This is a genomic window from Novosphingobium sp. KA1, assembly GCF_017309955.1.
Lineage (GTDB): Bacteria > Pseudomonadota > Alphaproteobacteria > Sphingomonadales > Sphingomonadaceae > Novosphingobium.
Map to the genome: position 1 here is coordinate 57,672 of NZ_CP021248.1, position 115,343 is coordinate 173,014.

Genomic DNA, 115,343 nt, shown 5'->3' on the forward strand with positions numbered 1-115,343 from the left:
GCCGTCGCCGTGGACGCGGGCGGCAACACCGGCCCGCAAGTCCAGCGCCACCTCGCCGCGCAGGATCCACAGGCTGCGCTCGCTCTCGGAAAACCGCCATTGCAGCTGGCTGTCGGTGTTCAGCATGGCGTGGCTGCCATCGGGCAGGATCAGGCGCTTGCTTTGCCCGACATCGGAGCGAGCGCTCTGCCAGGCATAGGCCCGCGTGGTGACGCCGCCGGCGGCCAGCAATCCGGCGAGGCCGATGCCGCCGAACGCGGCCAGTGCCCGGCGGCGCGACAGGCCTTGAGCCGGTGCGGTGCCATGTGCGGGGGCATGTGTGGGGGCATGGACATCGGCGGCCCCGGCGCGGTCCGGTGCGGCTGCCCGCCAGACCGAGAGCGCGCGGGCGAAGGCGATGGCATTGCCGGGCGCGGCGCCGCGCCATGTCTCGAAAGCCGCTTCATCGATCGTGCCGGCCTCATGGCGGGCGAGCCAGACCGCCGCTTCGCCGGTCGCCTTGCGGCGCCGATGCCGTTTCTTGTCGAAGATGCTCATGGTTCCGGATGCGGTAAGTTCAAAGGCCGGAACAGAAGACGAGCGGCGCGTGCAAACCCGCCAAGTTCGCGGCCGATTTATTTTTTACCGCTGGCGCTGCGCCTGGGCATCGCAGGCTCCGGGCGGTTCCGCCTCCGCGTCGAGACGGGCGCGGGAGAGCAGTTCGATGGCGCGGGCCAGCCGCTTTTCGTACGTCGACAGGCTGATGCCGAGATCCCGCGCGATCGCCCGCGAGGATTCCCCCTCGATCCGGCGGCGGACAAAAACGGTGCGGCAGCGTTCCGGCAGGCCGGCGATCAGCTCCGCCACCCGGCGCAGCCCGTCGCGCCCCGCGATGATGCGGTGCTGGTCCGGCGTGTCGTCGGCGAGGGCGAGGTGATCGACGTCGGCGAGCTGCCGGAAATCGACGATGCGCTGGCGGCGCATCCGCTCGATGGCGATATGGCGCAGCATGCGGATCACGTAGGCGCGGGGATTGTCGATGGCGGCCCAGCCGTCCAGCGTGAAGAGCCGGGCGAATGCCTCCTGCACAAGGTCCTCGGCCTCCTCGCGCGCGCCGCAGATGCGCAGCGCGGCGGCGAGGAAGCGGCCTTCGTGGGGAAGCACCTCATCGGCGAACCAGATGTCGATCGGGCGAATGACAGGCACGGGAGAACCGGTGAAGCTTGCGGGACGGCGGCTCTCCTATGGCCTGCCGGTGTCAGATCGATGACGGTGGGACGGTTGCGGCCCGATCAGTCCCTGCGGCCCGGTCAGTCCCTGCGGCGAAGCGCGGTCAGGTCGATGCCGTGCTTGTTGACCTTGTAGTAGAAGGTCTTGCGCGGCAGATCGAGCGCGCGAATGGCCGCACCGATCTCGCCGCCCGCCGCCTGCACGGCGGCGATGATCTCGTCCCGCTCGAAGGCATCGACCCGTTCGGTCAGCCCCTTCGCCGCACCGGGGGCGGGGGCAGGGGCGGGATCGCCCAGTCCCAGCACGAACTGTTCGGCGAAATTGCCGAGCTCGCGCACGTTTCCGGGCCAGTCGTGCCGTTCGAGCATGGTGCGCAGCGGCGCGGTGATCATCGGCAGGTCGCGGCCGAGCCGCCGGGCGGCATCGCCCGCGAAACGGGCGAACAGGGCTGGAATGTCCTCCCGCCGCTCGCGCAGCGGGGGGATGCTGAGGCGCATCGCGGCGAGCCGGTAGAACAGCGGCGCCAGCAGCGCCGGCGGCGGCCCTTCCGCGGCGTTCTGGCTGGTCGAGATGACACGTATGTCCACTGGCACGGCCTCGTCGCGGCGGCGCAGCACGCGCTGTTCGGCAAAGGGCAGCAGCCGTTCCTGCAGATGGGACGGGGCGCGGTCGACGTCGTCGAGATAGAGCGTGCCGCGATGCGCGGCGGCCAGGCCGGGTTCGGCATGGCCGCTGGCGGTGAACAGCGGATCGGCCAGCGCCTGCGGCATCGCGGCGCAGGCGATCGGCAGGAAACGGTGGCGCGCGCGCTTGCCCGCGCGGTGGATCAGGCGCGCCAGCAGGTCCTTGCCGGTGCCGGTCTCGCCTTCGATGAACAGGTCGATATCGGCATTGGCGAGCACCGGGATCATCTCGCGCAGGCGGCGGATCGCGGGATTTTCACCGAGGAACAGCGGCGCGTCGTCGGCTTCGGCAAGGCTGCGCAGGCGGCGGTTTTCCAGCGTGAGACCGCGCGCGGTGGCGGCGCGCCGAACGGCCGCGATCAGGGCGTCCGGGGCGAAGGGCTTGGTCAGGAAGTCCCAGGCCCCTCCCTTGAGCAGCTGCACCGCCATCGCGATGTCGCCGTGCCCGGTCACGAGGATCACCGGCAGTTCGGGATCGCGGTCATGGAGCTGGCGAAACAGGTCGATGCCGGAGATGAGCGGCATGCGCACGTCGGTGACCACCACGCCCGGCCAGTCGGCGGTGATGGCGGCGAGCGCCGGGGCGGCGGCGGCAAAGGTCTCCACCGCGAAACCCGCCAGCCGCAGCAATTGCGCCGTGGCGCGGGCGAGGTCGGCATCGTCCTCGACGAGCGCGACGCGGGGGGCATCGCGGTTTTCGGAAGGGCTGGCGGGAAGGGGGCTGTCGGTCATCAGGCAAGTCTCAGACGCAGTTCGAACGCGGCGCCGCCGATTCCCGGCATCGTGTCCGGCATCGCGTCCGGAATCGCGTTCCGTACGGCTTCATCGGGGAGCAGGCGCAGGGAGCCGCCGAACTCCTGGGCGATGTCCTGGGCGATGACGAGGCCCAGGCCAAGCCCTTCGGCGCGGCTGGTGGCAAAGGGCGTGAACAGGCGCGCGGCGATCTCGGGGGCGATGCCGGGGCCATTGTCGGCAATGACGAGGCGCAGGGCCTGCGCCTTGCCGTCCTCGTTCTCCTCGAGCGCCAGCGTGATCCTGATGCGCGGATCGGGGTGTCCGGCCAGCGCCTCGGTGGCGTTCTGCAGCAGGTTCACGAGGATCTGCTCGATCCGCACCTTGTCCCCCCGGACAGCGAGGCCGGGGGGAATGTCCGGTGTCTCGTAGCACACGGCGGCCAGCCGTTCCTTGAGCAGCAGGCGGGCGCCGTCGAGCCCATCTGCCAGCAGCACCGATCCCGGCCCGCCTGCTCCGCCGCTACCCTCTCCGGCAATGCCCTTTCGCGCGAACCCGCGAAGCTGCGCGGTGATCACGCCGATCCGCTCGGCAAGCCGGTCGATCGCCGAGAGGTTCTCGCGCACCTCGTCGCTGGCACCCTGGTCGAGCAGGTGGCCCGCCGAAGCCGCATAGTTGCGAATGGCGGTCACCGGCTGGGCGGTTTCATGCGCGACGCTTGCCGTCACCTGGCCCAGCGTGGCGAGGCGGTTGGCGAGACGCAGTTCCTCGCGCAGGAGCGCGGCGCGGTGTTCGAGCGCGGCGCGCTCCTCCATCTCGCGGCGCAGTTCGGCGGTCCGCTCGGTCACCGCGGCTTCGAGCAGGGCAGTGCGTTCGCGGCGGCGGCGGTTGCGCTGCGCCAGCCACCAGACCGCGCCGACGGCCAGCAGCGCCAGCAGCGCGGCCATGATCTGGGCGCTGCGCATCGGCGTCGTCACCGCGACGCGGATCGGCAGGGCGAGGTTGACCCGCCAGCCGTCGCGGCTGGGCGGGCTGCTGGCCAGTTGCAGGGCGCCGGCGCGCTCGCCCATGCGGACCAGCCCCTCGCGGTCGATCGTGTAGGGCGTGGGCTTCAGCCCCGGCGCGCCGATGTCGGCGGCCACGGCCTGCTGCGCGGCGGTGCCGATCGGCTCGGTCATCGCGAAGCGCCAGGCATCGCGGCTGGTGACGAGGATCACGCCGTCGGCATTGGTCACGAAGGTCTCGCCGCCGGCGGTGCGCCACTGCGCCTCGATCCGGTCGAAATCCAGCTTGATGACAAGCACGCTGCTGCCGGCCACCTTGCGGGCCAGGTAGAGCCCGGGGTGATGGCTGACCGTGCCCAGCGCGAACTGCGCGCCGCCGCCGCTGCGCATCGCGTCGCGGTAGTAGCGCCGGAAGCGATAGTCGCGCCCGCTGAAGCTCTCGCGGCGGTTCCAGTTGCTGGCGGCCACCGAAAAACCGTCCGGCCCGATGAGGTAGATGGCCGAGGCGCCGATGCGATTGGCAAAGGTCTCGAACTTGGCGTTGAGCCGCTTGACCGCGCCCGGCTGGGCCCGCGCGGCGGCGATTACGTCGCGGTCGTCGGCCAGCGCTTGCGGCAGCAGGCGGAAGCGGGCGATCTCGCTGTCGAGCAGGGCCTGTCGCAGGCGCGCGTCGGCGGCGACCGAGGCCGCGAAGGCGGCCGCGGAGCGGCGGCGCACCACTTCGCCCGCCACGCTGCCCGCAACAAGGGCGGCGGCGAGTGCGGCGACAAGCCAGTAGAGACCATGGCGGCGATTCACCCCCTGGACGGTAGCCGCAGTGGCGGCGATGTGCAAATTGTTGCACATCGCTGCAGTGCAATGTGCCGATTTCCGCCCATCGCCATCGCCGGCTGCACCGCGAAGTGCCCGGAATCCGGCGGTTTAAATGGATTGCAAAAATGTCTTTGGCCGCAGCGTGGAATCGAACAGCCTTGGCCCAGCCCGCGATAAGCATAAGTCTTGCGCGTGCAGAGAGAGGAAGAAAGGCCTGCCATGCACACCCCATTGCCCGATACGCACGAGTCCGCCGCGCCCCGCCGCTGGTATGCTCATCTCTACGTGCAGGTGCTCATCGCCATCGCGGCGGGTGTCACCATCGGCCACTTCGCGCCCGCCACGGGCGAGGCGCTGAAGCCGCTGGGGGATGCGTTCATCAAGCTGGTCAAGATGGTGATCGCCCCGGTCATCTTCCTGACCATCGTCACCGGCATCGCCTCGATGCGCGATCTGCGCGCGGTCGGCCGGGTGGCAGGCAAGGCATTTGCCTATTTCTTCTTTTTCTCGACCCTGGCGCTGATCGTCGGGCTGATCGTGGCGAACGTGGTTCGCCCCGGTCACGGCCTGAACATCGATCCTGCCACGCTCGATGCCTCGAAGGTCGCACTCTTCTCCGAGAAGGCACACGAAACGACGATCACCGGGTTCCTGACGGGCATGATCCCGGACACGTTCCTTTCGTCCATGACCGAGGGCAATATCCTTCAGGTCCTGGTGATCGCCATCCTCTTCGGCGTTTCGCTGGCCATGCTGGGGGACCGCGGCGCGCCCGCGCTCTCGCTGCTGGAAACCGTCTCGATGGTGTTCTTCAAGCTGGTGTCGATCGTCATGAAGGCGGCGCCGGTCGGTGCCTTCGGCGCGATGGCCTTCACCATCGGCAAGTACGGGGTGGGCAGCCTTGCCAACCTCGCCGGGCTGGTGGCGACCTTCTACGTCACGTCCGCGCTGTTCGTGGTGGTGGTGCTGGGCGTGGTGGCGCGGCTCGCCGGGTTCTCGATCTTTGCACTGATTTCCTATCTCAAGGCCGAATTGCTGCTGGTGCTGGGCACCTCGTCCTCGGAAAGCGCGCTGCCCTCGCTGATGGAGAAGATGGAGCGCGCGGGCTGCCCCAAGAGCATCGTCGGCCTGGTCGTGCCGACCGGCTACAGCTTCAATCTTGACGGCACCAACATCTACATGACGCTGGCGGCGCTGTTCATCGCCCAGGCCTGCAAAGTGGAACTGACGCTGGGCCAGCAGGTGCTGCTGCTGGGCGTTGCGATGCTCTCGTCCAAGGGCGCGGCGGGCGTGACCGGCGCCGGTTTCATCACGCTGGCGGCCACGCTCTCCATCGTGCCCGCGGTGCCGGTGGCGGGCATGGCGCTGATCCTGGGGGTCGACCGGTTCATGTCGGAGTGCCGCAGCCTGACGAACTTCATCGGCAATGCGGTGGCAACCGTGGTGGTCTCGCGCTGGGAAGGCAAGCTCGATACCGCGCGCTTCAGGGCCGTGCTTGCCCAGCGCGACCCCGCTGCCGCCGAGCCCGTCGCCGCCGATAACCGCGCCCTCATCTGACCGCTTGCACGCGCCGCTCGCGGGAGAGCAAGCGGCGCGCCCGACCTGAAGCCGGCGCCGAGGCCGGCCTGATTTCCGCCTGAACCAAGACGGGGCAAAAGCCCCGCACAGGATCCCCCCGAACATGACCATTCTGTCTGCGCGGCTGCTTGCCGCAACCCTTTGCTGCGCCTCCGTCACGGCGCATGCCGAAGAGGCGAAAGCCCCCGCCTACCCGGTTTCCGCCAACGGCGACGGCGCCGTGACCAACGGCTACAGCATCTCGCGCTGGGCCGAGGACTGGCGGGTCATGGCCAGCAAGGCGAGGCGCGACGATCCGCTCGACCGTCTCAAGTTCCTGCCGCTGACCGGCGATGACAGCGTCTACCTGACGCTCTCGGGCGAACTGCGCCTGCGGATGAACCAGACCACCAATCCCAACTTGCGCGAGGGTGAGGCGCAGCGCCAGGACATTTCCCGCGTGGTTGCCGGCGCCGACCTGCACGTGGGCCCGCACGTGCGCTTCTACGGCGAACTGGCGCGTGGCGGCCTCGGCGGCGAGAACCTCGGCAAGCCTTCCAGCAACTTTCGCAACGGTCTTGCCGCGCAGCAGTATTTTGCGCAAGTCAGCGAAGAGGTCGGCGGGCTGGAGCTCGGCCTGCGTTATGGCCGCCAGGAGTTCGTGGACGGCCCCAACCTGCTGACCTCGCAGCGCGACAACAACACCATGCATTACACCCTGAACGGCGTGCGTGCCTGGGTGCGCGGCAAGGCCGTGCGCGCGGACGTGTTCGACTTGCGCCCCACGGCCTATGGCGAGGATGGCCTGCGCGATGACAAGAGCGATCCCGAGCGCCGGTTTTCCGGGGTGACGCTGGGCTTCGCGGTGCCGCCGACGTTTCTGGGCGGCTCGAAGCTGTTCGTCGATCCTTTCCTCTGGCGGCGGCAAAACGGGGTGGGCGCCTGGGGCGGGCGGGTCGGCCCGGCGACCCGCTATTACGGCGGTGTCCACGTCTACGGCGATGCCGGGCCGGTCAATCTCGACTGGACCGTCAACCACCAGTGGGGCGAATTCATGGAGCAGCGGATCGATGCCTGGCAGGTGCTGCTGGCCCAGTCGCTGCGGCTGGGGGCCGGCAAGGCGGCGCCGCGCATCGGCGTGAGCGCCGACTACGCCAGCGGCGGCGGCGGTTACGGCGATGGCAAGCTGCGGGATGCCTACTCGCCGTTCGGCAACAACGTCTACTTCAGCTACCAGCTCTATCTGACGCCCACGAACTTGCGCTCGCTGGCGCCCACGTTCAGCTTCGCGCCGCTGAAGTCGGTGAAAGTCAGCGCGGAGTACCGCTTCGCCTGGCGCGACAGCGTGACCGACGCGGTCTACCGCGCCAACGGCCAGGCCTTTGCCGGTACCCAGAACGGGCGCGCCCGCAAGATCGCCGAACTGGCGCGCCTGCAGGCGGTCTGGACGATCTCGCCGCGCGTGACCTTTACCGGCCGCTACGAGCACCTCCAGGCCGGTCCCGCACTGACTTCGGCAGGCTACCGCAGTTCCGATTTCCTCGCGGGCTGGCTCAGCTTGCGCTTCTAGTGCCTGCGATTCTGATGCCTTCGAGGATCCGGTGCAGGGCCGGAGAGATGATCGGCGCGGCGCCCTTATCGGTATGGAAACCAATTGGGCATAATGCGGCAGGATGTCCTTCCTCGGTTTTCGTGAAACGTTCCTGGCCGCGTTCCTGCTCGTCGCGATACTGGCCTATTTCAGCATCGGCGCCGCCGATGGCGGGGCAGGCGGGGCAGGCGGGGAAGTGCGCAGTTCCTGTTGGGCTTCGGGCGATCTCATGGAAGACCTCGCGCGGGTGGCCCGCAGTGCGCCGCGCTGGACCTGCGCGGCGGCGCCGCCTTCGCTCGATGCCGAGCGGGTGATGCTGCGCTTCGATGTCGCCGGTGCGCGTCCGCTGCCGCGTTATTTCCTCTCCCGGCGCAGCGCTTTGGAGGGCGTGCATCTGCTGGCCGTCGACCGCGGCGGCCACGTCCGGCGCCATGACGTGGCGGCGGCGGGGCTCGCCAGCTCCATGGCCGGCGGCTACTTCAAGGCGCCGCTGCCCGAGGTCACGCCGGAAACCCGCTGGGTGATCGCGGCGCTCGACCGGCCAAGCCACCGCATGCTCCTGGAGCGCGCCTATCTTGCGCCCGCCGATGCCGGGGACGGCATCGCCGGCATGCGGTTCCTGCTCATCCTCGCCGGACTGGGCGGCATGCTGACGATGCCGCTATTGTTCAACGCGGCGTTTTACCGGGCCCTGCGCGAGCCGTTCGTGCTGTGGCATTCGGCGCTGGCCCTGTCCCTGCTGATGACGATCTTTGTCTCTTCGGGACTGTCGGTGCTGTTCTTCGATCCCCCGGCGATGACGCTGAGCTGGATGACGGCGGTGGTCTTCGGGATGACGATCGCGTCGGGCATCATGTTCACCCACAGCTTCATCGAGCCCGGCGCGATGAGTGCGCGGCTCAGGCGCCTGCTGCCTTTCTGCGCGGCCTGGGCGATGCTGCTGGGCCTGTTCCACGCGGCGTTTCCGCTGGTTGCCCGCCCCTGGCAGGCGAGCCTCTACACCGCGGGCTTCGCCCCGGTGCTGATCGTTTTTGTGGCGGCGATGGCGAATGCCCTGAACAAGGGCAGCCGGGCCGCGAAGTTCCAGGTGATCGGTTACCTGCCGATGGTGCTGGTGGCGCTGATCCGGCTGGTGACGGGGGTCATGCCGTGGTCGCACAGCAGCGATGCGATGATCTTGTTCTACCTCGGCTGCGTCAGCGAGGTGCTGTTCACGACGCTGGGCATGGCCGATCGCCTCGTGACGATGAAGCGCGAGCGCGACCGCGCCTGTGTCGAGATCGACATGCTGGAGCGCCTGTCGGAGACCGACGCGCTGACCGGATTGCTGAACCGGCGCGCGATCGAGCGCCAGTTCGAGCAGCTTCGCGCCGATGGCTTCACGACGCTCGCGGTGGTCGATCTCGACGATTTCAAGACGATCAACGACGAGAACGGGCACGCGGTCGGCGATGCGGTGCTGAAGGCGGTGGCGATCGCCTTGCAGGCGGGGCCGGACGTGCGCGCCTTCCGGTTCGGCGGCGAGGAGTTCGTGCTGCTGCTGCGCGGGCACGACGCCGACATGCGCGCCGAACTGCGGCGCACGGCGATCCCGGCGGCGGTTGCCCGGGGCGTGCCCGAGCTGGGCCGGGCCGTCACGGCCAGCATGGGCGTGACCAGCCTCTCGCGCGAGGAAGGCTTCACCATACCCTATGAACGGGCCGACCAGTTGCTCTACGCCGCCAAGAATGCGGGCAAGGACCGCATGCGCACCACCCTTGCCATGGCGCCGAAGCGCAGCGCGTTCAAACGGGCGACGATTGCCGCCTGAACGGCCGCCGGCGCTTCGCCATGGGTGGGAGCGGGGCGGTCAGGTGCGTGTCCGCGCGCGTTGCCAGGCCCGGTAGCCGATCACCGCGAGCCCGATCATCGCCGCATAGAGGCCCGCCGTCAGCCACAGGCCCTTGAACACGAACATGCCGACGTAGAGCACGTCCACCGCGATCCACAGCAGCCAGCTGGCGGCATGGCGGCGGGCGGTCCAGTACTGGGCGACAAGGCTGAAGCTGCTCAGCATCGCGTCCATCCACGGCAAGGCCGCGTCGGTGTAGCGGCTGGTGATGCAGCCGATGGCGAGGCCGCCGAGGGCGCCTAGGGCCAGCCCCGCCGCCGCCCGCGACAGCGCGAGCGGCCTGACCACCACTTCGCCGCTATCCTGCTTGCCCCGTGCCCAGACGAACCAGCCGTAGAGGATGGCGAGGCCGAACAGCGCCTGCAGCACCATGTCGGCATAGAGCCGCACGTCGAGGAACAGCTTGAAGTAGAGCGCGCAGGCCAGGAGGCTCACCGGCCAGCACAGCAGCCAGCGCCGCGCGGTCATCCAGATGCCGAGAAAGCTGACGATGACGGCGATGATCTCGAGAGCCGACATCAGGCGAGGTTCCCCTGCTCAAGTGCGCCGAGGAAGGCCTGTCCGGCGACAGAGAGGAACCAGTCGGCATGATCGATCAGGTAGCCTTGCCAGGCAAGATCGGCCTGCGCGGGATCGCCGAGGATGCCCGCAAAATAGTCCACTTCGGAAAGCGCGAATTCGATGTGCACCAGCGGCAGCAGGCGCAGGAGAGTGACGAGCTGGCCCTGGCTGAGCGGCAGCACCGCACGATAACCCGACAGCAGCGCCAGCGCGGCGCGCGCATCGGCGGGACTGTCGCGGCCTTCGGCAATGTCGAGCCAGGGGATGGCGGTACGCTCGATCGCGGTGGCAAGGTCGTGCAGCGCACAGGTTTGCGTGGCCAGTCCGAAATCGAACACCGTGCTCACCGTGCCCTGCTGTGACCACAGCAGGTTGGAGGGATGCCAGTCGTTGTGTGTCCACAGCAGCGGCTCGTGTTCGAGCCGGTCGGCAAGGCCGCTGCCCAGCGCCGCGAACAGCCGCGCCAGTTCGGCCTGCCACGGCTTGCCAGCCAGATAGGCGCCCAGCGCCGGACGGGCGCGGACATAGGCCTCGGCCGCCAGCAGCGGATCGCGGGCGGGCAGGATGGTGAAGCTGGCGACCAGCGGGTGCCCGCCGCGCTCGGGGGCCGCGAAGCCGCGTGCCGCCAGGTGCAGCCTTGCCAGCGCGGCGCCGGCCTCGCGGGCATGACCGGCGCAGAGGAACGGGGTCCACGACTGCCGGTCGCGGTAGAGGTCCTCCCCTTCCGAGCGCCGGTGCAGTTCGTAGCTCCATTCGCCCCGCGTCACCGCGCCGGAGCCGTCCCGCGCCGGCAAGACGTCCGGCACGCCGAGGCCCGCACCGCGCAGGTGCGCCATGAAGGCATGTTCTTCCGCGAGGGCTTGCCGCGTGCGCAGCCGCCGGTGATGGCGCTTCAGGAAAAATTCGCCGCGGTCGGTTTGCGCCAGCACCGCAGCCGAGAACGGGCGCGGCGAATGCCAGCGCAGTGCGGCGAAGGTCCCCGCATCCGGGAAAGCATCGAGGATCGCGGCGGCCTCCCCGGCCGTGATCGCAGGCCAGGTCGGCGCCTCCCAGGCCGTGCCCATCCCGTGCACCCGATGAGGGCCATCGGCCGGACGAGGCGCCGCGCTGCTCATGGTCAGAAGGCGCGCGAGAGCGTCGCCACGAAGGCGCGGCCGCTGCCGACGTAGTAGGTCGGCGCCGAGCCGGAGATCAGCGTGCCGCCGCGCGCCGTCGTATCCAGCGCATTGGCGGTGATCGCCTGCACGCCGGACAGCACGTGCGGGTTGGTCACGTTGATCGCGTTGAGCCGAAGGTCCATGCGCTGCGCATCGATGAGGCCGGCGAGATGCACGCCGATCGAAAGGTCGAGCGTGGCGTAGCCCTTGATGCTCTCGTCGTTCATGAAGGTGGCGTACTGGCGGCCGACGTACTTGAGCGCGGTGCTGCCGAACAGGCGGCCATCGTCATACGTCGTGCCCATGGCGAACTGGAACTGCGGGCTGGAGACGGCACGCTTGCCCCTGGTCGGCAGATAGTCGCCGCCCACGGCAAGATCGTCGTCCTGGCGGGTGTGCAGGTATTCGCCCGAGAGGTAGACGCTGACGCCCCTGGCCGGGCGATAGTCGATCTCGCCGTCGAGGCCGTAGGAGGTCTGGTTGCCGCCGTTGATCGTCGAATTGACCAGCGCGCCGCCGCTGTTCACCACGGTTGCCACCTGCCGGTTGCGGAAGTGGTAGTTGAAGGCGGTCAGCGAGAACGACAGGCTGGGGCCGATGTAGCGATAGCCCAGTTCCTCGGAGACCGAATATTCGTTCTTGAGGCCGCTCGTGCCCTGGCTGACCAGCTCGCCCGCGTAGTAGCTGTTGTAGAGCGCGAACTCGTTGGGCGTGCGGAAATTGGTGGTGACGTTGGCGAAGAGCTGCTGCCGCTCGTCCAGCGTGTAGTGCACGGCGGCGCGGGGCAGCGCGGCGAAACTGTCGCGGCGGACCTTGTCCTGCGGGCCGGGCAGGTAGTTGCGGCCATTGCGCAGCACGTCGACCCCCTTGAAGCCCAGCTCGACGCCGAGGCGCGGGGTCACGGCGATGCTGTCGGCGACAAAGAAGCCCTTGGTGACGGTCTCGGTGCGGGCATTCTCATAGGCCAGCAGGCGGCCGTCGGCGGTGCGGATCGCCTTGCTCTGGTAGCCCCACTGGTCGAGCGGATGGCCGCTGGCGTCGATCGAGGTGTAGGACTGGGTCACACGGTCGGTGCCGTAGTCGAACCAGAGCCCGGCGGTGAGCGTGTGGGCGCCGGCGGTGAGGGTCAGCTTGCTGACGTCGCCGACGCGCCGCTGCTTGCCGGTCCAGTTGCCGAGCACCGTCGCCGTCCCGTCCACCGCGCCGGGCAGCGTGATCGGCTGGGTCAGTTCCTCGGTGCCGAGGTAGTTGCCGGTGGTCGTCAACTGGGTGCCGTAAGGGGCGTTGCCGTGGCCGAACTGGAGGTAGGCGGTGGTGTCGAAGGCCAGCCGGTCGCCGAGGTTCAGGTGGATCGGCGCGGAGACGTAGAAGTTGCGGAACGGCGCGCGGTAGAGGCGCCAGTAGGTGGTGCTGCCCTCGCTGTACTGCTTGTCGTAGTTGTAGGCGCGGCCATAGGCTTTCCAGTCGGCCAGCGAGGGGCTGGCATACGTCGAGGTCTTGGCGTCGTTGTACGAGAAGGCGATGGCGGCGCGGTTGCCCTCGCCCCATTCGCGCAGGAGCTTGGCGTCGACGTGCTGGCGCTTGTCGAAACCGGCGCCGCGCCAGTTGTCCGCGCGGTTGTTCGAATAGGAGATGAAGGCCTTGATCCCGCTGGCGCCGAGCGTGCCGGTGTCGAAGCGCACGAAAGCGCGGCGCGCATCGTAGGAGCCGAGCGAGAGGTTGACGAGCCCGCCCGTCTCCGCCTTGGGATCGTCGAGCGTCAGCGACAGCAGGCCGCCTGCGGCCGCCACTACCGGGGCGTCGATCGAGGCGGCGCCTTGTGCCAGCGCGATCTGCCGCACGTTCTCGGCATCGGCGAACTGCGAGGGATAGGCGTAGAAATAGCCGATGTCGTTCTGCGGCGCGCCTTCCATCAGCACGCCGATCTGGTCCTGGCCAAGCCCGCGCATGGTCAGGCTGGAACTGGTCGAAAGCCCGTAGGGGTCGCTCGACGAGACATTGGCGCCGGGCAGCAGGTTGACCAGCTGGAAGGCGTTGAGCGTCGGCGCCTGCTTGACGATGAAGTCGGACGAGATCGCGCTGATCGCCTTGGGGGCGGTCTGGTCGGGCAGCAGGCCTTCGGGATCGGGGTGGCCGATGACCCGGATGTCTGCCTTGCTGTCGGCGCCGTCGGCGGAACCGGCCTCGTCGGCCAGTGCCGGAACGGCCGCGAGCAGGGCAGGGAGCCCGAGGGCCAGGCGGGAAATCGTACGGAAATTGCCGGTCTTCACTTCGTGTCCACTCCAATCGGAGGGACAACGGATCAGCCGCCAGCCCTCCCTACGCCGGTGTCAGCCGGATCAGGTTCAGCGGGTCGTGGTCTGCTGACCACCTCTCAGCCGCGCATGAGCGGCCCCCCGGGGATGGCGCGCCTCTAGTCGTTCGCGGGGGCGGTGGAAACCCTTTATTGCATTTCATGGCAGGCCGCCGCCCAAGTGATCGCGCGAGCGGGGGCAAGGGCGCGTCAGGCCCCGGGGGCGTTGTCGCCGTGGCGGGGGACGTGGTTGGGGGCGGGGCGGTCGGTGGCAACGACCACGCGGTCGCGTCCGGTTTCCTTGGCCCGCAGCAGGGCAGCGTCCGCCGCCGCGATCAGGGTGTGTGCGGTGCCATGACGGGGATAGACGGCAAGGCCCATCGACACGGTGATCGGACCGATCGGCTGGCCTTCGTGCAGGAGGTCCAGTTCGGCGATCCGCTCGCGGATGAGGGCGGTGCGTTCAAGCCCCCGTTTCTCGTCGAAATCGGGCATCAGCATCAGGAATTCCTCGCCGCCGTAGCGGAACACCAGTTCGTCGCTGCGCACCACGCCGGCGAAGGCGCCTGCAACCGCCCGCAAGGCGAGGTCGCCGACATCATGGCCGTAGCGGTCGTTCAGCTGCTTGAAGTGGTCGATGTCCATCATCAGGCAGGCGAGCGGGGCATCCGTCTCATCGGCGGCGATCACCAGCCTGCGCAGTGTGGCGTCCAGCTCGTGGCGGTTGCGCAGGCCGGTAAGGGGATCGTGCAGCGCCTTGTCGCGCAAGGCCTCGCGCAAGTTGAGATTGGCGAGCGCGAGGCCCACCGTCTCGGACATCAGTTCGATGTAGGTGGTGGTCGACGGCGCCGGCTCGCCTGCTGCCGAGAGGTTTTCGAGCACCAGCAGGCCGATCGTCTCGCCCTGCGCGGTGAGCGGCACGCACATCGTCGCCTGCACCGCCTCGAGCGCGACGTGGCGGCAGGGCACGTCGGTGAGGTTGTGGCCCGGGCTGTGGATCTGCCCGCGCCGCAGCGCCCAGCAGTCGTCCGGGCTGAAGGCGAGGTTGCTGCCATGGGGCGTCAGCCACTGCGCGGCGCAGGCCATGCGCGCGTGCCGCTCGTCGAGGATGAACAGGCGGCCGGCGAGGTCGGGCGCGATCTTCGGCGCGAAGAGCTGCACCACCCGGTAGAGGTCATCCACCGATTCGCAGCCCTGCAGGCGCTGGGTCATCCGGGCGAGCAGGTCGCGCACCGCCCAGTCGGCATCGCGCTCCTTCTGCAGGCGCTGGCGTTCGAGGCCGTTCTCGCGGAAGATGCGCACCGCCTGGGCCATGTCGCCGATCTCGTCGACTTGCGAGATCGCGGGGGGCTCCACTTCGTAGTCCTGGTCGGCCAGCCGGTTCACCACGTCGCTCAGCGTCACCACCGGTTTCAGGATGCGGCGCTTGAGGATGAAGCCCAGCACGAAGAGGAACAGCACGGCGGTAAACGCCACCATGACCTCGGAGATCGTGCGCAGGCGCTGCGAGGCGGTGGCGGCTTCTTCCACGGCATCGTCGGAACGCTCGTCGAGCATGTAGCGGAAGCGGCCGAGCAGGAAGTGGGTGCGTTCCAGTTCGCGTTCGTATTCGGGGCCGAACACGATCTTGCGGGCCACGGCATCGTCCCCCTTGCGCATGGCGGCGATGGCGGCCTGCTGTTCGTCTTCCAGCGTACGCGCCTGCCGCAGCGCCTGTTCCAGCGAGCGCAGTTCCTCCTCGCTCGCGCCATTGTCGCGCAGCTTGGCCATGCGCTGCTCGACCGGGCCGAGCTCGGTGCGCAGGCGATCATAGGCGATGGCGTGGCTGGGATCGCCGGATACCGCGAAGAGGCGGGCCTGATCGGTCAGCTCCGAAAGGTCGGTCTCGACCTCGGCGGTGAGCTGGTCGAACAGGTCGCGCTGCACGATGGCACCATGTTCGGCGCTGTCGGCACTGGAGGCCATGACCATGGCGACGCCCGCGGCGATGGTCAGGCAGACAGTGGCGCCGTAGGCCCAGTTGGTGATGGTCGCGATACGCATGCGATCGGCCCCTTCAGGTTTGTCGCTAAAGACGGAAGCGCCCGACTGTTCTTTCATCGGCGCCGAGTTGGCAAGCGTTCAGGGGCTGGTGCCGCGAAATGCGCTTTTGGCGAATTTCCGAACGGTCTCTCAGCCTTCCTGCGGGGAAGGCCGGGCGCCTTGCGGTGCGGTGTCGTCCGAATGGCCGCTGATCTCCGCGCCCGCCTCGGGCGCAAAGCGCAGGTTCCAGATCGTCGCCGAGAGCGAGATGGCGGTCACCACCCAGAACGCGGCCGAAAAATCGCCCAGCGTCGGCAAGGCATGACCGCGCGCCAGCATGGCGAGGTGCAAGGCGACCGCCGCCACGCAGATGCCCAGCGAGAGCATCAACTGCTGGAAGGTCGCGTAGAACGCGGTGGCATTGCTCATCTGCTGCTTGTCGATGCCGTCGTAGGCGATCGTGTTGTAGGCGGTGAACTGGAACGACATGAAGAAGCCGGCCACCACCAGCACCGCAAACATCGCCCAGGTCGGCCAGGCCGGATTGAACAGGCCGCAGATCGCGTAGCCTGCCGTGGCGATCACCCCGTTGACGATCAGCGAGCGGCGGAAGCCGAAGCGGCGCAGGATACGGGGCGCAAAGCTCTTCATCGCCAGCGATCCGACCGCCGTGGCAACCGTGATCGTGCCGCTGCGCGCGGCGGAAAAGCCGAAGCCCACCTGCATCATCAGCGGCAGCAGGAAGGGCTGCGCGCCCTGGGTGATGCGCGTCACCGATCCGGCGATCACCGAAAGGCGGAAGGTGTCGTCGCGCAGCAGTGCCAGGTCGAGGATCGCGCCTTCGCGGCGGCGGGCATGGGCGACATAGGCGATGCCGGCAAGCAGCCCGACGGCGATCAGCGTGCCTGCCAGCACGGCCTCGCCGGGACGGCTGACCATCTCGAAGCCGAACAGCAGGCACCCGAGCGCGATGCCGCTCAGGATGAAGCCGGTGACATCGAAGGGGTTGGGACGCTCTTCGCGCACGTTGGCGATGAAGCGGCCGGTCAGCCACAGGCCCAGCATGCCCATCGGCAGGTTGATGTAGAAGATCCAGCGCCAGTCGAGATAGGTGACGATGAAGCCGCCGAGCGGCGGTCCGACGATCGGGCCGATCAGTGCGGGCACCAGCAGCCAGGACATCGCGTTCACCATGTCCTGCTTGGCCACCGTGCGCAGCAGCACCAGACGGCCGACCGGGATCATCATCGCCCCGCCAATGCCCTGCACGAAGCGCGAGAGCACGATCATCTCCAGCGTCGGCGATTGCCCGCAGGCCAGGCTGCCGAGCATGAACAGCATGATCGCGGTGCGGAACACGGTGCGCGATCCGAAGCGGTCCGCCAGCACGCCCGAGGCGGGAATGAAGATCGCCAGCGCCAGCAGGTAGGACGTCAGCGCCACGCTCATGTCCTGCGGACGGACGCTGAAATCGCGGGCCATCGTCGGCAGCGCGGTGGCGAGCACCGTGGCGTCGACGAATTCCATGAACAGGGCGGAGGCGATGATGAGAGCGACCAGCCGGTAATTGGCGCCGGGCGCCTGCGCGCTGCGATCGGGCGTCATCGCGATCCTGCCCGCCGCCGGGACGATGCCGTCGCGCACTTCGGCGTTGACCGAGGCGATCCCGCGGCGGCGGGGCCTCAGCACGGGGTGTCCGGTCTGCGGGGGCGGGAGAGGGGGGCTGGCATCAACATGATTCGACGTGTCATATAGGACGCCCGGCCCCCGCTCGCCCGATCGAACTGCGCAAGTGTGATTTCATTTATGCGAACTGTCGTGGCTGCCCGAGCGGCCAGCCGGCGGCAAAACGGCCCCTATTTGCGCGCGGCGCAACTGCCAGCGCGTGTCCGGATTTGCGGGAAAATGCCTTCACGGCGGCGGGCAAGGCGTTAGGGTAGGGGCATGGACGAAGTCGGCGCGATCGTGGTGGGGGCAGGCGTGGTCGGGCTCGCGGCGGCGCGGGCGCTGGCACTGGGCGGCCACGAGGTGATCGTGCTCGAACGCGAGAAGCAGTTCGGCATGGTCACGTCCAGCCGCAACAGCGGGGTGATCCACGCCGGGCTCTATTATCCCGACGGATCGCTGAAGGCGCGGCTCTGCGTCGAGGGGCGCCACCGGCTCTATGACTTTTGCGAAAAACGCGGAGTGCCTCACCGGCGTTGCGGAAAGCTCATCATCGCCGGCGACGAGGCCGAACTGGCGGCGCTGGACACGGTGATGGCGCGCGGCGCCCGTGCCGGGGTGGAAGACCTCGTGTGCCTCACCGCGCAGCAGGCGCGCATGATCGAACCGGCGCTGGCCTGCGCGGGGGCGGTCCATTCGCCGTCGAGCGGCATCGTCGACCAGCACGGACTGATGCTGGCGCTGCTGGGGGAGGCGGAAGCGCTTGGGGCGATGCTGGTCTGCGAGACCGGGGTGGATGCCATCGTCCGGGCCGGATCGCTCTGGTGCGTGCAGGTCGGCGATACGCGGCTGGCGGCGCCGATCCTCGTCAATGCCGCGGGGCTGGGCGCGCAGGCGCTGGCGCGGACCATCGAGGCGCTGGAGCCGGGGCTGGTGCCGCCGCTGTTCCATGGCAAGGGCTGCTATTTTTCCTATTCCGGCAAAGTGCCGTTCTCGCACCTGATCTATCCGGTGCCCGGCCCGGCGAGCCTGGGCACCCATTTTACCCTCGATCTCGACGGGCAGGCGCGGTTCGGGCCGGACATCCATTGGGTCGATGCCATCGACTATACCGTCGATCCCGCGCTCAAGGGGGAATTTCTCGCCGCCGCGCGGCGGATCTGGCCCGAGGTCGAGGAAGAGCGCCTCCAGCCCGCCTATGCCGGGGTTCGCCCCAAGCTGGCGGGGCCGGGCATGCCGGCGGCCGATTTCATGCTGCAGGGCGAGGCGGACCACGGCCTGCCGGGGCTCATCAACCTGTTCGGGATCGATTCTCCCGGCCTGACCTCGTCGCTCGCTATCGCGGAGCGGGTGGCGGCGATGGCGGGGCGGCGGGGCAGCTGATCCGGAAATGCGCGCCGGTGGCGGCGGGCAGCAGCGCAAGGTCGCCGCCATAGGCCCCGAGCAGCGAGCGGGCGATCGGCAGGCCGAGCCCGGTGCCGCCCTGTTCGCGCTTGCTGGTGAAGAACGGCTCGAACACGCGGGGGCGGTCGGCTTCGGGGATGCCGGGGCCATCGTCGACAAGGTCGATCCGCACGCCGTTGGCGTCGCTGGCGAGCGTCACGGCGAGGCTGCGGGCTCCGGCTTGCCGGGCATTTTCGGCGAGCGTGGTCAGCACCGCTTCCAGCGCGTCTCCGTCGATGGACACCGCGGGCATGGCTTCGGGCAGATCGAGCGTGACGGCAAAATGTTCGCCCGAAAGCGCGTCGGCAACCGCGGCCAGGATCTCTCCCGGCTGGGCGGCGGCTTGCGCTGCGCCGACATGGACGTCGGCGCGGGCCAGTTCCATCAGCCGCCCGACCAGCCGCGACAGGCGCCGCGCGTCGGCGGCCATGTTGGCGAGGAACCGCTCGCTATCCGCAGGCGACATCTGCGCGCCGTGATCCTGCAGCAGTTCGATGGCGCCGGAAATGCCCGCCAGCGGGGTCTTGAACTCGTGGCTCAGCGAGGCGGCAAAATCGCGCAAGTAGCGCGAGCGTTTCTCGATGGCGTCGGCCATCTGCTCGAAATCCTCGTAGAGGGCACGGATCTCGACGACTTGCAGGGTCGGCTGGCGGGAGGGGACGCGGCGGCCCGAGGCAAGCGCGCGGGTGGCCCGGCTGAGGCCCTCGATGGGTCGCACGATGGCGCGCGACAGCACCGCAGACAGCACCAGCAGCATCGCGAAGATCGCCGCCACGCCCAGCGCGATCTTGCCGCGGTCCTCGTAGATGCCCAGGAACAGCGCGCGCGGCGAGCGGGAGAGGAGCAGGACGCCCACCACCTTGCCTTCCACCACGACCGGGCGGGCATGGTGCAGGCGGATGTTGGCGGCGCGGCTCAGCCAGTCGAGTGCGTGGCGGGCGGGATAACCGGCGTTCTCGCGCAGCACGGTGGTCGGCACGCCGGCCAGCGCGGCATGGACTTCGGGTAGCGTGGCAAGGCTTCCGCCGGCTTGCGGGCCGTTGAGCAGGATGCCCTGACGGTCCAGCATCAGGATCGAGGCGAGCGTCGTCACCTTGGTTTCCTGAAACGCCGGCATCATCCGCCAGGCCAGCGCCACGGCGGCGGGATCGGCCACCGCCCCCGCTGCTGCCCTGGGGCGGGGCGGCAGGATGGGGGAGGAGCGCAAGTCCACCTCGGTCACGCGGTCGTGGTAGCGTTCGGGGACGGCGGGCGGCGCGGCTGGCAGCGGGGCGGGAAGCGCGATCCCGCTGCCCACCACGGCGGCGCTGGCGGCGAGCGCGGCGCCTTGGGCGACCAGCTCCGCCTCGGTCCGCCGCACCAGCGCATTTTCGTAGACGCGCAGGAAGATCGCCCCGAACCCCGGCAGCGCGGCGACAAACAGCAGCGTGCCCAGCAGGATCGTGCGCAGGCGCAGGATCGGCCAGCGCCGGGCGACCGCGGCCTTGGTGCGGGCCCAGAGGCGCATCATCCCGGCGCGGCCGCTCCGCTGCAGGCGCCGAGCCGGTAGCCGATCCCGGCGCGCGTCTCCACCAGGTCGCAGCCGCCCGCTTCGGCGAACTTGCGGCGCAAGTTGCGGACATGGCTGTCGATCGTGCGGTCGGTCAGCGCGAAGCCGGGGCCGCGCAGCCGGTCGATGATCTGGTCGCGCGAGAAGATGCGGGTGGGCCCGGCGAGCAGCGTGCGCAGGATGGTGAATTCGGTCACCGTCAGGCTCACCTCGCGGCCATGCCACTGCGCGGTCCAGCTTTCGGGATCGAGGCTCAGCAGGCCGTGGCGCAGGACCGCGACGGTTTCGGCGGGCGCGGCAGCCGAGGCGCCGCGCCCGCCGGTGCGGCGCAGGATCGCCATCGCGCGGGCCACGACCTCGCGCGGGGAAAAGGGCTTCACGACATAGTCGTCGCCGCCCAGTTCGATGCCCAGCACCCGGTCGATCTCGTCATCGCGCGAGGAGAGGAAAAAGATCGGCACGTCACTGGTCGCGCGCAGGCGGCGGCAGACTTCCAGCCCGTCCATGCGCGGCATGTTGATGTCGAGGATCACCAGATCGGGGCCGTGACGCGCGACCTGGGCCAGCGCGTCCTCGCCGTCGCCCGCCTCGATGGTCTGGAGACCGGCCTTGCCGAAGGCGAAGACCAGCAACTGGCGGATATGGGGATCGTCGTCGACGAGAAGGATCGTGCCGGGCATGGCGGCCATGTTCATTTCCTGGAAGGTCCGTGTCAACGCGGCGCAGCGGGTTGCGTCGGGGATTGTGCGGGCGGCGCCGGAGACGGCGTCGGGGCCGATGCGGTGGCCGGTGCCGGTGCTGGGACGGGTGATGGCGGCTCGGCGGGGAGCTCGGCGATCACCGAGCCGTCGCAGTCCCGCAAGCCGCCGCCAAGGTCGGGCCGGGGCAGCGTGGCGGCGATGGTGCGCGCCTGTTCCTGCCGGCGCATGTCGATCAGGCCCAGGGCGACCGGCTGGCGCTGCTGCGTGTCGAGACGGACCGCCTGCACGCGCGCACGGAACCCGGGATTCAGGCCGCGCCGCTGTTCGAGTTCGAGCAGGGGCAGCAGCGCCGAGCCGCCCATGCGGTTCAGGTAGCACAAGTCCAGCGCGGCGCCGCGGCCGCCCACCTCGCGGGCATGGCGCACGTTCCAGCGCGCCGCCATGGTGCCCAGGTCGACAAAGCAGAACCCTGTCAGCACCAGCGCGGTGGCGGCCAGGTTGACGTTGACCAGCCAGGCCGAACTGCGATTCCGCAGCAGCCGCCAGCAGATCGTGGCAAGACCGAAGGCGACCAGCACCATCCACGCCAGCGCGGCGATGCGCAGCCTCGTCAGTGAATAGGCTTCGATGTAGTCCGCCGTGCGCTGGATCGAGGAGGCGACCAGCACGATGTTCTGCATGATCCACAAGGTCACCAGCCTGCGGATCGCGGGCGAACCGGCGGTCTCGGAGCCCGGACGCAGCGCGATCAGCACGAACAGCGCGGCGAGAAGCGCGGTGGCGATCAGCGGGTAGGCGCCGCGGTGCGCGTAGTCGGCCAGGGTCATGCCCGGCGGCAGCGCGGCCGTGCCCCAGAGATAGGCGGCATCGAGCAGGTTCTGCACGGCGAAGATGGCGTTGAATACCACCAGCGAGAGGGTGATCGAGGCGGGCGAAAACCCGGGCAGGCGAAGCTCGCCGCGCCCTTCGAACAGCGGCAGCGGGTGCCTGAGCAGGCCCGGGCGCAGCAGGCTCCAGGCCATCGCGAAGACTATCGTCCAGAGGATCGCGCGGCCCCCTTGCGCGACCAGCGAGGTGTCGATCGACAGCAGCGAGGAGACCGCGCCGGCCAGGATCGGGTTGGCGGCGCAGAACAGCGCGACGATCACCGCGCCGCCCAGCAGCGGCATCGTCAGCAGCGATGCCGCCCGCCGCAGGCCGATGCGCCTGCCGTGCCCGGCGGCACGCACCTTCGCGATGCGCCGCATGTCGAGCAGCGGAGCGAACGGTGCGCGCAGGGCCTGCCAGAACAGGCGCTGCGCCCAGCGCCAGCCGTCGTCGAACCGTCCGGTTCGCGCCAGCAGGGCGGCCATGCCCGCCGCGAGCCAGAACAGCGTCCACGCCAGCGGCCCCGGATCCCAGGTCAGCGCCAGCGCGAACAGGCAGGCGGCCAGTGCGGCGGGCAGGCCGGGCTTGCTGCGGCGCAGTGCCGGGGTTCCGGCCAGCAGCGCCGCCAGCAGGGCAAGGGCCAGGAGGCCCCACGATCCATAGGCAAGGCCGCGCTGGTAGAGCAGCCAGTCCCCCACCGCGACCACGGCCAGACCCAGTCCGAGCTTCCACCGGAAGCTGGCCCCCAGCGGGGCGGCGGCGAAGTGCATTTGTGTATCTCCCTGATTGACGGGAGCCATCATTCGGCGGGCGGCGGGCAGTTTATCGCGGGATCGCGGTCAATTGTCGGCGCAGGCGCGTTGCAGAAATGGTGCAGGCAGAAATGGTGAAGGCCGAAGCGGTGAAGGCCGAAGCGGTGAAGCTCCTGCGGCCGGCGCCCGCAGGCAAGGGCTTTGCATTCGGCGCGAGGCGCGATAGGCGCGGGGGATGATGAACATTCCCTGGGACCAGCCGGCAACGCTGATCGATCTGGACGGCAAGACGCCGGTGATCGGCGTGATGCTCGAATGCGTGATGCACTTCGCGCTTTTCAAGCCTTTCGCCAAGGAGCAGGCACGTATCCTGCTGACGCGGCCGGTGTTTCGCGAAGGCCGCAAGACCCGCACCTGGGTGCTCAATCCCGACGAAATCGAAAGACTGGTGGAGCGGCTCAAGGCCGAACGGGAGGCGTCCCGGTAGGTCGGCGCGATCAGGCGGCAGCACCTGCGGCGATCGCGGCGGAAAGGGTGAGGATCGTGCGGGCGTGGCGCCAGGCCACGGCTTCGCGGTCGGCGCCGTAGCCGCCGCCCAGCGTGCTCGCCAGGGGAACGCCGCGAAGCCTGGCCTCTGTCGCCACAAACCGATCGCGCGCGGCAAGGCCTTCGTCGGTCAAGGACAGCCTGCCGAGCTTGTCGTCCGCGTGGGGATCGACGCCGGCCTGCAGCAGGATCAGGTCCGGCCCGAAATGATCGAGCGCCATGGGCAGCGATCCGGCAAGGGCATCGAGGTAGCCGGTGTCGCCGGTGCCATCGGGGAGGCCGACATCCAGCGAGGAGCGTGCCTTGCGGGCCGGGAAGTTCTTCTCGGCATGGATGGAAAGCGTGAAAATGTCGCCGCGCCCCGCGGTCAGGGCCGCCGTGCCGTCGCCCTGATGCACGTCCAGATCGAGGATGAGGATGCGTGAGGCGCTGCCTTCCTCGATCAGCCGGTTGGCGGCCAGCGCCAGGTCGTTGAAGACGCAATATCCCGCGCCGGTATCGGCCAGGGCATGATGGCTGCCGCCGGCGGAATTCGCGGCATATCCGTGCTGCAGGGCGAGCTTCGCGGCGAGCCAGGTTCCACCGGGCGAGAGCTGCGATCGCCGGGAGATGCGTTCGTCGATCGCAAAACCGATCCGGCGCTGCTTGGCTTCCGACACCGCGCAGCCGATCACTTCGTCGACATAGGCCGGGTCGTGGACGGCCTCGAGCCATTCCCGCGGCATGACGTCCGGGGTGTGAACGCGCATCGCCGCGCCGCTTTTGCCAAGCGCCCGCATGACCAGCGCATACTTGTCATGCAGGAACGTGCCGGTGCGCTCGGTTGCGACCACGTAGCCGGGGTGATGGACGACATGCAGCATGGCCATCGCGGTAGAACACCGAGGAACACAGGTCGAGCATGCATAGGCGCGCCGGGCCTCCCGGCGGCGGCCGGTGCTACCGGGGCGGCAGCAATGCCTTGTCGATGCGCGCGGCCACGCCGACACTGCGGCCTGCCAGGTTCGGGATCGAATAGCGCACCGCGCTTCCCAGGACTTTTGCCGCGTCGGACAGGCTCAGGCCGTAGTCCTGTTGCAGCCACTGTATCAGGCCCGTGGTCGCCGCCCGTGTCGCTTCATCGAGCGAGCCGGCCTGACCCAGCGTCATGATCTCGCCGGCCGTTTCGACCCGCGGCATCATGATGGCGGTTCCCTTGATGATCTCGACCGAGAATTCGACGTCCATCGAGGTCTCGAGTGCATATTGGGAGGTTTCGCCGTCACCCTGTAGGGCGTGTGCGTCGCCCAGGTAGAGCAAGGCGCCGGGCTGCTGCACGGGCAGGAGCACCGTGCTGCCCGCGACCACCTCGGGAAAGTCCATGTTGCCGCCCGCACGGCCGGTATCCCCCGTGGACAGCGGCGGCGAGGCGAAGCCGCTTGCCAGCCCGACCCCTCCCAGCATCGGTCGCAGCGGGATACGATAGCCGTTCAGCCGGCTCCCGGGCTCCTCCAGCGTCGCAAGGCCGTTTTCCCGGTCGAGGTGCCAGCGCACCGGGCGGCCAAGCTCGGAAGCCTTTGCACCCAGGCCCGCCCCCAGCACCCGTGTCACGATCGTGTCGAGGCTCTCCGCCCAATCCCGGTTGGGGGTCAGCTTGCGGATGTGGATGGCCAGCGTGTCGCCTTGCCGTGCGCCCGCGACAAAGAAGGGTCCGGTCTGCGGATTGCCGAACAGGGCGCGGGTGACGCCCTGCGCGTCGATGCCGCCGGAATCGACGGTCGACGTGCGCACGATATCGCCGGGCCAGATCGTCAGGACCGGTTCGCGCTCCGCCGAGAAGCTGTTGGCAAACGAGTGCGGGGCATAGTCGATCACGCGCGGCCGAGCGGTCGGGCGCTCGGGCACGGGACGGGCGGAAATGGTGAATGTCTGGCGCCTGTCCGCGAAATTGTTGTCAGGGTAGTCGGCGGTGCCCGATAGCCGGCCATTTTCCAGTCGTACCTCGAAGCGATACTCCGCCCCGCGCTGGTCGGTTGTCCGGAACCGCAGGGTCCGGCCGTCCACGGTCCCGGACAAGGGGGCACCGTCCCAGTCGCCGGAGACGACATTGCGCCGGATCGACAGGTCAAGCGTCGAATATTCCGGATTGCCCCATCGATCGACGGTCAGCACCCACTGACCGCCCAACGCGGACGGAGCCGGGGGCGAGGCCAGTGCCACGCTTGTCGACAGGCACAAGGCGCCAGCGGCTGTCATGGAACGCAACATCGGCTCTCTCCCTTTACCGACTACATATGTAATCAACAGGGGCGTTGGCAATGCGGAATGTGTTCACGCCGCTTGGAAGCGTGCCGCCGGTCGTTGCCGAAGTCCGGCCAGCAATCCCTTCGCGCGCAGGGCAAGAGATAGGCCCTGCCTCACAGAAACTGCAGAGGCAGGGCCTGAGGTGGTATGCCCGGTTTTGCCCGGGTCAGATTGCACCTCTGACGCAGTGCATGGGGTGGTGTACTGGGGTCAGCACTTGCGATCAGAGTGGTACAGCGCCCGAGGCGGTGTGACAGGCGCACCCTAAGCGGAAAATCGGCTGAAGTGGTGTAAAGCAATGTAAAATTGCCGTTCACCCGGTTGCCAGGCAGGCACAAGGTGGGGTTACGACCTGGGAGGGGGTGTCACCTGCAAGGAGTTGGACGTTGACGAGTGCAGGAAGCCAGCAAGTGCGGTTTTGGGGGCGGTGGTCTGCCGTGGTCGCGTTGGCCATGCTCGCGGGATGTGCAGGCAAGCCGCCAGTGGTTGTCCAGACCTTTGGTGCCCTGCCGCCGCCCGGAAGTGTCCGGATGCTGGTGGACGGCAACGTGACCCGGCCTTTGGCTGACGAACTGGAGGCCGGGCTGGTCGCGCAGGGGTTCTCCGCTTCCGATCGGGGCGCGTATCTCGTGCAATTGACGGTGTCCGATCTTCCCGGCCGGGCGGGACTGTTCGCGCCGAGCGAAGGAGGGGCGTCGGCAGGTGCGTGGCTTTTGGCGCCCAGCCGGTCCAGATCGAGGATGCAGCGGGTTGTTGTCCTTTCGCTCTCGGACAGGGCGACCGGCCGAAACCTCTACCGCGTGCTCGCCAGCGAGCCCCGCAAGGCAGGCAAGACTGGCAAGGCAGGACGGGCAGGCAAGGCAGGAAAGGCAGGACGGGCAATCTCCGACGCGCGGATCGTGGAGGCGGTCGCGTCCAGGCTTGCCGCTGCGCGTCAGGCTCCGGTTGAGTGAGTTTGCGACCTGACGGTCTGGAAACCGCTTGTCTTATGACATTACCGTCCGTTTGGGCCATGCTGGATTGCCCGGACCGGGGTGGCCACCCCGGTCCGGGCGGAAGGGGACGGATCGCGAAACCGCCGGTCGTTAAGGGACCGGGTTAGAGTAGGATCGCCCCTTTCTTTTCCATCAGGCCCGAACGGATACCGGGGTTTTGGACCCGGATGACAAGCATGGGACAGCGGAAAAGATGAGCGACAATCTACCACAGACAATCGGCATCGACATCTCCAAAGCGAGCCTCGATTGCCATGCCTACCCCGTCGGCGCCGAGCGCCAGTTTGCCAATACCGCCAAGGGGCACAAGGCGCTGATCGCCTGGCTGCGACAATGGCCGATCGAACGGATCGCCTACGAGGCAACCGGAACCTATCATCGCGCACTGGAGGCGGCGCTGACCAACTGGCCTTGTGTGAAGCTCAACCCTGAACGGGCCCGGCGCTTCGCCCAGGCGACTGGCACATTGGCCAAGACTGATCGCATTGACGCCATCCTGCTGGCTCGTATGGCCGCAACCTTGCAGCCAGCGGTCAGACCCGCTCGAAGCGCACAGCAGACCCAAATGGCGGAACTCATCAATGCCCGAGACGGCTTGGTTCGTGATCGCACCGCGCTCAAAAATCGTGAGAAAAATCTCACCATCGCGTTTCTCAAGCGCCAGTGTCGCCAGCGGCTCGAACAGATCGATCGACATATCGCGGCCCTCGACGCCGAGATCTCCAACCTGATCGCCGCCGATGCCGTACTCGCTCGTCGACACCAGATACTGACCAGCATCGCGGGTGTGGGAACGCTGACCGCCAACCAGCTCATCGCCACCATGCCCGAACTCGGCAGCCTTGAGAACAAGCAGGCCGCGTCCCTTGCCGGCCTTGCACCGATCGCGCGGCAATCCGGACAATGGAAAGGCAAAAGCTTCATCCGCGGCGGACGTGCCAACGTGAGGCAGGCCCTCTATATGCCGGCCCTCGTCGCCGCCCGATACAACCCTGATCTCAAGGCAAAATACCAACAACTCGTCACCGCAGGAAAGCCCGCCAAAATCGCCATCACCGCCGTCATGCGAAAACTCGTCGTGACCGCAAACGCTTTGCTCAAAGCCGATAGATGCTGGGCGCAATCTCAGGCTTGATCATCACGGATACTCTAGCCGATGATCGGCAGGGCGAGGGTGAAGGTTGCCCCCTGGCCCGGTTCGCTTTCGCAGCGAATGGCGCCGCCATGCCGCATCAGCACCGTGTGCACGAAACTCAGACCAAGCCCGACGCCATCGGTCTTGCGTCCGCCCCCCAGCGGAGCGCGGTGAAAGCGGTCGAATATCCGAAGCTTCTGTTCCGTCCCCAGCCCCGGGCCTTCATCGGCAATCGCACATAGCGCCCAGGCCCGGCCATCGGCGTCGACCTCGCGCTCCAGTGTGCAGCGGATGCCGCTTCCAGCCGGACTGTACTTGATCGCATTGTCCAGGATATTGATGAGCGCCCGTGTCATCAGCGAGCGTTCGACCTGCACCATCAGGCGCGCGTGCGTCTCGCTTGTCTCGATGTCGAGCGACCTGGCGGAAAGCTGCGGCCATAGATCGTCGACGGCGTCGATCATCATGTCGTTCAGCGACACTTCCTCCAGGGTATAGTCCAGCGCTTCCGCCCTTGCGAGCTGGACGAAGCCATCGGCAAGGCCCAGCGTGCGCTCCGCGTAATGCCGTATGCGCCGCGCAACCTCGGGGGCGATGGTTTCCGCCGGCGCCGTTTCCAGCACGGCAAGGATGGACGCCTGCGGAGAGCGCATGTCGTGGGTGAGCAGTTCGAGGATGTCGTCGCGCTGCCGCTGGGCTGCCCGCGCTTCGCTCACGTCCATGAACTGGACGATCCAGCCAAGGAAATTGCCCGCCAGCGAGCGTTGCGGCGCAAAGCGTATGGCAAAGGAATGGCCGTCGCGCGTCAATGTGTCATAGGCCACCGGGGCACCTTCGGCGCGCGTCGGCAGGGATAGCGGCTCGCCGGAACCAGGCTGCTGGAACCTGGCGAGAATGCCAAGGATGCGCGGCGGCGGATCGCCGCAAACCGCAGCTTTGCCGAACAGCGTTCTGGCGCAGGCATTGGCGAGCAGGATGTCGCCCTGCACGTTGGTGACAATGGTGGCATCGGGCAACTGGTCCAGCCGGTCGGCGATGAAGTGCTTCATGTCGCGATTGTCGGCGATCGCCGCGGTCAGCAGCGCGATCGTCGAGGGCAGGGCGGCTTGCGGTTTCTCCGCATGGTTTTGCGGGAAGATGGACCGGTCGGACCGCAGCCACTCGAGTTCGCGGCGCATGAACTGCTGGGTAATGGCCAGTTGCCGCCAGCCCCACACCGGGTAGACGATGCAGAGCGCCAGCAAGGCGGCGCAGGGCGGCAACCATACCCGAAGGTAAAGCAGGCAGGCCGCGCTGATCGCAAGCACGGCCATCGCGTTGACCATCAGGCACAGTGATGGGGAGAAGCGCGCCAGCGGACCCATCATCAGCATCAGCAGCCATAGCGGCGTCAGCGTGAACAGCATGGTGGCCGCCAGGCCGGCCTTCCGGATCAGCCGGTGGTCCAGAAGGGCGCTGAGGAGGTGGGCATCTATCTCCAGCCCCGATGCGGTGCCGCGCCCCGAAACCGGATAACGGGGGGCCAGGCCGGACGCGGTTGTGCCCACGAGCACTATCTTTCCGGCCAGCACGTCACGGGGGACGTTTCCATCGAGCAGCGCCGAGGCCGACACGCGGCGCCAGCGGTCGGGCCCGGTGAAGGGGATCATGGAGCCATTGGCGGAAACGGCATCGCCGGGAACGAGGGCGAGGTGCACCCGTTCCATCAGGTGCTGCCGGATCGGCGAGGCGCCGAGTTCGAGAAGGGCGGTGCGCACGACCCCGTCCGGGTCGAACGGATAGTCAGTAAAGCCGATGCCGGCGGCCGCCTTGCGGAGCAGGGCAATGGGTTCGACGACGTCGGCAGGCATGTCCGATCGGTCGGGCACGCTGACGAACAGCGGCAGAAAGACAGGGCCGGCCGCGGCACGGGTCATCGCGGCGGCGAGCCGCGCGTCGTCGGCTGGCGCGGCGGGTTCGGTGAACAGAACGTTGTAAGCGATCGCGCGCGGGCGTGCCGCGGCGATCCTGTCGATCATCGCGGCATGGACGCTGCGCGGCCAGGGCCACCGGCCTATGCGGGCAATGCTATGATCGTCGATTTCGACCAGCGCGATGCCTTGGTTGCTGCCCTGGCCGTCAAGCTGCTGGAGATGGTCGTAGACGAGATTGTCGATCCGCGACAACGAGCCTTCCGAAGCCAGCCAGGCCGTCAACAGGCTCGCGAGGATGGCGATGATCCACCACTGGACCTTCAGGCGAAGGCCAAGGTTCACTTGCCCGCTCCGACCCTCAGTTCATTGGTGGACGACCACTTGGTGTAAATGCGTTCCGGGCCCGTCGTCATGCTCATGACGCGCCAGTAATAGGTTCCGCCGGGAAGGTCGGTGATGACGAAGCTCGATCCTTTCAATCCGGTTTGATCGGCGACGGCGCCGGATCCGTCCGGATTGCGGGAAAGCTGAAAGCGGAACTGCGTGCCCGCAAGGTCGGGCCCGAGGTCGGGGGCATCCCAGCGGAACAGGTATTGGCGGTACTTGCCGGCGCGTCCTTCCTCGATGCTGGTGCGCAGGCGGTTGAGGCGTCTTTCGAAGCTGTAGGTGGAGGGCAGCCCTTCCAGACCGTTGGCGTCGATGGCCGAGGAACGCACGAAGTAGGTTCCGTTGCCGATGCCGCTGAACTGCGCTTCCGGCCCGTCCGAGCGGGTTTCGTCGATCGCCTCCAGGAAGCCCGCGTCCCGCGCGATCTGGATGTGGTAGGCCGCGGCGCCGGCAACCGGCTGCAACGCGAAACGCAGTGCCTCTTCGTCCTGAACCTTGTCAGCGGCGGTCAGGGCAGGCGGGGGAAGAAGCGGGACCGGATCGGGCAGGCTATCCTTGGTGCCGAAGCCGGCAGCGACCAGTTGCTCCACCTGGCCGCTTTCGCGAAACGCCACTTTCCCTTCAACGACCTCGACACGGGAACTGCTGTCTTGCGGATCGTAATTGACGCGGAACCGGGTGCCGCGCACCGAGGTCATGGCCCGCGGCGTCTGGAACTGGAAGGTGCTGTGGGGGTCCGTCATCGGCGTCACCGAACCCGTTGCCTGTCCGCGCGCGATCGTGAAGCGCCGCTCCACCGAATCCGCAAGCAGGGTGCGACGCAGCAGCTCGACCATGACCAGCGCCCTGGAGGGCAGCGATACCGTACTGGCATCGGGCAGGCGGAGCGTGACGAAGGAGCGGTCTGCCGTCTCCAGCAGGTCGCCTTCCTTCACTTTCATCCCGACCATCGCGGTGCGGGCCCCAACCAGGACTTTGCCGGAATAGCTCAGCACCGTTGCCTCGATGGGTTCCCGGCGCAGCAATGCGCGCGGGATCTTCAGGGTGCGGCCGGTCGGGATACGGCGCGGATTGGCGATGCGGTTCAGCTTCTGCACCACGGCATAGCCACCGGGGTTTGCCAGGTAGCGGATGGCGAGATCGTAAAGGGTGTCGCCCTTCAGTACCTTGTATTCGACATGTTCCGCCGGGCTGCGGGCGCAGACCGGGCTGGACGACAGCAAGGAGGCACCGGCCAAGAGCCAGAGGGCGTGCCGGGGGCGTGTGCGGGGGGACGTCATTGCGTCAGGTCTTCCAGTCGATAACCGTAGGAATAGATCGGCGTCAGCTTGAAGCCATTGGCGGGGCGCAGCGTCAGCTTGGTCCGCACGTTGGAGATGTGGGCGTCGAGCGTGCGCGTGGGCAGGCCCGGCTTCACGCCCCAGATCGTTTCCAGCAGATAGGCGCGGGACAGCGCGCGGTTGCGATTGCGAAACAGCAGGATGGCAAGGGCGAATTCCTTCGCCGTCAGGGCAATCGCACGGCCCTGGAACTCGGCGGTTTCCCTGCGGCTGTCGAACCGGAACTGGCCAAAGGTTTCGACCGGGCTGACAGGTTCCGGATAGGCGCGCCGGGCAACTGCGGTGACGCGGGCCAGCAGAACCGACGGTGATACAGGCTTGATGACGTAATCGTCGGCGCCGGCCAGCAGTCCCGTGACGATGTCCTCTTCGGCGGAGCGGCTGGTCAGCATGAGGGCAGGCGGCGGCGTGTCGAGGTTCGCGCGCATCCAGGCCAGCACCTCCAGTCCGGACATGCCCGGCACGTTCCAGTCCAGGATCAGCATGTCGAACGTCTCGCGGTGCAGATTCTGGACGAGGGCCTGGCCGTCGGCGAACGTGGTGCAGCTATTGCCGCTCGCAAGCAGGGATTTCTCCACGTAGCCGGCGAGTGCCAGATCGTCCTCCAGAATGGCAATGCGCATCGGTACTCCGCGTCAGGCTGGCGAGATCCGCCTTTCTGGGAGCCGCAATACCAGCGAAGCACTGAATGGGCAGCGGTTCTGTCGGGATTTTACATCGTTTTACAAGGTTTGCGGATTTTGCACTCCTTTACATGACAAAGTGCCGATGCGCTTCCACTCGGGCCTGAGGGAAAATCGACGGGAGCCGGCACGGAACCGGCCCGCAGAACAGGAACGCGAACGTGATGCTGAGTACGGCCAACGCGGACGGTATTGCTGCACGCCCTTCCGGTGTGCCCGGCCAGCACCGGCCCGTCCCCTCGCTGCCGGGCATGGCGGGTGTTGTCGGGGCCTGCTTCGATCTGGTTCCCTTTGCCCTGTGCGTCCTGGATCGGACGCAGCGCATCGTCTTCGCCAATGCGCAAATGGCCGCGATCGTCGGCGTACAGGCATCGCGCCTCGACGGTCGGTGCGTGACGGGCCTGTTTCCGGAGTTCGGACGCGTGCTGGCGCGAAGTTACGCCCTGGCCGAATCCGGCGAGGACATCTCCAGCCAGCGTGTCACCTGGCGGGGGCGCACGTATGCCCTCACGTTCAGTGCAACGTACGAAGCCGATGGAATGCTGGCTGAGATGCTTGTCGGTGCTGCCGACATCACGCGGGAAATCCGGCTGGAAACGCGCCTGCGCAGATCGCGGCGCCAATTGCTTGCGTCGCTTCGGGTCGACCATCTGACGGGCCTGCTCAACCGCCGGGGGCTCGAAAGCGCGGCGGTCCGGGGGTTGAGGCGCAGTTGCCGGCAGCAGCGCCCGATCGCACTGCTCATCATCGATATCGATTGCTTCAAGGCCTACAATGACCGCTTCGGCCATGTCGATGGCGATCGCTGCCTCGCGCGCATCGCCGGCACCATCGCCGCGCACGGACGCCGGGTGGGCGATGCCGTGGGGCGATACGGCGGTGAGGAATTCGTGGTCGTATTGCCGGATACCGATGCGGACGCTGCCATGCGCATCGCGGAAAGTTGCCGCTCCGCCGTGGAGGCTCTGGCGATCGGCCACCCTGACAGTCCTTCGGGCAAGGTGACGGTCAGCATCGGCGTGACGGCCGTGACCGGTGCAAGCGATTTGCGGATCGATCCGCTACAGGTGGCAAGCTGCATTCGAGCGGCGGATGGTGCGCTCTATGAAGCCAAAGCCTCCGGGCGCAATGCGATCCGCTTTCACGCGCCGTAAACGAACGAGCGGCAGGGTTCGGAGTGGGCGGGTGTCGCTGAACGCGCCTGCTGCGTATTGCCGAAAAGCCTCGGAGCGTGTCATGGCGGCGGTCTTTTTCATAGGCGAAAGGTCAGGTAGGCGGCGGCGTAGAACAAGTCGCGTCCCGGCTTGAACTTCTCCGAAACGTCGCCGTAGATCGTGTAGAAGCCGACTGTGGTGAAAGGATCGAGGGCATAGCGTCCGGCTGCCGTGGCCCGCTTTCCGAAAAAGCGGGAACCGGTTTCGTCGGCGCGCCGCAGCACTTGCCCTCCCAGCGCATAGACGCCGTCGTGGATAGAGGTGCGCCACAGGCCCGCCGCCGAGAGGTCGAGCGTCAGTTTCGCCGTCGGCTGGAGTGTCAGCATGGGCTGGAAGACCGTCAGGTTATGTGGCCCGAGGTCGCCGTTGTAGGTGAGCGGCTTGGGGAACAGCGGGCCATAGGTTCCCATCTTTCCGTCGCCGGGATTGCGATCGCCCGAACCCACGTCGACGCGCAGGGCCAGCCTGGGTTTCCATCCTCCCCGCCAGCCGTGGGCGATGGTGGCGGTGACGTAATAGGCGTCGATGTCGAGGTCGCCGAACGAACCCCACTGGCGGATGCCTTCGACATCGACGCTCCAGGCATCGGCCTTCCCGGCATAGCGCAGCGACAACGTACGGCGCCGGTCGCGCGCGGCAGGCGCGGTGGCGAAGGACAGGCTGGCGCGGTCGGAGGCGACGAACAGCATTTCCGCACGGCCCGTGAGGTTCCCGGTGCCGAACGTGCGTCCGGCGTGAAGCCCGGTGAGGTCGTAGTCGTGGTTGGTCTCGTCGTCGAACGTGCCCAGCTTTTCGAGCACTGCATGGCCGGTGAGGAAGCCACCGTCCCACGGACCCATCGTGCCCATGACGCGCAGCAGGTCCAGCGAGCGGCGGGTATTGGCGCCTTCGCGCATGTCGAACACGGTCTGGTTGCCAATGCCGATTTCCTGTCGGCCGATGCGTGCGGCAATCCGCGCCGTGCCAAGGGGGACATGGGCCTCGAGGAAGGCCTGGTGGAAGTCCAGCCGCCCTTCCTCGATCGGAGCGACCACGGAATCGAGTCCGGAACTGGTGGCGTGCTCCAGGTCCACGAAGGCGCGAAGAATGCCCTCGACCTGGAGATCGCCCCAGACGCGGGTGCGTTGCTGGAAGTTGCCGTCGTCATCCTGTGGGCCGCGCCCCCAGCGCTCGCCGATACGCAGTTCGGGGCGCAGCCGCAGTTCCCCGCCAAGCGAGGCATACGTGGTGCCGGCCAGCGGAATGTACTTGATCCGGGTCCAGAGATTGGCATCGCGCACGGCGCGAAAGCCGGAATAGTCCTCGTCGTGGTTGATCGGCTTGAAGGCCGGCCTGGGCGCCTTGGGACGGTTCGGACTTTGCGGCGCCGCGATCACGGCCTCGGCCTCGGCAGGCGAGGCGGCCTGTGCCGATACCGGCGCAGGTGCGTGTTCGGGCATCTGCGCGGTCGCTGCGGTCAGGGCATGCGCCAGGATCTGGAGCATCGATACTCTCCCATTTTTTCGTTTTTTCTGAAAGGCGTGACCTTGTCGCGAGCTCTATGCGACGGTCATGATCGTTCGCTCACGCCGCGAGAGCGCGGGCTTCCCGGCTGCGTTGCCGGCGGCGGCTCACGGCGTAGAGTGCAGTCGCCAGCACGGAGGCGAGGCCTGGAATGGAGAAGGCGAGGAAATTGAGCGCCATCGGCAGTTCGGCCGCGAGCAGCAGCCCGCCCAGCATCGGTCCGACGATCGCGCCGAGGCGGCCCATTCCCGAGGCCCAGCCCAGCCCCGTGGAGCGCACGGCGAGGCTGTAGAACTCCGCGACGCTGGCATAGAGCAGGATCTGCGTGCCGGTCGTGCCCGCACCGGCGATGAAGATCAGCAGGTAGAGGACCGGCATGGCGCTGTTGAGGCCGAGCAGGGCGATGCACAGGGCGCCAAGGGCAAAATAGGCCATGACCACGCGGGTCAGTCCCAAGCGGTCGGCCAGGCGGCCGCCCACGATCGCGCCGAACATGCCGCCGCAATTGAGAGCGAGCAGGAACGACAGGCTGGACCCCAGGCTATATCCGGCACTGCGCATCAACTGCGGCAACCACGAACCCAGCGCATAGACCATCAGCAGGCAGCAGAAGAAGCACAGCCACATGGACAGCGTGCCCAGCGTGCGGTCATGCCGGAACAGCTCGCTCACCGAGGCGCGGCCTGGGTCGGCCTCGCGCAGGACCAGCGGCGCGCCGGTGGCGGCCTCCGGGGAGATCTGGCGCAGCAGCGCGCGGGCCTTGTCCTGCTCGCCCTTGCGCACCAGGAAGCCGACCGATTCCGGAAGGCCGCGCAGGATCAGCGGAAGCAGCGCCAGCGGCACGGCGGCGGCCAGGAACATCGCCTGCCAGCCGAACCGGGGGAGCAGCCAGATGCCCAGCCCCGCCGCGACCATTCCGCCCACCGCATAGCCGCTGAACATCAGCGCCACGAGCGTGCTGCGCATCCGCTTGGGGGCATATTCGTTGGTCAGCGCCACGGCGTTGGGCATCAACCCGCCGCAGCCGAGACCTGCGGCGAAGCGCAGCAGGCCGAACATCGTCGGCGTCGTCACGAAGCCGTTCAGGAAGGTTGCCGCGCTGAACAGGGTGAAGCAGAGGGCGATGCATTTCTTGCGGCCGATCCGGTCCCCCATCGGCCCGAACACAAGCGCGCCGGACATCATGCCGAACAGCGCCCAGCTCGCCAGAGATCCGGCCTCGGGCGCGGTGAGTTGCCACTGCTCCATCAGCTTTGGAAGAACGACGCCGTAAATGAACACGTCGTAGCCATCGACTATAAGCAGCAGTGCGCAGGCGATGATTATCTTGCGATGCAGAGTTCCAAATCTGGCTTCGTCGACAAGACGGCCGACATCGATACCTTGCATATCGATTCCTCTCCCATTTTCACGTTTTGTGATTTTCCGGGACAGTGAATGGCCAGTAGAAGTTCAACAAATACCGTTTAAGTCCGATGCGAATACGCAGCGGGTATCGTGCGGAAACGTGCCGGTCACAATTCCTCGCCAAGCGCGGCAGGCACTTCGTAGCCCCACTGGGCATATTGCCGCGCGATCACCGAGGCCATGAGCGCCAGTTCGGGCGAGCGGTCTCCCGGTCGGTGGCTCATGATGATGGGGGAGGTGGCCGGTTCCGCCAGTTCGCGGAAGGCGACGTCGTGGCTGCGCGCGCGGCGCACCGATTCCGGGACGATGGCCATGCCTTCCTCCGCCGCGACGAGGCCGATGGCGATCTGCAGTTCGCGCGCCTCGTGAACGATCCGCGGTTCTATCGAATGATCGCGGAACAGCGAGATCACCTGGTCGGCATAGCTCGGGCGGGGCGCGCGCGGATAGATGATCTGCGGCTCGTCGGCCAGATCGCGCAGCGAGATCGGCCCGCTCCCGGCGGCCAAAGGGTGGTCGACCGGGAAGGCGGCGACGAGTTTCTCATTGCGCAGGATGATGCGGCGCACCGAAGGGTCTTCGAAACGGATGCGCCCGAAGCCGACATCGATGCGCCCGTCCTTCAGCGCGGCGATCTGGTCCAGCGTGGTGGCTTCCACCATGACCAGTTCCACGTTCTGTGCCACCTTGCGGAATTCGCGGATCAGTTCGGGCAGGCGCGCATAGATGGTGGAGGCGACAAAACCGATCACCAGCCGCCGCCGCTCGCTGGTGGCGGCGACCCGCACCATGGCCTCCATGTCCTCGATGCGCGCCAGGACTTGCAGGGCCTGGTCGTGGAGCAGGCGGCCGACGGCGGTGAGCCGCAGCGGGCGCGTGCCGCGATCGAGCAGCGGCGCGCCGACATGCGCCTCCAGTTGCTGGATCGCGCGCGAAAGCGGCGGCTGGGCAATGTGCAGCCGCTCGGCGGCGCGATTGAAGTTTCCTTCGTCCGCCACGGCCACGAAATAGCGCAGAAGGCGCACGTCCATCACGATAACATACCTCTCAGGTATGGACCCGTAACCGCATTGATCTTTGCAGCCGCTGCGGCCGGGGCCTAACTTTCCTCTCGAAAGCTAAACATTCGGGAGAGTCGCTGCAATGGCCCTGTTGAGCCAGGCTGATACCTTAATCGTCGATGTGCCGACGATCCGCCCGCATGTGCTGGCCATGGCCACGATGCATTCGCAGGCGATGGTGATCGTCCGCCTTACGGACAGCGACGGCGTCGAGGGCATTGGCGAGGGCACCACGATCGGCGGCCTCAGCTATGGCGAGGAAAGCCCGGAAAGCATCAAGTCCGCCATCGACACTTATATCGTCCCGGTCCTGAAGACCTGCGACATCGCCCAGGTCGGCGCGGCGATGGCGAAGGTGACCAGGTGCGTGCGCGGCAACCACTTCGCCAAGTGCGCGGTGGAAACGGCGCTGCTGGACATGGCGGGCAAGCGGCTGGGCGTGCCGGTCTCCGACCTCATCGGCGGCGGCCGCGTGCGGGACGAGATGCCGGTGGCCTGGACCCTCGCCAGCGGCGACACCGCGCGCGACATTGCCGAGGGCGAGGAAATGCTCGGTCTTCGCCGCCACCGCATCTTCAAGCTGAAGATCGGCAAGCGCGACGTTCGGGCGGACGTCGCCCACGTGGGCGCGATCTGCAAGGCGCTGGGGGACCGTGCCAGCGTGCGTGTGGATGTGAACCAGAACTGGAGCGAGGCGCAGGCCAAGCTGGGCATGGCGATGCTGCAGGATGTCGGCTGCGATCTGGTCGAACAGCCGATCGCCGGGGACGATATTGCGGCGATGACCCGCCTTGCCACGACGCAGGCGGTGCCGCTGATGGCGGACGAGGCGCTGCACGGTCCGCGCACCGCGCTGCGGATTGCCGCAGCCGGGGCGGCGGGCGTCTTCGCGCTGAAGATCGCGCAGTCGGGCGGGCTTTTCGCCACCGCCGAAGTGGCCGCCATCGGCACCGCGGCGGGCATCGGCCTCTATGGCGGCACGATGCTGGAAGGCGGCGTCGGCACGGCGGCTTCGGCCCATGTCTTCGCCACCGTTCCCGAGCTGGCCTGGGGCACCGAACTGTTCGGTCCGCTGCTGCAGACCGAGGAAATCCTCACGCAGCCGCTCGGCTATGGGGACTTTGCGCTGAAAGTGCCGACCGGCCCCGGCCTCGGCATCGCGCTCGATCCCGACAAGATCGCCTTCTTCCGGCGCGACCGCGCCACGACCCTTGGGGCCGCGCGCCTTCACGCCGTAAACGCAGGAGCCTGAACCATGCTGTTCATGGTCGAAATGGACGTCAACATTCCGCTGGACTTCGATGCCGATGAGGTCGCGAAGATCAAGGCCGCCGAAAAGGCCTACTTCCAGCAGCTCCAGCAGGCGGGCACCTGGCGCCACATCTGGCGCAAGGTCGGGCTCTATTCCAACGTCTCGATCTTTGATGTCGAGAGCAATGCGGCGCTGCACGACACGCTGATGGCGCTGCCGCTCTACCCCTTCATGACCATGAAGATCACGCCGCTCGCCCGGCACCCATCCTCCATCCATGACGACGATCGCTGATCGCCGGAGCCACTGAATACAGTCCTTGGGAGAGAATAAAATGGACGTCAGCTTCGTAAAGACCCCGGAAATCCAGCAGCTGCTCGACCGCGCCGCCGGCGTGAACGAGAGCGGCGGCAGCCCGCGCCTGAAGGCGATCATGCGTGACCTCACGGAATCGGTGATGGAGCTGATCGTCCGCCACGACATTTCCGAAAGCGAGTTCTGGTTCGCCATGAAGTACCTTTCGGACAGCGCGGGCGAGATCGGCCTGATCGTGCCCGGCACCGGCCTTGAGCACTTCCTGGACCTCTACATGGATGCCAAGGATGCCGAAGCGGGCCTCTCCGGCGGCACCCCGCGTACCATCGAAGGGCCGCTCTACGTTGCCGGCGCGCCGCTGGTGGAAGGCAATGTGAACCTTTCCGTCGACGAGGACGAGGGCACTACGGTCCTGCACATGACCGGCAGTGTCACCGGCCCGGATGGCGAGGTGGTGGAGAACGCGATCGTCCACGTCTGGCATGCGAATTCGAAGGGCTGGTATTCGCACTTCGATCCCACCGGCGAACAGACCCCGTTCAACAACCGCCGCCGCATCAAGCTGGGCAAGGACGGACGCTATGCGTTCCATTCCAGGCAGCCGAGCGGCTATTCGGTGCCCCCGGGCGGATCGACCGACCAGCTGATGCGGGCGCTGGGCCGCCACGGCAATCGCCCCGCCCACGTCCATTTCTTCATCGAAGCGCCGGGTTACCGGACGCTGACCACGCAGATCAATTTCGGCGACGATCCCTTCGCGGCCGACGATTTCGCCTTCGGCACCCGCGAGGGTCTGCTGCCGGTGCCCAGCCGCCAGGGCGACAGCGCCTACATCCAGTTCGACTTCCAGATGCAGCGCGCCGCCGATGCGGATGACGAGCACTTCTCGTCCCGCGTCCGCGCCGAGGCCGAGCCGCAGAAGCAGACCGAAACGGCCTGACCACAACGATAACGGGAGACAGGATCATGTACGAACGCCTCATGCACCGGGTCTCGACCGCCGTGGTCGATGACGTCGAAACCGGCGAGTTCCGCTGCCGCCGGGACGTCTTCACCGATCCGGCGCTGTTCGAACTGGAAATGAAGTACATCTTCGAAAGCAACTGGGTCTATCTGGCCCACGAAAGCCAGCTGCCGAACAAGAACGATTACTTCACGACGTTCATCGGGCGCACGCCCGTGATCCTGACCCGTGCCAAGGACGGCGCGATCAACGGCGTGATCAATGCCTGCGCACATCGCGGCGCCAAGCTGTGCCGCCGCAAGCGGGGCAACCAGCCGCTGTTCGTCTGCCCGTTCCACGGCTGGAGCTTCAAGCCCGACGGCAAGCTGCTGCGCGCCAAGGATGCCAGCACCGGCGCCTATCCGGAAAGCTTCGACCACGAAGGCTCGCACGATCTGACGCGCCTGCGCGTCGAGAGCTATCGCGGCTTCGTGTTCGGATCGCTGAACCACGATGTGCTGCCGCTCGAACAGCATCTGGGCGAGGCGAAAGTCATCATCGACCAGATGGTCGATCAGGCGCCCGAGGGGCTGGAAGTGCTCTCCGGCAATTCCACCTACACTTTCGACGGCAACTGGAAGATGCAGATGGAGAACGGCTGCGACGGTTATCACGTCAGCTCCGTTCACGAGAACTACCAGTCCACCATGGGCCGCCGCGCCGAAGGCGGCACCAAGGCGGTGGATGCCAACGGCTGGTCCAAGGCGCCCGCCAGCGGCGTCTATGGCTTCGAACATGGCCACATCCTGCTCTGGACGCAGGTGATCAATCCCGAAGTGCGGCCCATCTGGAACCACAAGCCGGAACTGGACGCGCGGCTGGGTGAGGAGCGGGCCAAGTTCATCATCGAGCAGACGCGCAATCTGGCGCTCTATCCCAACGTGTTCCTGATGGACCAGTTCTCCACGCAGATCCGCGTCGTCCGCCCGATCGACGTGCACACCACCGAAGTGACGATCTACTGCTACGCCCCCAAGGGCGAGAGCGCCGAGGACCGCGCCCACCGCATCCGCCAGTACGAGGATTTCTTCAACGTCACCGGCATGGGCACGCCCGACGATCTGGAGGAATTCCGGTCCTGCCAGAAGGCTTACGAAGGCGCGGGCGAGCTGTGGAACGACCTCAGCCGCGGGGCCAGGCGCTGGATCCACGGGCCGGACGCCAATGCTGCCGCGATGGGCATGAACCCGCTGCTCTCCAGCGAGCGCAGCGAGGACGAGGGCCTCTTCGTGCGCCAGCACGAGTTCTGGGCGCAGATCATGCTGGACGGTCTGGCGAAGGACGCGGCCAATCAGCCGCCGATGATGGAGGCGGCGGAATGAGCACGCTCGACATGACTCGTGAAACGCTGTCCTACCGCGAGATTTGCGCCTTCCTCTACCGCGAAGCGCGGCTGCTGGACGATCGCCGGTTCGACGAATGGCTGGAATGCTATGCCGAAAGCGCCGAATACTGGATGCCCGCGTGGACCGACGACGATGAACTCTGCACCGACCCGCAGACCGAAATCTCGCTCATCTACTACGCCAACCGCAAGGGGCTGGAAGACCGCGTCTACCGCCTGAACACGGAACGCTCCTCCGCCTCGACCCCGGAACCGCGCTCGGCGCACTTCATCGCCAATGTCGAAGTGCTGGAGAGCCGCGAGGGACAGGTGGACCTGCGCTACAACTGGCACACGCTGAGCCACCGCTACCAGCAGACGCAGCAGTTCTTCGGAACCACGTTCCTGACGCTGGACACCTCTGGCGATGCGCCCACGATCCTGAAGAAGAAGATCGTCCTGAAGGACGACTACATTCATCAGGTCATCGACATCTACCACGTGTGAGGAGGTGCCGGTGATCTTCAAGGCACGTTTCGCAGGCAAGGTCATGGTCGTGACCGGCGCGGCGCAGGGCATCGGGGCCGGTGTCGCCAGTCGCGCCGCCGCCGAAGGGGCCAGCGTGGTGCTGGTGGACCGCGCCGAATTCGTGACCGAGGTGGAGCAGGCCATCGTCGCGGCGGGCGGAAAAGCGGTTTCCGTCTGCTGCGACCTTGAGACCTACGAAGGCGCGGCCATGGCGATGGTCAAGGCGGTAGAGGCGTTCGGGCGGATCGACATTCTCGTCAACAATGTCGGCGGCGCGATCCGCATGCGGCCTTATGCCGAGTTCGAGCCCGCGCAGATCGATGCGGAAATCCGCCGCTCGCTGATGCCCACGCTCTACTGCTGCCATGCGGTGCTGCCGGCCATGCTGGGGCAGGGGGCTGGAACGATCGTCAACCTCTCGTCCAACGCCACGCGCGGTATTCGCCGGGTGCCCTATTCGGCGGCCAAGGGCGGGATCAACGGCCTGACCCAGAGCCTTGCCATGGAATATGCGGAAAGCGGCATTCGTGTCGTCGCGACGGCACCGGGCGGCACGAGCGCTCCCCCCCGCCGTGTCGCCCGCAACGCCGAAGGCGACAACGCGCAGGAGCAGGCATGGATGGCGGAAGCGGTGGAGCAGGTGACCTCCTCGGCCTTCCTGAAGCGCTACGGAACCCTTGAGGAGCAGATCGCCCCGATCCTGTTCCTCGCCTCGGACGAGGCCAGCTACGTGACCGGCACGGTGTTGCCCGTCGCGGGTGGCGATCTCGGCTAAACGGAGACACGCGATGTCCAAGATTTACGAAAGCCCCCGGGTCGCACTGGAAGGACTGCTGTTCGACGGCATGACGATCATGTCGGGCGGTTTCGGCCTCTCCGGCAATCCCGAAAGCCTGATCCCCGAGATCCGCGCAGCGGGCGTGAAGGACCTGACCGTCATTTCCAACAATGCCGGCGCGGACGGGTTCGGCCTGTGGATGCTGCTGGAAAGCCGGCAGGTGCGCAAGATGATCTCCTCCTACGTGGGCGAGAACAAGCTGTTCGAGAGCCAGTATCTCTCGGGCGAACTCGAGCTGGAACTGAACCCGCAGGGCACGCTGGCCGAGCGCATTCGCGCGGGCGGCGCGGGCATTCCGGCGTTCTACACCAGGACCGGCGTCGGCACCGTGGTCGCCGAAGGCAAGCCGGTGGAGGTGTTCGAGGGCGAGGAATACGTGCGCGAAACCTGGCTGCGCGCGGACCTGTCGATCATCAAGGCCTGGCGCGCGGACGAGGAGGGCAACCTGATGTTCCGCAAGACCGCGCGCAACTTCAACCCGAACATGGCGACGGCGGGCAAGGTCACCGTTGCCGAAGTGGAAGAGATTGTGCCCGCCGGCACCTTCGATCCCGACGGCATCCACACGCCCGGCATCTATGTCGACCGCGTGGTGCTCTCCACCATCAACGAGAAGCGCATCGAGAAGCGCACCGTCCGCGAGAGGGAAACCGCATAATGGCCCAGGAAACAAAGGGCTGGACCCGCGATGAAATGGCCGCCCGCGCCGCAAGGGAACTGCGCGACGGGTACTATGTGAACCTCGGCATCGGCATCCCCACCTTGGTCGCGAACCACGTGCCGGAAGGCATCAAGGTCACGCTGCAGAGCGAGAACGGCATGCTCGGCATCGGTCCGTTCCCGTATGACGAGGATGTCGATCCCGACCTGATCAACGCCGGCAAGCAGACGATCACCGCGCTGCCCACCAGCAGCTTCTTCTCCAGCGCGGACAGCTTCGCGATGATCCGCGGCGGTCATATCGACATGGCCGTGCTGGGCGCGATGGAAGTTTCGGCCGACGGCGACCTCGCCAACTGGACCATACCCGGCAAGATGGTGAAGGGCATGGGCGGGGCGATGGACCTTGTCGCCGGGGTGAAGAAAGTGATCGTGGTGATGGATCATGTGTCCAGGCACGGCGATCCCAAGATCCTGCCCGCCTGCACCCTGCCGCTGACCGGCAAGCGCGTGGTGGACATGATCGTCAGTGATCTGGCCGTCTTCGCCATCGACCGCAGGGCAGGCGGGCTGACGCTGGTGGAACTGGCCCCCGGTGTGAGCCTTGAGGAAGTCACCGCCAAGACCGGCGCCGCGTTCGTTTCCGCGCTGGAAGAGGCGCTCTGATGTTCACCAGCGTTCCCGGTGCGCGGCTCTACTGGAAGCTGGAGGGGCGCGAGGGCGCCCCTGCGCTGGTGCTGCTCAATTCCATCGGCACCGACATGGACTTGTGGGACCCGGTACTGCCGCTGCTGCGCGCGCGCTTCCGGCTGCTGCGCATCGACACGCGCGGCCACGGGGCATCGAGCGCCGAACCCGGCGACTTCTCGATGCAAGTGCTGGCGCGCGATGTTCTGGCGGCGGCGCACGGTGCCGGGATCGATCGGTTCGCTCTCGCCGGCGTGTCGCTGGGCGGCATGATCGGCATGGAACTGGCGCTGGCCCGTCCTCGGCAGGTGGAAAAGCTGGCGCTGGTCTGCACCTCGGCGACGATGGATGCGGCCGCGTGGAACGAGCGCATCGCCAAAGTACGCGGGGAAGGCATGGCGGCCATTGCCGACCTCGCCATGGGCCGCTTCCTTTCGCAAGCCGCCGAGCCTGCCGTCTACCAGACCGTGCGCCGCCAGCTCCTGACCATGGACCCGCAAGGCTATGCCGGTTGCGCCGCGGCGATCCGCGACATGGAGCTTGAGAACCGCATTTCCGGCATCGCCTGCCCGGTGCTGGTCGTCACCGGCACCCGCGACACCTCCACGCCGCTGGAAGGGCACGGCGAGCATCTCCTCGCCCGCATCCCCGGCGCCGCCCATGCCGCGCTGGAAGCGGCCCATCTCGCCCCGCTCGAAGCCCCCGAGGCGCTGGCCGCCGCGCTTGTTTCCTTCCTCGAAAGCTGATCCCGTGACCCAGGCCTTCATCTGCGACGCCGTCCGCACCCCCATCGGCAAGCTCAATGGCTCGCTGGCCTCCGTCCGCGCCGACGACCTTGCCGCCCTGCCGCTTAAGGCGCTGATGGAGCGCAATAGGCAGGCGGACTGGTCCCGGCTCGACGACGTGATCCTCGGCTGTGCCAATCAGGCGGGCGAGGACAACCGCAATGTCGCGCGCATGGCCGTGCTGCTGGCGGGCATGGGCGAAGGCGTGCCGGGGGTCACCGTCAATCGCCTCTGTTCCTCGGGGCTGAACGCCCTGGGCATGGCGGCACAGGCGATCCGCAGCGGCGACGCCGACTTCCTGATTGCGGGCGGCGCGGAAAGCATGACCCGCGCGCCTTATGTCATGGGCAAGGCGGACAGCGCCTTCGGACGCGGCCAGAAGCTCGAGGACACGACGCTGGGCTGGCGTTTCGTCAACCCGGCGATGAAGGCGGCCTACGGCGTCGATACGATGCCGCAGACCGGCGAGAACGTCGCCGAACAGTGGCGCGTAAGCCGCGAGGAACAGGACCGCTTCGCCTTGGCCAGCCAGGAAAAGGCAGCAGCAGCCCAGGCCAGCGGACGCTTCGCCGCAGAGATCGTTCCGGTCGCGATCCCGCAAAAGAAGGGCGATCCGGTCCTCTTCGCCGCTGACGAGCATTTGCGCGCGACCAGCCTTGAGGCGCTGGCGAAACTGAAGCCGGTCGTGAAAGCGGACGGCACGGTGACGGCGGGCAATGCCTCGGGCCTCAACGACGGCGCGGCGGCCATGCTGGTCGCCAGCGAGGAGGCGGCCAAGCGCCACGGCCTCACGCCCCGCGCCCGCGTGATCGGCATGGCGGCAGCGGGTATCGCCCCGCGGGTGATGGGCGCAGGACCGATCGAGGCGGCGCGCAAGGTGCTGGCCCGCAGTGGGCTCACCGTCGAGCAGCTCGACGTCATCGAACTCAACGAGGCGTTCGCCAGCCAGGCCATCGCCACCTTGCGCGATCTCGGGATCGATCCCGCCGACCCGCGCGTGAACCCCAACGGCGGCGCCATTGCCCTCGGCCATCCGCTCGGCATGTCGGGCGCGCGCATCGCGATGTCGGCGGTCGAGGAACTGCATCGCACCGGCGGCCGCCACGCGCTGGCCTTCATGTGCATCGGCGTCGGGCAGGGGCTTGCCGTGCTGATGGAGCGTGTGTGATGTCTGACGTCGTTATCGTGGGAGCGGGCCACGGCGGGGCGCAATGCGCCATCGCCTTGCGTCAGAACGGCTTCCAAGGGACCGTGACCGTCATCGGCCGCGAGCCGGAATACCCTTACGAGCGGCCGCCGCTCTCCAAGGAATACTTCGCGCGGGAAAAGGCCTTCGACCGGCTCTACATCCGCCCGCCGACGTTCTGGGCGGAGAAGGATATTGCCTTCATGCTCGGCACCGAAGTCACCAAGGTCGATGCCGAGGCGCATGAACTGACGCTCTCGAACGGTGAAATCCATCGCTACGGCACGCTGGTCTGGGCGACCGGCGGCGATCCGCGCCGCCTCTCCTGCCCAGGCGCCGCGCTTGCCGGAGTCCATGCGGTCCGCACCCGCCAGGATTGCGACACCCTGATGGCCGAAGTCGATGCCGGCACGAAAAACGTGGTCGTGATCGGCGGCGGCTATATCGGCCTTGAGGCGGCGGCGGTGCTCTCGAAGCTGGGGCTCGACGTCACCCTGCTGGAAGCGCTGCCGCGCGTGCTGGCCCGCGTGGCGGGCGAGGAACTCTCGGCATTCTATCAGGCGGAACACCGGGGCCGCGGCGTCGATCTGCGTACCGGGGTTGCCGTGGAATGCCTCGAAGGCGACGGTCACAAAGTCACTGGCGTGAAGCTGGCGGACGGTGCAGTGCTACCCGCCGATGCGGTGATTGTGGGGATCGGCATTGTCCCGGCGGTCGCGCCGCTGATCGAGGCCGGTGCGGCAGGGGCCAATGGGGTGGAGGTGGACGAATATTGCCTGACCTCGCTGCCCGACATCTATGCCATCGGCGACTGCGCGGCTTTCGCCTGCGACTTTGCCGGCGGCACGGTGATGCGGGTGGAATCGGTGCAGAACGCCAATGACATGGGCACTTGTGTCGCCAAGGCGATCTGCGGAGACAAAAAGCCCTACAAGGCCTTCCCATGGTTCTGGTCCAACCAGTACGATCTCAAGCTGCAGACCGCGGGCATCAATATCGGCTTCGACCAGACGGTGATCCGCGGCAACGCTGAGGATCGCAGCTTCTCGGTGGTCTACCTCAAGGAAGGCAAAGTCCTCGCGCTCGACTGCGTGAACAGGGTCAAGGACTACGTTCAGGGCCGCAAGCTGGTCGAGGCAGCGGCCAGGCCCGACCCTGCGGCACTGGCGGTCAAGGAGCGGCCGCTCAAGGACCTGCTGCTGTGACCTGTCGCGGATTTGGCCGGGCGGCACCAGCCCACGTCCCCACGCGCCCCCCCCGGAACCTGCCGGTCGCGCGCGGGGGCTTCGATCATCGTCACAGGGTACGGGCAATGACCATGCGCTGGATGTCGGAGGTGCCTTCGTAGATCTGGCAGACGCGAACGTCGCGGTAGATCTTGGCCACGCCGAATTCCTCGAGATAGCCGTAGCCGCCCAGGGTCTGGATAGCGCCGGAAACAACGATTTCAGCGGTTTCGGAAGCGAAGAGCTTGGCCATCGAGGCCTGTGCCAGCGCCGCCGCTCCGGCATCTCGCAGGGCCGCGGCGCAAAGCACAAGCTGGCGGGCGGCTTCCAGCCGTGTCGCAAGATCGGCCAGCCTGAAACCGACGGCCTGATGCTCGATGATCCTGCGTCCCATCGAGACCCGATCCTTTGCATAGGCCACGGCGATTTCAAGCGCGGTTTGCGCCATGCCGATGCACTGCGCGGCGATGCCGATCCGGCCGGTCTCGAGGTTGGCAAGGGCGATGCGGTAGCCTTGACCGACCTCGCCCAGCACCAGGTCATCCTCGACAAAGAGGTTCTCGAAGCGCAGCGCGCAGGTATCCGAGGCCCCCTGGCCGAGCTTGTGCTCGACCTTGTCGACGATGTAGCCTTCCCGGTCGGTGGGGACGAGAAAGGCCGTCATGCCCTTCTTTCCCGCCCCTGGATCGGTTACGGCGATGACCATGGCAAGGCCGGCGATCCTGCCGGAGGTGATGAACTGCTTCGCGCCGTCCAACCTCCAGCCGCCGTCCACTCTGGTCGCCCGGGTGCGGATTGCCGAGGCATCGGAGCCGGCACCGGTTTCCGTGAGCGCGAAGGCACCGATGCAGCGGCCGGCGATCAGGTCGGGCAGGAACCTGGCCTTCTGCGCTTCGGTTCCGTCCTTCAGCAGGCCTGCGACCATGATCGAGTTCTGGATCGATACGATGGTCGAAAGCCCGCCGTCGGCCGCGGCGATCTCGATCAGGGCCAGGGCATAGGAGACATAGTCGCTTTCCGCACCCCCGAACTCTTCCGGTGCAACCATGCCCAGCAGGCCAAGTTCGGCCACGCTCTCGAAGACCCACGGTTCGTAGCCGCCTTGCTGCTCGAAGCGATGGGACAGCGGGCGAATGCGCTCCTGCGCGAACTTGCGGACCATGTCGCGGACCGCGATCTGGGTATCGGAAAGCATGGCTCGGTCTCCGGTGAATGGGAATTTGTCCACGCCGACTAGCGGCCCTTCCATTGCGGCCGGCGCTTCTCCGCAAAGGCGACCGGCCCCTCGATGTAATCTTCCGAGGCCAGCATGGCCTTCATCGCGGGGTAGTCCCACTGTTCGATCATGGCCTGGGCGAGCGGGGTAAACAGACCGCGCGTCACCGCTTCCTTGGTCGCCCGCACCGACATCGGGCTGGCTGCCAGAATGTCCGCGGCCCATCGGCGTGCGGTTTCAACCGCGTCGCCTTCGGTCACCTCGTTGACGAAGCCAAGGGCGTGGCCTTCGGCCGCGGACACGCGGCGTCCGGTCAGCAGCATGCCCATCGCATGCTTTTGGCCGATGACTTGCGGCAGCGTCTGGATGCCGCCCGCCAGTGCCGCGATGCCCACGCGCACTTCCGGCAGCGCGAAGGCGGCATGGGCGGAGGCGACGACGATGTCGCAGGCCAGCGCCAGTTCGAAACCGCCGCCCATCGCCACGCCGTTGACGGCGGCGATGACGGGCTTGTTCAAGCCCTGGCGCGCGGTCAGGCCGCCGAAGCCGGACGGCGGCGTGACCAGTCCGCCGCCTGCGGCTTGCTGCTTGAGATCGTGCCCGGCGCAAAACGCCTTCGAGCCGGCGCCGGTGACAATGGCGACCCACTGATCGTCGTCCGCCGCAAAAGCGTCGAAGGCCGCCTCCATCGCGAATTGCGCCCCTTCGTTCAGGGCATTGCTCGCCTCCGGGCGATCGATGGTAAGGATCGTCAGCGGTCCCTCGCGGACCACCGTTACATATTCGCTCATGCTGCCACCTTGTCTGCTACCATGCCCGCCAGCCGCGCGGCGATGATGTGCTGTGCCTCGCGCACGATCCGGCCTATCAGATCGGCGCATGTGGGAATGTCGTGGATCAGGCCCTGTACCTGTCCGGCCCAGACGAGCCCGGCATCGAGGTCGCCCGTTTCCAGCGCGACCCGGCCTTTCGCGCCCGAAACCAGCGGGCGGATATCCTCGAACACCGCACTTTCGCGCGCGGAAATCTCCACCACCCGATCCGAGACGCTGTTTCTCGCGACGCGGCCGGTATTGTGGAACTTGCGGAAGATCAGGTTGGTGCCGCGCTCGTCGTTGTCGACGATGAACTGCTTCACCCGCTGATGGATCGGCGCTTCCACCGTGGCGCAGAAGCGGGTGCCCATGTTGATGCCTTCCGCCCCCAGCGCCAGCGCGGCGGCAAGGCCGCGTCCGTCGCCGAAGCCGCCGCTGGCGATCATCGGGATCGTCAGCTTGTCGGCCGCCGCCGGGATCAGGATGAGGCCGGGAATATCGTCCTCGCCGGGATGGCCGGCGCATTCGAAACCGTCGATCGAGATCGCGTCCACCCCCATCCGTTCGGCAGAGAGGGCATGGCGCACGGCCGTGCACTTGTGGATCACGGTCACGCCGTGGGCCTTGAAGTCCTCGACATGCTCCTGCGGACGGTGGCCGGCGGTCTCGACGATGGTGACGCCGCTGTCGATGATGGCCCTGCGGTATTCCGCGTAAGGCGGGGGCGAGACCGAGGGCGGGATCGTCAGGTTCACGCCGAAGGGCTTGTCGGTCATCGTCCGGCAGCGGTCGATCTCGCGGCGCAGGTCGTCGGGCGTGGGCTGGGTGAGGGCGGTCAGGATGCCGAGGGCGCCGGCATTGGATACCGCCGCGGCGAGTTCGGCGCGCCCCACCCACATCATGCCGCCTTGCACCACGGGATGCTCGATGCCGACAAGCTCGGTAAAGCGGGTGCGCAGGCCCATCACAGCGCCTCCAGAATGGTGACGTTGGCGATGCCGCCGCCCTCGCACATGGTCTGGAGGCCGTAGCGTTTGCCGCGGGCCTTCAGGGCGTGGATCAGCGTGGCCATGAGCCGGGTCCCGCTCGCCCCCAGCGGATGGCCGAGCGCGATGGCGCCGCCGTTGACATTGAGCCGCGCGGGATCGCCGCCGAGCGCCTGCAGCCAGGCCAGCGGCACCGGCGCGAAGGCCTCGTTCACTTCATAGAGGTCGATGTCCTCGATCCGCATCCCGGCGCGCGTCAGCGCCTTTTGGGTTGCCGGGATCGGTTCCTCCAGCATGATGACCGGATCTCCGGCGGTGACGACCATGTCGACGATCCGCGCGATGGGGGTGAGGCCATGATCCCTGAGCGCCCGCTCCGACACCACCAGCGTGCCCGAGGCGCCGTCGCAGATCTGGCTGGCATTGGCGGCGGAAATCACCCCGCCTTCCTGCAACAGCCTGACCGAACCGATGCTCTCCAGCGTGGCGTCCGGGCGGATGCCCTCGTCGGTGACATGGGGCATGCCGTCCACCTCCAGCGGCACGATCTCGCGTTCGAATGCGCCGGCTTCGGTGGCGGCAGCGGCGCGGCGGTGGCTTTCCAGCGCGAAGCGGTCCAGCGTCTCGCGGTCAAAGCCGTATTTGGCCGCGATCATCTCGGCGCCGCCGAACTGGCTGAAGCTTTCCACCCCGAAGCGTTGCTGGATGCGCGGGCTGAACGGGCCGATGCCGATGCCTTCCTTCGCATGGTAGGCGATGTTGGAGAACATCGGCACCCGCGTCATGCTCTCCGCGCCCGCCGCGATCACCACGTCCTGCATGCCGGACATCACCGCTTGCGCCGCGAACTGCACCGATTGCTGGGAGGAACCGCATTGCCGGTCGATGGTGACGGCGGGCACGCTGACCGGGAGCTTCGAGGCCAGCACCGCATTGCGGGCAAAAGCGAAGCCCTGCTCGCCCGCCTGGGTGACGCAGCCGAGAATGACGTCCTCGACCACCGCCGGGTCGATGCCGGTGCGGTCCACCAGCGCGTTGAGCACTTCGCCCGCCATGTCGGCAGGGTGCCATCCCGCCAGCTTGCCGTTCCGGCGCCCCCCGGCGGTGCGGACGGCTTCGACGATATAGGCTTCGGCCATGTTCAGACTCCTTTGAAATTCGCAGGCCGCTTGTCGAAATAGGCGGCAAGGCCCTCGCGGCATTCCGGGGCGGCGCCCGAACGGGTGATCGCGGCGACTTCCCGCTCCAGTTGCGCCTCCAGGCCCGTCTCGAGGCTCTGGCGCAGCAGCGCCCGCGCTGCGCCAAGCGCGCCGATTGCGGCCTCGGCCAGCCGCGCCGCGAGCGCATCGCCCTCGGCGGCCAGCGCCTCGTCGTCGACGGTGCGGGTGACCATGCCGATGGCTTCAGCCTCGTCTGCCTTGATGCGGCGGTTGGTGAGGATGATCTCCTGCGCCTTGCGCAGCCCGACGAGGCGCGGCAGCCACCAGCTCATGCCGCCGTCCGGCGTCAGGCCAAGCGATCCATAGGCTGCCGTGAAGTGCGCCGATCGGGCGCAGAGCACCACGTCGCCGCCGATCGCGAGGCTGAGGCCGGCTCCCGCCGCCGGGCCGTTGACCAGCACCAACAGCGGCTTGGCCATGCGTGCAAGGCGGGTGAGCGCCATGTGCAGCGTGCCCGCAAGCTCGCTCAGCAGCGCGTCGACATGCTCGCCCGAGGACTTGAACAGGGAAACATCGCCGCCTGCGCAGAACAGCCGTCCGGCGCCCGTCAGGACCACGCAGCGGATCTGCGCATCGGTTTCGCAGCGAATGGCGATCTCGGCCAGTGCGCGGGCCATGGCAAGATCGATGGCGTTGCCCGCCTCGGGCCGGTTGAGCGTGACGCGGGCGATGCCTTCGGTCACATCGAAAAGGACGGGGGCTTCGCTCACTGGCAGGCCTCCATGCTCTCGACCGCCAGGGCGATGATGCGCGGCAGGCTGGCGGCGCGTTCGCGGGCGTGCTCGGAGGCGGCGGTGCCCCTGATCACGCGCCCCTTGATGCCGTGGAAGATCGCCGCCAGCCGGAAGAAGTTGAAGGCGATGCAGAATGCATAGTCCCGCTCCGAAATCGGCGGACGGCCGACATGGTGGCAATAGGCATCGCGGTATTCGGCTTCCGAGGGGATGCCGAGCGCGGCGATGTCCGCGCCGCCCAGGCCCGCGACGATGTCGGGTGGCATGCGGAACATCATCGCGTGATAGGCAAAGTCCGCCAGCGGATGACCCAGGGTCGAGAGCTCCCAGTCCAGCACGGCGAGGATGCGCGGCTCGGTGGGGTGGAAGATCATGTTGTCGCAGCGAAAATCGCCGTGGACGATGCGGGTCTCGTCGCTCGTGGGGATGGCAGTGGGGAGCCATTCGATCAGCCGGTCCATGCCGGGATCGCGGCCCGCCTCGCTGTCTTCGACGTACTGTCTCGACCAGCGTGCGATCTGGCGCTCGAAGTAATTGCCCGGGCGCCCGTAGTCGCCAAGGCCGACCGCTGCCGGCTCGATCCGGTGCAGCGCCGCGATTGTCTGGTTCATGGCACCGAAGTAGGCTGCGCGCTGCTCGCGCGGGACTTCGGGAAAGGTCGCATCCCAGAAGATGCGGCCCTCGACCATCTCCATCACGAAGAACCAGCTGCCGATCACGCTCTCGTCGAGGCACAGGCCGTGGACATGCGCGACCGGGAAGCCCGTCGCCCCGAGCGCCGAAAGCACCCGCGCCTCGCGCTCCACCGCATGCGCGCCTTTCAGCACCCGGCCCGGCGGCTTGCGGCGCAGCACGTAGGAGCGGCCCGGCGTGACCAGCTTGTAGGTCGGGTTGGACTGCCCGCCCTTGAACTGCTCGACCGAGAGCGGCCCGGCGAAACCTTCGACATGGGCCTCCATCCACGCCGCCAGCCGTGCCTCATCGAAACGGTAGCCCTCGCGAACGGCGCCGGTGCCGGCATTGGTGGCGGCATCAGTGCGCATGGGCGGCCTTCCAGTCGCGCTTGATCTTCTTGGCGAGGCTCCACTTGTGGACTTCGGTGGGGCCGTCGTAGATGCGAAACGCGCGGATCTCGCGGAACACCTGCTCGACGATGGTATCGGCGGTGACGCCCGAGCCGCCCATGACCTGCACGCAGCGATCCGCCACCCGCATCAGCGCTTCGGACACCGCGACCTTGGCCATCGAGCTTTCGGCGCCGCCCGTTTCGCCCGCGTCCAGCACGCCCGCGCACCAGTCGATCATCAGTTCGCTCTGCCTGAGGTCGATCAGGTTCTCCGCCAGCATGAAGCCGACACCTTCGTGGTCGATCAGCGTCTTGCCGAAGGCCATGCGGCGATTGGCATAGTCGGTGGCAATCTCGTTGGCGCGGATGCAGGCGCCCAGCCAGCGCATGCAGTGCGACAGGCGGGCCGGGGCAAGCCGTACTTGCGCATAGCGGAAGCCCTCGCCCGACTGGCCCAGCATCTGGTCGGCAGGCACGCGCAAGTCCTCGATCGTGACGACCGCATGGCCGCCGGGCATCGAGGAATCGAGCGTGTTGGGCACATGGTCCACGCGGATCGCCGGATCGGGCAGATCGACGAGGAACATGCAGGCGCCGTCCTCGGACCTGGCCATGACGATGCCCACTTGCGCGCCCTGCGCGCCGGTGATGAAGGCCTTGCGCCCGTTGATGACCCAGTGGTTGCCGTCGAGCCGGCAGGTGGTGCGCATCATCGAGGGATCGGACCCGGCGCCGTTCTCGTCCGCCGGTTCGGTCATGAAGAAGGCCGAGCGCGCGCGCCCTTCCACCAGCGGCTTCAGGAAGCGTTCCTTGATCGCCGGACTGCCGACCTTGCCGAGCAGATACATGTTGCCCTCGTCCGGCGCGGCGGTGTTGAGCGCCAATGGCCCGAGCGGCGAAAGGCCGGAGGCGCGCAGCACCACGGCGGTCTCGCGCTGGGTGAGGTGGCGGCCGTCCTCCAGGATATGCGGTGTCAGCACGCCTGCCGCGCGGGCCTTCTCCTTGAGTTCTGCGACCAGTTCCTCGCTCGGGCAATCGTGATGATCGCGGCGCGGGTCCCGTTCGTAGGGGACGACCACGTCGCGCACGAAGGCTTCGACATTGGCGGCGATCCGGGCGGTCAGGTCAGGACCGGCGCCCTTGCCCTTGCCTTCGCACTCGCCCGTTTCCCGGCCGCTCACTTCGGCGCCATCCGGATGGCACCGTCCAGGCGGATGGTCTCGCCATTGAGCATCGGGTTGGTGACGATGCTTTCCACCAGCTGCGCATATTCGTCGGGCTGGCCGAGGCGGCTGGGGAAGGGCACTTGCCTGCCCAGCGAATCCTGCGCTTCCTGCGGCAGGGTCGCCAGCAGCGGGGTCCAGAAGATACCGGGGGCGATGGTCATCACCCGGATGCCGTAACGGGCGAACTCGCGCGCCACCGGCAGCGTCATGCCGACGATGCCGCTCTTCGATGCGGCATAGGCGGCCTGACCGATTTGCCCGTCATAGGCCGCGACCGAGGCGGTGTTGATGATGACGCCGCGCTCCTCGCCGAGCGGATCGGCGGTGTGCAGCCGCGCCGCGAACTTCGAGAGCACGTTGAAGCTGCCGATCAGGTTGATCGAGACGATCCGGGAGAAGTCGGCCAGCGCGATCGCCTTGCCCTCGCGGTCGATCACTTTGGCGGGCGGGCCGATCCCGGCGCAATTGACCAGGATGCGCGCCTTGCCGTGCAGTCCCTCGGCCTCTTCCAGAGCGGCCTCGACGGCGGCTTCATCGGTTACGTTCACGGCCGCGAAGTGGCCGCCGATCTCCCGCGCGGTGGCTTCGCCCAGCTCGGCGTTGAGATCGAAGATGGTCACTTTCGCGCCCCTGGCGGCGAGGCGGCGGGCCGTGCCGGCGCCGAGTCCCGATGCACCGCCGGTGACGATCGCGGGGACTGCGTTGATATCCATGCAAAGCTCTCCAAAAACTCAATGGTGCGTTTATGCACTCACGAGTGTATTGCGTCTTCCAAAGTTTCCTGTCAACGCTCCCGGCGAATAAAAGAGGATACCCATGCAGCCGGCTTCACCCTTCAGAACCCCCGCCCAGAAAGAAGCGGAGCGCGCCGCCAAGCGGGACGCGGTGCTGCGGGCGGCCGTGCGCATGTTCAACGAACGGGGATTTCACGCGACGTCGCTGGACGACGTTGCGGCCAGTCTCGGCATCTCCAAGCGCACGATCTATCATTACCTGGCGAACAAGGATCAGGTGCTGCTGGAATGCATCACCATCGGCCTGCAGCAATTGCTGGAAGCAGCAGAGCAGGCGCGCAGCGAGCCGGGAGACGGCCGCCACCGGCTGACGCGTTTCCTGTGCCGCTACGCCGAAATCAACATGGACGATTTCGGGCGCTGCGTGATCCGCACCGGTTCGGAAGCGCTCTCTCCCGAAAGCATGCCGCGTTACCGCGAACTCAAGCGCCAGATCGATGGTGCGATGCGCGCCCTGATCGAACAGGCGGTGGCCGATGGTTCGATCGCCCCCGTCGATGTGAAGATGGCGGCCTTCACGCTGGCGGGAGCGCTCAACTGGCCGGCCCGCTGGCACGATCCCGAGGGCGAACTGCCGGCCGAAGCGGTGGCGCAGATGCTGGTGGACATTCTCGCGAAAGGGCTTGATCCGCGCTCTTGATGCCGCGCCCGGGGCACTGACGGGTTTCCGTCAGTCGCGCATGCGGTCCGGTCTGTTCCATCCTGGATGGATCGATACAGGCAGGAGCGTAGAGGCATGCGGTTTGCGAACAAGGTTGTCATCGTCACGGGCGGTGCATCGGGCATCGGCGAGGCCGCCGTGCGCCGGTTTGCCGCTGAAGGCGCATCGGTGGTCGTCGCGGACATCCGGCCCGACGCGCTGGCGCGGGTGGTCGGCGACCTGGGGCGGGACAGGCATCATGGGGTCGAGGTGGACATGCTCGATCCGGCCGCGATCGACCGCATGATCGATGCGACCCTCGACCGCTTCGGGCGGATCGACACGCTGGTCAACAATGCGGGCATGGGCTCGTTCGGCCGGGTGACGGAGATCGATCTGGAACATTGGCGGCAGGTCATGGGCATCGACGTGGATGCGGTGTTCTGGGCCAGCAGGCAGGCGATTCCGCACTTGTCGCGGGTCGGCGGCTCGATCGTCAACGTCGCCTCGGCATCGGGCATGGCGGCGGACTACGGGTTTGCCGCCTATAACGCCGCCAAGGCCGCCGTCCTCAACCTGACCCGGGCGATGGCCATCGATCATGCGCCCGAGATCCGGGTCAATGCCGTCAGCCCCGGCCTGACCGCCACGCCGCTGGCTACCGGTCTCACCGGCAATCCGGTGATCATGGCCGCCTACGAACCGGTGCTCGCCATGAAACGGCCTGCGGACCCTTCCGAGATCGCCGGCGCCATCGCCTTCCTGGCTTCCGACGATGCGTCCTACGTCAACGGCCATAATCTGGTCGTCGATGGGGGCATGACCGCGCACACCGGTCAGCCCAACTTCTCGCGCCTGCTGGGCGGGGCGAGCCATCTCGCCGATGCGCAGAGTGCCGTGCGCCGCTGAAGCGACAGGGCGCCGCGGCGGACGGGTTTCCGTCAATCGACCCCGCCCGCCGTGGAGCGCTATCCCGGCATTGCAAAAAATAGCGAAAAATGGAGGAGGAACATGAAAGCGATCTATCGTACCGCCGTGGCCACGCTTGCGCTGGTCAGCCCGGCCGCGGTCTGGGCGCAGACGGGGCCGGAACCGCAGGGCGCCGGTTCGGGCCCCGCGTCGGGCCCCGCGTTGGGCCCCGCGTTGGGCCATGCCGAAACCGCCATGACCGAACAGGCAGGAATTCAGGACATCGTCGTCACCGCCAATCGCCGCGCGGAAAAGCTGCAGAACGTCGGGGCCTCGATCAGCGCGCTGTCGGGCGAGCAGATGCGGGAACTGGGCGTCACCACCGCGCTGGACGTCGCCAACTTTACGCCGAACATCGAGATCGTGCGGTCCTACGCATCGCCGGGGTTCAACACCCAGATCACCATTCGCGGCGTCGGCCAGCCCGATTTCCAGGATACCACCGAGGCGACCGCTACCGCCTATGTCGACGAATTCTACATGATCGGCGCGGGGCAGGCCGACTTCCTGAGCTTCGACATCGCCCGTACCGAAGTCGCGCGCGGGCCGCAGGGCACCGTGCAGGGCCGCAATGCGACCGCGGGCAGCATCAACTACTACACCAACCGTCCCGATTTCGATGGCACCGGCGGCCGGATGTCGGTGACGCTGGCCGAGCGCGGCACGATCCGTACCGAGGGTTTTCTCAATGTCCCGGTCAGTGACACGCTGGCGCTGCGCGGAGCCTTCTCGACCGACACCAGCGACGGCTACTTGCGTAACATCAATCCCGACAGCAACTGGCGAAAGGGCGCGGCGGGCAAGTTCTACGCAGGCCGTCTGCAGGCGCTGTTCCAGCCGACCGACACCCTTTCGCTGCTGCTGAAGGCGGAACTGGGCAAGATGGGGCCGGTCGCCGGTGGCAACGAAAAAGCCTATCCGGTCGGCCAGATCGCCGGGCTGCCGGGGACTTACGCCATCCCCGCCGACGCTTTCGGCCAGAGCCAGGAGAGCATCGGCGCAGGCGCGCGCGACGTCACCAATGCCAATGGCGGCAACGAACTCCAGAGCAAGATGCAGCACTATCTCGCGACCCTGAACTACGATGCGGGCGGCGGCGTCAACGTCACCGTGCTGGGCGGCTGGCTGGAATCGAAGAAGTACAGCATCGAGGACTGCGACCATACGCCGCTGCCGCTGTGCAACTTCTCGAACAAGGCCCGTTCGCGGCACTGGACAAGCGAAGGCCGGGTGAACTGGGATGGCGACGGCCTGCGCCTGACCGCGGGCGCCAACTACCTGCACCAGTCGATCCTCACGACTTCGGCATCGCCCCTGTTCTTCGGTCCCGAGGTCACGCCGTTTGGCGACACGCTTTATGGGCAAGCCTTCCGCGATGCGCAGAAACTGGACAGCTATGCGTTCTTCGGACAGGCGGAATACGATCTCACGCACCAGCTGACGGTCATCGCCGGGGTCCGCTACACGCATGACAACAAGCGGCTCAACAGCGTCAACGCGGCCACCACGACCCTGCCCCTCGATACGCCGCTGCCGATGTCGATCGAGGCCTACGAAGCCCTGCGTGAACAGATATTCGCATCGCCCGACGCGGTCTTCACCCGGCTCACCATTGCCGATAACGGGGATCTCGCCCGGTTCCGCAAGGGCCTTGTCAATGCAAACCTGCAGCTGAACTACAAGCCCAGCAATGATCTACTGATCTATCTCAGCTACAAGCGTGGACAGAAGAGCGGCGGCTTCATCACCGGCAACGTTACCGGCACCGCGCCGGAACTGCGCCCCTTCAAGGAAGAGACCAACAACGCCTTCGAACTCGGCGTGAAATCCGATCTGCTCGGCAGGACGTTGCGGGTGAACGGCGCCGTCTTCTACTATGACTACCAGAACATGCAGAACACCAGCCTGATCGGTATCACCAACGTCATCACCAACAACGATGCCAGGATCTGGGGCGGCGAACTGGAAGTGACGGCAACACCGGTGCTCGGCCTCTCGCTTTCGATGTCGGGCGGCTACGTGCACACCAAGGTGAACGACATCTACAACCCGACCGGCGCCGTCGCGATCCTGTCGGACAATCGCCTGCCGCTGGCGCCCAGTTTCACCGGCAATGCGCGCGTGCGTTACGAATGGGACCAGTTCGACGGCAAGCTCTATGTGCAAGGCGCCGCGCGGGGACGGACCTGGATGTACCGGGACTCTCTCAATAATCAATCGACCAGGATACCCAGCCTGTTCGTGGCCGATGCGCAGGCAGGCTATACCGCCGACAACTGGTCGCTCAGCTTCTACGTCAACAACCTGTTCAACACCCGCAAGGCGATCAACCTGTTCGACATCTCGTCCGTCGCGAACAGCGGCGAAGTGGTCTATCAGATGCCGCGCTGGTTCGGCGGAACGTTCTCGGTCAATTTCTAGGTCGTTTTCCAATCAGGTGGTATCACCTGATTGGAAAACGCGTAAAACCAAAATCGTAGAGCAGTTGATCCGACGCAGTCTGATCAACTGCTCAAGAGAAACGCGTTGCGGCGGCTCGCGTGGAGCCGCCTCAACGCGTCATGTACGCCACGAGTGACGAGCGGTTGTGGATCGACAGCTTGGCATAGATGCGCCGCAGATGGTTCTCCACCGTATGCTCCGACAAGCCCGTGCTATAGGCGATTTCCTTGTTGAGCTTACCCTGGCACACGAGCTGCGCGATCTGGGTTTCGCGCGGCGAAAGCGGTGTCGACGAAGCCGCCTCGGTCCTTTTGAAGTAACTCGTGCGGAACGTGCTGAGGCCGTTGGCCTTGTCGAGCAATTCGCGCAGCATGTGCCCCGCCACCATGTCCTGGAGGCGCGGTGCGAGCTGGTTCAGCAGCGGCATCGACACCGGATCCAGCCGCTTGACCGCCCGCTTGCGGTGAAAGCCGATCGTCGAATAGATCCCGGGCATCAACCGGCGCGTCGAGGCACCGATGACGTCGATGCCGTAGTGGTACATGAACTGCCAGTATTGGCTGGAGGGCTTGGCGATACAGCCGACCCGCTGATCCGATCCCACCAGAACCCCGTCGTCATCGACCCGGTCCGGTTGCTCCTGCAAGCGCGGATCGGTGAAGGGATCGTGCTCGAACACCGCCTTGCTGTGATAGATTTCCTTCACTTCCTCCGAGATGCCGGTGTGAAAGAGGTAGGACAGCTGCGGCTGGTTCGACACCCGGTCGCAGAGGAAGATCGACGCACTGTCGAGATCGCACGATTCCACGATATGCCGCGTGAAATCGCAGATACCGCCTGAAAGCCTGACACTCATCTCCATGTCACTCTCCCGTCCGGCCCGTTTTCCGGGCTCGGAAATTATCGACCACCCTATAGCCGCGCGCGCGGCATGGATAGCCTTTCCCGTCTAGGGCAAGAGGCGGCACGTCCCAATAACGGGTTTCCGTCAATCCCCACTCGCGCCGTCGCTCGCTAACCTGCCCTTCAACACGATAACCGGTGAAGGGATGCTGGAATGGCCGAAGGGCAGAAGATCATGACGGACGGCGGGGCGCTGGTCGCGCGCACGCTGCGGGAAGCCGGTGTCACCACGATATTTGCCCTGCATGGCGGTCATCTCGATGCCGCGTTCAAGGGTTTCCTCGACGAGGGGATCGATCTGGTCGATTCCCGTCACGAAGCCTGCTCCGGCCACGCCGCTGAAGGCTGGGCACGGGTTACCGGCGACCTGGGCGTGTGCATGATCACGGCCGGTCCCGGTTTTACCAACGCGCTGACCTGCATGGCCAATGCCCGGCTGGACGGCACGCCGGTCCTGTTCATGGCGGGCGCCCCGCCGCTGCGCGAGGAAGCGCTCAACGTCCTGCAGGGCGGTGTCGATCAGGTGGCGATGGCGACCCCGGTCGTGAAGCACGCGATCCGCATAACCGATCCCGACCGGATTCCCGACCTGCTCGCCAATGCCATCACGATTGCCGTGAGCGGCCGTCCGGGGCCGGTCTTTGTGGAACTGCCGATCGACGTCATGGCGCGTCCGGCCCGGCGCCCCGACCCTTTGCCGCGCCCGGTCCAGCCGATCCCGACGGCCCCGCTTGCCGACCATGTTGATGAAATGGTGGACCTGCTGAAAGCGGCCCGGCGCCCCGTCGCGATCTTCGGCAGCCTGGCCCGCTATCAGTCCTCCCCCGCGCAAGTGCGCGACTTTCTTGACAGACTGGGCATTCCCGCGGTCTTCAGCAGCCGTTCGCTCGGCCTGCTCGATCCCGGTCACCCCGGCTATGCCCATGACCCGAGCGCGATTGCCGTTGCCATCGCGCAGGAGGAAGCGCCGGACTTGATCCTGATGCTGGGCTCGCGCTTCGGCCTGTTCCTGGGCGGGCGGACCCGCACCTTCTTCCCCGAAGACGCAAGGATCGTGCAGGTTCACGCCGATGCCGCCGAGTTCGGCCGGATCCATCAGCCCGCGCTTGCCACCACGGCGAGCGTCGGCGCGACCATGGACGCGCTGGCGCGGGCCTGGGACGAGGCACCGGAACGCTTCGGCGCCTGGCGGGACACGATGCGCAAGGCGGCCTCGATCGTCGGTTCGGAGTTCTCGCCCGAGACCCGTTCCGGCAAGATCAACCCCTATTTCGCCGCCAAGGCCGCGGTTTCGGGCGCGCCGGAAGGCACCACGTTTGTCCTCGAAGGCGGCGAGGCGGGGCTTTGGGCGGGATACCATGCCCGCGTGGCCCATCCCGGCGGGGTCCTGACGTTCGGCCAGCTTGGGGCGCTCGGCGTCGGGTTCGGGCTTGCGGTCGGCGCGGCCTATGCGCGCCCGGGCAAGCCCGTGGTGCAGATTTCCGGAGACGGCGCCCTCGGCTTCCACTTGCAGGAATTCGAGACGATGGTGCGGCAGAAGCTGCCGATCATCACCGTCGTGCTCAACAACAGCTGCTGGGGGCAATCGCTGCACGGCCAGCAGATCCTCTACGGCGAGAACTACAGCTGCATTTCCGTGCTGGGCGACATCAAGTACCACGAGATCGCCAGGGGCTTCGGCTGCTACGCCGAGCGTGTCGACAGTCTGGACGAGATCGGCCCGGCCATCGCCCGTGCCTTCGCCTCGGGCCTGCCGGGCTGCATCGACGTGACGGTCGATGCTGACGTGGTGCTTCCCATGACCGCCGCGATGCTCGGCGAACCGGCGGACAACGAGGTCATGGTCCCCTATTACGAGAACATCCAGCTGTGAAGGCGGCGGTCCTTCACAAGGGCAGGATGCGTGTGGAAGAGGTGCCGGAACCCGTCCCCGCTGCGGGACAGGTTCTGGTCGCGCCGCTCGCCTGCGGGGTCTGCGGCAGCGACCTTCACGCGCGCGATCACGGCGACCACCTCTGCAACCTGCTCCACCGTGCCGGGTTCCGGGGCTTCATGGACCCGGACCGACCCGTGGTGATGGGGCACGAGTTCTGCGCCGCCCTGCTGGAGCCGGCAGCCGGGCTTGCGGCCGGCCAGCGGGTGGTGGCGCAGCCCTTTCTCGTCGATGCCGAGGGGCTGGTGCTGATCGGCTATTCGAACCGCTACAACGGTGCATTTGCGGAACGGATGCTGCTGCAAGGCGATGCGCTGCATGCGGTGCCGGACCATGTGCCCACCGACGTCGCCGCCATGACCGAGCCGCTTGCCGTCGCGGTCCATGCGGTCAACCAGTCGGGCGCGGACACGGACTGTGCCTTTGCGGTCTATGGCTGCGGGCCGGTGGGGCTCTTCATCATCGCCCGGCTCAAGGCGCTGGGGCTGGGGCCGGTGCTGGCCATCGATCCCGTCCCGGCGCGCCGGGCCATGGCGGAAAGGATGGGGGCGGACGCCGTGATCGCCCCCGACGGCGCGGCCAGCACGGCGTGGTGGCGCGGGCATGACCTTCACATCGGCCTGTCCGACACGATGGCGGCGGTGCATGGCACGCATAGACGCGCGGTGCTGTTCGAATGCGTGGGCAAGCCCGGCATGCTTGCGGCCATCGCCGAAGCCGCGCCGGTCGCAGCAACGATCGTCGTGGCCGGGGTCTGCATGGAAACCGATGGAATCGAACCGGCCTTGCTGATCCAGAAGTCGCTCCAGCTGCGGTTCGTCTTTGCCTATTGCGCGCAGGAATTCGCCGAGGCTTTCGCGATGATCTGCGCCCGCCCCGAAGCGCTGGCGCCGATGCTGACCGGCGAGACGACGCTGACACACGTCGACCGGGCCTTCGCCGCGCTGACAACGGGCGGGGAACAGATCAAGATGATGGTAAAGGCATAACAGGAGAGAGCCATGCGCGAGGCGCTGACATTCTATATCGACGGCCGCTGGGTCGCCCCTTCGACGTCCGCCGTGATCGACGTGATCAACCCGGCCGATGCCGGGGTTGCAGGTACAGTGGCGCTGGGCGGCGAGGCCGACGTGAACGCCGCGGTCGCCGCTGCGCGGCACGCCTTCGACAGCTATTCCCGCAGCAGCGTCAAGGATCGCGCCGACCTGCTGGATGCGATCATCGCCGTCTACCAGAAGCGGGCCGACGATCTTGCGGCGGCCGTGACCGCCGAAATGGGCGCGCCGGCCTGGCTGGCCAGCGCTGCGCAAGTGCCCATCGGCATCGGTCATCTCCAGGTCGCCCGGCAATTGCTGGGTAGCTACAGGTTCAGCGAGCAGACCGGCACCACGCGCCTCGTCAGGGAGCCGGTCGGCGTCTGCGGCTTCATCACGCCGTGGAACTGGCCGCTCAACCAGATCGCCTGCAAGGTCGCCCCGGCCATCGCGGTGGGCTGCACGATGGTTCTGAAGCCCTCCGAAGTCGCGCCTTTTTCCGGTCAGATCTTTGCCGAGATCATGGCGGAGGCGGGGGTGCCGGCCGGGGTCTTCAATCTCGTTCACGGTGACGGGCCGGGCGTGGGGGCGGCGCTTTCGGCCCATCCCGATGTCGACATGATGTCCTTCACCGGATCGACCCGCGCCGGGGTGGAGGTTGCCCGCGCCGCTGCCGCCACGGTGAAGCGCGTCCATCAGGAACTGGGCGGCAAGTCCGCGAACATCGTGCTGCCGTCCGCCGATCTGAAGGCGGCGGTTTCCGGCGGGGTCGCGGCGATGATGGTCAATTCCGGCCAGTCCTGCAATGCGCCCTCGCGCATGCTGGTCCCGCACGCGCGCATGGCCGAGGCCAAGGCCATCGCCGCCGAGGCGCTGGCCGAACAGACGGTCGGGCGGCCGGAAAGCAATGCCAGGCTGGGCCCGGTGGTCAGCGAAGTGCAATGGAACAAGATCCAGCGGCTGATCGAGGCGGGCATTGCCGAAGGCGCTTCGCTTGTCGGCGGCGGTCCCGGCAAGCCCGACCAACTGGAGGACGGCTACTATGTGAAACCCACGGTGTTTGCCGATGTCACCAACGACATGACGATCGCCCGCGAGGAGATTTTCGGTCCCGTCCTGGCCATCCTCGGTTACGAGGACGAGGAGCAGGCGATCGCCATCGCCAACGATACGCCTTACGGGCTTGCCGCCTATGTGCAGGGCGCCGGTCCCGAAGCCGAAGCCGTGGCGGGCCGAATGCGCGCCGGGCAGGTCTATCTCAATTACCCCGAACTCGATCTGACCGCACCGTTCGGCGGCTACAAGCAATCGGGCAACGGCCGCGAATGGGGTGCCCATGCCTTCGGAGACTTCCTGGAGGTAAAGGCGGTGATGGGTGCGGCGGCACAGGGCTGACGGACGGATGAAGGCTTCCCTGCTCGACCTCCTGGCGGACGCGCTCGCGCTGGACGCGGACGCCCCCGCGATCTTCCATCGCGGGCAAAGCCGCAGCTTTCGCTGGCTGGAGGGCCAGAGCGACGGTTTTGCCGCCGCGCTGGCCGAGGCCGGGATCGCCCCGGGCGAGCGGATGCTGCTGTGCCTCCAGAACGTGCCCGAATTCCTCGTGGCCTTGCTGGGGGCGGCCAAGGCCGGCGTGGTCACGGTGCCGATCAACCCGATGTACCGGGCGGCGGAAGTGGAGCGCGTGGCGGCCGACTGCACGCCGCGCGCCGTGGTCTGCGAGCTTGCTCATGCACGGGATGTGCTGGGCGATGCTCTGCCGGGCCTGTTGCGCTTCACGGTGGGGGAGGGGGGGACTTTTCCGCAATCGGCAGAGGCGCAACCGTTCGCCGCGCGCCCGCGCGATCCGCTCATGCTGGTCTATACCTCCGGCACCACCGGCCAGCCCAAGGGAGCGGTGATCCGCCACGCCAATCTGCTGGCAGGTGCGCGGTTCTACCGCACGGCGGCACGTCTCCAGCCCGGTGAGCCGATCCTTGCCGCTGCGCCGCTGTTCCATGTGACCGGGCTTAGCGGCCATATCGGCGCGGCTCTGGCGGCCCGCGCGCCGCTGATCCTGACGTATCGCTTTCAGGCCGAAGCGGTGCTGGAGGCGATCGAGCGGCACCGGCCGGTCTTCACGGTCGCGGCGATGACGGCGCTTGTGGCGCTGATCGAGGCGCCTGCTTTTGCGCCGGAACGGGTCGCCAGCCTGCGGACGGTCTTCTCGGGCGGAGCGCCCGTGGCGCCGGCCCTGCGGGACCGGTTCCGGGAGGCGACAGGCGTAACCCTTCGCAATGTCTATGGTCTTACCGAGACGGTGGCGCCCGTCATCGCCTGCCCGCGGGAGCCGGAGGCGCCCGTCGACCCTGCCAGTGGCGCGCTGTCCACCGGCAAGGCGGTGCCGGGCACCAGGGTGCTCCTTCTCGGCGAACAGGGCGAGACCTGCCTGCCGGGCGAAGCCGGAGAGATCGTGGTGGCCGGTCCCAGTGTCGTTGAGGAATACTGGCAGGCACGAGAGGCGACCGACGAGGCCATGCGTGTCGAAGGCTTCCGCACCGGGGACATCGGCGTGATGGACGATCAGGGCTGGATCTATCTGATCGATCGCAAGAAGGACATGATCGTCGCGTCCGGCTTCAAGGTCTGGCCGCGCGAGGTGGAGGATGTCCTCTATGCCCATCCCGCGATCCGGGAAGCCGCCGTGGTCGGGGCTCCGGACGCCTATCGCGGCGAGACGGTGAAAGCGGTCATCAGCCTGCGCAAGGGCGCCTCGCTGGACGAGCAGGAGCTCATCGCCTTTTGCCGCACGCATCTGGCCGCCTACAAGGTGCCGCGCATCATCGCCATGCTCGATGATTTGCCCAAGACGCCGACCGGCAAGATCCTGCGGCGTGCGCTGCGTGGCTAGGTCGTAAACTCATAAACGGCGCCATCGAGGTTTGAGGCAAAATGGCTCAGCGGCAGGAGGGAAGGCGCTGGAATATGTCGATATTTCAAGACTTCCCGACGCAGCGCTGGGCCATTTTGGTCAAACCCCGAAGGGGCGCCCAAATGGCTTCCATCTCGAACCGAAGCTGCTTTGGACGGGCAACCAGCCCGCCCGGCGGCAACTTCGGCCCGAGCTGTTCGCCATTTGGGCGCCTCGATGGTGCCGTTTATGAGTTTACGACCTAGAGCGTTTTCAGGGTCATCAGGTGATTTCACCTGATGACCCTGAAAACGCGTCAAACCAAAATCTTAGAGCAGTTGATCCGAGGCGGCCGCGTTCAGGGGATCAGGACGGCCTTGATGCATTCGCCCCGCAATTGCGCCGCGACGGCCTCGTTGATGCGATCCAGCGGGAACGTCCGGATCAGCCTGTCGAACGGGAAGCGGCCCGCCCGGTAGAGTTCGACCAGGTGCGGGATGAAGGTGTCGAGATCGCTGTCTCCCTCGACGATGCCGTGGATGCGGTGGCCGTACGTGATGAGCGCGGCAAGGTTGATCGACAGGCTGCTGTCGGGGCGGGGCGGCACGCCGACCAGCCCGAGCAGGCCGTGGCTGGAAAGCGCGCCGAGGGCTGTCTCCACGACCGTTTCCCGGCCGCTGGTTTCGAAGGCGAATTCCACCCCGTCCGGCAGGATGGCGCGAATGGCTGCCCCTGCCTCGCCCGCCCGGGGATCGATGACGTGGGTGGCGCCCAGCGATAGTGCCATGTCGCGGCGCGCGGCAAAGGGTTCGACCAGAATGATCGTCGCGCATCCCTGCACCACCGCGCCCATCACGGCGGCAAGGCCGACCGGGCCGCCGCCGAAGATCGCGATCGTCGAGCCGGGGGGACAGGCCAGCGAACGCATGACGCCGCCCGCGCCGGTCTGGAAACCGCAGCCCAGCGGCCCGAGCAACTCCAGGGGGACATCGTCCGCCGCGATCCGCACGAGGTTGCGCTCGTGGGTCAGGGCATGGGCGGCGAAGGACGACTGGCCGAAGAAATTCGCCGAGACCGGGGCGCCGGCGATGCTGACGGGCGTGCTGCCATCCGCGCGTGCACCGGCGTAGTTCAGTACGGGAAACGCGCGGCAGTAGGAGGGCAGATGCTCCGCGCAGCGGGGGCAATCGCCGCAGCTGGAGAAGCCCAGTACGACCCGGTCTCCCACCGCCACTTTGGTGACCCCCGCGCCGACCGCCTCGACCACGCCCGCCCCTTCGTGGCCCAGCACCGCGGGAAGCGGGATCGGGATGAACTGGTCGCGGGCGATCAGGTCGGTATGGCACAGGCCGACACCGGCGATGCGCACGCGCACTTCGCCCGCGCTGGGGGCGGCCAGCTCGATGGTTTCAAGGGTGAAGTCGCCGTGTGCCTCACGGGCGATGGCTGCGCGTGTCTCCATGATCCGATGCTCCTCAGGCGGCGGTGTAGCCGCCGTCGGCCACGAATTCGGCGCCTGTCACGAAGGCGGCGGCATCGCTGGCGAGGAACGCGATCATCGGTGCGATGTCGCCCGCCGCGCCGAGGCGCTGCATCGGGATCAGCGCGGCCCAGGCCGCGAGCGCCGCTTCCGGCGGGATCGCATGGCCCTCGGCATCGCGCGGCGGGTCCCAGTCGGAGCCGAGATTGGTCTGGACCGGGCCGGGCAGGACACAGTTCACGCGAATGCCGCTGGCCGCCCATTCGTAGGCGACCGCCCTGCTGAGCGCCCGGACCGCGCCCTTGGTGGCGCTGTAGGCGGCGAACTGCGCGCCCGCGACCTTGCCGTAGATCGAGGCGACATTGACGATCGAGGCGCCGCCCGCGCCTTTGGCGATGGCCGCTTTCATCAGCGGTTCGGCGGTCTGCATGCCGATATAGACGCTTTCCACGTTGATGCGGTTCTGGCGGCGCAGCATCTCTACCGGGGCCTCGGAGAACGGCCGCGACATCATGATGCCCGCATTGTTCACCAGCACGTCGAGCCGGCCGAACCGCTCGGCTACCACTTGCGCGCAGGCGGCCCAGGCGGCTTCCTGGCTGACTTCGTGCGCCAATGCCAGTGCGTCGCCGCCGCAGGCTTGCGCGGTTGCGCGCGCACCGACGATGTCGAGATCGCTGGCGATCACCGTCGCGCCGTGGCGGGCCAGCGTCAGCGCGGTTTCGCGCCCGATCCCGGAGGCCGCGCCGGTTACCCAGGCAATCTTGCCGGCAAGGTCGAGGGGCGGTGTCGGCATGGTCATTCTCCGATGTTCGAACGGGCGTGGCGTTCGCGTGCCACGGCAGGAATCCAGGGCAGGCTGCTGTCGCAATAGGCCTCGAGACTGGGCGTCCAGCGGCCGGGATCGTCGAGGCTGCCGCCCTTGATGAGCGTCAGGCCGGGGATCGCCTCGGCAATCGAGACGATCGGCGATCCGCAGTCGGCGCAGAAGTGGCGCCGGACGGCCTGCCCGCTCTCGCCCCTGTCGGTAAAGACACGGGTCTCGCCCTGCTGGCTGTAGGCGGCATCGCCCACGGCCAGCACCAGCGAGAAGGCGCTGCCCGACTGGCGCTGGCAATGGCGGCAGTGGCACAGCGCGACCATGAGCGGATCGCCCTCGAAGGCATAGCGGACCTTGCCGCAGAGGCACGATCCCGTGTGCGTCGTCCCGGTCACAGGGCCATCACCACCGATTTGGGTTCCAGATAGGCGTCCAGCACCTCGCTGCCGTTCTCGCGGCCGATGCCCGACATCTTCATGCCGCCGAAGGGGAAGGCGGGATCGGCCAGCATCACGCAGTTGACGAAGACCGTCCCTGCCTCGATCGCGGCGGCGGCCTTGTGGGCAAGGCTCAGGTCGCGGGTGAAGACATGGGCGGCAAGCCCGAATGGGCTGTCGTTGGCCGCCGCGATCGCTTCCTCGATATCGTCGAAGGGCGCGGTGGCCAGCACCGGGCCGAACACTTCCTCGCGCATGACTTCGGCATCGGCGGGCACGTTCCGCAGCACCGTGGGGGCATGGTAATAGCCCTGCTGCGGCAGCGCGGCCGAGGACGGCATGGCCTCGATCCCGGCTGCCCTGGCCCGCTCCACGAAGCCGGTGACGCGGGCATGCTGGCGCTCGCTGATGAGCGGTCCGAGCTGGCTGGAACGGTCGGCGCTCGGTCCCAGTTTCTGGGCGCCGCCGGCAGCGGCGATACCTTCCAGCACGTCCTCGTAGACCGAACGGTGCACGTAGAGGCGGGTGCCCGCGTAGCAGACCTGTCCCGCGTTGAAGAAGCAGCCCATCGCCGCCTGCGGGATCGCGGCGGCCAGGTCGGCATCGGCGCAGATGATCGAGGGGGACTTGCCGCCCAGCTCCAGCGTCACCCGCTTCAGGTCCGGCACCGAGGCGGCCAGGATCGCCTGTCCGGTCGCGGTCGAGCCGGTGAAAGCCACTTTGGCCACGCGCGGATGCGCGGCCAGTGCCGCCCCGGTCGCGGCGTCGCCGGTCACGACACTCAGCACGCCTTCGGGAAAACCGGCCTGCCGCGCCAGTTCCACCAACCGCAGCGCGCTCAGCGGCGTTTCCGGCGCGGGTTTGAGGACCACCGTACAGCCCGCCGCAAGCGCCGGGGCGATCTTCCACATGGCCAGCACCAGCGGGAAGTTCCACGGGGTGATCGCGGCCACCACGCCGATCGGTTCGCGGCGGGAGTAGACATGGTATTCGCCGGGCGTCGCCGACAGTGTCCCGGCGCGCCCCGCCAGTTTGGAAGGCCAGCCCGCATAAGCGCGCAGCCACGCGGTCGCCGCCGGAATGTCCACGGCCTCGACGATGGCGATGGGCTTGCCGGTATCGAGTGCCTCCAGCGCGGCAAGGCGCGGCAGGTCGGCGTCCATCGCATCGGCCAGCCGGTGCAGCAGCCGTTCGCGCGCCAGCGGGGCGAGCCCGCGCCAGTCCGGCGCGTGGAATGCCTGCCATGCGGCCTCGACGACCTGATCGACATCGGCGGGCGAGGCCAGCGGGATCGCCGCGAAGGTCTCCCCCCGGCAGGGGTCGATGTCCGGCAGCGTTGCCGCGGCGAACAAGGGCTCTCCCCCGGCGCGCAGCGAAAGGTCGGGCAGGACGAGCCCTGCGAAGCCGTGAATGCCCTCGGACACGCGAAGATTGGTCACTGCTGTCTCCTCAGCCCGGCGTCAGGACGACATCGAGATTTTTCAGTCCGTTGATGAAGTTGGACCGGAACCGGCGCGGCGCCGATTGCACCGCGAAACCGGCGACACGCTCGGCAAGGATGCCGAAGGCCACCCGCAGCTGCATTTCCGCAAGGCGCGAGCCGACGCAGACGTGCTGCCCGGTGCCGAAGCCGAGATGCTGGATGTTGCCGCGTCCGACGTCGAAGCGGTGCGGATCGGGAAACACGCTCTCGTCGCGGTTGGCGGCGATGTACCACATGACCACCTTGTCGCCCTTCGCGACGGCCTGTCCGCCGATCACGGTATCCGCCATGGCGGTGCGGCGCATGTGCATGACGGGGCTGGCGTGGCGCACCATCTCGCGCACGGCATTCCTGAGCAGGTCCGGCTCGGCGCGGATGCGGTCCCACTGGTCGGGGTTCTCGGCAAAGGCGACCACGCTGTGGCTGAGCGAATTGCGCGTCGTCTCGTTGGCCCCGACCAGCGCGAGGATCATGTTGCCGGTGAACTCGCGCAGCGTGACCGGCTCGCCGTTCACGTCCATGGTTGCCAGCAGGGTGGCGAGGTCCTGCCCCGGTCGGGCCCGGCGTTCCTCGAACAGGGCGCCGCAGAAGGCCATGAACTCGCCGAGAACGGCCGCCATCGCTTCGGGAGACTGGCGAAAATCGGGATCGTCCTCGCCCACGAAGGCATTGGTCCAGTCGTAGAGCTTGACCCACATGTCGGCAGGCAGGTCGAACAGTTCGCACAGGGTCAGCAGCGGCAGCGGCGCCGACAGCAGGGGGACCAGATCGACCGTCTCTCCCAGCGGGATCCTGTCCACCAGCGCGAGGCAGCGCTCGCGGATGCGCTCCTCGATTCCGGCGAGCCGCCCCGGCGCGAGCGCGGGCATGATGAACTTGCGGTACTGGGTATGCCTGGGCGGATCGACCGAGATGAAGGGCGTGCCGATGGCCGATTCCCCCGCCCCGGTCAGCCCCACGTCGTTCTCGTTGAAGATGCGGTGGCCGCCGTTCTCGCGTGCCGAGGAGAACAGCGCGGGATTGCGCGAAACCTCGACGATGTCGGCATAGCGGGTCAGCGACCAGAACCCCGCGCCGTCGCTTTCCGGGGTCCAGCAGACCGGATTTTCACGGCGCAAGCGTTCGAACACCTCGTGCGGCGCGCGGTCCAGATAGAGATCGGGATCCTTGAGGTCGGGAGCGGAAGGCGCCGAAGCGGGGGCTGCAGGCATCACCGGGCGGCTCCTCAGAAGCTCAGGCGGGCGGTCACGCCGTACGTGCGCGGCGCGGCAGGGACGAGCAGGTTGTAGGTGAAGCCCGCGCCGCGCAAGTCGAGGCCATAGGCAAGGACCTTGCGGTTGAAGGCATTGTTGATCCAGGTGCGGATCTGGACGTTGTCGTGCTCCCAGACCAGCGCCGCATCGACCTTTGCATAGGCGCGCTGCTGAAGCTCGGAATTGACCTGGCCGGTGCCCGCCACGTCGGTGGTGTTGAACGGCGAGAAGTACTGGCGGCTGAAGTAGTTGACCGTGGGCGAGAACGTGACGGTATCCCGGCTGCCGTCGATGATCTTCCAGTCGAAACCGAGCTGCGCGGTCCAGTGCGGCGCGAAGGGCAGGGCGTTTCCGGAGAGGTCGACACCCTGCAGCGTGAGGTCCTTGTAGGTCGCATGCAGGTAGCCTGCCGAGGCGTTGATCACGAAGCGGGGCGCCGCCCGCAGGGTCGCTTCCACTTCACCGCCATAGACTTCCGCCTTGGGCGCGTTGACCAGGATATTGACCGGACCGGCGCGCAGATCCTGCACCTGCTGGTTGCGATAGTCGTAATAGAAACCGGCGGCCGACAGCGTCAGGGCATTGTCCAGCAGCCTGCCCTTGACGCCCGCTTCGTAGGCATTCACGCGCTCCGGCTCGACGTAGTTGACGCCCGAGGAGGAGGTGTAGCTGCCGCCGTTGAAGGCGCCCGACCGGTATCCCCGGCTGTAGCTGGCATAGACCAGCATGCCGCTGTCGAACGTATAGCTCAGGGCGGCGCGGCCGGTCAGGGCGTTGTTCTTGCCGTCGAGGTTGAAGCGGGCACCCGGATCATAGGCGCAGGTGCCCGGCGCGGTGTCGCACGGCACGGTAGTGGCGATCGGCGTCATCGCATCGTCGACGCCGCCGGCGAAGAGGAAGGCGTAGCCATCGCGGTACTTGGCGCGATCCCAAGTGTAGCGCGCGCCGAGCGTCAGCACGAGCTTGTCGGTCAGGTCGTAGTCGCCCTGAAGGAATACCGCATAGGATCGGCGATCCTGACGGTAGTGCTGGAAGAATCCGCCGTCGACGCCCGCGCCGAGCGCGCTGCCGATGTTGAAGCGGTTGTCGGTGACAGTGCGATCCCAGCCATAGAACAGGCCGCCGACCAGCTTGAGCGCATCGCCGTCGTAGTTGACGCGCGTTTCCTCGCTGAACTGGCGGAAATTCGACTTCCAGTGGATGTCGAGAACGTCCTGCGGCGATCCGTCCGCCGCCTGGGCCAGATCGAGCTTGCCGCCATCGTAGGAGGTGATCGACGTCACCGTCACCGTGGGACTGAGTTCGAGCGAGACGTTGGCCGCCGCGCCCCAGGCATTGGTGCGGCTGAGGCCGACGCGGTTCTCGTTCACCTCGAAGAAGCCCAGACCCGAGGCGGCGCGCTCGCTCGGGATGCCGAGCGGGGTCGCCTGCGTGCCTCGGTCGCGTCCGGCATAGGCGCGGATCTTGATGTCGAGCGCGCCGTTGCCGGGCTTGGCGCGCAGGGCCACGCGGCCCTGCAACGTGTTCACGCTGTTGGCGTCGGGACCGCCGGGGTAGACGTTGCTGATCTGGCCGTCGCCCTTTTCGTAATTGATGGCGGCGCGCAGGCCGAGCTGATCCTCGACCATGGTGGTCTCGATCGCGCCCTGTGCCTTGAACGTGTTGAAGTTGCCGTAGCCGGCCTCGACGTAGCCCTCGGTTCCTTGCAGCTTGGGCTGGCGGGTGATGAAGTTGATGGCGCCGCCGGTGGTATTGCGCCCGAACAGGGTTCCTTGCGGGCCGCGCAGCACTTCCACGCGGTCCAGATCGAACAGGCCCATCCCGTGGCTGGTGCGCGCGGCGATGTAGACGTCGTCGATGTAGACGCCGACGGGAGAGGCCTGGTTGGCATTGAACTCGTTCGCGACACTGATGCCGCGCAGCGAGAAGTTGGGTTGGGTGCGACCGAAGGAGCTGCTGACCTGCAGGTTGGGCACTGCCGTGGCCAGCGAGGCGGAATTGGAAATCCCCTTGGTTTCGAGAGTATCTCCGCCCAGCGCGGAAATGGCGAGAGGGACATTGAGAAGCGACTGCGAACGGCGCTGCGCGGTCACGATGATGTCGCCGGGTGCGGCCTGCTGGGGGGCTTCGACTTCCTGAGGCGCAGGCGCCGCTTCCTGAGCGACAGCGATGTTGGAAACGCCGCAGCACAGGACGGCGGACGCAATTCTCCCGGCAGTGATCTTCATGTGTACCTCTCCTCCCATGCCCCGTTTTTGTTCGAGGGGCTTTCGGGTTGGCTCCTTGGTAACGAAGGCCTGCGCGATTGGCTTTACCCGGGCTTGATACCGATTTTGGCATTTCTTGCGCTTGTCTTGAGCTGGACCGGCTCCGGGCTTCAGTGTCGCGGTCAAGCCGGGCGTCAGCGCCTGAAGCCAGTTCCGGACGGCCCTGCAAAAGAGGCCCGCCGGTATCGATTGCGGAGAGATTTCACCCATGCATCCCAGGCACTTTGCCGTCAGCCATGCGAGCCGTCCCGCTCTGGTCATTCCCGAGGCGGGCGAGACCGTGACCTATGGCGAGCTGGAATCCGCGGCCAATCGCGGCGCCCATTTCCTGCGCGCGATCGGGTGCAGGCGGGGCGAGGTCGTCGCGGTGCTCATGGACAATGAGAGCGCGATCTTCGAAGTGAGCTGGGCGGCGCAGCGCACGGGGCTCTACCTGACCAGCATTTCCACGAAGCTGAGCGCCGCCGAAATCGCCTATATCCTGAAAGACGCCAATGCCCGCGTCCTGGTCGCGTCGGACCGGCTGGCGGAGCTGGCGGCGGCGGCGCTGCGCGAGGTTCCGGGCGCTGCGGGTTATGTCGTCAATACCGCCGCGCAGGGGCTGGGCGGCTGGCGGGACGCGGCTGCACGTTTCCCCGAAACGCCCGTGGCGGATGAAAGCGCCGGAACCGACATGCTCTATTCTTCGGGCACGACCGGACGGCCCAAGGGCGTAAAACCACCGCTCCCGCAAGGCCCGCTCGATGAAACGACCCCGCTCGAGACGATGGGAACAGGCCTCTACGGGATGAGCGAGGAGACGATCTATCTGTCGACCTCGCCGCTCTACCATGCCGCTCCGCTGCGCTGGGCGATGACGATCCACCGGCTTGGCGGCACGGTTGTCGTCATGCAGCGCTTCGATGCCGAAGCCGCGCTGGCGATGATCGAGGCGCACCGTATCACCCACGCCACCTGGGTGCCGACGCACTTCGTCAGGCTGCTCAAACTTCCCCCGCCAGTCCGCGCCCGCCACGATCATTCCTCGCTGCGTGCCGTGATCCACGCCGCGGCGCCGTGTCCGGTCGCGGTCAAGCAGGCGATGATCGACTGGTGGGGGCCTATCGTGCACGAATACTATTCGGGCACCGAATGCTGCGGCATCACGGCGCTGGCCTCGGACGAGTGGCTGGCAAGGCCGGGCTCGGTGGGCAAGGCCGTGCTGGGCAATGTCCGGATTCTCGGGCCGGACGGCGAGGAACTGCCGGCGGGCGAGACGGGCGACGTCTATTTCGCCGACGGCCCTGCGTTCGCCTATCACAACGACCCGGAAAAGACCGCCGCTGCCATCAATGCCCGGGGCTGGGCGACACTTGGGGATGTCGGGCATGTCGACCGGGACGGTTATCTCTATCTGACCGACCGTCGCAGCTTCATGATCATTTCGGGCGGGGTGAACATCTACCCGCAGGAGATCGAGAACTGTCTGGTCACCCACCCCAGGGTTGCCGACGTCGCCGTGATCGGCGTTCCGGACGAGGACCTGGGCGAAAGGGTCATGGCGGTGGTGCAATTGGCGCCCGGCGTGGTCGCGGGGCCCGAGCTGGCGGACGAACTGGCGGACGAACTGGCAGGCTTCACCCGCTCCGCGCTGGGCGGGGTCAAGACACCCAAGGCATTCGTGTTCCGGGATGAACTGCCGCGCGAGCCGACGGGAAAGCTCATGAAACGCAAGCTCATCGACGAGTTCCGCGCCGCATGAGCGGCGCAGCGCAGGGCTGACCCATGGAACGCCGCATCTTCGAAGTGGAGCATGCCCTGTTCCGCGCCTCCGTCGCCCGCTTCATGGCTGCCGAAATTGCCCCGCATGCCGAACGCTGGCGCCGCGAGGGGATCGTCGAGCGCGAGGCCTACCTGAAAGCCGGGGCAGCGGGGCTCCTCTGCCTGTGGGCGGATACCGCCCATGGCGGCGCGGGGATGGAGGACCTGCGCTTCGACCAGATCGTCATCGAGGAGAACGTGCGCGGCGGGGAGACGGGGTTCTATCTCCATCTCCACAGCAACCTCGCGGCGCCCTATATCGCGAAACTCGGCGCGCCTGCCCTGCGCGACCGGCTGATGCCGAAGATCATTGCCGGGCAGACCATCCTTGCCATCGCCATGACCGAAGCGGGCGGGGGAAGCGATCTGCGCGCGATCCGGACCCGGGCGGTGCGCGATGGCGATGGCTGGCGGCTCAACGGCGCCAAGACCTACATCTCCAATGGCATTCTTGCAGACGCCGTGGTCGTTGCTGCGCGGACGGGGGCGGCACGTAAGGAGGAGGCGGGCGGCGGGCAGATCGGCCTCTTCGTGGTCGAGCGCGGAATGGCCGGTTTCGAGCGGGGGCGCAGGCTTGGCAAGATGGGGCTCGCCGCGCAGGATACCGCCGAGCTGTTCCTGAGCGATGTGCAGGTTCCCGCCGAAAACCTGCTGGGCGATCCCGCGCGCGGATTGGCCGTGCTGATCGAATTCCTGGCGACCGAGCGCCTGATCGCCGCCATCGCCAGCATGGCCGCCGCGCAGACGGCGCTGGCCCTGACCACGGACTTCGTGAAGACCCGGATCGCGTTCGGTCGTCCCGTTGGCCTGTTCCAGCACAACCGCTTTCGTCTGGCGGCGCTGAAGGCGCGGATCGACGCCGCGCAGGTGTTTGTCGATCAGCTGGTGCTGCTGGCCAATGCCGGGCAGCTTTCCGGCGAAGCGGCCGCCGCCGCCAAGCTCATCGCCAGCGAACTGGAGGGCGAGATGACCGACCTCGGCGTGCAACTGCATGGCGGCGCCGGGTACATGGACGAATTCCGCATCAGCCGCATGTATACCGACGCGCGGATCAGTCGCATCTTTGCCGGACCGAACGAGATCATGCTGGAAATCATCGCCCGCGGCATGGGGTTCGACGAGCGGGACTGGCCGGGCCGAGATCACAAAACGTAAAAATCGATGCAAATTTTTGACAAGGCATCTCGCCGTGAATTGGGGTATCCCTCTCGGATCGAAAGAGCAGCCTGACTGCCGAAACGGGAAGAGGAATGGATACGCATGAGCGTTCCTGACGGGCATTCGCGGCCCTTGCGGTGGCGGCCATGATGGCGGGTCGCGGCATGGACGTGCCTCACGTCTGGCATGGCGAGGCCATAATCGCCGACACGTTGCAGCGCGGTCCGGAAGTCAGCCTGGCATCGACCGACGGCCGCTGGCGTTTCAGCCGCTGGCGCCAGTTTGTCGGCAGCTACGCCCTGCCGGGGCTGCCCGATCCGCTGTTCGTGGTCCAGCTCGCCGGCAAGACCAGCGTGCGGACCTGGGAGCGGGACGGGTGGAGCGAGGACGCATCCTATCCCGGCGCGGCGACGATCGTACCGGCGACGATGGCGACGCGCTGGCTGGTCGACGGCGAGCTCGATGTCGTGACGCTCAGCATCGATGCGGACGAACTGCGCTCGGCGGCCGTGCTCGACCAGTTTTCCCACATGCGCTTTGCCTTCAACGATCCCCTTGGCTCGGCCTTGTCGCGCCAGATCCTGGCCGAACTCTACGAGCCGGAATCGGGCGCGCGCGATATCTACGTGGCGTCGCTGATCGATGCGCTCAAGCACCACATGATGCGTGGTCCGCGAAAGACGCTCGCGGCGGATTTTCCGACGTCGGCCTTCTCCTCCTACCGCATTCACCACATCATGGATTCGGTGAGGCAGAAGCCCGAGGCGGAGCACAATCTGGAAAACATGGCGGCGAAAGCGGGAATCACCGCTTCCCACTTCTGCCGCGTGTTTCGCAAGGCGACAAACATGACGCCGCACCAGTTCGTCCTCAAGGTGCGGCTGGAACGGGCGCAACAGCTTCTTTCGCAGTCCGAAACCCCCATGAACGCCATCGCCGAAATGCTCGGATTCACCAGCCAGAGCAGCTTCAACCGGGCGTTCCTCAGGTTCGCCGGCGAAACGCCGACCGCTTTCCGCAACCGCCGAGGGGCCGGCAGTCGGGGCTGGGCCGCAAACGCATGAACGGCCTGGGGCGGCGTGGACGGGCGATCCGCGGCCATCGCATCGCATGTACCTCCCCTTTTATGGCCGTCGATTGTTCGTGTAATGTCGGTGCAGGACGGGTGCAGGCCGAAGCGTGGGTTGCGTGAAATTCGGGTTGCCGCTCGCCAGCCGTCGTTGACGTCCGGTGCATGCATCGGATTGACGGCGGCGGCGTACTTGTAGGTCGCGGAATTGCCGAACTATTTCATCTCCACGAAACTGGTGGAGAAAGCCCGTGCGATTGCGTCTGATAGTGTGCTGCCCCCTGGTCCCGGGACTGATGCTGGCGGGCTGTGGCGGTTCGAGACCTGCCGGCGAGGCGGGGTACGAGGCGATGGCGGGGAACGCCGAAAGCGGCGAGCGATACGATGGCAAGGCGGTCAGCCCGATCCACCGGGTCGCGAGCGAGCCGGTCTCGACGTTCGCGGTCGATGTCGACACGGGCTCCTATGCCAATGTCCGGCGCATGCTGATGGGCGGTCAGCCGGTGCCGCCCGAGGCGGTGCGGACCGAGGAAATGATCAACTATTTCCGCTATGACTATCCCGCCCCGACAGACCGCTCCACGCCCTTCAGCGTGACCACCGATCTTGCCGTCACCCCGTGGAATCCGCAGACCCGCCTGCTGCGCATCGGCCTGCGCGGTTACGATGCCCCGCGCGCGCAGCGGCCGGCGGCGAACCTCGTGTTCATGGTCGACGTTTCGGGTTCGATGGATGCGCCGGACAAGCTGCCGCTGGTCAGGCAGGCCTTGTCGATCCTTGCCGAGGGCCTGCGCGCGGACGACAGCGTTTCCATCCTCACCTACTCGGGTTCGGTGGAGACGCTGATCGAGGGCAGCCACGATCCGGCAGCGATCAGGGCGGCGCTGTCCGGGCTGACGGCCGGGGGCGGCACGGCGGGCGGTCCGGCCCTGTCGATGGCCTACGAGCTGGCCCGTGCGCATCGCATCCCGGGCGGCATCAACCGGATCGTCATGGCCACCGACGGGGACTTCAACCTTGGTCTGTCGGACCAGAAGGGGCTTGAGGCCATGGTCCGCCAGAACCGCGAAGACGGCATCAGCCTGACCACGCTCGGCTTCGGGCAGGGCAATTACAACGATGCGATGATGGAGGCGGTCGCCGATCTCGGCAACGGCAACCACGCCTATATCGACAGCGCCATGGAGGCGCGCAAGGTGCTGGACGAGGAACTGTCCTCCACCCTGTTCACCATCGCCAGGGACGTGAAAGTGCAGGTGGAGTTCAATCCGGCGGCGGTCGGCGAGTACCGCCTGATCGGCTATGAGAACCGCGCGCTGCGCGAGGAGGACTTTGCCGACGACAAGGTGGACGCGGGCGAGATCGGGGCGGGGCATCAGGTCACCGCGCTCTACGAGATCGTGCCTGCCGGTCAGCAGGGGTGGTTGCCGGCGCGTCGGTATGCCGCCAATGGCGCGCCGCCGCCGGTTCCGGCCGGCGATGCCTCCGAAGCGGCGACCGTGCGGCTGCGCTACAAGTTGCCGGATGGCACCGAAAGCCGGTTGATCGAGGTGCCGGTGGCGGCGGGCCGTCTTGCGGCGGCAAAGGCGCCGACGGGGGACATGGCCTTTGCCATTGCGGTGGCCGCTTTCGGGCAGAAGCTGCGCGGCGATACCCGGCTGGGCCGGTTCGACTATGGCGACATCGCGAGCCTGGCGGGGCCGCAGGGCGATTACTGGCGCAAGGAGTTCGTGGAACTGACGCGGCTTGCCGCCAGCCGCGCGCCTGCCGGGACGGAGACTTCCGCCGCCGAGTAACGCGGCGACTTTCCCCACGATCGCGCGCGTTCCTCTGGCCAGCCCGATCCGCCCGTGCCATCAGGGCGGATCGGCGCAGGGCCGGATCGAAGGTACAGCAAGAATGACAGGCATTTCCGAGGCCACGCCAGCCAGCGCGCGGCCGATGGCGGAACTCACGCTGCGCGGCGTGCTGCTGGGCGGGGCGATCACCCTGCTGTTCACGGCGGCGAACGTCTATCTCGGGCTCAAGGTCGGGCTGACCTTTGCGACCTCGATTCCCGCCGCCGTCATCTCGATGGCGATCCTGCGCATGCTGGGCAATTCGACGATCCTGGAAAACAACATCGTCCAGACCGTGGCGAGTGCGGCGGGCACGCTGGCGGCGATCATCTTCGTGTTGCCGGGGCTCGTCATGATCGGCTGGTGGCAGGGCTTCCCTTATTGGACCACGGCGGCGATCACCGGCACCGGCGGTATCCTGGGCGTGCTGTTCTCGGTGCCGCTGCGCCGCGCGCTGGTGGTCGATACACCGCTTCCCTATCCCGAAGGCCATGCCGCCGCCGAAGTGCTGCGGGTCGGTTTCGCCAGCGAGCAGGGCGCGGCGGAGAGTGCCAGGGGCCTCTCGGTGCTGGCCTGGAACACGGTGGCCTCGGCCGCCTTCGCGATCCTGACGCAGACCAAGCTGATTGCCGCCGAAGCTTCGGTGTGGTTCCGCACCGGGGCCGGGGCGACCGGCATTTCCGGCGGGCTTTCGTTTGCGCTGCTGGGGGTCGGCCATCTCGTCGGGATCTCGGTGGGCATGGCGATGCTGCTGGGCCTTGTCGTCGGCTGGTGGGTGCTGCTGCCGATGCTGACCGCCAATCATCCGATGCCGGGTGCCAGCGTGGAAGACTGGGCGGGCAGCGTGTTCAGCGCCGATGTGCGCTTCTTCGGCGCGGGGGTGATTGCGGTTGCCGCCATCTGGACGCTGCTGCGCATCGCCGGGCCGGTGGTTTCGGGCGTGCGCTCGGCGCTGGCGGCCAGCCGGGCGCGCAGTGCCGGGCAGGAACTGGCGCTGGAAGAGCGCGACATGCCGATCGGCATCGTCGCTGCCGCGACGATGGCGATGCTGGTGCCCATCGGCATCCTGCTCACCAGCGTGCTGTCGGGCGGACCGCTGGCCGGTTCCTCGCTCCTTCTGGTGGGCGGCGCGCTGCTGTTCGTGCTGGTGATCGGCCTCTTGATCGCGGCGGTCTGCGGCTACATGGCGGGCCTGATCGGGGCGTCGAACTCGCCGGTCTCGGGCATCGGCATCCTTGCCGTGGTGGCCGCCTCGATCCTGCTGGTGGGCCTGTTCGGGCGTGACCAGAACGCGGATACGGCGGCGGCGCTCGTCGCCTATGCGCTGATCGTCACCGGCGTGGTGTTCGGCGTGGCGACGATCTCCAACGACAACCTGCAGGACCTCAAGACCGGCCAGCTGGTCGGCGCGACGCCGTGGAAGCAGCAGGTGGCGCTGGTTATCGGCGTGGTGTTCGGTTCGCTGGTGATTCCGCCGGTGCTGAACCTGCTGAACATGACCGTCGGTTTTGCCGGAGCGCCCGGCGCGACCGCCGAGGCCCTGCCTGCCCCGCAGGCGGCGCTGATCTCGGCGCTGGCCAAGGGCGTGCTGGGCGGCGATCTCAACTGGGCGATGATCGGCTGGGGCGCGGCGGCGGGCGCGGCCTTCGTGGCGCTCGACGAAGTGCTGGGGCTGACGGGCCGCCTGCGGCTGCCGCCGCTGGCGGTCGGCATCGGCATCTACCTGCCGATGAGCGTGATCCTGCCCACCGTCACCGGCGCGATCGTCGGCTGGTTCTACGACCGCTGGGCCGCGCGCCGCGCCGATCCCGAGTTTGCCCACCGCATGGGCGTGCTGACCGCGACGGGCCTCATCGTTGGCGAAAGCCTGTGGGGTGTCGGCTTCGCGCTGATCGTCTGGGCGACCAACAGCGAGGCGCCGCTGGCGCTGGTGGGCGCCCTTGGCAAGATCCCGCTGGTGGCGGGCACGGTGCTGTTCGTGCTGATGGTGGCCGGGCTCTACCGGCGCACGCGGGGGCTGGTTACCGCCCCCGCCGCGTAAGACGGCACCGGCCGGTGCGCACCGGCCGGATCATCGCGAATTAGTCGGCGCGTACGGCTCCAACATGCGCAACGCCGCGCGTGGCGGCGAGCATTTCCTGGCGGTGCCGCTCGCGATAGGAGGCGCGCTGTTCGTCCGTGCGTTCGGCGTGGCAGGCCGGGCAGCACACGCCTTCCTCGTAGAGCGGGGAGGCGACGTCCTCGGCGTTTACCGGGCGGCGACAGGCGTGGCACAGCACGTGCGAACCTTCGACAAGGCCGTGGCCGATCGTCACCCGCTGGTCGAACACGAAGCATTCGCCGCGCCACAGGCTCTCGTCCTCGGGCACGGTTTCGAGGTACTTCAGGATGCCGCCCTTGAGGTGGTAGACTTCGTCGATGCCTTCCTGCTTGAGGAACGCGGTCGATTTCTCGCAGCGGATGCCGCCGGTGCAGAACATCGCGACCTTGGGCGTCCTGCCCGCTGCCGCTGCGGCGCTCTCGGCCATCAGGCGGTCGCGTTCGGCGCGGAACCAGGCGGGAAAGTCACGGAAAGTGGCGGTTTTCGGGTCGATGGCGCCTTCGAACGTGCCCACCGCCACTTCGTAGTCGTTGCGGGTATCGATGACGATGGTGTCGGGATCGGCGATCAGCGCGTTCCAGTCCTGCGGCTCGACATAAGTGCCCACGACGGCCAGCGGATCGACTTCGGGCTCGCCCATGGTCACGATCTCGCGCTTCAGGCGCACTTTCATGCGGTGGAACGGCATCGCCGAAGCGCGCGAGAACTTGACGTCGAGGTCGGCGCAATCGGGCAGCGCGCGGATGTGGTCCAGCACCGCGGCGATGCCCGCGTCGCTGCCGGCGATGGTGCCGTTGATCCCCTCATGCGCCAGCAGCAGGGTGCCGCGGATGCCGTTATCGCGGCACACCTGGTCAAGCGGATCGCGCAAGGCGGCGAAGTCCGCGAACGGGGTAAAGCGGTACAGCGCGGCCACGCAGAAGGTGGCCGCTTCGGAGTCGCGGCTGAGGGTATCCATCGCGCGCCCATAGCGTGAACGCGTTCAGACTTCTACGCTGTCGTCCTCGTCTTCGTCCTCGGCGGTCCATTCGGACAAGTCGGCGGACTGGCCGATCAGCGCGAGGCCGTGGGCGATCGAGGTCAGTTCGTCGCCGGTGGCAATCCGGCCTTCGCCGAAGCGGCGTTCGAACAGCGCGCGCACGGCCGGGATCAGCGAGGAGCCGCCGGTCAGGAACACGTGGTCGATCTGGTCCGGCTGCAACCCGGCCTTGGCCAGCGCGCGGTCGACGGTCTGGTCGATGCGCTGGAGGTCGGGGGCGATCCAGCGCTCGAAATCGGCGCGGCTGACGTCGGCGTCGATGGTGAGGTTGTCGCTCTCGAAGCGCAGCGCGCCCTGCTCGGCGCCCGACAGCGCCCGCTTGAGCCGGCCGACCGCCTCGTAAAGCCCGAAGCCCAGTTCATGCTCGACCACCGCGATCATGCGGTCGATGGCGGCAGGGTCGGTGGCGCCGTGCCTGAGGCGGGCCAGCTGCTCCAGCGTGCGGCGGTTGCGCATCAGCGCGAGGCGCGACCAGTCGCCGAAATCGGCGAAGTGGCCGGGCGGAATTTCCAGCACCTTGTCGAACGAGCGGTAAGTACCGCCCTTGCCGAGCAGCGGCAGGACCAGATGGTCCATGATCCGGTAGTCGAAACGGTCACCGGCAATGCCGATGCCGGCCGCGCCCAGCGGCACGCAGCGCCGCGCGGCGCCGGGCGCCTCGACCCGGACGATGGAAAAGTCGCTGGTGCCGCCGCCGAAGTCGGCCACCAGCAAGGTCGCCGGTTCGGACAGGCGCGAGGCAAAGCTGAAGGCGGCGCCCATCGGTTCGTAGACGTAGTGGACCGGGCGGCCGAGCATCGCGAACATCGCGTCGTAGCGCTTGCGGGCCAGCGCCGCGTCAGGCCGCGCGCCGACGTAGCGCACCGGGCGGCCGATCACGATCCGCTCTGGCAGGTCACGCAAGGAGGCGCCGCCGTGGGCCATCAGGTGGGTGAGGAACACTTGCCCGAGTTCCTCGAAGCGCAGGCGCTTTTCGAACAGGTTGGCATGTTCGAAGGTGGCGCTTGCCGCGACCGACTTGAACGATTGCAGGAAGCGCGAGCCTTGCGGGAAGTCAAGGAATTCGGCGATGGCCCAGGGGCCTGCCTCATGGGCCAGCCCGCCTGGGAACGGGCCGCCCTTCACCGCATCGTCCTGCCAGAAGCACAACGCCGAGCGGAACACCGAGGACGGCCCGCCGGGTGCCGCGAACTCGACGAGGTCTGCCTCGCCCGGCGCGCCGGAGAGGGCGATGACCGAATTGGTCGTGCCGAAGTCGATGCCGACGGAGGAGGGCGCGGTCATGGGGGATCCTTGAAACGGTCTTGGGAGCAGGGGCTTCGCGAACGCTGGCACAGGAATCTCGCCAGCGAAAGCGGGCGGCGCCTATTGCAGTCCTTTTGCGGTCCCGCAAGCCATGGCGCAAACGACTTCCCCCGCGCGCCTGCGGGGAGGCGCGCGGGGGAAGCGGGTCTGGTCAGGGTGCGGGGCTTTCGCCCGCTTATCGGTTTACCAGGTGAAGCCGATGGTCCCCTGCACCGTGCGGCGGCTGCCGTACCAGCACCAGCTGTAGTTGGCGTAGCAGCTCGTCAGGTACTTCTTGTCGAACAGGTTGGTGACGTTGGCCGAGAGCGTCACGCGCTCCATGCCGGTGCCGAGCTTGGCGAGGTTGTAGCGCAGCAGCGCATCGAACACCGTGTAGGACGGGGTGTTGTAGGGCGTCTCGGTGCCGTCGGCATTGGTGTAGAGATCGGCGTAGGTGCGGTCCACGTGGCGCACGCCGCCGCCGATCGTGAGGCCTTCGGCCGCGCCCGACTTGGGCGACCATTCGAGATTGGCGCTCACGCCGCCGCGGCCGACGGTGGCAAGGCCGCGGCCCTGGCGGTTGGCGTAGACGTCCTCGATGTCCTTCACGTCCTGCGTGCTGTAGGCGAGGCGGAAGCTGAGGTCATAGGGCAGCGAGCCGCTTGCCTCCAGTTCGAACCCGCGCGAGCGGACCTTGCCGATCTGCTGCGAGGTGTAGGTCACCGGGTCGGAGACGATCACGTTGGTCTGGCGGATGTTGAACCAGGCGCCGCTGATCAGGATATCGGTGCCCGGAACCGTGTACTTGGCGCCGATTTCCAGCTGCTTGCCGAGCGAAGGATCCGCCAGCGAGCCGTCTTCCAGCAGCGTCGTGCCCTGCGGTTCGAACGAGGTCGAATAGCTCACGTAAGGCGAGAGGCCGATGCTGGTCTTGTAGAGGGCGCCGGCGCGGTAGGTGAACTTGCTGTCCTTCTTGACCACGCCTGCCTGCGTGGCGCGGGCCCAGTCCTGGCGGCCGCTGAGGATCACCCTGAGGGCGCCCAGCGAGATCTCGTCCTGCGCATAGACGCCCTGCTGGCGCTGGCGCGCGGTGACGAGCGTGGGATCGGCATAGCCGACCAGGCTGTAGTTGAGCACGTGGTAGGGATCGCTCGGCGTATCCATGGTGCCGTAGACGGGGTCGTAGGCATCGATGGTGGTGCCGCCGCCGAAGGCAAAGAGTTCGCGCGAGTGGGCGACCTGCCGGTCGGCGCCGAACATCAGCGCGTGGTGCAGCGGGCCGGTGTCGACTTCGCCGGAGAGGCGGTTGTCGTACGTCCAGTTGTTGAGGCTCTCGTCGGTCGCGTAGGAATAGCGGGTGTAGAGCGTCGGATCGGTGTCGGGGGCGGCCTGCGGGCCGCCGGTGTAGACGAGGCCGAGCTCGCTCGACACGTACTGGTAGCGCGCCGAGGAACGGAACTTCCAGCCGCCGCCGAAATCGTGGTTCAGGATGTAGGTCAGGCCGAACTGCTCGCGGCTGAAGCGGTCGTTCGGCTCGCCGCCGTAGAACGAGGTGGGCAGCTTGCCGGCCTCGTTGGCGATCAGCGTGCCGACGGCGGGGAAGGCGCCGTAGTTGCCGTTGTAGGGATCGTGCGAATAGGCGGCCAGCACGGTGAAGTCGGTCGAGGTGCCCGCGCCCAGCGTCACCGCGCCCGATACGGTCTGGCGTTCGCGCTTGCCGAAGTCCTGCTGGGTGTCGGCGCCGTTGGCGCTGCCGTAGAGGCGCCACAGCACGCTGCCGTCGCCATCGCCGATCTTGCCGCCGACATCGGCGTCGAAGCGGTAGAGGTTGTACGTGCCGTAGCTGGCCGAGGCGGCGCCGTAGAAATCACGGTCGATCGGCAGCTTGCTCTGTTCGTTGACGAAGCCGCCCGGGCTCGACGCGCCGTAGAGCGCCGAGGCGGCGCCCTTGACGATCTCGATGCTGTCGATGCGCGAGACGTCGACCTGCGGCACGGCATAACCGGTGCCGCTGGAAAACATCTTGAGGCCGTCGAGGTAGGTCGGCACGTCGAAGCCGCGCAGCTTGAACTGGTCGTAGACTTCGGCCGAAGTGCCGCGCGTCTCCGGGGTCACGCCGGCAACGTAGCGCATCGCCTGGTTGAGGCTCTGCAGGCCGAGCCCGGCAATGTCGCTGGAGGTGATGACGCTGATCGACTGCGGGGTGTCGGCGATCGGCAGGGTCGACTTGGTGGCGGCGTTGATCGTCTGTACGCCGCGTTCGGCGGTCACGACGATGTCATCGCGGCGGGGGCGGGCGTTTTCCGCGCCGTCGGCACCGGAATCTGCGTCTGCGGCTGCGGCTGCGGCGGAGAAGAGCGTTGCCGCGAGCAGGCCGGTGGCGGCGCCAACCAGCAGTCGGCTGCGAACCGTGTTGAAAGTCATCGTGTACGAACCCTGAGCTGTTATTGGAGTCGCGTCCCTTTCGCTGGCGGCTAGAGATATTGCGATACATTCGCAATAGCAAAAATGGAAAACCGGGTTGCCGTTCCGCGTCTTGCGGGGCGCGGTGCGGCTGGTGCTTCAGGCGAGGAAGAGGGTGTCGCCCCGCCGCTGCGGCCGCAGTCCGAACAGCGCGCCGATCAGTTCGAGCGACTGTTGCGGCTGGTCGAGCCGGAACCGTCCGCTGAAGGTAAGGCGCCCCAGCTTGGGATCGGCGATCCGCATCGGCACCGGGCTGTAGCGGGCAAGCCGTTCCACCGCGAAGCCGAGCGGCATGGCATCGGCATCGAGCCAGTCGTCCTGCCAGTCCGCCCTGGCGGCGGGATCGAAGCGGCCGCTGGTCACCCGTGCAGCGCCCCCGTTTTCGTCCCCGTTCCCGGCCCCGTTCCCGCCCCCATTGCTCTCGACCAGCGCCCAGCGGTGCGCCGACACTTCGAGCCTGTCGCGCTGCGGCACCTCGAGCCCGACCCGGCCCGAGAACACCCGCAGTTCGCTGGCCCGGGCCAGCCGGTCGACACTGAAGCTGGTGCCGAGCGCAACCATGGCGGCATGCGGGGTGTGGACGGCGAAGGGACGGGCGGGATCGTGGCGGACGTCGAAGCGGGCCGCGCCCTGTTCGAGCACGACCCGGCGCGCGGATTGCGAGAAGTCCACCGCCACGCGCGAGGCGGCATCGAGCAGCAGCCCGGAGCCGTCCGGCAAGGTCAGCCGGCGCCGCTCGCCGACCTTGCTGGCAAACCGCAGCGGCGCCGGGGCGTCGGGCGCTGCGGCCTCCATGAACCCGTAACCGGCAAGCGGCAGCGCCAGTGCCCCGGCGATACCGGCGGCAAGCGCTTGCCTGCGGGTCAGGGCCGGGCGGGCCGGTACCTGCAGGCGCCTGCGCGGGCGGAGCGCGTGGCTCGTGTCCGGGCGCAAGCCGGGCAGCGGCGGCAACCCGGCCGCGGCACGCGCCTCGCAGGCCTCGATCAGCGCGCTGTCGCCCATCAGGCGGCGCATGCGGGCAAAGGCGCGGGCATGGCTGGCGGATTCTTCCAGCCAGGCGGCCAGTTCGCGGCGCTCGTCGGGGGTGAGGTCGCCGAACCGGTCGGCCCAGTCCGCGGCCAGTTCCAGCGTATCGTTGAGGGGCTTGTCCATTGTCTTGTCAGTCCTCTGCGGCCGTCTCGAGATCGCTCTCGAGCGCCAGCGCAAGGTCGGCCATGGCGCGCACGAGGTGCTTTTTCACGGCTTCGAGGCCGAGCCCCAGTTCCTCGGCGATGTCCTGCCGCGATTGGCCGTCGATGTGGCGCATCCGGAACACGGTGCGCCGCATCGGCGTCAGGCGGGCCAGCGCGGCTTCGAAGCGGGCGAAGCGCTCGCGGTAGTCCAGCACCTCGTCGGCGAGCGGCATGTCGCAGACCAGTTCCAGCGGATCGAGTTCGAGCGGATGGGCATCGGCCTGCCGCCCCGTCTGCGATCCGGCCCGGCGGTGCTTGCGAAGGTCCGAGACGATCACCGAATCCGCCACCCGGAAGGCATAGGCGAGCGGCTGCTCGATCGCCTGCCTGCGCTCCTGTTCCATGACCCGCGCCAGGGTTTCCTGCACCACGTCCTCCACACCCTCGGGATCGCGCATGCGCTTGCGGACATAGCTTTTCAGCCGTGCCATTCCCGCCAGCAGGGGGCTGGCGGCATCGCTCATGAACATGTCGGGCATCCCGATACAGGGGCGCCGGACCGGCGGCGCCGTTGGTGTAGAGGTTCGCGGCGGGCAAGCGGGGACATCCCGGTTCCCATCGTCAGAATGTCGAGCGCAGGCCGAGCGCGAAGACCCGCCCGCTGCGCGTGCGCGCGAGCAGGCGGTGGGCGTCGCGGTCGGTGTACTGGGTGATCGGCGCGTCGGTCAGGTTGCGCGCCTCGAGCGAGGCCTGCATGGCGGCGGTGATGCGCAGGTGCGCCGCGAAGTCCAGCGTCATGCCGCCTTCGATCCATTCGCCGATGTTCCCGTTGTTGCCGATGTCGATGCGGTAGGTGCCGCGCCAGGCCGCGGCGAGGCGGGCGTCCCAGCCGCGCCCGGTGTAGTAGAGCGTGGCATTGCCCGACCAGCGCGAGAGATCGATCAGCGGCAGCTGGACGGCCTTTCCGTCGTAGATCACCTCGCTGCTGCCCGAGGCGAACGTGAGGTTGGCCTGCACGCCCAGCCCATCGAACGGGGCGGGCAGGAAATCCAGGTCGCGCTGGATCGCGGCTTCCGCGCCCAGGATCGAGGCGCCCCTGCCGCCAAGTGGGCCGCCCAGTGGGCCGTTGAGCGGGCGCACCACGTTGTAGAGCGCGGTCCCGTCCAGCCCGTCGTAGAGGAAGGCCAGCGGCAGCCCGGTTTCGGAATAGGCCATGACCGTGGTTTCGGAGGTGATGAACGAATCCATCCGCTTGTAGAACAGGCCGAGCGAGGCATAGCCGTCGCGCCCCATGTAGCGCTCGATGGAGAGGTCGAACGCGGTGGCCCTGAAGGGGCGCAGCGCCGGGTTGCCGGTCTCCACGGTGCCGCCGAACGGCGTGGAATTGACCGAGGCGGCGGCGCGCAGGTCGGCAACGTCGGGCGGGTTGAGGTTGCGGCTGGCGGCAAACCGCAGCCGCAGGTCCTTCGCAAGGTCGAGCCGGGCCTGCAGCGAGGGCAGCCAGGCGCCATGGCGGCTGTGCTGGACCACCGAGACCAGCGTGGTGTCGTCGCTCGCCTCGCCGGCCGAGCGGGTATCCATGCGCAGGTATTGCAGGCCCAGTTCCGCATCGAGCGGCAGCGTGCCCAGCGTGAGGTCGAACTGGGCGAGCGCGAAGGCGGCATAGGCGTTCTCGCGGACGCGGTAGGCGGTGCCGGGCAGGTCGTCCGCCGCGGTCAGGTCGCGGGACTGGCCGATGCGGGCAAAGGTCGCGTCGAGATCGGCCACGACATAGCGGGCCAGCGAGCGCGCCTCGATCAGGCCCGTAGAGGCGGCTTCGCTGCCGGACCGGTAGTCGGCGGACACGCGCCGCTCGTAGCCGTCGTTGCCGTAATGGCGAAAGCTGGCGCCGACCCTGAGCTCGATGCCCGGGGCGAGGCGGCGGATCACGTCGAGGCGGGCGGTGGCGTTTTCATTGACGATGGCATCCTCGCGCACGTCGGCGCGCATGAGATCCCAGCTTGCGGCATCGGCGAGGTCAAAGGCGTAGCGGTTGCGCGGATGGCGGCCGGTGGCGACATAGGAAAAGGACTGGCCGGTGGATTCGAGGAAGACCTTGTCGAACACCGGTTCCTCGAAGTCGGAGCGCGCATAGCCGGCGCGCGCCTCGATCCGCATGCTGTCGCCAAGCGGGCGTTGCAGCGCGAAGACCGCCTGGTTGAAGTCGGTGTGGTCTTCGGTGACCTTGCGCTCGCTGCGCATGTCGACCCCGGAAAAGTCCGCCGCGACCATCGTGTCCCCGGCGATCCGCACCGAATTCAGGACTTGCGTGCCATCGACGGTGCCCGCGGTGAGCCCATTGGTGCCGGCGGCGGCCAGCGAATATTCGCCGCGGTGGTTGGCGAGCCGGGCATGGATCAGGTCGAGCGTCATGTGCAGCCCGCTGTCGTCCTCGTGCTCGAAGGCGGCGACGAGGTTCAGGCGCTCGAAGCGGTTGGTCCAGGTCGAATAGGTCTGCCCGCGCGACATGTAGACGGGATCACCCGAAGCGCCGGTCAGCCGCGCGCGGTCTGCGGCGCTGACCGCTGCGCCGATGTTGCCTTCGCCGAACGTGACCGGCACCCAGTCCCAGTTGCGGTAGCCGTACTCGGTCACGCGGTTGCGGCTGTAGGAGAGCGCGAGAAGCGCGCCCCAGCTGTCGCTTCGCCGCGACACTTCGGCGGTCACTTGCGGGGTCACGCCGCCTGCATCGCCGGAGCTGCGACCCTGCACTGAAACCAGCGTGACGTTGCCGGGGCGGTCGAAGGGGCGCAGCGTATGCAGGGCGACGGTGCCGCCGATGCCGCCAGCGTCGCGGTCGGCCGACCAGGTCTTGCGCACCTCCACGCCCGAGAACAGCCCGGCATCGAAGACCGAATAGTCGAACTTGCGCTGGCGGCTGGCGGAACCCCGGTTGTCCATGCCGGAAGCGGTCGTCGCCAGCGCCTCGATGCCGTTGAGCGTGGTGCGGGTGAACAGCGGGCCAAGGCCGCGCACGGAAATCTGGCGGCCTTCGCCGTTGTCGCGGCTGATCGCCACCCCCGGCAGGCGCTGGAGCGCGTCGGCGGCATTGTGGTCGGGGAAGGCGGCGATGTCCTCGGCGCGGGTCGCCTCGAGGATGGCGCGGGCGGAGCGCTTCACCGCCATGGCCTGCCGCAGGCTCTCGCGGTAGCCGGTGACGACGATCGGCTGGCCGAAGGGATCGGCAAGGGCGAGGGCGAGGGGCTGCGGGGCTGCCGTGCCATCCGGCGGCGGTACGGGGGCGGAAGCAGGAGCGGAAACGGCAACCGGCGCTGCCGGGGTTACGAGATAGCCGCCGGGCACCTGCCGGACCGCCACCGGCAGGCCCTGCGTCACCTGGCGGATGGCCTCGCTCACCGCGAAACGGCCGCGCACGGGGTGGAGGGTCCTGAGGTCGGCGGGCACCGAGGTGACGATCTGCATGCCCGAGCGGCGCGAGATCTCGGCCAGGGCATCGGCCAGGCGCCCGGCCGGGACATGCAGGCTGACCGTGCCTTCGCGCGGCGTGGCCGCCTCGCGCGCCTGTGCCGCTGCCGGTGGCAGGGCAAGCACGAAGCCGGACAGGATGAGGACGGCCCTGAGCCGGCCGCCTGTCGGAAGCGAAGACACGGAGGATGCGCCCTTTCGCCGGCGCGGCTATCAGGGCTCCATGACAGTGGTGTGACCTCGCTTGCCGGTATGAACGGCGGAAGGACGAGGCGCGCGCCCCGTCCTTCCGCCGCCGCCTCGATCAGAACTCGAAGCGGACGCCGCCCATCACGGTGCGACCCGAACGGGTGTAGACGTAGAGACGCTTGGAGGTGTCCGAATACTGCTTCTCGGCCTGGTTGGTGAGGTTGATGGCATCGAGCGTGAGCTGGATGCGGTCGGTGATCTTGTAGTGCGCCGACATGTCGACATAGACCGTCGCGGCATAGCCCGAGAGATCCTGGTCGACGACCGTCACGCCGTTCACGGTGGTGGTGATCGGCGCTGCCGAATAGACGTAGCTGGAGCGGTAGTTGGCCGAACCGCGCACGTCGAACCTGGCGTCCTGATAGTAGAGCGTGATATTGCCGTTGTACTTGCTCAGGCCTTCAAGCGTCGTCCTGGCGGCGATGTCACCGTAGATCGTCCGGTAATCGTATTGCGACTTCACATAAGTGAAGTTGGCCGCGACCCCGAAGTGATCGAACGGTGCGGGTAGGAAGGTGAAGTCGCTCTGCGCCGCCAGTTCGAGGCCCCACAGGTCGGTCTTGCCGAGGTTGATCGGGCGCGAGTAGCTCGAAACCACGGTATTGGCGGTGAGTCCGTCCATCAGGTCGGTGGAGAGACCCGTCTCGCCGTAAGTCGTGTTGGTGACGGTCTTGGTGCCGATGAAGCCGTCGAGCGTCTTGTAGAACAGCGCGCCGGTGATCGAGCCGTGATTGCCGAGGTAGTATTCGACCGAGAGGTCGAGGTCGGTCGACTTGTAGGGCTTGAGGTTGGGATTGCCGGTCGAGACCGAGACTTCGCCGCCGTCGCCGCTCCTGACGGTGCCGTTGACGGCCAGCGCGCTCAGCGTCGGACGGTTGATGTTCCGGGCCGCGGCGGCGCGCACCACCAGCTTGTCGGTCAGCTCGAAGATCAGGTTGGCCGCCGGCAGGAAGCCCTGGTAGCTCGAGGTGCCGCGAATGGTATTCAGCGATCCGTCGACCGTGCCCACGCCGACGGAATCGATGCCGGTGTGGTAGAAGCGGCCGCCGACATTGCCTCGGAATGGCACCGACCCCAGCATGTGGTTCCAGTCGTACTGGGCATAGGCCGCCCAGGTGCGCTCCTCGACGGCATATTCGCTGCCGCGGTTGGTCAGGTAGTCGCCGCGATCGATGCCGAGCGCGGAAAGCGCCTTGTCGTAGTCGACGATGACCCACGATTGGCCGGAATAGCCGTTGTAGACCTTGGAATAGTCGCCGATGTCGGCACTGACGGCGCCGGACCTGAAGCTCGGAAGCAGCACGTCGTCGGCGGTCAGGGTATAGCCGCTGTTCTTGAAGCGGCGCCATTCACCGCCCAGGCTCAGCTTGTCGTCGGGCGAGAACTGGTATTCGAGGCTGCCGCGCACCGTGTCCATCGCGGTGTCCTGGTAGGACGCCGACATGTCGATCTCGTGGGCGTGGTAGTTGGCGGCGTCGCTGGTGTTCCAGCCGTAGGTGTTCTTGAGGCCGTAAGTGCCGGTGTACCGCGAGATGACGTCGCCGTAGGCCTCGGTATAGAACTTGTCGCTCATCGGCATGTCGTAGCTGGAGCGCTCGATGCCGCCGAGGAAGCGGAACGTCAGCTTGTCGGTCAAGGCGGTGTCGCCGCTCAGCACCAGCTGCTTGAAGGTGTTGCTGGTTTTCTGGGTGCGGGTCTCGGTGGACGTCTGGCCGCCCGAGACGTCGAGGTAGGTCACCTCGTTCTCGTCGTTCCAGCCGATCGCGTTGATCCTCGAGGCCGGGTAGGTGACGCCGGCGAAGGTCTGCGCGCCGCCAAGCCAGGTCGAGCCGCCCGACCCGCGCGAGGCGAGGTGGGTCTCGAAACGGTCGGCCTTGAACTTGCCGTAGAGGCCGTCGAGGGTGATGTGGGTGGCCTCGCCGGGGTTCCACTGGATCGAGGAGGTCACGCCCAGGCGGTCCTGCGTCGAATCCCAGACCGACAGGCGGTTGCCGCGTGCGAAGCGCAGCGTGCCCGAGGTGATCTTGTCCTGCTCATCCTGCGTCAGGCCGGAAATGTCGGAGCCGTTGGCGCCGTTGGTGCGCCAGCGGTAGGTGTCGACACCGGTCTCGCGGGTCTGGCGGTGGCTGTAGGCGGCCGAGACGAGAATGCCGAAATCGCCCCAGTTCTTGGAAACGAGGCCGGTCAGGCGCGGCTGGAAGTCCTTGGTGTAGCTGTTGGTGCCGGCCGAGGCCGACACGGCGATCTTGTCGCCCGCATAGTCGAGCGGGCGTGCGGTGTAGAGGCCTACGGTGCCGGCCAGCCCGCCCTCGGTCTGGTCGGCCGAGTAGGACTTGCGCACGTCGACGTGGTTGAACAGTTCGGCGGCGAAGATGTTGAAGTCGAAGGCGCGGTCGCGCGTGCCCTGGCCGCGGCTGTCCTGCGGGCTGTCGACGTTGCCCAGCACTTCCATGCCGTTGAGCTGGACGCGGGTGAAGTCCGGGCCGAGGCCGCGCAGCGAGATGCGGCGGCCTTCGCCGGCCTCGCGGTTGATGGCGACGCCGGGCAGGCGCTGGAGCGCTTCGGCGAGGTTGAGGTCGGGGAAGGCGGCGATGTCGTCGGCGACGATCGAATCCTGGATGATCGTGGCGTTGCGCTTCGCATCGCGCGCGCCCAGCAGGCTGGCGCGGAACCCGGTGACGACGATCGAGCCGCCGTCCTGCGCCCCGGCTTGCCCCGCGTCTTGCGCCGTGTCCTGCCCCGTGTCCTGCGCCATCGCGGGCTGCGCCGCGCAGGCGAGTGCCGTCGATACCAGCCAGAGGCTGCGCTTATGCCACATTGTCTTACCCCTCATTGCAATTTGTCCGTGCTTGTTCGCGAGCGGAAAAGGTCGTCGCGATCGCAGGTGAAGAGCGCGGCGGGGTACTGGCGGGGACACATAAAATTATGAAAGTTCAAAGACTATTTGTGACGTTTTTGTGAATACTGTTGTAGTTGTTTAGTTGTTTCGTCTGATCTGTTCTGTTTTTGAAATTTCCGCCGGTGCTGTTTCAAAATGTTTCCCTAATGCGCAGGGCGAAAAAAATACCGCGGCGGGGTTTGCAATCCTGGACTGGCCGGGCCATGGTCCCTGCTCAGCCCTTGCCTGTGTCCGTCCCGGACATTTTCGGATTATCGACCTGCGGCTGGCGACGGGCCTTGGGCCTGTCTTCGCGCGGTCATTTCCATGCAACTCAAAGGAGCCCCGGTTTGGAGTCCGTTTCGGTCGTGCTTTTTCTGCTGCTGGCGGTTGTCGTCAGCGGTGCGGTGTCGCGGATGTTGCCCTGGTCGGTGCCGACGCCGCTCGTGCAGATCGTGCTGGGCGGCGCGATCGGTCTGTCGACATCCTATAGCGTCTCGCTCGACCCGGAACTGTTCCTGCTGCTGTTCCTGCCGCCGCTGCTGTTCCTCGATGGCTGGCGCATTCCCAAGGACGAACTGTTCAAGGACGTCTCGACCGTCGTCGAACTGGCGCTGGGGCTGGTGCTGACGACGGTGATCGGCATGGGGCTGTTTATCCACTGGATGATCCCGGCGATGCCGCTGGCGGTGGCCTTCGCGCTTGCCGCGGTGGTCTCGCCGACCGACCCGATCGCGGTGTCCGCCATTGCCGCGCGCGTGCCGATCCCCAAGCGCATGATGCACATCCTCGAAGGGGAATCGCTGCTGAACGATGCATCGGGCCTTGTCTGCCTGCGTTTTGCCGTCGCGGCGGCGCTGACCGGCACGTTTTCGGCGGGCGATGCGGCGCTGAGTTTCCTGTGGGTGGCGGGCGCGGGCCTGGCCATCGGCGTGGCGGTGACGGTGGTGGTCTCGCGCGCCAAGGCCTGGGTGACGCGCGGCTGGGGCGAGGATACCGGCTCGCAGATCCTTGTCAGCCTGCTGATCCCCTTCGGCTCCTACATGCTGGCCGAGCATTTCCATGCCTCGGGCATCCTCGCCGCCGTCGGCGCGGGGGTGACGATGACGTTTGCCGAAATCTCGCGCGAGGCCATGGCGGTCACCCGCATGCGCCGCAATTCGGTGTGGGACACGATCCAGTTCACGCTGAACGGCATCATCTTCGTGCTGCTGGGCGAGCAGCTTCCGGGCATCCTCTATGAAGCGAGGCAGACCGTCGCGGTGACCGGGCACAGCCAGCCGGGCTGGCTGGCGCTATATGTCGTGGCGATCGTGGCGGGTCTTGCGGCGCTGCGTTTCGCCTGGGTGTGGCTCTCGTTCAAGTTCACGATCCTGCGTCGGCGCCAGACCGGATCGCTTCCCGATTCCGCGCTGCGCAGCCCCAACTGGCGGCTGGTCGCGGCGATGTCGTTCGCGGGCGTGCGCGGCGCCATCACGCTGGCCGGTGTGCTGACGCTGCCGCTGGCGCTCGGCGACGGCACGCCGTTCCCGGCGCGCGATCTGGCGATCTTCCTGGCGGCGGGGGTGATCATCGTCTCGCTGATCCTCGCCAGCATCGCCTTGCCGGTGCTGCTCAAGGGGCTGACGATGCCCGGCGAGCCCTCGAAGCAGGCCGAGGAAGATGCCGCCCGCGTGGCGACCGCGGAAGCGGCGATCCGCGCGATCGAGCGCCACCAGCACCGGCTCGCCGAAGAGCGCGGCGATGCCGACCGTTTCGCGGCGGCCGGCGGCCGGGTGATGGACCTCTACCGCGAACGCATCGAGGGGCTCAGCGAGGACGAGCGCGATGCCGTGCGGGCGCAGGAAAAGCTGTTCCGCGAATTCCGCCTGGTCGGCGTCAAGGCCGAGCGGGCGACGCTCGCGGACCTCATCCGCAGCCGCCAGGTCGGCAGCGCGACGATCCGCAAGCTGACGCGCGAACTGGATCTTTCCGAGGCGCGTCTCAGGGGTTAGCCGTTTCCTGGGCGGGGTTCGACGGGGCCGGATTTCACAAATCGTGAAATCCGGCTTTGCGATTTGTCGATGGTGACCGCGTCCAAAAGCCGCCATTTAGCATGCCATATCCTCGCAAATCGCCGAATCCGGGTTTTCGGGCGGGGCGGTAACAAGGAAATGGATTGATGACGGCTTTGACTGAAACGCGCTATGTCTATCGCTTTGGTGGCGGTGTCGACGACGGCGGCAAGGGCGACAAGAACCTGCTGGGCGGCAAGGGCGCCAACCTCGACGGCATGGCCGCGATCGGTCTGCCGGTTCCCCCGGGTTTCACCATCACCACCCAGATGTGCACGCGCTACTATCAGGACGGCGGCGTCTATCCCGAAAGCGTGAAGGCCGAAGTGGCCCAGGGTCTGGCCCATATCGAGCAGGTGACCGGCAAGCAGTTCGGCAACACCGCCGATCCGCTGCTGGTCTCGGTCCGCTCGGGCGCGCGCATCTCGATGCCGGGCATGATGGACACCGTGCTCAACCTCGGCCTCAACGACGAGACGGTCGAAGGCCTCGCGGCGACGTCGGGTGACGAGCGTTTCGCCTGGGACAGCTATCGCCGCTTCATCCAGATGTATTCCGACGTCGTGCTCGAACTCGATCACGGTGCCTTCGAGGAAGCGCTGGACATCGCCAAGGAAGATCGCGGCTACGAGCTCGATACCGAGATGACCGCGGCCGACTGGAAGCTGCTGGTCGCCGAGTACAAGGGCATCGTCGCGAAGCTCTGGAACAAGCCGTTCCCGCAGGACGTGCACGACCAGCTCTGGGGCGCGATCGGCGCCGTGTTCGGGTCCTGGCAGTCGGACCGCGCCAAGGTCTATCGCCGCCTCAATGCGATCCCCGGCGAATGGGGCACGGCGGTCAACGTCCAGGCGATGGTCTTCGGCAACATGGGCGAGACCTCGGCCACCGGCGTTGCCTTCACGCGCGACCCGGCGACCGGCGAGAACGCCTATTACGGCGAATACCTCATCAACGCGCAGGGCGAGGACGTCGTGGCGGGCATCCGCACCCCGCAGTACCTGACCCGGGCCGCCCGCGAGCGCGCCGGGGCCAAGCCGCTGTCGATGGAAGAGGCGATGCCGCAGACGTACGCGGAACTCGCCGGTGTCTTCGAGATCCTCGAAAAGCACTACCGCGACATGCAGGACATCGAGTTCACGGTGCAGCAGGGCAAGCTCTGGATGCTCCAGACCCGCTCGGGCAAGCGCACCGCCAAGGCGGCGCTCAAGATCGCCGTCGACATGGCGCGCGAAGGCCTGATCAGCGAGGAAGAGGCGGTCGCCCGCGTCGATCCCGCCGCGCTCGACCAGCTCCTCCACCCCACGCTCGATCCCAAGGCGCCGCGCGACGTGCTGACCAAGGGCCTGCCCGCCTCGCCGGGCGCCGCTTCGGGGGCGATCGTGCTCGATGCCGATACCGCCGAGAAGCTGGCCGAGCAGGGCAAGGCGGTGATCCTCGTGCGGGTCGAGACCAGCCCCGAGGACATCCACGGCATGCATGCGGCCCGCGGCATCCTCACCGCGCGCGGCGGCATGACCAGCCACGCCGCGGTGGTGGCGCGCGGCATGGGCCGTCCCTGCGTCTCGGGCGCGGGCAGCCTCTCGATCGACGGCACCGCGCGCACCGTGCGCATGGAAGGCCGGGTGCTCAAGGAAGGCGACATCGTCACCATCGACGGTTCGACCGGCGAGATCATGGCCAACGAAGTGGCAACCGTGCAGCCCGAGCTGGCGGGTGATTTCGGCACGCTGATGGAATGGGCGGACAAGGTGCGCCGCCTGCGCATCCGCGCCAACGCGGAAACCCCGCAGGACTGCCGCACCGCGCGCGACTTCGGCGCCGAGGGCGTGGGCCTGTGCCGTACCGAGCACATGTTCTTCGACGCCGCCCGCATCACCGCCGTGCGCGAGATGATCCTGGCCGAGGACGAGGCCGGCCGCCGCGCCGCGCTGGACCGCCTGCTGCCCGAACAGCGCGACGATTTTGCCGAGATCTTCATGGTCATGGCGGGCCTGCCGGTCACCATCCGCCTGCTCGATCCGCCGCTCCACGAATTCCTGCCCCATGCCGACGCCGACTTCGAGGACGTGGCCCGCGCGGCCGGGGTGGCGGTGGACACGCTCAAGCGCCGGGCGGCCGAACTGCATGAATTCAACCCGATGCTCGGCCATCGCGGCTGCCGCCTCGGCGTGACTTATCCCGAAATCTACGAGATGCAGGCCCGCGCGATCTTCGAGGCGGCGCTGATCGTCAAGGAGCGCACCGGCGAGGCGCCGATCCCCGAAGTGATGATCCCGCTGGTCGCCACGGCCCGGGAACTGGAGCTGATGAAGGCGATCGTCGACCGCGTCGCCACCGAAGTCTTCGCCGAGCGCGGCGCCTCGGTCGACTATCTGGTCGGCACGATGATCGAACTGCCGCGCGCCGCGCTCAAGGCGGGCGAGATCGCCGAGATCGGGGAATTCTTCTCGTTCGGCACCAATGACCTGACCCAGACCACCATCGGCATCAGCCGCGACGATGCCGGGCGTTTCCTGACCCAGTACGTCGACAAGGGCATCTTCGAGCGCGATCCTTTCGTCAGCATCGACGTCGACGGCGTCGGCGAACTGATCGAGCTGGCGGCCGAGCGCGGCCGCAAGACCCGCCCGGGCATCAAGCTGGGCATCTGCGGCGAACATGGCGGCGATCCGGCCTCGATCGCGTTCTGCGAGAAGATCGGCCTCGATTACGTCTCCGCCTCGCCCTACCGCGTGCCGATCGCGCGTCTGGCGGCCGCGCAGGCGGCGCTCGCGGGCCAGTAAGGCGCGTGAGCGTTCCAAGCTGCTGATGCGTCAGCATCACTGCAGTCTGGTATAAGGCCAACCGAGGTAAACCGTGTCGGGGAGGAGGAGCGACCCGACCGGGAATGCGGACCGCATGCGCCAGCGTGCGGTCCGCATTTGCTTTTCGGGTGCCACAGGCCGCTGGTGCGGCCCTCACAATGCCCGTTCGGGCATTTTGAAACAGCCCGTCAGGCCTTGGCCGCCGCAAAACCGGCAAGGCGCAGGGCGCCGTCGAGGGAATCGCCCAGCGGCGCGCTCAGGCGTTCGACCGTGCGGGCGCGCAGCCAGGGCTGCATGCGCGGGGCGAGGCCGCCGACCAGCGAGCAGCGGGCGGCGCCGCGCTCGAAGATCGTCTCGATGAAACGCTCGATGTGCCCGGCGGCATTCTCGACGATGGAACGGGCGATGGCGTCGTCCGCCTCGGCATAGCTCATCACCAGCGGCGCGAAAGTGCCGTAGTCGCGCGGGGTGGCGTGGTCCATCCAGGCGATGGCCTGCGCGGTGTCATGCCCGAAACGCTCGGTCACGGCGGCGCTGAGCGGGGTCTTGCGGGTGCGCCCGTCGAGCGCGCGCAAGGCGTGGCGCATCGCCGACAGCCCCAGCGCGGCGCCGCTGCCCTCGTCCGAGATGGGGAAGCCGTAGCCGCCGATGGTGAAATCGCGGCCCTCGACGCGCAGCTGGGCGGCGCTGCCGGTGCCGATGATGAGGATCGCGCCGTCCTCGCCGCCATGGGCGCCGAGGTTGGCGATCTGCGCGTCGGTGGCGTAAGCGGCCGAGGCGAAACCGAAATCGAGCTCTGCCAGGGCCTCGCGCACGCCGGGGCGGGTGATCCCGGCGATGCCCATGCCGGCGTGGATGGTGGCGCGCTGGGCCGGGGTCAGGCCCGCCTCGGCGACCGCCTGATCCGCGGTCTCCCGCAAGGTGTCATAGAGCGCCTCGATGCCGATGCGCGCGTTGGCGGTGCCGGACTTGCCCTCGCCGATCGCGCGGCCCTGGGCATCGACCAGCCGGGCGCGGCAATTGCTGCCGCCTGCATCGATGCCGAGGTAGTAGGTCATGGGTGTTCTCCGTGGGGCCCCGCGCAGGCATGGTCGTTCCAGTCGCGGCCACGGGGGGTATGGCCGATACCGGGATTGAGCTGGTTGCGCGGATCGATCTCGCGGTAGAACCGCGCCAGCTCGGGCCGGGCAACGTAGAGGTGGCCGACGTTGTGCTCGGCCGGATACTGGGCGCCGCGCGCGTCGAGCAGGGCCCAGAGCGCGTGTTCGAAGGCGAGCGGATCGGTGCCCTTCGTGACGATGTAGTCCTGGTGGAACACCTGGCAGAAGAAGTGCCCGTAATAGAGCGTGTGGACCGTGCGGGCGGCAAGCTCCGCGGGCAGCTGCTCCACCCAGTCGCGGGTATTGCGCGGCAGCGCGACGTCGAGGGCGACGATGTCTTCCACCGTGTCGCGGTGGACGGCGCGGTAGCGCACGGCGGCGCCCGCCGCGACGAAGCGGTGGAGGAAGGCCTTGGCGGCCTCCTGCGCGGTGCATTCGAAATGGTCGGCCTCGCTGCCGCCGGGGAACAGCTCGCCGAGCAGTGCGCGGGCGGCATCGACCTGCTCGCGCGGGACTTTCAGGATCAGGTGATGGTCGAAGCGGGCGCGGTATTCGCGCATGCGCGGCGGCAGATGATCGGGGATGAACCGGCTCGACCATTGCATCAGGCGGTCGGACAGGCCGCCTCCGAACAGGCTGCCGAACAGCCCGTCGAAGCGCGATTTGGCGGCAAACAGCGCGGGCAGCCGGTCGGTGCCGAGCCGCTCGATCGCGAAGAACATGTCGCGCCCGTAGCGGTCGGCGACGTCGAAGGCCTCGGCATGCATGTATTCGCCGGCGATCGGCAGGGTGTCGAAATCGCGCAGCATCGTGCGGCGCAGCGCCGTCAGCCGGTCGGGCCGGCTGGTGCCGATGTAGAACGTGGTGGTCTCCTCCTCGCGCGCGAAGGTGTCGAGGCGGACGGCAAAGACGATCAGCTTGCCCGCGCTTCCGGCGGCTTCGAACAGGCAGCGCGGGTCGGCGTTGAAGCGGGCGGGCACGTCGCTGTCGATGTCGCGCACGTGGGCCGCATAGCTGTGGTCGTGCGCCCACTTGTCACCGGCGGGATCGATGTCGGCTTCGGTGAACTGGCCGCCGTCGAGCCGGGCGAGCATGGCCTCGGGCTCGCCGCCGAGCGCGATGCCGAGGTGGTTGACGAGGCGCAGGCTGCCGTCCGGCTGGACCTGCGCATAGAGCGCCAGCTGGGTATAGGCGGGGCCGCGCCGGATCAGCGAGCCGCCCGAATTGTTGCAGACCCCGCCCACCACCGAGGCGCCGAGGCAGGAGGAGCCGATCACCGAATGCGGCTCGCGCCCATAAGGGCGCAGCGCCGCTTCCAGCGCGTAGAGCGTGGTGCCGGGCAGGCAGAGCACCTGCTCGCCGCCGCGAATGACTTTCAGCGCCGAGAGCCGCGTCGTGCTGATGATGACGAGGCCGCCGGGATAGTCGTCGCCATCGGGTGTCGAGCCGCCGGTGAGGCCGGTGTTCGAGGCCTGCATGATGATCGAGACGTCCGCCGCCACGCAGGCCTGCACCGCCCGCCACAGTTCCACCAGGCTGCCCGGGCGCACCACCGCGATCGCCGGGCCCTCGCCGGTGCGATAGCCCTTGCGGAACCGCGCCGTCGCCCGCGCCGAGGTCAGCACGTGGCGCCCGCCGACCGCGCCGCGCAGTTCGCCCAGCAGCTTGCGGTCTCGTGTCGTGGCGCTTGTCGTCATCGCGTGTTTCCCGCTTACTGGGTCTGGACCTCGTCGTCGGTCATCAGGTCATGGCCGTCCAGCCAGCGCAGGATCTCGCGCGCGGCGGGGTGATCGATGTCCCGATACCGTGCGCGCAGGCGGTCCGCCCGTGCGCCGAGGCGCTCGTAGCCGACGTCCTGCAGCGCCGGAAGGTCCTGCCGCAGAAGCTGCGTGAATTCCGCGCCGAGCAGCGTGCGCGCGGCGGCATCGAACGCCGCGCCATAGGCATAGCGCTCCCCTTGCGCGTAGAGCATCGGCAGCGTCAGCGCCGGAATGCAGCCGAGGTGCGCCTGGATCGCCGGGTTGACCGCATGGCCGCTGATGTGTTCGGCAATCGCCGCCGGACGGCCGGTAAAGGCGCGCAGGTGCAGGAAGCGCGACATCCGCGCCCCGTCGTTGACCGGCCAGTTGTCCCACAGGCAGACCTTGCGGCCGAGCTCGCCCGCCACGCGTTCGAGATGCGCCGGGCCGATTTCCTTCGCGCAGACTTCCTCGCCGGTCCAGTAGACCTGCACGGCGCTGTCGAGCAGCCGGCCGAGCGTGCCGAGATAGTCCGCCGGACGATCCGCGAAGACCAGGTCGAGCACCGGATCGTCGGAATAATAGGTCGGGCAGGTATAGACCCGCGTGGCCTTGGTCAGCCCGGCGCAGAAGTTGACGACATCGGCCTGCCGCTGGGCCAGCTGCGGCATGTCGCCGCGCAGATCGTCGAACAGCACGGCCAGGTCGTCGATGCCGATGGCGTCGAGGTCGGCGATGCGGCGGGCAAGGTCGGCCCGCGCGGCATCGTCGAAGGGATGGGTGGAGCCGACCGGGGTGATCGCCATGCCGAAACGCATGCCCGCCGCGCGGCATTCGGCGGAAAGCCGGGCGAGCGCCTCGCTCTGGGCGAGGTCATGCGCCTTGCGCCATTCGCGCCGCAGCGAACGGTCGGCCTTGGGGCCATAGTGGTAGAAACCGTAGCCGGCCCCGGCCAGCGTGCGCACCACGTGGCTGCGCTCGGCCGCGTCCCAGATCCGCCCGAAGCGGCCCTCGATCAGCCCGAGCGGCGGGGTCACGCGTCTTCTCCCAGATCCTCGCGCGCGCCGCCGATCCAGGTGGCGCGCACGCGGCGCGCCTCGTCCAGCAGCACGAGGTCGGCGCGCAGGCCCGGCGCGATGGTGCCGGTCTCGTGCTCCAGCCGCAGGAACCGCGCAGGGTTGCCGCTGGCCATGCGCGAGGCGGTGACGATGTCGCAGTAGAGCATGTCCATCGTGTTGCGCAGCGCCTCGGCCATCGTCAGCGCCGATCCCGCCAGGGTGCCGTCGGGGCCGGTGCACTTGCCGTTCGCCACGGTGATCTCGGTGCCCATCAGCGTGAAGGTGCCGCGCGTGCCGCCCACCGGCGGCATCGCGTCGGTCACCAGCATGATGCCCTCGGTGCCGCGCGCCTTGATGGCAACCCGCATGGCGGCGGGGTGGACGTGGAAGCCGTCGACGATCAGCCCGCAGAAGCTGGCGCGGTCTTCCAGCGCCGCGCCGACCATGCCGGGATCGCGGCTGAGGAACTGGGTCATCGCGTTGAACAGGTGGGTAAACCCGGCCAGCCCTTCGGCCAGCGCGGCGTGGCTCTGCTGGTAATCGGCCATGCTGTGGCCCGCGCAGACAAGAATGCCCGCCTCGCTCAGCGCGCGCACCGATCCCGCCGGTGCCAGTTCGGGCGCCAGCGTCACCACCCGGCGGCCCAGCGTCGGCGCGGCGAGCCGGGCGATCACCTCGGCATCGACCGGCGCGAAGCGGGTCTGGTCGTGGATGCCCTTCTTGGCGGGGTTGAGGTGAGGGCCTTCGATATGGACGCCGAGCACGCCCGGCACGCCTTCGGCCAGCGCCGCCTCGCCGGCCGCGATCGCCACGTCCACCGCCTCGGCATAGTCGCTGATGAGCGTGGGCAGCAGGCCGGTGGTGCCATAGCGGCGATGGGCGCGGGCGATGGCGCGGATGCCCTCCACCGTCGGGCTGTCGTTGAGCAGCACGTCGCCGCCGCCGTTGACCTGCACGTCGATGAAGCCGGGCAGCAGCCAGCCGCCGTCGATCTGCTCGACACGGCAATCCTCGGGCAGGGTATCGCGCGGTGCGAGGCCGAGGATGCGATCGCCCGCAAGGAGCAGCGCCTGATCCTCGACCACGCGGTCGGCCAGCACGATGCGGGCGCCGACAAGCGCGGTAAGGGGGCGAGCCGCCTCGGGCATTGCGGGAGTTGTCGCGGGGTTCATGGCCGACAGGCTCATAACGTGCGTGTCACTTTGTTGAGATGGGGCGGATTGTCCGGGTTGCGGCCGCGCGCCAGCGACAGGGCATTGGCAAGACCGTAGAAGCTCTGGATCGCGGCGATGGCGCCCAGCACCGGGTGGACGTCGCTGCGTGAGGGCAGGGTCAGCGCGGCCGGGGCGATGTCCTCGGCCATGCCGGCGGCGATCACTCTGGCGCCGCGCGCGGCAAAGTCGTCCAGCCGCTCGCGCAGGCCGGTGCGGGCGACGTCGAGCGGGGCAAGCACCAGCACCGGATCGCCCGCGCCGACCAGCGTCATCGGCCCATGCGCGACTTCGGCGCTGCTGAAGGCCTCGGCATGGAGGCTGGAGGTTTCCTTGAGCTTGAGCGCGGCCTCGCCGGCGATCGGCAGGGTCGGGCCGCGGCCCAGCACCAGCATGTCGCCGGCATCCTTCAGCAGTTCGACCGCCTGGGTCCAGTCGGCCGCGGCGGCGGCTTCGAGAACCTCGCCCGCGGTCTCGAGCGCGGCGAGCAGGGCCGCGTCCTCGCTCCATTCGGCCACGAGATGGGTGAGCGCGACCAGCGTGCAGACAAAGCTCTTGGTGGCGGCCACGCTGGTTTCGGGCCCGGCGTGCACCGGAATGACGATCTCGGCGAGGTCGGCCAGCGGCGACTGCGCGTCGTTGACAACGGCGATCACCACCGCGCCCTGCGCCTTGGCATCTTCGGCGGCGGCGAGCAGGTCGGGGCTGCGGCCGGACTGCGAGATCGCGATCAGCGGGACCCCGGCAAAGCGCGGCGACGTGGCATGGTAGAGCGAGCCGACCGAAGGCGCGTGGCTCAGCGTGGGCACCCCGGCATGGGTCTCCAGCAGGAACTTGGCAAAGGCGGCGGCCTGATCGGAACTGCCACGGGCAAGGGTGGCGGCAAACGGCGGGGCCAGCGCGCGCAGGCGGCGACCGGCCTCGCGCACCAGTTCGGCATTGCGCTGCAATTGCTCGGAGCAGCGAAGCGGGGCCTCGCGGGCTTCCCGGGCCATCAGGGTCTCGCCCTCAGTGGCCTCCAGGTGCGTTTCTGGTGCGGTTAGGTCTGGCTTGGTCAGGGTCATATTGGGAAGATACCACTTTCGAATTGCGATACAAGTGGCATTAAAGTGGTTTTATTCCTCCTGACCTCATGATACCGGTTCGGTGTTCCGCAAGGGATGCCGGAGTCGCAAGCTGGGAGAAGCCGATGCTCAGGATCGAGATTGCCGCCACCGATGGCGCGGGCAGCGTCAAGGATAGCGTCAAGGGCGGGGTCAACGAGGATTGCGTGGGCCACCATGGCAATGCCGCCTGGGTGATCGACGGGGCGACCGGCGTTGGTCCCCGGTTGCTCGATGCGCCCAGCGATGCCAGCTGGCTGGCGCAAAAGGCCAATGGGCTGCTGGCCGAGGGGCTGGCGCAAAGCCCCGATATTCCGACCACCGAACTGCTGCGCCAGGTCATGCGCCAATGCGGCGAGGCTTTGCAGCGCGAGCAGACGGGGCCGCGCGCCGAGGCGCATGAGCACCCTTCGGCGGCCTTCGCGATGGTGCGGGTGATCGGCGGCGAGGCGGAGATCACGACGCTTGCCGATTGCCGCGTCATTGCAAATCAGGGGCAGGTTTTTGGCAGTTCGGCGCTCGACGCCATCGAGGCGCGCACGATTGCGGCCTTGCGGCAGATCCTCGCCGAAGAAGGCGAGATCTCGCCCGAGGCGTTCAAGGCGCGGCTGCTGCCGGGGCTTCTGGCCAATCGCCGGTTGATGAACCGCGCCGGTGGCTACTGGGTGCTGGGCACCGAGCCGCGCGCGGCGGATCATGTCTGGCAGGTGCGGTTCCCGGTCCGGCCGGGCGCGCGTTTCGCCCTGGCCAGTGACGGTTTCCTGCGCCTGTTCGAACTTTTCGATGCGGCCGAGCCCGCCGATCTGCTGGCCATTTCCGGGCAGCGGGACTGGGCGCATTGGCTGGCGCGGCTGCGCGAGCTGGAAAGCGCGCCGGAATCCCTGCGGCAATTCGCGCGGGTCAAGCGGCACGACGATGCCAGCCTTGTCATCTGTAGTTGGGAGAATGACGGCTGATGCTGGTCATGGGGTACATGAGCGGAACCTCGCTCGACGGCGTCGACGTGGCGCTGCTGGAAACCGATGGGGAACGGATCGCGGCCTTCGGGCCCGGGGCGATGACCGCCTATTCGGCGGCGGAGCGCGATGCGCTGGAAAAGGCCACGCGCGATGCGCTGGCCTGGAACGGCTATGGCGCAAGGCCGCATTCGTTCGCGCTGGCGGCCGAAGTGATCGAGGCGGCGCATCTGCGTGCCGGTGAACAGGTGATCGCACGGGCCGGGCGCAGGCCCGATCTGGTCGGTTTCCATGGGCAGACGCTGCTGCACCGGCCCGAGCGGCGGCTGTCCGTGCAGATCGGCGATCCGCAGGTCCTGGCCGATGCGCTGGGCGTTTCGGTGGTTGCGCAGATGCGGCAGGACGACCTGCTGGCGGGCGGGCAGGGCGCGCCGCTGGTGCCCGCCTATCATGCCGCGCTGGCGGAGCGGCTGGGTCTTGCGGGGCCGATCGCGTTCCTCAATCTCGGCGGCGTGGCGAACCTCACGTGGATCGGCGCGGACGGGTCGCTGGTGGCGTTCGACACCGGGCCGGGCAATGGCCTGATCGACCAGGTGGTGCAGGCGCGCGGGGCCGGTCGTTATGACGAGGGTGGGCGGATCGCGGCGGCGGGCACGGTCGACGCGGCGGTGCTGGCCATGCTGCTGGAGCACGAACATTTCCGGGGATCGGGTCCGAAGTCGCTTGACCGCTACGATTTTCCGCTCGAATGGGCGGGCGCCCGTTCGCTGGAAGATGCGGCGGCGACGCTGACGGCGTTCACGGCGGAAGCGGTGCGGGCGTCTCTGCGGTTGCTTCCGGCGGCCCCGAAAGTGTGGATTGTCTGCGGCGGCGGGAGCCACAATCCCACGCTGATGCAGGCGCTGCGCGCGCGTCTCGGCGATTGCCGGACGGCGGACGAGGTGGGCCTGCGCGGCGACTATGTCGAGGCCGAGGCGATGGCCTTCCTGGCGGCGCGCAGCCTGCGCGGATTGCCGCTGACCTATCCCGGCACCACCGGGGTCGGGCGCCCCCTCACCGGCGGCGCGATCTGGCGGCCGGACGCGGCTCTGGCCGGAGTGGTCTGAGGGGGCCTCCAGAAAACTACGACCAATAAAATACCAGCGCTTTACATATCTCATACAGGTATGCATGGTGCGAAAATGTGCCGGAGCAACGAACTCCGGCGCCAGGGAAACGACAATGAGGAAGTCAAAAATGGTTAAGTTTCAAAGGACCATGGTCGCCACCACAGCGCTGGCGATTGCCCTGTCGCAAGGCACGGCGTTCGCACAGTCCGCCGATTCCGCCCCCGCCGACGATACCAGCGCCGCTGCCGAAATCGTCGTCACCGGCACCCGCATCCCGGTGGCCGGCCTGACTTCCAGCAGCCCTGTCGTTTCCACCGGCGAGCAGCAGATCAAGCTGCAGGCGGCGCTGACGGTGGAGGACTTCTCCACCAAGCTGCCCCAGCTTTCCGGCGGTGTCCGCCAGGGTTCGCAGGGCAGCGACGCCTTCGGCGCCCAGGTTCTCGAACTGCGCAACTTCGGCCAGAGCCGCTCGCTCGTGCTCATCGACGGCACCCGCGCGACTCCGTTCAGCTTCCGTAACTCGGCCGACGTCAACTCGATCCCCGCCTCGCTGATCAAGCGGGTCGACGTGCTGACCGGCGGCGCTGCCGCGGTCTACGGCGCCGACGCGGTGGCCGGTGTCGTCAACTTCATCCTCAACGACGATTTCGAAGGCATGCGCGGCACCGCGACGAGCCGCCTGTCCGAACATGGCGGCGCGCAGTACGGCGGTTCGCTGATGGTCGGCACCGGCCTTGGCGATCGCGGCCACATCGTCATCGCCGCCGACTACACCCAGCGCGACCTCATCCGCGCCGGCCAGCGCGACTGGGCGGAAACCCCGAACCAGACGATTCCCAGCATCGGCGGCGTCTTCACCGACGTGGCGAGCGGTCGCAAGTTCGGCTTCACCGACAGCGGCGCGTTCACCACCAACCCGTCCGCCACCTCGAACATCTCGAACCGCTATCCGCTGGTCTCGCCGCTCAAGCGCATCAATGCCGCGGCGCTGTTCAAATACGAGATCACCCCGCAGATCGAGGCCTATGGCCGCGTGATGTACAACAATTCGCGCACCGAGGAGACCGGTACCCCCGGCGCCACCCCGGTTTCGGTGAACCGCACCGTCTCGATCAGCGAGAGCAACCCCTACCTCACCGACGACATCCGCAACCAGCTGACCTTCGTCAACGGCGCGGCGCAGGTGAACGTCTCGCGCTCGCTGGCCGAACTCGGCCTCATCAACTACGAGACCGAGCGTAACACCCTGCAGGTCCAGACCGGCCTACGCGGCCCGCTGACCGGCGCCACCAAGTGGAACGTCTACGCCCAGTACGGCCGCTCGACCGAGCACACGCTGATCACCGGCGACGGCCTCGTCACCAGCTCGACGGGCGCCAACAAGTTCGATTCCATCGTCAACAGCGTCAACATCTTCGGCCCCAACCAGAGCGGGATCGCCGAAGCGCTGGGCAGCTCGATCGAAGGTTTCGACCGCAAGCGCGACCAGTTCGTGACGGCGGCGACCTTGAGCGGCACGCTGGAAGAGCTGTTCTCGCTGCCCGCCGGCCCGATCGGCTTCGCGGTCGGCCTCGAATACCGCCGCGAGACCGCCAGCATCAACCAGGACACCGCGCTCCTGACCGGCAACACCTACCGCCAGGGCGTGCAGTCGGCCTACAGCGGCGACTTCGACGTCAAGGAACTCTACGGCGAAGTGCTGGTGCCGGTGCTGCGCGACCTGCCGCTGATCCGCAAGCTGGACGTGGGCGGCGCCTATCGTCTGTCGGACTACAACATGTTCGGCACCCACGGCACCTGGAAGGTCGAGGGCAACTGGGAAGTCGACGGCAACCTGCGCCTGCGCGGCACCTACCAGCGCGTCCTGCGCACGCCGAACTTCGGTGAATTCGCCGCTGGCATGTCGTCGCTGCCGTTCAGCAGCCTGGTCACGGTCGACCGCCTGAAGCCGCGCTACGGCGGCGATCCCTGCGTGCTGGGCACCGGCGATGCGGCCCAGTGCGCCCGCTTCGGCGCCCCGGCGGTGGGTTCGGCCAACTCGACTTCGGCCAGCTACCTGACCGGCAACTACTATTATGGCGGCAACCCGGACATCAAGCCGGAAACCGGCTACACCACCACGCTGGGCGCGGTGTTCACGCCGCGCTTCCTGCCGGGCCTCAACGTCACCGTCGACTGGTACGAGCTTGACCTGCGCGGCGCGGTGGGCGTGATCCAGCCGATCGCGGCGATCACCAGCTGCTACGTCACCAACCCGACCGCCAGCAATCCGCTGTGCTCGCTGGTGACCCGCAATGCCGACGGCACCTTCAAGGACGCCTATGTCAACAACCAGAACCTGGGACGCCTGCTCCAGCGCGGTTTCGACATCTCGGCCAGCTACACGCTGCATCCCGCGTTCCTGCCGGGCGAGGGCCTGCGCCTGAGCTATCAGGGCAACATCGTCACCTCGTACCTGATCCAGGCCAACTCCACCGTTTCGGCGGTGCAGTGCAAGGGCACCTTCGGCGCCACCTGCTCAAGCGACGGCACCACGCTGGTCCAGCCCGATTACCGTCACACCGCCGGACTTTCCTGGCTGTTCGACAAGGGCGTGATCCAGTTCGACTGGCAGCGCATCGGCAAGGTCAAGTCGAGCACGGTCGGTTCGACCGAGACGATCTCGGCGCAGAACACCTTCGACCTTTCGGCCTCCTATGAGTTCACCGACGCGATCACCTTCAGCGCCGGTATCTACAACCTGTTCGACAAGAATCCTCCTTATGTGTCGACGGGCGGTGTCTTCAACACCTTCCCCGACACATACGACATCCTCGGACGCACGATCGGCTTCTCGCTGACCGCGCATATCTGAGGAAACCCCACCCTGCGCGGCGCCCGGTCACCCCTCCTCCTCCGACCGGGCGCCCGCTTTTTTGTCGGGCCCTGAGCACCCGCGTTCAGGGCCGGGTCCGGAGACGAGTTCGATGATGTTGCCTTTCACGACGGCGGACTGGCTGGTGATCGCCGGCTATCTGCTGCTGCTGCTCGCGGGAGGCTGGATCTTCACGCCGCGCAAGACCGAGTCCGCGCATGACTACTTCCTGGCAGGCGGCAGCGTCCCCGCCTGGCTGGCGGCGGTTTCGGTGCTCTCGGCCACGCAGTCGGCCGCGACGTTCCTGGGCGGGCCGGACTACGGTTATCACGGCGACCTTACCTATCTCAGCGGCAATATCGGCGGACTGATCGGCGCGATCTTTGTCGCCAAGGTGATGATCCCGCGCTTCTACGCGATCAAGGCGACCACCGCCTACGAACTGCTGACCCTGCGCTTCAGCGAGAAGGCGACGCGCTGGGCGGGCGGCATGTTCCTGATCGGCCGCGTCTTTGCGGGCGGCGCGCGGGTCTATCTGGCCGCCATCGCGCTGGCCATGGTCATCACCGGCACGGTCGAGGCGCAGGGCATCATGATTGCCGCGGCGCTGCTGATCGTGGCGAGCGTGCTGTTCACCTTTGTCGGCGGCCTCAAGTCGGTGCTGTGGAACGACCTTATCCAGTTCGTGGTCTACCTGGGCTCGGCGATCGCGGTGCTGGTGTTCCTGCGGCTTTCGATCCCCGCCTCGACCGGCGAGATCATCCAGGGCCTTGCCCATACGCCCGAGGGCGTGAACAAGCTCAAGATCCTCGACTTCTCGCTCGACACCTCGCACCCGTTTTCGGTGCTGGCGATCGTGCTGGGGCTGTCGCTGCTCTACATCGCCAATTCCGGCATGGACCAGGACACCACCCAGCGCCTGCTCGCCTGCAAGGACGCCAAGACCGGTGCGCGCGGCCTCTATCTTTCGGTCTTCGCGACCGTGCCGGTGGTGGGCATGTTCATCGTTATCGGCCTGCTGCTCCACGTCTTCTACGACCGGCCCGACCTGATGGGCGGGGCGACGGCAGCCGCCGGAAACCAGTTCGGCGGCGAAAAGATCAGCATCTTCATGCACTACATCCTCACCCAGCTTCCCGGGGGCCTGCGCGGTCTTGTCACCGTGGGCATCTGCGCGGCGGCAGTGGCCACTACCAATTCGGCGCTCAACGCCATGTCCTCGGTGCTGGTGCAGGACTTCTATCGTCCCTGGCGCGAGAAGCGCGGCGCTGCCGCGCCCGAGCATCACTTCGTCTCCGCCGGCCGGGTGGGCATGGGCGTGATCGGCGCGGCGATGTTCGTCATGGCGGTCGTCTCGTTCTACTGGCAGCGCTATACCGACATGGGGCTGCTGGAGTTCGCGCTGCAGGTCATGGTCTTCACCTATGCGGGCCTGCTGGGCGTCTATTTCACCGCCCTGTTCACCGGGCGGGGGACGACGGGTTCGGTCATCGCCTCGCTCCTGATCGGCTTTGCCACCATCCTGTTGCTTCAGCCGGGCATCGCCCATGCCATCGGCATGCCGGCCATGCTGAGCAAACTTTCGTTCCCGTTCCAGCTTTGCATCGGCACGCTTGTCGCATTCGTCGTTTGCGCGGTGCCTGCCGGATCGGGCAAACTCATGGCTCCGGCCGAATGACGATCCCGAAATCGGGAACAAGGATATCATGAATACTGAAGCGCTCGACGCCCGTTATCTCGATCTCGACCTCTGGCCGACCGAACTGGCGGTGGAGGCCATGCTGGAAGGGCAACTGGCCGCCATCGCCGCCGTCCAGTCGCAGACGGCCGCCATTGCCGCTGCGGCCGACGCCGCCGCGGCGCGGCTCGGGGACACCGGGCGACTGGTCTTTGCAGGGGCCGGCACCTCCGGCCGGCTGGCGGTGCAGGACGGCACCGAACTCTACCCGACCTACAGCTGGGGGCCGGAGCGGCTGGTGTTCCTCATGGCCGGGGGCTCCGGCGCGCTGACCGAGGCGGTCGAAGGGGCCGAGGACGATGCCGAGGCCGGGCGGGCCGCCGTCGTACAGGACGCGATCGGCCCTGACGACGTGGTGATCGGCGTCGCCGCGAGCGGCCGGACGCCCTATACCCTCGCCGTCATCGAGCAGGCGCGCGCCGCCGGGGCGCTGACGATCGGCGTGGCCAACAATCCGGGTTCCGCGCTGCTCGAAAGCGCCGAGCACGGGGTGCTGGTGAAGACCGGCAGCGAGGTTGTCGGCGGGTCCACCCGCATGAAGGCGGGCACCGCGCAGAAGGCGGTGCTGAACCTCTTGACCACCGCGATCATGATCCGCTTGGGCCTTGTCTATCAGGGGCGCATGGTGGCGATGCGGATTTCCAATGCGAAGCTCTTGCAACGCGGCAGAAACATGGTCCAGGATATTGCCGGGGTAGAGGCCGATGCCGCGGAGCGTGCGCTGGCGGCGGCGGACAACGACATCCGGCTCGGCGTCATCACCGCGCTGGGCGTGCCGGTGGCGGAAGGCAAGGCACTGCTCGATGTGCACAAGGGCAATCTGCGGCACGTGCTGCAGGTGCTCGAAACGCGGGACTGATCGACGATGCGTGACATTGCCTGGACCCGCAGCGAGGAGGGCACGCCCCTCTACCTGCAACTCGCCCGCAGTCTGCGTGAGCATATCAACAGCGGGGCGATCGATCCGGGCAGCGCGGTGCCATCCGAGCGCGAGCTGAGCGAGATGGCCGGCCTCTCGCGCGTCACGGTACGCAAGGGCATCGAACAGCTGATCGGCGAAGGCGTGCTGGTCCGCAAGCAGGGGTCGGGCACGTTCGTGGCCAAGCGGATCGAGGCGCCCGGCGCGCGTCTCAGCAGCTTCAGCACCGATGCCCGTCTGCGCGGCGAGGATCCGGGCGTCGTGTGGATCTACAAGTCCTATGCCCAGCCGACCGAGGAAGAGGCCGCCGCGCTCGGCGTGCCGGTGACGGCGCGGGTGGCGCGGCTTGGCCGCGTCCGCCTGTCGGGCGGTGAACCGCTGGCGATCGAGCATGCGGTGATCCCGGCCGAGTTCATGCCGGATCTCGAAAGCCTGGGGGACTCGCTCTACCAGGCGCTCGAAACCCATGGTTTCTGTCCGACGACCGGAACCCAGCGCGTCCGCGCCTCGCTGGCGACGCCGACCGAGGCGGGCATCCTCTGCGTGAAGCAGAATTCCGAAGTCCTGCGCATCGAACGCACGACCCGCATTCCCGATGGCCGCATCGTCGAGTTCACCCGCTCGGTCTATCGCGGCGACCGCTACGAGTTCGTGACCGACCTCAAGGAACTGTAAAAGCGTCCGCCCGCCGGGGTTTCCGGCGGGCGCGCGCCGGTCTCAGTTGACCGAATTGGTGACGGCGACGACCGAGAACGCCGCGCTCGATACCGTGTTGATGAACTTCTGCAGGTCGACCGCCGGCGCATTCGAGACGAACAGCACGTCGCGGTCCTCGATGGTGAAGTCCTGCGCCAGGAACAGGCTCTGCGCCTGCGACATGTCGAGGCGGTAGATCACCGGGACCTTGCCGTCGCGCGTGCGCCGGGCGGTTTCGGCCATGGCCGGGGCGAGCGCGGCGGGGTCTTCGAGACGGAACACGAAGACGCCGCGGACATTGGCCTGCTGGTCGATCAGCCCGCCGACCCGGCCGAGCGCCTGCGCCAGCGAAAGGCCGCCGCCCTCGAAGGGTACTTCGGAACTCCGGCTCACCGCACCCAGCGCGATGAAGCTGTAGGGCTGGAACATCACGGTCAGCACGTCGCCAGGCTGGACGATGATGTTCTGCTTCGGATCGCGTACGACGGTGTCCAGCGGCATGCGCGCCACGGCGGTGCCGCGGGCGAGCTGCAGGGTGGTCTTGCCGACCGGCTGGCGCGGGCCGCCGCTGCTGGCGATGATGTCGAGCAGGCGCTCGCCCCGCGCGGTCAGCGGCACGCGCCGGCTGGCGCCGACTTCGCCCAGCACGGTGACCGTCCGCGCCTCGTTCTGGACGAGGCGCACGACCACCTGCGGATCGTGGGCGCGCCCCTTGAGGCGCGCGGCGATGGTGCGCTCCACCTGGGCCGGCGTGCGGCCGAGCACCGGCACCTGGCCGACAAAGGGGATGGTCACGGTGCCATCCTCGCCCACCATCTGCTGGGGGATCGCCGCGCCCTGGGCAACGGCCATGCCGGTTTCGACCCGGGCGCTGCCGAACAGCACCGCAGGCGGTGCTTCCCAGACGCCGATGTCGAGCACGTCGCCGGTCCCGATCACCGTGCCGACCGGCGTGCCCGTGCCGAACAGGTCGGAGAAGTGCCGCGACTGCGCGTAGTCGCGCCCCCGCCCGATCACGGCATCGCTGAGGTCGACGACGTGGATGTCCGCGTCGGCCTGAGCGGTCTTGCCCGCGGCCTTTCCAGCCTCCGTAATCGCGCCGGTGGACGGGCCGGAACTGCCGAAACTGGCGCAGCCCGACAAGGCGGCAAGGCCCAGCGCCACGGCGGCGGGGCGCAGGAGCAGGGCCACACGGCGGCAGCGGCTGGCGGGGACTGTCACAGGAACCTCCGGTAGAGTTCGTCAAGGCGGGCGCGATAGGCCTCGGGCGCGAATTTCCGCGCCTGGATGAGGCCCCTGCGGCTCAGTTCCGCGCGCAAGTCGGCATCGGCGCAAAGCGTGCGGATGCCCTGGCAGATCGCGGCGGTGTCATAGGGGTCGACCATCAAGGCGGCATCGCCCGCGATCTCGGGCAGCGAGGCGGTGTCGGAGCAGAGCACCGGCGTGCCCAGCAGCATCGCCTCCAGCGCCGGTAGGCCGAAACCTTCGTAGAGCGAGGGGAACAGCACCCCGCGCGCGCCCCGGATCAGGGTGATGAGCATGGGGAAGGGCACATAGGGCAATTGCACCACGCGTTTGCGTGCCTTTTCGCCCAGCTTGCCTTTCTGGTTGAGGACCTGGAGTTCCTGATCCGACTTCCACGCCTGCGCGCCGATCACCAGCAGCGGCACGTCGACCTGGCTGGCGAGATAGGCTTCGAGCAGGCGGCCGATGTTCTTCTTGGGTTCGATCGAGCCCCAGAACAGCAGATAGTCGCGGTAGCCGAGGTCGGCAAAACCCTCGACCTCGCGGGCCACCTGATCCTCCGGCTTGTCGCGCAGCGCGGCGGGGATGTCGACCGACTGGTAGGTATTGGTGATCCGCTCCGGCGCAATGCCCGCCACTTCGACGAGGTCCCGCCTGGAGCATTCGGACACCGTGACGAAATGGTCGGCGCTGCGGTCCAGCTTGCGGATCAGCCGGAGGTAGGCGCGCTTGTCGTCGAGCGTGGTATAGGGCAGCCGCAGCGGCACCATGTCGTGCAGCGTGTAGATGTTGGGCCGCCCGGCCAGTCGCAGCGGCATCGGGTAGGTCCAGTGCGCGAGATCGGGCATTTCGGGCGGTTTGATCGCCGA

Annotated in this window: 89 protein-coding genes and 1 riboswitch (2 of these 90 cut by a window edge); of the genes, 40 read left to right on the top strand and 49 right to left on the bottom strand. The window is 67.6% G+C overall.

From position 1 onward, the window contains the following. The 4 genes from CA833_RS18035 to CA833_RS18050 form a co-directional block, all read right to left on the bottom strand. A protein-coding gene (locus CA833_RS18035) for a FecR family protein (RefSeq protein ID WP_207080680.1) crosses the window boundary here: on the bottom strand, positions 1-537 show its 5' portion. 444 nt of this gene lie to the left of the window's left edge; only the first 537 of its 981 coding nucleotides appear in the window; it begins with the start codon at positions 535-537; its stop codon lies beyond the left edge, outside the window. Between the two features lie 84 nt (positions 538-621). Beyond that, on the bottom strand, positions 622-1,185 hold the full coding sequence (locus CA833_RS18040) for an RNA polymerase sigma factor (protein WP_207080681.1): 564 nt from the start codon (positions 1,183-1,185) through the stop codon (positions 622-624). A 104-nt stretch (positions 1,186-1,289) separates the two neighbouring features. Beyond that, positions 1,290-2,624 carry a sigma-54 dependent transcriptional regulator gene (locus tag CA833_RS18045; protein ID WP_207080682.1) on the bottom strand — a complete coding sequence of 445 codons (1,335 nt, stop codon included), beginning with the start codon at positions 2,622-2,624 and terminating at the stop codon, positions 1,290-1,292. Continuing rightward, a complete protein-coding gene (locus CA833_RS18050) occupies positions 2,624-4,474 on the bottom strand; it encodes an ATP-binding protein (protein WP_207080683.1) in 1,851 nt (616 codons plus the stop codon). The genes CA833_RS18045 and CA833_RS18050 overlap by 1 nt, the downstream gene beginning before the upstream one ends. 186 nt (positions 4,475-4,660) lie before the next feature. Here CA833_RS18050 and CA833_RS18055 point away from each other — a divergent pair, with 186 nt between their 5' ends. The 3 genes from CA833_RS18055 (at position 4,661) to CA833_RS18065 (ending at position 9,399) form a co-directional block, all read left to right on the top strand. Then, entirely contained in the window at positions 4,661-5,998 is a 1,338-nt protein-coding gene (locus CA833_RS18055; protein ID WP_207080684.1) for a dicarboxylate/amino acid:cation symporter, read from the top strand. 124 nt (positions 5,999-6,122) lie between these two features. Further along, positions 6,123-7,568, top strand: a complete 1,446-nt coding sequence (locus tag CA833_RS18060) for an alginate export family protein (protein WP_207080685.1) — start codon at positions 6,123-6,125, stop codon at positions 7,566-7,568. Positions 7,569-7,671: 103 nt separating this feature from the next. Next, positions 7,672-9,399 (top strand): diguanylate cyclase, encoded by a 1,728-nt coding sequence (locus CA833_RS18065; protein ID WP_207080686.1) that lies wholly within the window; start codon positions 7,672-7,674, stop codon positions 9,397-9,399. Between the two features lie 39 nt (positions 9,400-9,438). Here CA833_RS18065 and pnuC read toward each other — a convergent pair whose 3' ends face one another. From pnuC to CA833_RS18090, 5 genes are all read right to left on the bottom strand, one after another. Then, positions 9,439-9,999, bottom strand: a complete 561-nt coding sequence (gene pnuC / locus CA833_RS18070; RefSeq protein ID WP_207080687.1) for a nicotinamide riboside transporter PnuC — start codon at positions 9,997-9,999, stop codon at positions 9,439-9,441. After that, entirely contained in the window at positions 9,999-11,105 is a 1,107-nt protein-coding gene (locus CA833_RS18075; protein ID WP_370584598.1) for a phosphotransferase enzyme family protein, read from the bottom strand. The genes pnuC and CA833_RS18075 overlap by 1 nt, the downstream gene beginning before the upstream one ends. A gap of 53 nt (positions 11,106-11,158) precedes the next feature. Further along, the gene (locus CA833_RS18080) at positions 11,159-13,468 is read right to left on the bottom strand and encodes a TonB-dependent receptor (protein WP_370584599.1); all 2,310 of its coding nucleotides are present in this window, start codon (positions 13,466-13,468) and stop codon (positions 11,159-11,161) included. Between the two features lie 29 nt (positions 13,469-13,497). Beyond that, positions 13,498-13,607, bottom strand: a riboswitch (TPP riboswitch). 94 nt (positions 13,608-13,701) lie between these two features. Then, positions 13,702-15,534, bottom strand: coding sequence for a diguanylate cyclase (locus tag CA833_RS18085; RefSeq protein ID WP_207080689.1), 1,833 nt, complete (start codon positions 15,532-15,534; stop codon positions 13,702-13,704). Positions 15,535-15,663: 129 nt separating this feature from the next. Further along, a complete protein-coding gene (locus CA833_RS18090) occupies positions 15,664-17,202 on the bottom strand; it encodes an MFS transporter (protein ID WP_207080690.1) in 1,539 nt (512 codons plus the stop codon). Between the two features lie 255 nt (positions 17,203-17,457). Between CA833_RS18090 and CA833_RS18095 the strand changes: the two genes are divergently transcribed. Then, a complete protein-coding gene (locus tag CA833_RS18095) occupies positions 17,458-18,561 on the top strand; it encodes an NAD(P)/FAD-dependent oxidoreductase (protein ID WP_207080691.1) in 1,104 nt (367 codons plus the stop codon). Here CA833_RS18095 and CA833_RS18100 read toward each other — a convergent pair. From CA833_RS18100 to CA833_RS18110, 3 genes are read right to left on the bottom strand one after another with little or no spacing between them, the layout of a single operon-like run. Beyond that, positions 18,515-20,131, bottom strand: coding sequence for a HAMP domain-containing sensor histidine kinase (locus CA833_RS18100; protein ID WP_242526520.1), 1,617 nt, complete (start codon positions 20,129-20,131; stop codon positions 18,515-18,517). The two genes, CA833_RS18095 and CA833_RS18100, sit on opposite strands and share 47 nt — an antisense overlap. Next, positions 20,128-20,859, bottom strand: a complete 732-nt coding sequence (locus CA833_RS18105) for a response regulator transcription factor (protein WP_242526521.1) — start codon at positions 20,857-20,859, stop codon at positions 20,128-20,130. The genes CA833_RS18100 and CA833_RS18105 overlap by 4 nt, the downstream gene beginning before the upstream one ends. 23 nt (positions 20,860-20,882) lie before the next feature. Continuing rightward, positions 20,883-22,508 carry a DUF4153 domain-containing protein gene (locus CA833_RS18110; RefSeq protein ID WP_207080692.1) on the bottom strand — a complete coding sequence of 542 codons (1,626 nt, stop codon included), beginning with the start codon at positions 22,506-22,508 and terminating at the stop codon, positions 20,883-20,885. Positions 22,509-22,606: 98 nt separating this feature from the next. On the opposite strand from CA833_RS18110, the gene CA833_RS27195 reads away from it, so the two are divergent. Both CA833_RS27195 and CA833_RS18115 read left to right on the top strand, forming a co-directional pair. Further along, the gene (locus CA833_RS27195) at positions 22,607-22,729 is read left to right on the top strand and encodes a hypothetical protein (RefSeq protein ID WP_255535887.1); all 123 of its coding nucleotides are present in this window, start codon (positions 22,607-22,609) and stop codon (positions 22,727-22,729) included. Further along, positions 22,726-22,977: a hypothetical protein gene (locus tag CA833_RS18115; protein ID WP_142638201.1), complete on the top strand. Its 252-nt coding sequence runs from the start codon at positions 22,726-22,728 to the stop codon at positions 22,975-22,977. The genes CA833_RS27195 and CA833_RS18115 overlap by 4 nt, the downstream gene beginning before the upstream one ends. A gap of 10 nt (positions 22,978-22,987) precedes the next feature. Here the strand turns inward: CA833_RS18115 and CA833_RS18120 are convergent, their stop codons facing one another. Together CA833_RS18120 and CA833_RS18125 are read right to left on the bottom strand one after the other, a co-directional pair. Beyond that, positions 22,988-23,899, bottom strand: coding sequence for a histone deacetylase (locus CA833_RS18120; RefSeq protein WP_207081210.1), 912 nt, complete (start codon positions 23,897-23,899; stop codon positions 22,988-22,990). A gap of 76 nt (positions 23,900-23,975) precedes the next feature. Further along, a complete protein-coding gene (locus CA833_RS18125; RefSeq protein ID WP_242526522.1) occupies positions 23,976-25,283 on the bottom strand; it encodes an acetamidase/formamidase family protein in 1,308 nt (435 codons plus the stop codon). A gap of 566 nt (positions 25,284-25,849) precedes the next feature. Between CA833_RS18125 and CA833_RS18130 the strand changes: the two genes are divergently transcribed. Further along, a complete protein-coding gene (locus CA833_RS18130; protein ID WP_207080693.1) occupies positions 25,850-26,272 on the top strand; it encodes a hypothetical protein in 423 nt (140 codons plus the stop codon). Between the two features lie 235 nt (positions 26,273-26,507). Beyond that, complete coding sequence (locus CA833_RS18135; protein WP_207077948.1) at positions 26,508-27,449, top strand: IS110 family transposase; 942 nt, start codon at positions 26,508-26,510, stop codon at positions 27,447-27,449. Positions 27,450-27,463: 14 nt separating this feature from the next. Here the strand turns inward: CA833_RS18135 and CA833_RS18140 are convergent, their stop codons facing one another. Genes CA833_RS18140 through CA833_RS18150 form a run of 3 tightly spaced genes read right to left on the bottom strand, consistent with a single transcriptional unit; the run spans position 27,464 to position 31,712 of the window. Then, positions 27,464-29,704, bottom strand: coding sequence for a CHASE2 domain-containing protein (locus tag CA833_RS18140; RefSeq protein ID WP_207080694.1), 2,241 nt, complete (start codon positions 29,702-29,704; stop codon positions 27,464-27,466). Next, positions 29,701-31,029, bottom strand: a complete 1,329-nt coding sequence (locus CA833_RS18145; protein WP_207080695.1) for a FecR domain-containing protein — start codon at positions 31,027-31,029, stop codon at positions 29,701-29,703. The genes CA833_RS18140 and CA833_RS18145 overlap by 4 nt, the downstream gene beginning before the upstream one ends. After that, a complete protein-coding gene (locus CA833_RS18150; protein WP_207080696.1) occupies positions 31,026-31,712 on the bottom strand; it encodes a response regulator transcription factor in 687 nt (228 codons plus the stop codon). The genes CA833_RS18145 and CA833_RS18150 overlap by 4 nt, the downstream gene beginning before the upstream one ends. A 224-nt stretch (positions 31,713-31,936) precedes the next feature. Between CA833_RS18150 and CA833_RS18155 the strand changes: the two genes are divergently transcribed. Beyond that, the gene (locus CA833_RS18155; RefSeq protein ID WP_242526605.1) at positions 31,937-32,926 is read left to right on the top strand and encodes a sensor domain-containing diguanylate cyclase; all 990 of its coding nucleotides are present in this window, start codon (positions 31,937-31,939) and stop codon (positions 32,924-32,926) included. A 98-nt stretch (positions 32,927-33,024) separates the two neighbouring features. On the opposite strand, the gene CA833_RS18160 is transcribed toward CA833_RS18155, so the two are convergent. The 3 genes from CA833_RS18160 to CA833_RS18170 all read right to left on the bottom strand — a co-directional run bounded on the left by CA833_RS18160 (position 33,025) and on the right by CA833_RS18170 (position 36,927). Then, entirely contained in the window at positions 33,025-34,470 is a 1,446-nt protein-coding gene (locus tag CA833_RS18160; protein ID WP_207080698.1) for an alginate export family protein, read from the bottom strand. A 79-nt stretch (positions 34,471-34,549) separates the two neighbouring features. Further along, positions 34,550-35,878, bottom strand: coding sequence for an MFS transporter (locus tag CA833_RS18165; protein WP_207080699.1), 1,329 nt, complete (start codon positions 35,876-35,878; stop codon positions 34,550-34,552). 125 nt (positions 35,879-36,003) lie between these two features. Next, positions 36,004-36,927, bottom strand: coding sequence for a LysR family transcriptional regulator (locus CA833_RS18170; RefSeq protein ID WP_207080700.1), 924 nt, complete (start codon positions 36,925-36,927; stop codon positions 36,004-36,006). A 112-nt stretch (positions 36,928-37,039) separates the two neighbouring features. On the opposite strand from CA833_RS18170, the gene CA833_RS18175 reads away from it, so the two are divergent. The 11 genes from CA833_RS18175 to CA833_RS18225 are packed head-to-tail and all read left to right on the top strand — an operon-like array spanning position 37,040 to position 46,740. After that, positions 37,040-38,209 (top strand): muconate/chloromuconate family cycloisomerase, encoded by a 1,170-nt coding sequence (locus CA833_RS18175; protein ID WP_207080701.1) that lies wholly within the window; start codon positions 37,040-37,042, stop codon positions 38,207-38,209. 3 nt (positions 38,210-38,212) lie between these two features. Next, complete coding sequence (gene catC, locus CA833_RS18180; RefSeq protein WP_207080702.1) at positions 38,213-38,503, top strand: muconolactone Delta-isomerase; 291 nt, start codon at positions 38,213-38,215, stop codon at positions 38,501-38,503. 40 nt (positions 38,504-38,543) lie between these two features. After that, entirely contained in the window at positions 38,544-39,464 is a 921-nt protein-coding gene (locus CA833_RS18185) for a dioxygenase (protein WP_207080703.1), read from the top strand. A gap of 26 nt (positions 39,465-39,490) precedes the next feature. Next, a complete protein-coding gene (locus CA833_RS18190; protein ID WP_207080704.1) occupies positions 39,491-40,849 on the top strand; it encodes an SRPBCC family protein in 1,359 nt (452 codons plus the stop codon). Then, on the top strand, positions 40,846-41,358 hold the full coding sequence (gene benB / locus CA833_RS18195) for a benzoate 1,2-dioxygenase small subunit (RefSeq protein WP_207080705.1): 513 nt from the start codon (positions 40,846-40,848) through the stop codon (positions 41,356-41,358). The genes CA833_RS18190 and benB overlap by 4 nt, the downstream gene beginning before the upstream one ends. A gap of 10 nt (positions 41,359-41,368) precedes the next feature. Then, positions 41,369-42,154 (top strand): benzoate diol dehydrogenase BenD, encoded by a 786-nt coding sequence (benD, locus tag CA833_RS18200; protein WP_207080706.1) that lies wholly within the window; start codon positions 41,369-41,371, stop codon positions 42,152-42,154. 13 nt (positions 42,155-42,167) lie between these two features. Next, positions 42,168-42,875: a CoA transferase subunit A gene (locus CA833_RS18205; RefSeq protein WP_207080707.1), complete on the top strand. Its 708-nt coding sequence runs from the start codon at positions 42,168-42,170 to the stop codon at positions 42,873-42,875. Continuing rightward, on the top strand, positions 42,875-43,543 hold the full coding sequence (locus tag CA833_RS18210) for a 3-oxoacid CoA-transferase subunit B (RefSeq protein ID WP_207080708.1): 669 nt from the start codon (positions 42,875-42,877) through the stop codon (positions 43,541-43,543). Before CA833_RS18205 ends, CA833_RS18210 begins: the two co-directional genes overlap by 1 nt. Then, positions 43,543-44,310, top strand: coding sequence for a 3-oxoadipate enol-lactonase (gene pcaD, locus CA833_RS18215; protein ID WP_207080709.1), 768 nt, complete (start codon positions 43,543-43,545; stop codon positions 44,308-44,310). The genes CA833_RS18210 and pcaD overlap by 1 nt, the downstream gene beginning before the upstream one ends. A gap of 4 nt (positions 44,311-44,314) precedes the next feature. Beyond that, on the top strand, positions 44,315-45,517 hold the full coding sequence (pcaF, locus tag CA833_RS18220) for a 3-oxoadipyl-CoA thiolase (RefSeq protein WP_207080710.1): 1,203 nt from the start codon (positions 44,315-44,317) through the stop codon (positions 45,515-45,517). After that, on the top strand, positions 45,517-46,740 hold the full coding sequence (locus tag CA833_RS18225; protein WP_207080711.1) for an NAD(P)/FAD-dependent oxidoreductase: 1,224 nt from the start codon (positions 45,517-45,519) through the stop codon (positions 46,738-46,740). Before pcaF ends, CA833_RS18225 begins: the two co-directional genes overlap by 1 nt. Before the next feature lie 91 nt (positions 46,741-46,831). Here the strand turns inward: CA833_RS18225 and CA833_RS18230 are convergent, their stop codons facing one another. The 8 genes from CA833_RS18230 to CA833_RS18265 are packed head-to-tail and all read right to left on the bottom strand — an operon-like array spanning position 46,832 to position 54,737. Beyond that, positions 46,832-47,956, bottom strand: a complete 1,125-nt coding sequence (locus tag CA833_RS18230) for an acyl-CoA dehydrogenase family protein (RefSeq protein ID WP_207080712.1) — start codon at positions 47,954-47,956, stop codon at positions 46,832-46,834. A 38-nt stretch (positions 47,957-47,994) separates the two neighbouring features. Then, positions 47,995-48,768: an enoyl-CoA hydratase-related protein gene (locus tag CA833_RS18235; RefSeq protein ID WP_207080713.1), complete on the bottom strand. Its 774-nt coding sequence runs from the start codon at positions 48,766-48,768 to the stop codon at positions 47,995-47,997. Continuing rightward, on the bottom strand, positions 48,765-49,757 hold the full coding sequence (locus CA833_RS18240) for a nitronate monooxygenase family protein (RefSeq protein ID WP_207080714.1): 993 nt from the start codon (positions 49,755-49,757) through the stop codon (positions 48,765-48,767). Before CA833_RS18240 ends, CA833_RS18235 begins: the two co-directional genes overlap by 4 nt. After that, a complete protein-coding gene (locus CA833_RS18245; RefSeq protein ID WP_207080715.1) occupies positions 49,757-50,917 on the bottom strand; it encodes an acetyl-CoA C-acetyltransferase in 1,161 nt (386 codons plus the stop codon). The genes CA833_RS18240 and CA833_RS18245 overlap by 1 nt, the downstream gene beginning before the upstream one ends. A gap of 2 nt (positions 50,918-50,919) precedes the next feature. After that, positions 50,920-51,708 carry an enoyl-CoA hydratase/isomerase family protein gene (locus CA833_RS18250; RefSeq protein ID WP_207080716.1) on the bottom strand — a complete coding sequence of 263 codons (789 nt, stop codon included), beginning with the start codon at positions 51,706-51,708 and terminating at the stop codon, positions 50,920-50,922. Then, positions 51,705-52,775, bottom strand: a complete 1,071-nt coding sequence (locus CA833_RS18255; protein ID WP_207080717.1) for a phosphotransferase family protein — start codon at positions 52,773-52,775, stop codon at positions 51,705-51,707. Before CA833_RS18255 ends, CA833_RS18250 begins: the two co-directional genes overlap by 4 nt. Beyond that, positions 52,765-53,922 (bottom strand): acyl-CoA dehydrogenase family protein, encoded by a 1,158-nt coding sequence (locus tag CA833_RS18260; RefSeq protein WP_370584615.1) that lies wholly within the window; start codon positions 53,920-53,922, stop codon positions 52,765-52,767. The genes CA833_RS18255 and CA833_RS18260 overlap by 11 nt, the downstream gene beginning before the upstream one ends. A gap of 53 nt (positions 53,923-53,975) precedes the next feature. Next, a complete protein-coding gene (locus CA833_RS18265; protein ID WP_207080718.1) occupies positions 53,976-54,737 on the bottom strand; it encodes an SDR family NAD(P)-dependent oxidoreductase in 762 nt (253 codons plus the stop codon). Between the two features lie 103 nt (positions 54,738-54,840). Here CA833_RS18265 and CA833_RS18270 point away from each other — a divergent pair, with 103 nt between their 5' ends. The 3 genes from CA833_RS18270 to CA833_RS18280 all read left to right on the top strand — a co-directional run bounded on the left by CA833_RS18270 (position 54,841) and on the right by CA833_RS18280 (position 58,848). Beyond that, positions 54,841-55,458 carry a TetR/AcrR family transcriptional regulator gene (locus CA833_RS18270; protein WP_207080719.1) on the top strand — a complete coding sequence of 206 codons (618 nt, stop codon included), beginning with the start codon at positions 54,841-54,843 and terminating at the stop codon, positions 55,456-55,458. 96 nt (positions 55,459-55,554) lie between these two features. Beyond that, positions 55,555-56,367, top strand: coding sequence for an SDR family NAD(P)-dependent oxidoreductase (locus CA833_RS18275; protein WP_207080720.1), 813 nt, complete (start codon positions 55,555-55,557; stop codon positions 56,365-56,367). A gap of 102 nt (positions 56,368-56,469) precedes the next feature. After that, positions 56,470-58,848: a TonB-dependent receptor gene (locus CA833_RS18280; protein ID WP_207080721.1), complete on the top strand. Its 2,379-nt coding sequence runs from the start codon at positions 56,470-56,472 to the stop codon at positions 58,846-58,848. A gap of 130 nt (positions 58,849-58,978) precedes the next feature. Here the strand turns inward: CA833_RS18280 and CA833_RS18285 are convergent, their stop codons facing one another. After that, positions 58,979-59,731, bottom strand: coding sequence for a LuxR C-terminal-related transcriptional regulator (locus CA833_RS18285; RefSeq protein ID WP_207080722.1), 753 nt, complete (start codon positions 59,729-59,731; stop codon positions 58,979-58,981). Between the two features lie 195 nt (positions 59,732-59,926). Between CA833_RS18285 and CA833_RS18290 the strand changes: the two genes are divergently transcribed. From CA833_RS18290 to CA833_RS18305, 4 genes are read left to right on the top strand one after another with little or no spacing between them, the layout of a single operon-like run. Next, a complete protein-coding gene (locus CA833_RS18290; RefSeq protein WP_207080723.1) occupies positions 59,927-61,645 on the top strand; it encodes a thiamine pyrophosphate-binding protein in 1,719 nt (572 codons plus the stop codon). 26 nt (positions 61,646-61,671) lie between these two features. Then, positions 61,672-62,694, top strand: coding sequence for a zinc-binding dehydrogenase (locus CA833_RS18295; RefSeq protein ID WP_207080724.1), 1,023 nt, complete (start codon positions 61,672-61,674; stop codon positions 62,692-62,694). A 12-nt stretch (positions 62,695-62,706) separates the two neighbouring features. Next, positions 62,707-64,134 carry an aldehyde dehydrogenase family protein gene (locus CA833_RS18300; protein ID WP_207080725.1) on the top strand — a complete coding sequence of 476 codons (1,428 nt, stop codon included), beginning with the start codon at positions 62,707-62,709 and terminating at the stop codon, positions 64,132-64,134. A 7-nt stretch (positions 64,135-64,141) separates the two neighbouring features. After that, positions 64,142-65,629: a class I adenylate-forming enzyme family protein gene (locus CA833_RS18305; protein WP_207080726.1), complete on the top strand. Its 1,488-nt coding sequence runs from the start codon at positions 64,142-64,144 to the stop codon at positions 65,627-65,629. A 358-nt stretch (positions 65,630-65,987) separates the two neighbouring features. On the opposite strand, the gene CA833_RS18310 is transcribed toward CA833_RS18305, so the two are convergent. From CA833_RS18310 to CA833_RS18335, 6 genes are read right to left on the bottom strand one after another with little or no spacing between them, the layout of a single operon-like run. Next, entirely contained in the window at positions 65,988-67,091 is a 1,104-nt protein-coding gene (locus CA833_RS18310) for an NAD(P)-dependent alcohol dehydrogenase (protein WP_207080727.1), read from the bottom strand. Between the two features lie 13 nt (positions 67,092-67,104). Next, on the bottom strand, positions 67,105-67,905 hold the full coding sequence (locus CA833_RS18315) for an SDR family NAD(P)-dependent oxidoreductase (protein WP_207080728.1): 801 nt from the start codon (positions 67,903-67,905) through the stop codon (positions 67,105-67,107). 2 nt (positions 67,906-67,907) lie between these two features. After that, positions 67,908-68,324, bottom strand: coding sequence for a GFA family protein (locus CA833_RS18320; RefSeq protein WP_207080729.1), 417 nt, complete (start codon positions 68,322-68,324; stop codon positions 67,908-67,910). Continuing rightward, positions 68,321-69,805 (bottom strand): aldehyde dehydrogenase, encoded by a 1,485-nt coding sequence (locus CA833_RS18325; protein ID WP_242526523.1) that lies wholly within the window; start codon positions 69,803-69,805, stop codon positions 68,321-68,323. Before CA833_RS18325 ends, CA833_RS18320 begins: the two co-directional genes overlap by 4 nt. Positions 69,806-69,815: 10 nt before the next feature. Then, a complete protein-coding gene (locus CA833_RS18330) occupies positions 69,816-71,060 on the bottom strand; it encodes a cytochrome P450 (RefSeq protein ID WP_207080730.1) in 1,245 nt (414 codons plus the stop codon). Positions 71,061-71,074: 14 nt separating this feature from the next. Next, on the bottom strand, positions 71,075-73,330 hold the full coding sequence (locus tag CA833_RS18335; RefSeq protein ID WP_207080731.1) for a TonB-dependent receptor: 2,256 nt from the start codon (positions 73,328-73,330) through the stop codon (positions 71,075-71,077). Positions 73,331-73,577: 247 nt separating this feature from the next. Between CA833_RS18335 and CA833_RS18340 the strand changes: the two genes are divergently transcribed. From CA833_RS18340 to CA833_RS18360, 5 genes are all read left to right on the top strand, one after another. Beyond that, positions 73,578-75,110, top strand: a complete 1,533-nt coding sequence (locus CA833_RS18340; RefSeq protein WP_207080732.1) for an acyl-CoA synthetase — start codon at positions 73,578-73,580, stop codon at positions 75,108-75,110. 23 nt (positions 75,111-75,133) lie between these two features. After that, positions 75,134-76,324 (top strand): acyl-CoA dehydrogenase family protein, encoded by a 1,191-nt coding sequence (locus tag CA833_RS18345; protein WP_207080733.1) that lies wholly within the window; start codon positions 75,134-75,136, stop codon positions 76,322-76,324. A 149-nt stretch (positions 76,325-76,473) separates the two neighbouring features. After that, the gene (locus CA833_RS18350; RefSeq protein WP_242526524.1) at positions 76,474-77,391 is read left to right on the top strand and encodes a helix-turn-helix transcriptional regulator; all 918 of its coding nucleotides are present in this window, start codon (positions 76,474-76,476) and stop codon (positions 77,389-77,391) included. A 301-nt stretch (positions 77,392-77,692) separates the two neighbouring features. Beyond that, positions 77,693-79,192: a von Willebrand factor type A domain-containing protein gene (locus CA833_RS18355; protein ID WP_207080734.1), complete on the top strand. Its 1,500-nt coding sequence runs from the start codon at positions 77,693-77,695 to the stop codon at positions 79,190-79,192. 103 nt (positions 79,193-79,295) lie between these two features. Beyond that, positions 79,296-81,275, top strand: coding sequence for an OPT family oligopeptide transporter (locus tag CA833_RS18360; RefSeq protein WP_207080735.1), 1,980 nt, complete (start codon positions 79,296-79,298; stop codon positions 81,273-81,275). A 40-nt stretch (positions 81,276-81,315) separates the two neighbouring features. Here the strand turns inward: CA833_RS18360 and CA833_RS18365 are convergent, their stop codons facing one another. The 7 genes from CA833_RS18365 to CA833_RS18395 form a co-directional block, all read right to left on the bottom strand. Continuing rightward, positions 81,316-82,293 (bottom strand): rhodanese-related sulfurtransferase, encoded by a 978-nt coding sequence (locus CA833_RS18365; RefSeq protein WP_207080736.1) that lies wholly within the window; start codon positions 82,291-82,293, stop codon positions 81,316-81,318. Positions 82,294-82,317: 24 nt separating this feature from the next. Beyond that, a complete protein-coding gene (locus CA833_RS18370) occupies positions 82,318-83,658 on the bottom strand; it encodes an Hsp70 family protein (protein ID WP_207080737.1) in 1,341 nt (446 codons plus the stop codon). Between the two features lie 204 nt (positions 83,659-83,862). Then, complete coding sequence (locus CA833_RS18375) at positions 83,863-86,082, bottom strand: TonB-dependent siderophore receptor (RefSeq protein ID WP_207080738.1); 2,220 nt, start codon at positions 86,080-86,082, stop codon at positions 83,863-83,865. 138 nt (positions 86,083-86,220) lie between these two features. Next, positions 86,221-87,273, bottom strand: a complete 1,053-nt coding sequence (locus CA833_RS18380) for a FecR domain-containing protein (protein ID WP_207080739.1) — start codon at positions 87,271-87,273, stop codon at positions 86,221-86,223. Positions 87,274-87,280: 7 nt separating this feature from the next. Then, positions 87,281-87,823, bottom strand: coding sequence for an RNA polymerase sigma factor (locus CA833_RS18385; protein ID WP_242526525.1), 543 nt, complete (start codon positions 87,821-87,823; stop codon positions 87,281-87,283). A gap of 91 nt (positions 87,824-87,914) precedes the next feature. Beyond that, on the bottom strand, positions 87,915-90,941 hold the full coding sequence (locus CA833_RS18390; protein WP_207080740.1) for a TonB-dependent receptor: 3,027 nt from the start codon (positions 90,939-90,941) through the stop codon (positions 87,915-87,917). A 121-nt stretch (positions 90,942-91,062) separates the two neighbouring features. Beyond that, a complete protein-coding gene (locus tag CA833_RS18395; RefSeq protein WP_242526526.1) occupies positions 91,063-93,840 on the bottom strand; it encodes a TonB-dependent receptor in 2,778 nt (925 codons plus the stop codon). 395 nt (positions 93,841-94,235) lie between these two features. On the opposite strand from CA833_RS18395, the gene CA833_RS18400 reads away from it, so the two are divergent. Continuing rightward, positions 94,236-95,879 carry a Na+/H+ antiporter gene (locus CA833_RS18400; RefSeq protein WP_207080741.1) on the top strand — a complete coding sequence of 548 codons (1,644 nt, stop codon included), beginning with the start codon at positions 94,236-94,238 and terminating at the stop codon, positions 95,877-95,879. 167 nt (positions 95,880-96,046) lie between these two features. Next, on the top strand, positions 96,047-98,725 hold the full coding sequence (ppdK, locus tag CA833_RS18405) for a pyruvate, phosphate dikinase (protein WP_142638225.1): 2,679 nt from the start codon (positions 96,047-96,049) through the stop codon (positions 98,723-98,725). Between the two features lie 209 nt (positions 98,726-98,934). Here ppdK and CA833_RS18410 read toward each other — a convergent pair whose 3' ends face one another. From CA833_RS18410 to CA833_RS18430, 5 genes are read right to left on the bottom strand one after another with little or no spacing between them, the layout of a single operon-like run. Beyond that, positions 98,935-99,804, bottom strand: a complete 870-nt coding sequence (locus tag CA833_RS18410) for a BadF/BadG/BcrA/BcrD ATPase family protein (protein WP_142638227.1) — start codon at positions 99,802-99,804, stop codon at positions 98,935-98,937. Next, positions 99,801-101,543, bottom strand: a complete 1,743-nt coding sequence (gene dld / locus CA833_RS18415; RefSeq protein ID WP_207080742.1) for a D-lactate dehydrogenase — start codon at positions 101,541-101,543, stop codon at positions 99,801-99,803. Before dld ends, CA833_RS18410 begins: the two co-directional genes overlap by 4 nt. Positions 101,544-101,557: 14 nt before the next feature. Beyond that, positions 101,558-102,622, bottom strand: a complete 1,065-nt coding sequence (locus CA833_RS18420) for a beta-N-acetylglucosaminidase domain-containing protein (RefSeq protein ID WP_207080743.1) — start codon at positions 102,620-102,622, stop codon at positions 101,558-101,560. Next, positions 102,619-103,815, bottom strand: a complete 1,197-nt coding sequence (gene nagA, locus CA833_RS18425) for an N-acetylglucosamine-6-phosphate deacetylase (protein ID WP_242526527.1) — start codon at positions 103,813-103,815, stop codon at positions 102,619-102,621. The genes CA833_RS18420 and nagA overlap by 4 nt, the downstream gene beginning before the upstream one ends. Positions 103,816-103,826: 11 nt before the next feature. Then, on the bottom strand, positions 103,827-104,918 hold the full coding sequence (locus tag CA833_RS18430) for an SIS domain-containing protein (RefSeq protein WP_207080744.1): 1,092 nt from the start codon (positions 104,916-104,918) through the stop codon (positions 103,827-103,829). A 125-nt stretch (positions 104,919-105,043) separates the two neighbouring features. On the opposite strand from CA833_RS18430, the gene CA833_RS18435 reads away from it, so the two are divergent. From CA833_RS18435 to CA833_RS18460, 6 genes are all read left to right on the top strand, one after another. Then, positions 105,044-105,913, top strand: coding sequence for a hypothetical protein (locus CA833_RS18435; RefSeq protein WP_207080745.1), 870 nt, complete (start codon positions 105,044-105,046; stop codon positions 105,911-105,913). Beyond that, positions 105,913-107,019 (top strand): anhydro-N-acetylmuramic acid kinase, encoded by a 1,107-nt coding sequence (locus CA833_RS18440; RefSeq protein ID WP_207080746.1) that lies wholly within the window; start codon positions 105,913-105,915, stop codon positions 107,017-107,019. Before CA833_RS18435 ends, CA833_RS18440 begins: the two co-directional genes overlap by 1 nt. Before the next feature lie 130 nt (positions 107,020-107,149). After that, the gene (locus tag CA833_RS18445; RefSeq protein ID WP_207080747.1) at positions 107,150-109,876 is read left to right on the top strand and encodes a TonB-dependent receptor domain-containing protein; all 2,727 of its coding nucleotides are present in this window, start codon (positions 107,150-107,152) and stop codon (positions 109,874-109,876) included. A gap of 112 nt (positions 109,877-109,988) precedes the next feature. After that, the gene (locus CA833_RS18450; protein WP_142638242.1) at positions 109,989-111,554 is read left to right on the top strand and encodes a sodium:solute symporter; all 1,566 of its coding nucleotides are present in this window, start codon (positions 109,989-109,991) and stop codon (positions 111,552-111,554) included. 28 nt (positions 111,555-111,582) lie between these two features. Then, positions 111,583-112,473 (top strand): N-acetylmuramic acid 6-phosphate etherase, encoded by an 891-nt coding sequence (locus CA833_RS18455; RefSeq protein ID WP_207080748.1) that lies wholly within the window; start codon positions 111,583-111,585, stop codon positions 112,471-112,473. Between the two features lie 6 nt (positions 112,474-112,479). Continuing rightward, positions 112,480-113,208 carry a GntR family transcriptional regulator gene (locus tag CA833_RS18460; protein WP_142638244.1) on the top strand — a complete coding sequence of 243 codons (729 nt, stop codon included), beginning with the start codon at positions 112,480-112,482 and terminating at the stop codon, positions 113,206-113,208. 42 nt (positions 113,209-113,250) lie between these two features. Here CA833_RS18460 and CA833_RS18465 read toward each other — a convergent pair whose 3' ends face one another. Beyond that, positions 113,251-114,450, bottom strand: a complete 1,200-nt coding sequence (locus tag CA833_RS18465) for a polysaccharide biosynthesis/export family protein (protein WP_207080749.1) — start codon at positions 114,448-114,450, stop codon at positions 113,251-113,253. Next, positions 114,447-115,343 carry the 3' portion of a glycosyltransferase family 1 protein gene (locus CA833_RS18470; RefSeq protein ID WP_207080750.1) on the bottom strand. It continues 411 nt past the right edge of the window, so the window shows 897 of its 1,308 coding nt (coding positions 412-1,308); its start codon lies beyond the right edge, outside the window — the gene reads right to left on this strand; its stop codon occupies positions 114,447-114,449. The genes CA833_RS18465 and CA833_RS18470 overlap by 4 nt, the downstream gene beginning before the upstream one ends.

Excerpts from the sequence above, each read along its gene's own strand:
- CA833_RS18045 (WP_207080682.1), bottom strand. The coding sequence starts at position 2,624 with ATGACCGACAGCCCCCTTCCCGCCAGCCCTTCCGAAAACCGCGATGCC.
- CA833_RS18050 (WP_207080683.1), bottom strand. The coding sequence starts at position 4,474 with ATGTGCAACAATTTGCACATCGCCGCCACTGCGGCTACCGTCCAGGGG.
- CA833_RS18055 (WP_207080684.1), top strand. The coding sequence starts at position 4,661 with ATGCACACCCCATTGCCCGATACGCACGAGTCCGCCGCGCCCCGCCGC.
- CA833_RS18060 (WP_207080685.1), top strand. The coding sequence starts at position 6,123 with ATGACCATTCTGTCTGCGCGGCTGCTTGCCGCAACCCTTTGCTGCGCC.
- CA833_RS18065 (WP_207080686.1), top strand. The coding sequence starts at position 7,672 with ATGTCCTTCCTCGGTTTTCGTGAAACGTTCCTGGCCGCGTTCCTGCTC.
- pnuC (WP_207080687.1), bottom strand. The coding sequence starts at position 9,999 with ATGTCGGCTCTCGAGATCATCGCCGTCATCGTCAGCTTTCTCGGCATC.
- CA833_RS18075 (WP_370584598.1), bottom strand. The coding sequence starts at position 11,105 with ATGGGCACGGCCTGGGAGGCGCCGACCTGGCCTGCGATCACGGCCGGG.
- CA833_RS18085 (WP_207080689.1), bottom strand. The coding sequence starts at position 15,534 with ATGCGTATCGCGACCATCACCAACTGGGCCTACGGCGCCACTGTCTGC.
- CA833_RS18095 (WP_207080691.1), top strand. The coding sequence starts at position 17,458 with ATGGACGAAGTCGGCGCGATCGTGGTGGGGGCAGGCGTGGTCGGGCTC.
- CA833_RS18100 (WP_242526520.1), bottom strand. The coding sequence starts at position 20,131 with ATGATGCGCCTCTGGGCCCGCACCAAGGCCGCGGTCGCCCGGCGCTGG.
- CA833_RS18105 (WP_242526521.1), bottom strand. The coding sequence starts at position 20,859 with ATGGCCGCCATGCCCGGCACGATCCTTCTCGTCGACGACGATCCCCAT.
- CA833_RS18110 (WP_207080692.1), bottom strand. The coding sequence starts at position 22,508 with ATGCACTTCGCCGCCGCCCCGCTGGGGGCCAGCTTCCGGTGGAAGCTC.
- CA833_RS27195 (WP_255535887.1), top strand. The coding sequence starts at position 22,607 with ATGGTGCAGGCAGAAATGGTGAAGGCCGAAGCGGTGAAGGCCGAAGCG.
- CA833_RS18115 (WP_142638201.1), top strand. The coding sequence starts at position 22,726 with ATGATGAACATTCCCTGGGACCAGCCGGCAACGCTGATCGATCTGGAC.
- CA833_RS18120 (WP_207081210.1), bottom strand. The coding sequence starts at position 23,899 with ATGCTGCATGTCGTCCATCACCCCGGCTACGTGGTCGCAACCGAGCGC.
- CA833_RS18125 (WP_242526522.1), bottom strand. The coding sequence starts at position 25,283 with ATGTTGCGTTCCATGACAGCCGCTGGCGCCTTGTGCCTGTCGACAAGC.
- CA833_RS18130 (WP_207080693.1), top strand. The coding sequence starts at position 25,850 with ATGCTGGTGGACGGCAACGTGACCCGGCCTTTGGCTGACGAACTGGAG.
- CA833_RS18135 (WP_207077948.1), top strand. The coding sequence starts at position 26,508 with ATGAGCGACAATCTACCACAGACAATCGGCATCGACATCTCCAAAGCG.
- CA833_RS18145 (WP_207080695.1), bottom strand. The coding sequence starts at position 31,029 with ATGACGTCCCCCCGCACACGCCCCCGGCACGCCCTCTGGCTCTTGGCC.
- CA833_RS18150 (WP_207080696.1), bottom strand. The coding sequence starts at position 31,712 with ATGCGCATTGCCATTCTGGAGGACGATCTGGCACTCGCCGGCTACGTG.
- CA833_RS18155 (WP_242526605.1), top strand. The coding sequence starts at position 31,937 with ATGCTGAGTACGGCCAACGCGGACGGTATTGCTGCACGCCCTTCCGGT.
- CA833_RS18160 (WP_207080698.1), bottom strand. The coding sequence starts at position 34,470 with ATGCTCCAGATCCTGGCGCATGCCCTGACCGCAGCGACCGCGCAGATG.
- CA833_RS18165 (WP_207080699.1), bottom strand. The coding sequence starts at position 35,878 with ATGCAAGGTATCGATGTCGGCCGTCTTGTCGACGAAGCCAGATTTGGA.
- CA833_RS18170 (WP_207080700.1), bottom strand. The coding sequence starts at position 36,927 with ATGGACGTGCGCCTTCTGCGCTATTTCGTGGCCGTGGCGGACGAAGGA.
- CA833_RS18175 (WP_207080701.1), top strand. The coding sequence starts at position 37,040 with ATGGCCCTGTTGAGCCAGGCTGATACCTTAATCGTCGATGTGCCGACG.
- catC (WP_207080702.1), top strand. The coding sequence starts at position 38,213 with ATGCTGTTCATGGTCGAAATGGACGTCAACATTCCGCTGGACTTCGAT.
- CA833_RS18185 (WP_207080703.1), top strand. The coding sequence starts at position 38,544 with ATGGACGTCAGCTTCGTAAAGACCCCGGAAATCCAGCAGCTGCTCGAC.
- CA833_RS18190 (WP_207080704.1), top strand. The coding sequence starts at position 39,491 with ATGTACGAACGCCTCATGCACCGGGTCTCGACCGCCGTGGTCGATGAC.
- benB (WP_207080705.1), top strand. The coding sequence starts at position 40,846 with ATGAGCACGCTCGACATGACTCGTGAAACGCTGTCCTACCGCGAGATT.
- CA833_RS18205 (WP_207080707.1), top strand. The coding sequence starts at position 42,168 with ATGTCCAAGATTTACGAAAGCCCCCGGGTCGCACTGGAAGGACTGCTG.
- CA833_RS18210 (WP_207080708.1), top strand. The coding sequence starts at position 42,875 with ATGGCCCAGGAAACAAAGGGCTGGACCCGCGATGAAATGGCCGCCCGC.
- pcaD (WP_207080709.1), top strand. The coding sequence starts at position 43,543 with ATGTTCACCAGCGTTCCCGGTGCGCGGCTCTACTGGAAGCTGGAGGGG.
- CA833_RS18225 (WP_207080711.1), top strand. The coding sequence starts at position 45,517 with ATGTCTGACGTCGTTATCGTGGGAGCGGGCCACGGCGGGGCGCAATGC.
- CA833_RS18230 (WP_207080712.1), bottom strand. The coding sequence starts at position 47,956 with ATGCTTTCCGATACCCAGATCGCGGTCCGCGACATGGTCCGCAAGTTC.
- CA833_RS18235 (WP_207080713.1), bottom strand. The coding sequence starts at position 48,768 with ATGAGCGAATATGTAACGGTGGTCCGCGAGGGACCGCTGACGATCCTT.
- CA833_RS18240 (WP_207080714.1), bottom strand. The coding sequence starts at position 49,757 with ATGGGCCTGCGCACCCGCTTTACCGAGCTTGTCGGCATCGAGCATCCC.
- CA833_RS18245 (WP_207080715.1), bottom strand. The coding sequence starts at position 50,917 with ATGGCCGAAGCCTATATCGTCGAAGCCGTCCGCACCGCCGGGGGGCGC.
- CA833_RS18255 (WP_207080717.1), bottom strand. The coding sequence starts at position 52,775 with ATGCGCACTGATGCCGCCACCAATGCCGGCACCGGCGCCGTTCGCGAG.
- CA833_RS18265 (WP_207080718.1), bottom strand. The coding sequence starts at position 54,737 with ATGGATATCAACGCAGTCCCCGCGATCGTCACCGGCGGTGCATCGGGA.
- CA833_RS18270 (WP_207080719.1), top strand. The coding sequence starts at position 54,841 with ATGCAGCCGGCTTCACCCTTCAGAACCCCCGCCCAGAAAGAAGCGGAG.
- CA833_RS18275 (WP_207080720.1), top strand. The coding sequence starts at position 55,555 with ATGCGGTTTGCGAACAAGGTTGTCATCGTCACGGGCGGTGCATCGGGC.
- CA833_RS18280 (WP_207080721.1), top strand. The coding sequence starts at position 56,470 with ATGAAAGCGATCTATCGTACCGCCGTGGCCACGCTTGCGCTGGTCAGC.
- CA833_RS18285 (WP_207080722.1), bottom strand. The coding sequence starts at position 59,731 with ATGGAGATGAGTGTCAGGCTTTCAGGCGGTATCTGCGATTTCACGCGG.
- CA833_RS18290 (WP_207080723.1), top strand. The coding sequence starts at position 59,927 with ATGGCCGAAGGGCAGAAGATCATGACGGACGGCGGGGCGCTGGTCGCG.
- CA833_RS18295 (WP_207080724.1), top strand. The coding sequence starts at position 61,672 with ATGCGTGTGGAAGAGGTGCCGGAACCCGTCCCCGCTGCGGGACAGGTT.
- CA833_RS18300 (WP_207080725.1), top strand. The coding sequence starts at position 62,707 with ATGCGCGAGGCGCTGACATTCTATATCGACGGCCGCTGGGTCGCCCCT.
- CA833_RS18305 (WP_207080726.1), top strand. The coding sequence starts at position 64,142 with ATGAAGGCTTCCCTGCTCGACCTCCTGGCGGACGCGCTCGCGCTGGAC.
- CA833_RS18310 (WP_207080727.1), bottom strand. The coding sequence starts at position 67,091 with ATGGAGACACGCGCAGCCATCGCCCGTGAGGCACACGGCGACTTCACC.
- CA833_RS18315 (WP_207080728.1), bottom strand. The coding sequence starts at position 67,905 with ATGCCGACACCGCCCCTCGACCTTGCCGGCAAGATTGCCTGGGTAACC.
- CA833_RS18330 (WP_207080730.1), bottom strand. The coding sequence starts at position 71,060 with ATGCCTGCAGCCCCCGCTTCGGCGCCTTCCGCTCCCGACCTCAAGGAT.
- CA833_RS18335 (WP_207080731.1), bottom strand. The coding sequence starts at position 73,330 with ATGAAGATCACTGCCGGGAGAATTGCGTCCGCCGTCCTGTGCTGCGGC.
- CA833_RS18340 (WP_207080732.1), top strand. The coding sequence starts at position 73,578 with ATGCATCCCAGGCACTTTGCCGTCAGCCATGCGAGCCGTCCCGCTCTG.
- CA833_RS18345 (WP_207080733.1), top strand. The coding sequence starts at position 75,134 with ATGGAACGCCGCATCTTCGAAGTGGAGCATGCCCTGTTCCGCGCCTCC.
- CA833_RS18350 (WP_242526524.1), top strand. The coding sequence starts at position 76,474 with ATGATGGCGGGTCGCGGCATGGACGTGCCTCACGTCTGGCATGGCGAG.
- CA833_RS18355 (WP_207080734.1), top strand. The coding sequence starts at position 77,693 with ATGCTGGCGGGCTGTGGCGGTTCGAGACCTGCCGGCGAGGCGGGGTAC.
- CA833_RS18360 (WP_207080735.1), top strand. The coding sequence starts at position 79,296 with ATGACAGGCATTTCCGAGGCCACGCCAGCCAGCGCGCGGCCGATGGCG.
- CA833_RS18365 (WP_207080736.1), bottom strand. The coding sequence starts at position 82,293 with ATGGATACCCTCAGCCGCGACTCCGAAGCGGCCACCTTCTGCGTGGCC.
- CA833_RS18370 (WP_207080737.1), bottom strand. The coding sequence starts at position 83,658 with ATGACCGCGCCCTCCTCCGTCGGCATCGACTTCGGCACGACCAATTCG.
- CA833_RS18375 (WP_207080738.1), bottom strand. The coding sequence starts at position 86,082 with ATGACTTTCAACACGGTTCGCAGCCGACTGCTGGTTGGCGCCGCCACC.
- CA833_RS18380 (WP_207080739.1), bottom strand. The coding sequence starts at position 87,273 with ATGGACAAGCCCCTCAACGATACGCTGGAACTGGCCGCGGACTGGGCC.
- CA833_RS18385 (WP_242526525.1), bottom strand. The coding sequence starts at position 87,823 with ATGTTCATGAGCGATGCCGCCAGCCCCCTGCTGGCGGGAATGGCACGG.
- CA833_RS18395 (WP_242526526.1), bottom strand. The coding sequence starts at position 93,840 with ATGAGGGGTAAGACAATGTGGCATAAGCGCAGCCTCTGGCTGGTATCG.
- ppdK (WP_142638225.1), top strand. The coding sequence starts at position 96,047 with ATGACGGCTTTGACTGAAACGCGCTATGTCTATCGCTTTGGTGGCGGT.
- CA833_RS18410 (WP_142638227.1), bottom strand. The coding sequence starts at position 99,804 with ATGACCTACTACCTCGGCATCGATGCAGGCGGCAGCAATTGCCGCGCC.
- dld (WP_207080742.1), bottom strand. The coding sequence starts at position 101,543 with ATGACGACAAGCGCCACGACACGAGACCGCAAGCTGCTGGGCGAACTG.
- nagA (WP_242526527.1), bottom strand. The coding sequence starts at position 103,815 with ATGAACCCCGCGACAACTCCCGCAATGCCCGAGGCGGCTCGCCCCCTT.
- CA833_RS18430 (WP_207080744.1), bottom strand. The coding sequence starts at position 104,918 with ATGACCCTGACCAAGCCAGACCTAACCGCACCAGAAACGCACCTGGAG.
- CA833_RS18435 (WP_207080745.1), top strand. The coding sequence starts at position 105,044 with ATGCTCAGGATCGAGATTGCCGCCACCGATGGCGCGGGCAGCGTCAAG.
- CA833_RS18440 (WP_207080746.1), top strand. The coding sequence starts at position 105,913 with ATGCTGGTCATGGGGTACATGAGCGGAACCTCGCTCGACGGCGTCGAC.
- CA833_RS18445 (WP_207080747.1), top strand. The coding sequence starts at position 107,150 with ATGGTTAAGTTTCAAAGGACCATGGTCGCCACCACAGCGCTGGCGATT.
- CA833_RS18450 (WP_142638242.1), top strand. The coding sequence starts at position 109,989 with ATGATGTTGCCTTTCACGACGGCGGACTGGCTGGTGATCGCCGGCTAT.
- CA833_RS18455 (WP_207080748.1), top strand. The coding sequence starts at position 111,583 with ATGAATACTGAAGCGCTCGACGCCCGTTATCTCGATCTCGACCTCTGG.
- CA833_RS18460 (WP_142638244.1), top strand. The coding sequence starts at position 112,480 with ATGCGTGACATTGCCTGGACCCGCAGCGAGGAGGGCACGCCCCTCTAC.